This is a genomic window from Acidovorax sp. GW821-FHT10E04, from assembly GCF_059415185.1.
This window is the reverse complement of the sequence record NZ_JBWKMT010000003.1, coordinates 558,798-669,774: the sequence shown is the minus strand read 5'-3', so window position 1 is coordinate 669,774 and position 110,977 is coordinate 558,798. Positions and strand designations below refer to the sequence as shown.

Annotated in this window: 108 protein-coding genes (2 of these 108 only partly in view); 56 read left to right on the top strand and 52 right to left on the bottom strand. The window is 68.6% G+C overall.

Going from position 1 to position 110,977, the window contains the following annotated elements; translation table 11 throughout:
• Positions 1-1,028 carry the 5' portion of an urea ABC transporter substrate-binding protein gene (urtA, locus tag AC07OC_RS12440; protein WP_218296552.1) on the bottom strand. The gene continues 238 nt to the left of window position 1, outside the view, so 1,028 of the gene's 1,266 nt are visible here — the first part of the coding sequence; the start codon lies at positions 1,026-1,028; the stop codon falls past the left edge of the window.
• 234 nt (positions 1,029-1,262) lie between these two features.
• On the opposite strand from urtA, the gene AC07OC_RS12435 reads away from it, so the two are divergent.
• Both AC07OC_RS12435 and AC07OC_RS12430 read left to right on the top strand, forming a co-directional pair.
• Positions 1,263-4,703, top strand: a complete 3,441-nt coding sequence (locus tag AC07OC_RS12435) for a hybrid sensor histidine kinase/response regulator (RefSeq protein ID WP_218339194.1) — start codon at positions 1,263-1,265, stop codon at positions 4,701-4,703.
• Positions 4,700-5,611, top strand: coding sequence for a response regulator transcription factor (locus AC07OC_RS12430; RefSeq protein ID WP_218339195.1), 912 nt, complete (start codon positions 4,700-4,702; stop codon positions 5,609-5,611). Before AC07OC_RS12435 ends, AC07OC_RS12430 begins: the two co-directional genes overlap by 4 nt.
• Positions 5,612-5,827: 216 nt before the next feature.
• Here the strand turns inward: AC07OC_RS12430 and AC07OC_RS12425 are convergent, their stop codons facing one another.
• Positions 5,828-6,289 carry a PACE efflux transporter gene (locus AC07OC_RS12425; protein ID WP_218296549.1) on the bottom strand — a complete coding sequence of 154 codons (462 nt, stop codon included), beginning with the start codon at positions 6,287-6,289 and terminating at the stop codon, positions 5,828-5,830.
• A 76-nt stretch (positions 6,290-6,365) separates the two neighbouring features.
• Here AC07OC_RS12425 and AC07OC_RS12420 point away from each other — a divergent pair, with 76 nt between their 5' ends.
• On the top strand, positions 6,366-7,337 hold the full coding sequence (locus tag AC07OC_RS12420; RefSeq protein ID WP_494601285.1) for a LysR family transcriptional regulator: 972 nt from the start codon (positions 6,366-6,368) through the stop codon (positions 7,335-7,337).
• Between the two features lie 3 nt (positions 7,338-7,340).
• Here the strand turns inward: AC07OC_RS12420 and AC07OC_RS12415 are convergent, their stop codons facing one another.
• On the bottom strand, positions 7,341-8,177 hold the full coding sequence (locus AC07OC_RS12415) for an MBL fold metallo-hydrolase (RefSeq protein WP_494601283.1): 837 nt from the start codon (positions 8,175-8,177) through the stop codon (positions 7,341-7,343).
• 120 nt (positions 8,178-8,297) lie between these two features.
• On the opposite strand from AC07OC_RS12415, the gene AC07OC_RS12410 reads away from it, so the two are divergent.
• From AC07OC_RS12410 to AC07OC_RS12385, 6 genes are all read left to right on the top strand, one after another.
• Complete coding sequence (locus AC07OC_RS12410; RefSeq protein WP_218339198.1) at positions 8,298-9,314, top strand: helix-turn-helix domain-containing protein; 1,017 nt, start codon at positions 8,298-8,300, stop codon at positions 9,312-9,314.
• A 104-nt stretch (positions 9,315-9,418) separates the two neighbouring features.
• A complete protein-coding gene (locus tag AC07OC_RS12405; RefSeq protein WP_492254338.1) occupies positions 9,419-9,820 on the top strand; it encodes a GFA family protein in 402 nt (133 codons plus the stop codon).
• Between the two features lie 40 nt (positions 9,821-9,860).
• The gene (locus AC07OC_RS12400) at positions 9,861-10,754 is read left to right on the top strand and encodes a PPK2 family polyphosphate kinase (RefSeq protein ID WP_494598212.1); all 894 of its coding nucleotides are present in this window, start codon (positions 9,861-9,863) and stop codon (positions 10,752-10,754) included.
• Between the two features lie 182 nt (positions 10,755-10,936).
• A complete protein-coding gene (locus tag AC07OC_RS12395) occupies positions 10,937-12,256 on the top strand; it encodes a Glu/Leu/Phe/Val family dehydrogenase (protein WP_218296543.1) in 1,320 nt (439 codons plus the stop codon).
• 377 nt (positions 12,257-12,633) lie between these two features.
• On the top strand, positions 12,634-14,295 hold the full coding sequence (locus tag AC07OC_RS12390; RefSeq protein ID WP_494601280.1) for a class I adenylate-forming enzyme family protein: 1,662 nt from the start codon (positions 12,634-12,636) through the stop codon (positions 14,293-14,295).
• Positions 14,295-15,677: an MFS transporter gene (locus AC07OC_RS12385; protein ID WP_494601278.1), complete on the top strand. Its 1,383-nt coding sequence runs from the start codon at positions 14,295-14,297 to the stop codon at positions 15,675-15,677. Before AC07OC_RS12390 ends, AC07OC_RS12385 begins: the two co-directional genes overlap by 1 nt.
• 56 nt (positions 15,678-15,733) lie before the next feature.
• Here AC07OC_RS12385 and AC07OC_RS12380 read toward each other — a convergent pair whose 3' ends face one another.
• Entirely contained in the window at positions 15,734-16,852 is a 1,119-nt protein-coding gene (locus AC07OC_RS12380) for a hypothetical protein (RefSeq protein ID WP_494601276.1), read from the bottom strand.
• A 208-nt stretch (positions 16,853-17,060) separates the two neighbouring features.
• Between AC07OC_RS12380 and AC07OC_RS12375 the strand changes: the two genes are divergently transcribed.
• Positions 17,061-17,705: a DUF8692 domain-containing protein gene (locus AC07OC_RS12375; protein ID WP_218339204.1), complete on the top strand. Its 645-nt coding sequence runs from the start codon at positions 17,061-17,063 to the stop codon at positions 17,703-17,705.
• 3 nt (positions 17,706-17,708) lie between these two features.
• On the opposite strand, the gene AC07OC_RS12370 is transcribed toward AC07OC_RS12375, so the two are convergent.
• The 6 genes from AC07OC_RS12370 to AC07OC_RS12345 form a co-directional block, all read right to left on the bottom strand.
• Positions 17,709-18,218, bottom strand: a complete 510-nt coding sequence (locus AC07OC_RS12370; RefSeq protein WP_218339205.1) for a hypothetical protein — start codon at positions 18,216-18,218, stop codon at positions 17,709-17,711.
• 245 nt (positions 18,219-18,463) lie between these two features.
• The gene (locus tag AC07OC_RS12365; protein WP_218339206.1) at positions 18,464-19,849 is read right to left on the bottom strand and encodes an SH3 domain-containing protein; all 1,386 of its coding nucleotides are present in this window, start codon (positions 19,847-19,849) and stop codon (positions 18,464-18,466) included.
• Between the two features lie 15 nt (positions 19,850-19,864).
• Positions 19,865-21,304 carry a prephenate-dependent tRNA uridine(34) hydroxylase TrhP gene (trhP, locus tag AC07OC_RS12360; protein WP_218339207.1) on the bottom strand — a complete coding sequence of 480 codons (1,440 nt, stop codon included), beginning with the start codon at positions 21,302-21,304 and terminating at the stop codon, positions 19,865-19,867.
• Positions 21,305-21,340: 36 nt separating this feature from the next.
• Positions 21,341-22,270, bottom strand: a complete 930-nt coding sequence (gene ttcA / locus AC07OC_RS12355) for a tRNA 2-thiocytidine(32) synthetase TtcA (protein ID WP_494601273.1) — start codon at positions 22,268-22,270, stop codon at positions 21,341-21,343.
• Positions 22,271-22,451: 181 nt separating this feature from the next.
• A complete protein-coding gene (locus AC07OC_RS12350) occupies positions 22,452-23,516 on the bottom strand; it encodes a homocysteine S-methyltransferase family protein (protein WP_218296535.1) in 1,065 nt (354 codons plus the stop codon).
• Positions 23,517-23,562: 46 nt separating this feature from the next.
• Entirely contained in the window at positions 23,563-24,096 is a 534-nt protein-coding gene (locus AC07OC_RS12345) for a hypothetical protein (RefSeq protein ID WP_218339209.1), read from the bottom strand.
• Between the two features lie 250 nt (positions 24,097-24,346).
• Here AC07OC_RS12345 and AC07OC_RS12340 point away from each other — a divergent pair, with 250 nt between their 5' ends.
• The 3 genes from AC07OC_RS12340 to recQ all read left to right on the top strand — a co-directional run bounded on the left by AC07OC_RS12340 (position 24,347) and on the right by recQ (position 27,016).
• Complete coding sequence (locus tag AC07OC_RS12340; protein ID WP_008904540.1) at positions 24,347-24,592, top strand: type II toxin-antitoxin system Phd/YefM family antitoxin; 246 nt, start codon at positions 24,347-24,349, stop codon at positions 24,590-24,592.
• A gap of 6 nt (positions 24,593-24,598) precedes the next feature.
• On the top strand, positions 24,599-25,033 hold the full coding sequence (locus AC07OC_RS12335) for a type II toxin-antitoxin system VapC family toxin (protein ID WP_492244791.1): 435 nt from the start codon (positions 24,599-24,601) through the stop codon (positions 25,031-25,033).
• A 126-nt stretch (positions 25,034-25,159) separates the two neighbouring features.
• On the top strand, positions 25,160-27,016 hold the full coding sequence (gene recQ, locus AC07OC_RS12330; protein WP_492808271.1) for a DNA helicase RecQ: 1,857 nt from the start codon (positions 25,160-25,162) through the stop codon (positions 27,014-27,016).
• Positions 27,017-27,084: 68 nt separating this feature from the next.
• Here recQ and ipdC read toward each other — a convergent pair whose 3' ends face one another.
• The 6 genes from ipdC to AC07OC_RS12300 all read right to left on the bottom strand — a co-directional run bounded on the left by ipdC (position 27,085) and on the right by AC07OC_RS12300 (position 34,975).
• Positions 27,085-28,731 (bottom strand): indolepyruvate/phenylpyruvate decarboxylase, encoded by a 1,647-nt coding sequence (ipdC, locus tag AC07OC_RS12325; protein WP_494601271.1) that lies wholly within the window; start codon positions 28,729-28,731, stop codon positions 27,085-27,087.
• Positions 28,732-28,897: 166 nt separating this feature from the next.
• Positions 28,898-29,545, bottom strand: a complete 648-nt coding sequence (locus AC07OC_RS12320; RefSeq protein WP_494601434.1) for an anaerobic ribonucleoside-triphosphate reductase activating protein — start codon at positions 29,543-29,545, stop codon at positions 28,898-28,900.
• 34 nt (positions 29,546-29,579) lie between these two features.
• Positions 29,580-29,780, bottom strand: coding sequence for an anaerobic ribonucleoside-triphosphate reductase (gene nrdD / locus AC07OC_RS12315; protein WP_369641049.1), 201 nt, complete (start codon positions 29,778-29,780; stop codon positions 29,580-29,582).
• A gap of 95 nt (positions 29,781-29,875) precedes the next feature.
• Entirely contained in the window at positions 29,876-31,894 is a 2,019-nt protein-coding gene (locus tag AC07OC_RS12310; RefSeq protein ID WP_492244793.1) for a ribonucleoside triphosphate reductase, read from the bottom strand.
• 295 nt (positions 31,895-32,189) lie between these two features.
• Positions 32,190-32,618 carry a hemerythrin domain-containing protein gene (locus AC07OC_RS12305; RefSeq protein ID WP_218296530.1) on the bottom strand — a complete coding sequence of 143 codons (429 nt, stop codon included), beginning with the start codon at positions 32,616-32,618 and terminating at the stop codon, positions 32,190-32,192.
• Positions 32,619-32,689: 71 nt separating this feature from the next.
• Positions 32,690-34,975, bottom strand: a complete 2,286-nt coding sequence (locus AC07OC_RS12300; protein ID WP_494601268.1) for a nitric-oxide reductase large subunit — start codon at positions 34,973-34,975, stop codon at positions 32,690-32,692.
• Between the two features lie 238 nt (positions 34,976-35,213).
• On the opposite strand from AC07OC_RS12300, the gene norR reads away from it, so the two are divergent.
• From norR to AC07OC_RS12275, 5 genes are all read left to right on the top strand, one after another.
• On the top strand, positions 35,214-36,779 hold the full coding sequence (gene norR, locus AC07OC_RS12295; protein WP_494601266.1) for a nitric oxide reductase transcriptional regulator NorR: 1,566 nt from the start codon (positions 35,214-35,216) through the stop codon (positions 36,777-36,779).
• Positions 36,780-36,892: 113 nt separating this feature from the next.
• On the top strand, positions 36,893-38,116 hold the full coding sequence (locus AC07OC_RS12290) for a threonine ammonia-lyase (RefSeq protein ID WP_218296527.1): 1,224 nt from the start codon (positions 36,893-36,895) through the stop codon (positions 38,114-38,116).
• An 80-nt stretch (positions 38,117-38,196) separates the two neighbouring features.
• Positions 38,197-38,343 (top strand): hypothetical protein, encoded by a 147-nt coding sequence (locus AC07OC_RS12285; protein ID WP_218296526.1) that lies wholly within the window; start codon positions 38,197-38,199, stop codon positions 38,341-38,343.
• Positions 38,344-38,424: 81 nt separating this feature from the next.
• Positions 38,425-39,144 (top strand): 7-cyano-7-deazaguanine synthase QueC, encoded by a 720-nt coding sequence (gene queC / locus AC07OC_RS12280; RefSeq protein ID WP_218296525.1) that lies wholly within the window; start codon positions 38,425-38,427, stop codon positions 39,142-39,144.
• 306 nt (positions 39,145-39,450) lie between these two features.
• Positions 39,451-41,322 carry a phosphoenolpyruvate carboxykinase (GTP) gene (locus tag AC07OC_RS12275; protein WP_218296524.1) on the top strand — a complete coding sequence of 624 codons (1,872 nt, stop codon included), beginning with the start codon at positions 39,451-39,453 and terminating at the stop codon, positions 41,320-41,322.
• A 172-nt stretch (positions 41,323-41,494) separates the two neighbouring features.
• On the opposite strand, the gene AC07OC_RS12270 is transcribed toward AC07OC_RS12275, so the two are convergent.
• Positions 41,495-41,935 (bottom strand): hypothetical protein, encoded by a 441-nt coding sequence (locus tag AC07OC_RS12270; RefSeq protein ID WP_218296523.1) that lies wholly within the window; start codon positions 41,933-41,935, stop codon positions 41,495-41,497.
• A gap of 125 nt (positions 41,936-42,060) precedes the next feature.
• Between AC07OC_RS12270 and AC07OC_RS12265 the strand changes: the two genes are divergently transcribed.
• From AC07OC_RS12265 to AC07OC_RS12255, 3 genes are all read left to right on the top strand, one after another.
• Positions 42,061-43,020 carry a LysR family transcriptional regulator gene (locus AC07OC_RS12265; protein ID WP_218296522.1) on the top strand — a complete coding sequence of 320 codons (960 nt, stop codon included), beginning with the start codon at positions 42,061-42,063 and terminating at the stop codon, positions 43,018-43,020.
• Positions 43,021-43,163: 143 nt separating this feature from the next.
• Positions 43,164-44,009 carry a metallophosphoesterase gene (locus AC07OC_RS12260; RefSeq protein WP_218339216.1) on the top strand — a complete coding sequence of 282 codons (846 nt, stop codon included), beginning with the start codon at positions 43,164-43,166 and terminating at the stop codon, positions 44,007-44,009.
• Positions 44,010-44,120: 111 nt separating this feature from the next.
• A complete protein-coding gene (locus AC07OC_RS12255) occupies positions 44,121-44,543 on the top strand; it encodes a universal stress protein (RefSeq protein WP_218296520.1) in 423 nt (140 codons plus the stop codon).
• 117 nt (positions 44,544-44,660) lie between these two features.
• On the opposite strand, the gene AC07OC_RS12250 is transcribed toward AC07OC_RS12255, so the two are convergent.
• Complete coding sequence (locus tag AC07OC_RS12250; RefSeq protein WP_218339217.1) at positions 44,661-45,284, bottom strand: TetR/AcrR family transcriptional regulator; 624 nt, start codon at positions 45,282-45,284, stop codon at positions 44,661-44,663.
• A gap of 153 nt (positions 45,285-45,437) precedes the next feature.
• Here AC07OC_RS12250 and AC07OC_RS12245 point away from each other — a divergent pair, with 153 nt between their 5' ends.
• Together AC07OC_RS12245 and AC07OC_RS12240 are read left to right on the top strand one after the other, a co-directional pair.
• The gene (locus AC07OC_RS12245) at positions 45,438-46,493 is read left to right on the top strand and encodes a helix-turn-helix domain-containing protein (RefSeq protein WP_218339218.1); all 1,056 of its coding nucleotides are present in this window, start codon (positions 45,438-45,440) and stop codon (positions 46,491-46,493) included.
• A 292-nt stretch (positions 46,494-46,785) separates the two neighbouring features.
• Positions 46,786-47,364 carry a midcut-by-XrtH protein gene (locus AC07OC_RS12240; RefSeq protein ID WP_218296517.1) on the top strand — a complete coding sequence of 193 codons (579 nt, stop codon included), beginning with the start codon at positions 46,786-46,788 and terminating at the stop codon, positions 47,362-47,364.
• A gap of 18 nt (positions 47,365-47,382) precedes the next feature.
• Here the strand turns inward: AC07OC_RS12240 and AC07OC_RS12235 are convergent, their stop codons facing one another.
• Complete coding sequence (locus AC07OC_RS12235; protein WP_218339219.1) at positions 47,383-48,303, bottom strand: LysR family transcriptional regulator ArgP; 921 nt, start codon at positions 48,301-48,303, stop codon at positions 47,383-47,385.
• Between the two features lie 176 nt (positions 48,304-48,479).
• Here AC07OC_RS12235 and AC07OC_RS12230 point away from each other — a divergent pair, with 176 nt between their 5' ends.
• Complete coding sequence (locus AC07OC_RS12230; protein ID WP_218339220.1) at positions 48,480-49,817, top strand: D-amino acid dehydrogenase; 1,338 nt, start codon at positions 48,480-48,482, stop codon at positions 49,815-49,817.
• Positions 49,818-49,862: 45 nt separating this feature from the next.
• Entirely contained in the window at positions 49,863-50,417 is a 555-nt protein-coding gene (locus AC07OC_RS12225; protein ID WP_218339221.1) for an NAD(P)H-dependent oxidoreductase, read from the top strand.
• Positions 50,418-50,515: 98 nt separating this feature from the next.
• On the opposite strand, the gene AC07OC_RS12220 is transcribed toward AC07OC_RS12225, so the two are convergent.
• From AC07OC_RS12220 to AC07OC_RS12205, 4 genes are all read right to left on the bottom strand, one after another.
• Positions 50,516-50,725 (bottom strand): helix-hairpin-helix domain-containing protein, encoded by a 210-nt coding sequence (locus tag AC07OC_RS12220; protein ID WP_218296513.1) that lies wholly within the window; start codon positions 50,723-50,725, stop codon positions 50,516-50,518.
• Positions 50,726-50,756: 31 nt separating this feature from the next.
• Positions 50,757-50,945, bottom strand: a complete 189-nt coding sequence (locus AC07OC_RS12215; protein WP_218339222.1) for a hypothetical protein — start codon at positions 50,943-50,945, stop codon at positions 50,757-50,759.
• 62 nt (positions 50,946-51,007) lie between these two features.
• Complete coding sequence (locus tag AC07OC_RS12210) at positions 51,008-51,766, bottom strand: YdcF family protein (RefSeq protein ID WP_218339223.1); 759 nt, start codon at positions 51,764-51,766, stop codon at positions 51,008-51,010.
• A 129-nt stretch (positions 51,767-51,895) separates the two neighbouring features.
• On the bottom strand, positions 51,896-52,684 hold the full coding sequence (locus AC07OC_RS12205) for an alpha/beta fold hydrolase (protein WP_218339224.1): 789 nt from the start codon (positions 52,682-52,684) through the stop codon (positions 51,896-51,898).
• Positions 52,685-52,871: 187 nt separating this feature from the next.
• Here AC07OC_RS12205 and AC07OC_RS12200 point away from each other — a divergent pair, with 187 nt between their 5' ends.
• Entirely contained in the window at positions 52,872-53,393 is a 522-nt protein-coding gene (locus AC07OC_RS12200; RefSeq protein WP_029414219.1) for a flavin reductase family protein, read from the top strand.
• Positions 53,390-53,980 (top strand): MOSC domain-containing protein, encoded by a 591-nt coding sequence (locus tag AC07OC_RS12195; RefSeq protein ID WP_218339225.1) that lies wholly within the window; start codon positions 53,390-53,392, stop codon positions 53,978-53,980. Before AC07OC_RS12200 ends, AC07OC_RS12195 begins: the two co-directional genes overlap by 4 nt.
• Positions 53,981-54,067: 87 nt before the next feature.
• Here the strand turns inward: AC07OC_RS12195 and minE are convergent, their stop codons facing one another.
• The 3 genes from minE to minC all read right to left on the bottom strand — a co-directional run bounded on the left by minE (position 54,068) and on the right by minC (position 56,128).
• Entirely contained in the window at positions 54,068-54,334 is a 267-nt protein-coding gene (minE, locus tag AC07OC_RS12190; RefSeq protein ID WP_015011987.1) for a cell division topological specificity factor MinE, read from the bottom strand.
• A 3-nt stretch (positions 54,335-54,337) separates the two neighbouring features.
• On the bottom strand, positions 54,338-55,156 hold the full coding sequence (minD, locus tag AC07OC_RS12185; RefSeq protein ID WP_218296509.1) for a septum site-determining protein MinD: 819 nt from the start codon (positions 55,154-55,156) through the stop codon (positions 54,338-54,340).
• 204 nt (positions 55,157-55,360) lie between these two features.
• Positions 55,361-56,128 (bottom strand): septum site-determining protein MinC, encoded by a 768-nt coding sequence (gene minC / locus AC07OC_RS12180; protein ID WP_218296508.1) that lies wholly within the window; start codon positions 56,126-56,128, stop codon positions 55,361-55,363.
• A gap of 295 nt (positions 56,129-56,423) precedes the next feature.
• Between minC and AC07OC_RS12175 the strand changes: the two genes are divergently transcribed.
• Together AC07OC_RS12175 and AC07OC_RS12170 are read left to right on the top strand one after the other, a co-directional pair.
• Positions 56,424-57,341, top strand: coding sequence for a DMT family transporter (locus AC07OC_RS12175; protein ID WP_218296507.1), 918 nt, complete (start codon positions 56,424-56,426; stop codon positions 57,339-57,341).
• A 490-nt stretch (positions 57,342-57,831) separates the two neighbouring features.
• On the top strand, positions 57,832-58,992 hold the full coding sequence (locus AC07OC_RS12170) for a hypothetical protein (protein ID WP_218339226.1): 1,161 nt from the start codon (positions 57,832-57,834) through the stop codon (positions 58,990-58,992).
• 601 nt (positions 58,993-59,593) lie between these two features.
• On the opposite strand, the gene pssA is transcribed toward AC07OC_RS12170, so the two are convergent.
• Positions 59,594-60,220, bottom strand: a complete 627-nt coding sequence (gene pssA / locus AC07OC_RS12165) for a CDP-diacylglycerol--serine O-phosphatidyltransferase (protein ID WP_218296505.1) — start codon at positions 60,218-60,220, stop codon at positions 59,594-59,596.
• A gap of 42 nt (positions 60,221-60,262) precedes the next feature.
• The gene (locus AC07OC_RS12160; RefSeq protein WP_218296504.1) at positions 60,263-61,186 is read right to left on the bottom strand and encodes a LysR family transcriptional regulator; all 924 of its coding nucleotides are present in this window, start codon (positions 61,184-61,186) and stop codon (positions 60,263-60,265) included.
• A gap of 113 nt (positions 61,187-61,299) precedes the next feature.
• Between AC07OC_RS12160 and AC07OC_RS12155 the strand changes: the two genes are divergently transcribed.
• Together AC07OC_RS12155 and AC07OC_RS12150 are read left to right on the top strand one after the other, a co-directional pair.
• Entirely contained in the window at positions 61,300-63,237 is a 1,938-nt protein-coding gene (locus AC07OC_RS12155) for an acyl-CoA synthetase (protein ID WP_494601259.1), read from the top strand.
• Positions 63,238-63,308: 71 nt separating this feature from the next.
• Positions 63,309-64,313, top strand: coding sequence for a Bug family tripartite tricarboxylate transporter substrate binding protein (locus AC07OC_RS12150; protein ID WP_218296502.1), 1,005 nt, complete (start codon positions 63,309-63,311; stop codon positions 64,311-64,313).
• A gap of 280 nt (positions 64,314-64,593) precedes the next feature.
• Here the strand turns inward: AC07OC_RS12150 and AC07OC_RS12145 are convergent, their stop codons facing one another.
• The 8 genes from AC07OC_RS12145 to AC07OC_RS12110 form a co-directional block, all read right to left on the bottom strand.
• A complete protein-coding gene (locus tag AC07OC_RS12145) occupies positions 64,594-65,613 on the bottom strand; it encodes a Bug family tripartite tricarboxylate transporter substrate binding protein (RefSeq protein ID WP_369641023.1) in 1,020 nt (339 codons plus the stop codon).
• Positions 65,614-65,653: 40 nt separating this feature from the next.
• Positions 65,654-66,169 carry a MaoC family dehydratase gene (locus AC07OC_RS12140; protein ID WP_255590934.1) on the bottom strand — a complete coding sequence of 172 codons (516 nt, stop codon included), beginning with the start codon at positions 66,167-66,169 and terminating at the stop codon, positions 65,654-65,656.
• A 14-nt stretch (positions 66,170-66,183) separates the two neighbouring features.
• Positions 66,184-67,374: a CaiB/BaiF CoA transferase family protein gene (locus AC07OC_RS12135; protein WP_494597692.1), complete on the bottom strand. Its 1,191-nt coding sequence runs from the start codon at positions 67,372-67,374 to the stop codon at positions 66,184-66,186.
• A gap of 39 nt (positions 67,375-67,413) precedes the next feature.
• Positions 67,414-68,202, bottom strand: a complete 789-nt coding sequence (locus tag AC07OC_RS12130; RefSeq protein WP_218339229.1) for a crotonase/enoyl-CoA hydratase family protein — start codon at positions 68,200-68,202, stop codon at positions 67,414-67,416.
• A gap of 30 nt (positions 68,203-68,232) precedes the next feature.
• Positions 68,233-69,264, bottom strand: a complete 1,032-nt coding sequence (locus AC07OC_RS12125; RefSeq protein ID WP_218339488.1) for an acyl-CoA dehydrogenase family protein — start codon at positions 69,262-69,264, stop codon at positions 68,233-68,235.
• Between the two features lie 136 nt (positions 69,265-69,400).
• A complete protein-coding gene (locus AC07OC_RS12120; protein ID WP_218339230.1) occupies positions 69,401-70,558 on the bottom strand; it encodes an acyl-CoA dehydrogenase family protein in 1,158 nt (385 codons plus the stop codon).
• On the bottom strand, positions 70,555-71,802 hold the full coding sequence (locus AC07OC_RS12115; RefSeq protein ID WP_218339231.1) for a CaiB/BaiF CoA transferase family protein: 1,248 nt from the start codon (positions 71,800-71,802) through the stop codon (positions 70,555-70,557). Before AC07OC_RS12115 ends, AC07OC_RS12120 begins: the two co-directional genes overlap by 4 nt.
• On the bottom strand, positions 71,799-72,770 hold the full coding sequence (locus AC07OC_RS12110; protein WP_218296496.1) for a Bug family tripartite tricarboxylate transporter substrate binding protein: 972 nt from the start codon (positions 72,768-72,770) through the stop codon (positions 71,799-71,801). The genes AC07OC_RS12115 and AC07OC_RS12110 overlap by 4 nt, the downstream gene beginning before the upstream one ends.
• 128 nt (positions 72,771-72,898) lie before the next feature.
• On the opposite strand from AC07OC_RS12110, the gene AC07OC_RS12105 reads away from it, so the two are divergent.
• Positions 72,899-73,828, top strand: coding sequence for a LysR family transcriptional regulator (locus AC07OC_RS12105; RefSeq protein WP_218339232.1), 930 nt, complete (start codon positions 72,899-72,901; stop codon positions 73,826-73,828).
• 24 nt (positions 73,829-73,852) lie between these two features.
• Here AC07OC_RS12105 and AC07OC_RS12100 read toward each other — a convergent pair whose 3' ends face one another.
• On the bottom strand, positions 73,853-75,928 hold the full coding sequence (locus tag AC07OC_RS12100; protein WP_218339233.1) for an acetoacetate--CoA ligase: 2,076 nt from the start codon (positions 75,926-75,928) through the stop codon (positions 73,853-73,855).
• 106 nt (positions 75,929-76,034) lie between these two features.
• On the opposite strand from AC07OC_RS12100, the gene AC07OC_RS12095 reads away from it, so the two are divergent.
• The 4 genes from AC07OC_RS12095 to ubiM all read left to right on the top strand — a co-directional run bounded on the left by AC07OC_RS12095 (position 76,035) and on the right by ubiM (position 79,990).
• The gene (locus tag AC07OC_RS12095; RefSeq protein WP_218296493.1) at positions 76,035-76,640 is read left to right on the top strand and encodes a TetR/AcrR family transcriptional regulator; all 606 of its coding nucleotides are present in this window, start codon (positions 76,035-76,037) and stop codon (positions 76,638-76,640) included.
• A gap of 250 nt (positions 76,641-76,890) precedes the next feature.
• Positions 76,891-77,808, top strand: coding sequence for an alpha/beta fold hydrolase (locus AC07OC_RS12090; protein WP_218296492.1), 918 nt, complete (start codon positions 76,891-76,893; stop codon positions 77,806-77,808).
• A 231-nt stretch (positions 77,809-78,039) separates the two neighbouring features.
• The gene (locus tag AC07OC_RS12085; protein ID WP_218296491.1) at positions 78,040-78,471 is read left to right on the top strand and encodes a hypothetical protein; all 432 of its coding nucleotides are present in this window, start codon (positions 78,040-78,042) and stop codon (positions 78,469-78,471) included.
• A 196-nt stretch (positions 78,472-78,667) separates the two neighbouring features.
• A complete protein-coding gene (gene ubiM / locus AC07OC_RS12080; RefSeq protein ID WP_494601256.1) occupies positions 78,668-79,990 on the top strand; it encodes a 5-demethoxyubiquinol-8 5-hydroxylase UbiM in 1,323 nt (440 codons plus the stop codon).
• Between the two features lie 102 nt (positions 79,991-80,092).
• Here ubiM and AC07OC_RS12075 read toward each other — a convergent pair whose 3' ends face one another.
• Positions 80,093-80,905, bottom strand: coding sequence for a class I SAM-dependent methyltransferase (locus AC07OC_RS12075; RefSeq protein ID WP_370627743.1), 813 nt, complete (start codon positions 80,903-80,905; stop codon positions 80,093-80,095).
• Positions 80,906-81,250: 345 nt separating this feature from the next.
• Complete coding sequence (locus AC07OC_RS12070; protein WP_218296488.1) at positions 81,251-82,015, bottom strand: zf-TFIIB domain-containing protein; 765 nt, start codon at positions 82,013-82,015, stop codon at positions 81,251-81,253.
• Between the two features lie 156 nt (positions 82,016-82,171).
• Here AC07OC_RS12070 and AC07OC_RS12065 point away from each other — a divergent pair, with 156 nt between their 5' ends.
• The 4 genes from AC07OC_RS12065 (at position 82,172) to AC07OC_RS12050 (ending at position 87,051) form a co-directional block, all read left to right on the top strand.
• Entirely contained in the window at positions 82,172-83,461 is a 1,290-nt protein-coding gene (locus AC07OC_RS12065) for a solute carrier family 23 protein (protein WP_218296487.1), read from the top strand.
• A gap of 144 nt (positions 83,462-83,605) precedes the next feature.
• Positions 83,606-85,135: a succinyl-CoA:acetate CoA-transferase ScpC gene (gene scpC / locus AC07OC_RS12060; protein WP_218339235.1), complete on the top strand. Its 1,530-nt coding sequence runs from the start codon at positions 83,606-83,608 to the stop codon at positions 85,133-85,135.
• A gap of 181 nt (positions 85,136-85,316) precedes the next feature.
• Positions 85,317-86,468 (top strand): ABC transporter substrate-binding protein, encoded by a 1,152-nt coding sequence (locus tag AC07OC_RS12055; protein WP_218296485.1) that lies wholly within the window; start codon positions 85,317-85,319, stop codon positions 86,466-86,468.
• 160 nt (positions 86,469-86,628) lie between these two features.
• Positions 86,629-87,051, top strand: a complete 423-nt coding sequence (locus AC07OC_RS12050) for a hotdog fold thioesterase (protein ID WP_218296484.1) — start codon at positions 86,629-86,631, stop codon at positions 87,049-87,051.
• Positions 87,052-87,247: 196 nt separating this feature from the next.
• On the opposite strand, the gene AC07OC_RS12045 is transcribed toward AC07OC_RS12050, so the two are convergent.
• Positions 87,248-87,817: a cob(I)yrinic acid a,c-diamide adenosyltransferase gene (locus tag AC07OC_RS12045; RefSeq protein ID WP_218296483.1), complete on the bottom strand. Its 570-nt coding sequence runs from the start codon at positions 87,815-87,817 to the stop codon at positions 87,248-87,250.
• Positions 87,818-88,006: 189 nt separating this feature from the next.
• On the bottom strand, positions 88,007-88,447 hold the full coding sequence (locus AC07OC_RS12040) for a hypothetical protein (RefSeq protein WP_218339236.1): 441 nt from the start codon (positions 88,445-88,447) through the stop codon (positions 88,007-88,009).
• 322 nt (positions 88,448-88,769) lie between these two features.
• Between AC07OC_RS12040 and AC07OC_RS12035 the strand changes: the two genes are divergently transcribed.
• Positions 88,770-89,132 (top strand): PLC family EF-hand domain-containing protein, encoded by a 363-nt coding sequence (locus AC07OC_RS12035; RefSeq protein WP_218339237.1) that lies wholly within the window; start codon positions 88,770-88,772, stop codon positions 89,130-89,132.
• A 151-nt stretch (positions 89,133-89,283) separates the two neighbouring features.
• Here the strand turns inward: AC07OC_RS12035 and AC07OC_RS12030 are convergent, their stop codons facing one another.
• From AC07OC_RS12030 to AC07OC_RS11995, 8 genes are all read right to left on the bottom strand, one after another.
• Positions 89,284-90,078 (bottom strand): amino acid ABC transporter ATP-binding protein, encoded by a 795-nt coding sequence (locus AC07OC_RS12030; protein WP_255590935.1) that lies wholly within the window; start codon positions 90,076-90,078, stop codon positions 89,284-89,286.
• Positions 90,062-90,715, bottom strand: a complete 654-nt coding sequence (locus AC07OC_RS12025) for an amino acid ABC transporter permease (RefSeq protein WP_057227970.1) — start codon at positions 90,713-90,715, stop codon at positions 90,062-90,064. Before AC07OC_RS12025 ends, AC07OC_RS12030 begins: the two co-directional genes overlap by 17 nt.
• 3 nt (positions 90,716-90,718) lie before the next feature.
• Positions 90,719-91,393 carry an amino acid ABC transporter permease gene (locus tag AC07OC_RS12020; protein ID WP_218296480.1) on the bottom strand — a complete coding sequence of 225 codons (675 nt, stop codon included), beginning with the start codon at positions 91,391-91,393 and terminating at the stop codon, positions 90,719-90,721.
• A gap of 63 nt (positions 91,394-91,456) precedes the next feature.
• The gene (locus AC07OC_RS12015) at positions 91,457-92,278 is read right to left on the bottom strand and encodes a transporter substrate-binding domain-containing protein (protein WP_218339238.1); all 822 of its coding nucleotides are present in this window, start codon (positions 92,276-92,278) and stop codon (positions 91,457-91,459) included.
• On the bottom strand, positions 92,275-93,084 hold the full coding sequence (locus AC07OC_RS12010) for a GntR family transcriptional regulator (RefSeq protein WP_218339239.1): 810 nt from the start codon (positions 93,082-93,084) through the stop codon (positions 92,275-92,277). The genes AC07OC_RS12015 and AC07OC_RS12010 overlap by 4 nt, the downstream gene beginning before the upstream one ends.
• Before the next feature lie 113 nt (positions 93,085-93,197).
• Complete coding sequence (locus tag AC07OC_RS12005) at positions 93,198-94,706, bottom strand: carboxylesterase/lipase family protein (RefSeq protein WP_218339240.1); 1,509 nt, start codon at positions 94,704-94,706, stop codon at positions 93,198-93,200.
• Positions 94,703-95,695: a Bug family tripartite tricarboxylate transporter substrate binding protein gene (locus AC07OC_RS12000; protein WP_218339241.1), complete on the bottom strand. Its 993-nt coding sequence runs from the start codon at positions 95,693-95,695 to the stop codon at positions 94,703-94,705. The genes AC07OC_RS12005 and AC07OC_RS12000 overlap by 4 nt, the downstream gene beginning before the upstream one ends.
• 116 nt (positions 95,696-95,811) lie before the next feature.
• Positions 95,812-96,495 carry a TetR/AcrR family transcriptional regulator gene (locus AC07OC_RS11995; protein WP_218296475.1) on the bottom strand — a complete coding sequence of 228 codons (684 nt, stop codon included), beginning with the start codon at positions 96,493-96,495 and terminating at the stop codon, positions 95,812-95,814.
• 203 nt (positions 96,496-96,698) lie between these two features.
• Between AC07OC_RS11995 and AC07OC_RS11990 the strand changes: the two genes are divergently transcribed.
• The 6 genes from AC07OC_RS11990 to AC07OC_RS11965 all read left to right on the top strand — a co-directional run bounded on the left by AC07OC_RS11990 (position 96,699) and on the right by AC07OC_RS11965 (position 101,750).
• Positions 96,699-98,123: an FAD-binding oxidoreductase gene (locus AC07OC_RS11990; RefSeq protein ID WP_218339242.1), complete on the top strand. Its 1,425-nt coding sequence runs from the start codon at positions 96,699-96,701 to the stop codon at positions 98,121-98,123.
• Between the two features lie 167 nt (positions 98,124-98,290).
• A complete protein-coding gene (locus AC07OC_RS11985; protein ID WP_255590937.1) occupies positions 98,291-99,175 on the top strand; it encodes a class I SAM-dependent methyltransferase in 885 nt (294 codons plus the stop codon).
• 231 nt (positions 99,176-99,406) lie between these two features.
• On the top strand, positions 99,407-99,964 hold the full coding sequence (locus AC07OC_RS11980) for a GNAT family N-acetyltransferase (protein ID WP_218339243.1): 558 nt from the start codon (positions 99,407-99,409) through the stop codon (positions 99,962-99,964).
• Positions 99,965-99,982: 18 nt separating this feature from the next.
• On the top strand, positions 99,983-100,732 hold the full coding sequence (locus tag AC07OC_RS11975) for a hypothetical protein (protein ID WP_218339244.1): 750 nt from the start codon (positions 99,983-99,985) through the stop codon (positions 100,730-100,732).
• Positions 100,733-100,745: 13 nt separating this feature from the next.
• Positions 100,746-100,937: a metallophosphoesterase family protein gene (locus tag AC07OC_RS11970; RefSeq protein WP_370627744.1), complete on the top strand. Its 192-nt coding sequence runs from the start codon at positions 100,746-100,748 to the stop codon at positions 100,935-100,937.
• Positions 100,938-101,168: 231 nt separating this feature from the next.
• Positions 101,169-101,750: a metallophosphoesterase family protein gene (locus AC07OC_RS11965; protein WP_255590939.1), complete on the top strand. Its 582-nt coding sequence runs from the start codon at positions 101,169-101,171 to the stop codon at positions 101,748-101,750.
• Between the two features lie 12 nt (positions 101,751-101,762).
• Here AC07OC_RS11965 and AC07OC_RS11960 read toward each other — a convergent pair whose 3' ends face one another.
• Positions 101,763-102,107 (bottom strand): antibiotic biosynthesis monooxygenase family protein, encoded by a 345-nt coding sequence (locus tag AC07OC_RS11960; RefSeq protein ID WP_218339245.1) that lies wholly within the window; start codon positions 102,105-102,107, stop codon positions 101,763-101,765.
• Positions 102,104-102,448, bottom strand: coding sequence for an NIPSNAP family protein (locus AC07OC_RS11955; RefSeq protein WP_218339246.1), 345 nt, complete (start codon positions 102,446-102,448; stop codon positions 102,104-102,106). Before AC07OC_RS11955 ends, AC07OC_RS11960 begins: the two co-directional genes overlap by 4 nt.
• A gap of 77 nt (positions 102,449-102,525) precedes the next feature.
• Between AC07OC_RS11955 and AC07OC_RS11950 the strand changes: the two genes are divergently transcribed.
• A complete protein-coding gene (locus AC07OC_RS11950) occupies positions 102,526-103,251 on the top strand; it encodes an ArsR/SmtB family transcription factor (protein WP_218296469.1) in 726 nt (241 codons plus the stop codon).
• Positions 103,251-103,574 carry a YnfA family protein gene (locus AC07OC_RS11945; RefSeq protein WP_218296719.1) on the top strand — a complete coding sequence of 108 codons (324 nt, stop codon included), beginning with the start codon at positions 103,251-103,253 and terminating at the stop codon, positions 103,572-103,574. Before AC07OC_RS11950 ends, AC07OC_RS11945 begins: the two co-directional genes overlap by 1 nt.
• Positions 103,575-103,577: 3 nt before the next feature.
• On the opposite strand, the gene AC07OC_RS11940 is transcribed toward AC07OC_RS11945, so the two are convergent.
• Positions 103,578-104,423, bottom strand: coding sequence for a FadR/GntR family transcriptional regulator (locus AC07OC_RS11940; RefSeq protein WP_218296468.1), 846 nt, complete (start codon positions 104,421-104,423; stop codon positions 103,578-103,580).
• 262 nt (positions 104,424-104,685) lie between these two features.
• On the opposite strand from AC07OC_RS11940, the gene AC07OC_RS11935 reads away from it, so the two are divergent.
• The 7 genes from AC07OC_RS11935 to AC07OC_RS11905 form a co-directional block, all read left to right on the top strand.
• Positions 104,686-105,891 (top strand): ABC transporter substrate-binding protein, encoded by a 1,206-nt coding sequence (locus AC07OC_RS11935; RefSeq protein WP_218296467.1) that lies wholly within the window; start codon positions 104,686-104,688, stop codon positions 105,889-105,891.
• Between the two features lie 187 nt (positions 105,892-106,078).
• Positions 106,079-106,939 carry a branched-chain amino acid ABC transporter permease gene (locus AC07OC_RS11930; RefSeq protein WP_218296466.1) on the top strand — a complete coding sequence of 287 codons (861 nt, stop codon included), beginning with the start codon at positions 106,079-106,081 and terminating at the stop codon, positions 106,937-106,939.
• An 8-nt stretch (positions 106,940-106,947) separates the two neighbouring features.
• Entirely contained in the window at positions 106,948-107,946 is a 999-nt protein-coding gene (locus AC07OC_RS11925) for a branched-chain amino acid ABC transporter permease (RefSeq protein ID WP_218339247.1), read from the top strand.
• A complete protein-coding gene (locus tag AC07OC_RS11920; RefSeq protein WP_218296464.1) occupies positions 107,943-108,728 on the top strand; it encodes an ABC transporter ATP-binding protein in 786 nt (261 codons plus the stop codon). The genes AC07OC_RS11925 and AC07OC_RS11920 overlap by 4 nt, the downstream gene beginning before the upstream one ends.
• A complete protein-coding gene (locus tag AC07OC_RS11915; protein ID WP_218296463.1) occupies positions 108,725-109,429 on the top strand; it encodes an ABC transporter ATP-binding protein in 705 nt (234 codons plus the stop codon). Before AC07OC_RS11920 ends, AC07OC_RS11915 begins: the two co-directional genes overlap by 4 nt.
• 25 nt (positions 109,430-109,454) lie before the next feature.
• Positions 109,455-110,714: a Zn-dependent hydrolase gene (locus AC07OC_RS11910; protein ID WP_218339248.1), complete on the top strand. Its 1,260-nt coding sequence runs from the start codon at positions 109,455-109,457 to the stop codon at positions 110,712-110,714.
• Positions 110,711-110,977: the start of a M81 family metallopeptidase gene (locus tag AC07OC_RS11905; RefSeq protein WP_218339249.1), read on the top strand. 1,203 nt of this gene lie beyond the right edge of the window; 267 of the gene's 1,470 nt are visible here — the first part of the coding sequence; it begins with the start codon at positions 110,711-110,713; the stop codon falls past the right edge of the window. Before AC07OC_RS11910 ends, AC07OC_RS11905 begins: the two co-directional genes overlap by 4 nt.

Genomic DNA, 110,977 nt, shown 5'->3' with positions numbered 1-110,977 from the left:
GGGCCCAGGTAACCCGCCTGGGTCACGTCGCCAATCACGGCCTCCTTGCCGTACTTGGCCTTGAAGGCGGTCACAAACTTCTTGTTGTTCTCGTTGTCGAGCGACTGGAAGTACTTCATCGACGAATAGAAGCCCGCGAAGTTCTCGCCGCCCACCCCGGTCATTTCGTCCTCGGTGACCGACAGCGTGACGAGCAGCTGCTTGTCACCCGTGATGCCCGCGGCCTTGAGCGCCTTGTAGAACGCCACGTTGGAGCCACCCACCACCGCCACAAACAGGCAGTCGGGCTTTTGCACCTTGATCTTGTTCATGAGCGAGCCGAAGTTGGTGCTGCCCAGCGGGTAGTACTCCTCGCCCACGACCTTGCCCTTCTGGAAGTTCTCGATGTGCTTGCGCGCAATCTTCATGGAGGTGCGGGGCCAGATGTAGTCGGAGCCAATCAGGAAGAAGCTCTTGGCCTTCTTCTCGGTCTTGGCCCATTCCAGGCTGTACAGGATCTGCTGCGTGGCTTCCTGGCCGGTGTAGATCACATTCTTGGACTGCTCCAGGCCTTCATAGAACGTGGGGTAGTAGAGCAGGCCGTTTTCCTTTTCGAACACCGGCAGCACGGCCTTGCGCGAGGCACTGGTCCAGCAGCCAAACACGGCGGCGCAGCGGTCGTTGATGAGCAGCTTCTTGGACTTCTCGGCAAACGTGGGCCAGTCGGAGGCGCCGTCTTCCTTGATCACCTTGATCTTGCGGCCCAGCACACCGCCCATGGCGTTGATCTGGTCAATGGCCAGCTGCTCGGCCTGGATGGAGCCCGTTTCGGAAATCGCCATGGTGCCGGTGGCCGAGTGCAGCTGGCCCACGGTGACTTCGGTGTCGGTGATGGCCAGCTTGGTGGTGTTGACCTGCGCCGTGGGCTGGCCAAAAGACCAGGCGGGCAGGCCCGCTACCGACGCGGCGCCCAGCGCCTGCAGGATGCGACGGCGGCCGGGTTCGGCCTGGACGGAGTCACTGAAGCGGGGGTCGGAGGGGTGGCTCATGAAGGCGCTCCTTGCGGGATCGGTGTGAATGAATGAAGGAAGGAAGGGACGGGACCAAAGCGGTTTGTTTGCGCTGTGGAATGAAGGTTAGGGACAACCCTTGCATGCGCCCATACGTCAATTAACGTAGGGCTGCCTACGCACCCCGGTGCGCACCCTGCGCATGGCCCCGCGCACCCGTGCAGCGCCCCAACGCGGTGCACGCCTAGAACGCTTCTTGCTTGAAGCCTGCGCATGGCCCCACCGCTCCCACCCAACGCCCAGAGCGCGCCGCAGACCATCTTCCGGTTCCGGCGCGAATACAACGCGTGGGTGGCCGACGAGACCATGGAGGACTACGCGCTGCGCTACACGCCCAAGAGCTTTCGGCGCTGGAGCGAATTCCGCGTGGCGAACACCGCATTTGGGTCGCTGTCGTTCCTGGCGCTGGAGGCCATTGGTGGTGCGATTGCGCTGAACTACGGCTTCAGCAACGCCATGTGGGCGATCCTCACCGTGGGCCTCCTGATCTTTCTGACGGGCCTGCCCATTGCCTACTACGCCGCGCGCTACGGCCTGGACATGGACCTGCTCACGCGCGGCGCGGGCTTTGGCTACCTGGGCTCCACCATCACGTCGCTGATCTACGCGGTGTTCACCTTCATCTTCTTTGCGCTGGAGGCGGCCATCATGGCGCTGGCGCTGCAGATGGTGGTGGACTGGCCGCTGGAGTGGTGCTACATCGCGTCGTCGCTGGTGGTCCTGCCGCTGGCCATGCGCGGCATCACCCTCATATCGCGCCTGCAGGCGTGGACGCAGCCGCTGTGGCTGTTCCTGCTGCTGCTGCCCTTTGTGTGGATTGGCCTGGCCCAGCCGCAGCTGTACCGCGACTTTGCGGGGCTTTCGGGCCTCAAGAGCGGCAGCAGCCAGTTCGACCCGCTCATGTTTGGTGCAGCGGCCGCGGTGATCTTTTCGCTGGTGGTGCAGATTGGCGAGCAGGTGGACTTTCTGCGCTTTCTGCCCGAGCGCACGCCCGCCAACCGCCTGCGCTGGTGGGGCGCCGTGCTGGTGGCCGGCCCCGGATGGATCGTCATGGGCATGCTCAAGATGGCGGGCGGGGCCTTTCTGGCGTTTGCCGCGCTGCAGTTCGAGGTGGGCGCCCAGCGCGCCGCCGAGCCCACGCAGATGTTCCTCGCAGGCTTTCACCAGGTCATGCAGGCGCTGGGCCTGCCAGGGCTGGCCGTGGCGGTGACGGTGGTGTTCGTGGTGGTGTCGCAGATCAAGATCAACCTCACCAACGCGTACGCGGGCTCGCTGGCATGGTCCAACTTTTTCGCGCGCGTCACCCGCAGCCACCCGGGGCGTGTGGTGTGGCTGGTGTTCAACGTGTTGATTGCCACGCTGCTGATGACGCTCGGGGTGTTTGGAGCGCTGGAGAAGGTGCTGGCCGTGTACAGCAACGTGGCCATCGCCTGGGTGGGCGCGCTGGTGGCCGACCTCGTCATCAACAAGCCGCTCGGGCTCTCCCCCAAGGGCATCGAGTTTCGGCGCGCGCACCTGTACGACTTCAACCCCGTGGGGCTGGGCGCCATGGTGCTGGCGGCCACGGTGGCCTGCGGCGCCTATGCGGGGCTGCTGGGCGAAGAGGCGGCCGCGTTTTCGCCCTTCATCGCGCTGGTGCTGTCGATGGCGCTGGCGCCGCTGCTGGCCTGGCTGACGCAGGGCCGCTACTACCTGGCGCGCGCGCCGGGCAACGAGTGGCGCCCCGGCGAGATCGTGCGCTGCGCCGTGTGCGAGAACCAGTTCGAGTCCGAAGACATGGCGCGCTGCCCGGCCTATGCCGCGCCCATTTGTTCGCTGTGCTGCTCTCTGGAGTCCCGCTGCCACGACCGTTGCAAGACCGGCTCGCGCGCGGCCGACCAGTTGCGCGGCGTGGTGATGGCCCTGCTGCCGCTGCGCTGGGCCATCAAGGTGAACTTTCGCCTCGGACAGTACCTGATGGTCGTGGTGTCGCTGTGCGCGGTGATGGCGTTTCTGGTGGGCGTGGTGTATGTGCAAGAGAGCCTGCAAACCCCTGCGCCCGAGCAGGTGCTGCGGATGCCATTCCTCAAGGTGTTTGCGTTGCTGGCGCTGCTGGCGGCCGTGTGCGCGTGGTGGGTGGTGCTGAGCACTGACAGCCGGCGCATGGCGCAAGATGAATCAGAGCGGCAGACGCAGCTGCTGCTGCAGGAGATCGAGGCCCACAAGCGCACCGACGCCGAACTGCAGGCCGCCAAGGACCAGGCCGAGTCGGCCAACCAGGCCAAGACACGCTACGTGGCGGGCATGACGCACGAGCTGCGTTCCCCCCTCAACAGCATCCTGGGCTACACGCAGATCCTGCTCAAGAACCCGCACACCGAAGGCTGGATGCGCGAGACGCTGTCCACCATGCAGCACAGCGGCCAGCACATGCATGCGCTCATTGACGGGTCGCTGGAGCTGGCGCGCATCGAGGCCGGGCGCCTGCGGCTGGACATGGCCCCGCTGCCGCTGCCCGACCTGATCGAGAACATCGAAGCCATGCTGCGCCCGCAGGCCGAGGCCAAGGGCCTGCACTTTGTGGTGGAGACACTGGGCACCATGCCCGGCTGGATTCGGGCCGACGCCAAGCGCCTGCGGCAGATCCTCATCAACCTGCTGTCCAACGCCGTGCGGTTTACCGAGCGTGGCGAGGTGCGGCTGCGCATGGACTTTCGCCAGCATGTCTCGCGCATTGAAGTGATCGACACCGGCATCGGCATCGAGCCGCAAGACCTGGAGCGCATCTTTGTGCCGTTTGAACGCGGCAGCGCGGGGCGCCGGGCCAGCGAGGCGGGCACGGGCCTGGGGCTGACCATCACGCACCTGCTTGCCGAGCTGATGGGTGGCCAGCTCACGCTGACCAGCACCCCGGGCCAGGGCAGCACCTTCACCGTGCGGCTGTACCTGCCCGGCATTGCGGTGGACCCGGCCTGGACCCCGCCCAGCCGCGCCACGCTGCGCCCGGTGATCGGCTACCTGGCACCCCGGCGCACGCTGCTGGTGGTGGACGACCAGCCCCTGCAGCGCCAGCTGCTGGCCGGCCTGCTGGTGCCCCTGGGCTTTGATGTGCGCGAGGCCGCCAGCGGCCGCGAATGCCTGGAGATCGTGCGCCAGACACCGCCCGACCTGGTGCTGCTCGATATCACCATGGACGACCTGGACGGCTGGCAGACCGCTGCCCTGCTGCGCGCGCTGCGCCCCGCGGCCGAGCTGCCCGTCGTGTTCGTATCGGCCAACCTGTTTGAACATGAAGCGACGCGCCTGGCCGCCCAGCAGTGCCAAGGCTTCGTGGGCAAGCCCGTGATCGAATCCGAACTGCTGCAGGCGCTGGAGCACGCGCTGCAGCTGGAATGGGTGCGCGACAACGCCCCGCTGGCGCCCGGCCCGGATCCCGCCGCAGGCCCCGCCAACCCGGACGACACCCTGGCCACCCTGCCCGAAGAGCTGCGCGAAGACCTCACCCGCCTGGCACGCTCCGGCCAGGCTGCCGCGCTGCGCGAGCGGCTGCGGCGCGCACGCGGCGACCTGCCGGGCCACGCCGCCACGCTGGCGCTGCTGCAGGCCAGCGCCGACCGCTTTGACTTCGAAACCCTGGCACACCACCTGCGCGAGCCCGAAGAGGGAACCCCATGAACGACCAACCCGACGCCGCCCCGCAGATCAGCCAGCGCGTGATCCTGGTGGTGGACGACGCGCTCGACACCCTGCGCATGCTGTGCGATGCACTGGCCGCCGAAGGCTACGCCGTGCTGGCCGCGCGCGATGCCGAAGAAGCCCTGCAGCGCTTTGACCTCACCGTGCCCGACGGCGTGCTGCTGGACGCGGTGATGCCCGGCATGGACGGCTTTGCGCTGTGCCGCCAGCTCAAGGCCACCCCGCCCTGGTCGCATGTGCCCGTGGTGTTCATGACGGGCTTGTCGGACACCGAACAGATCCTGCAGGGCTTTGCCAGCGGCGGCGTGGACTACGTGGTCAAGCCCCTGCGGATCCCCGAGGTGCTGGCCCGGCTGGCCACGCATGTGCGCAACGCCCAGGCCACGCGGCTGGCGCGCGAGGCGGTGGACGTGGCCGGGCTCGGCGTGGTGGTGCTCGACGGCCAGGGCCGCGTGGCCTGGCGCTCACCGCAGGCCACGCGCTGGCTGGAGACGGCTTTCGCCCGTGAGGAGGCACCGGCCGAACGCGCGGCCGCCTGGCTGGTGCAGGCGCGCCGGGAGGGCGCGCAAACCCTGCCCCTGGCCGATGGCCGGCAGCTGCTGGCCCGGCACATGGGCGCCAGCGGCCTGGCCGAATCCATGCTGCTGCTCAGCCACGCGCAGCCCGAGGCCGCCGCGCCGCGCCACCTGCAGCAGGTGGCGCTGACCCCGCGCGAGACCGAGGTGCTGTCCTGGCTGAGCAAGGGCAAGACCAACCGCGACATCGCCGACATCCTGGGCATGAGCCCGCGCACGGTGAACAAGCACCTGGAGCACATTTTTGAAAAGCTGGGGGTGGAAACGCGCACCGCCGCCGCGGCCATTGCGGGGCAGTTGCTGCAGGTCTGAGTCCGGATTTTCCGGACGGGCCACGCCTGCCCCCATTCGTCCGGGCGGAGCCTGTCGACGCCAGGGCGCTCCTTGCGAGCGGCCCTTCGACGGGCCCAGGGCGACCGGCTGATCCGAGGCAGGCACCCATCAGGTCAATTGAGGTCAAATTGACCTTTGGCGCTTATCCATCAAGCGCCAATAGCTATTAATTTAATAGCGAAATTCCTTGCAACCTCAGGCAGCCACGGGCTCCATGGCCGAGGCCGGCAGGCCGAACAGATGGTCGAACACCCAGTTGAAGACAAAGGTGTAGCACAGGAAGAACACGATCAGCCCCAGGTCCATCACGAACGCGTGCCACAGGCTGATGCCGAACCACCACGCGAACAGCGGCACCAGCGTGAAGACCAGTCCGCCCTCGAAACCGATGGCATGCGCCACGCGCCGCGCCACGCTGCGGCCGCGCACGGGCTGGCGTGCTTCCCAGCGCTCGAAGGCCCAGTTGAAGATGATGTTCCAGAGGATGGCAATCACCGAGGCCGCCACGGCCACCACGCTCGAATGGCCCGCGCCCTGCCCCGTCAGCAGGGCCAGCCCCGCCGTCGCCGCCACGATGGCGATCAGTTCGTACAAGGTCACATAGATCAGGCGGCGCTTGAGGCCCTGCAGACCAAAAAGAGTAGGTTTCTTGTCCATGGGCCGGACTTTATATTCAACAATCTGACATATAAAGTCAGCTTGTTTCAGTTTTATTGATAGATCAGGAACCACCATGGCCTTCAGTTCCGACAGCGTGCAGGTCTTTCTGGCCGCGCTGGACCACGGCTCGTTCTCGGCGGCGGCACGCGCGCTCTCGCGGGTGCCCTCGGCGGTGAGCATGACGATGGCCCATCTGGAGGCCGAGCTGGACGTGCAGCTTTTCGACCGCAGCGGGCGCGAGCCCCGGCCCACCGCGGCAGCGCGTGCGCTGGAGCCCCAGGCCCGGCTGCTGGCGGGCCAGCTGCAGCAGCTCAACGCCCAGGCGCTCGCGCTGACCCAGGGGCTGGAGGAGCGGCTGACGCTGGCCATCGCCCCCGAGCTGCTCGCTGCGCGCTGGACCGGGCCCCTGGCCGCGCTGGCGCAGGAGTACCCGCTGCTCCAGGTCGAGGTGCTGGCCGCGCCGCAGGTGGATGCGCTGGAGCTGCTGCACGGCGGCCGCGCCCAGCTGGCGCTGGTGTTCGAGCGCCCCAGCATCGACGGGCGCGAGGGTTTCCAGGAGGTGGGCACCGAGACGCTGGTCGCCGTGATCGCCCCCGAGCATCCGGTGCTGGAGGGCGCACGGGCGTCGGCGAAGGCGCGGGGCGAAGAACCCGGGCGCGCCATGCTGCGCGAGGAGCACCTGACCACCACGCGCCAGATCGTCGTGGCCAGCCGCGACCTGGCGCAGACCGATCCCCGCTTTGTGTTTGCCCGGCACCACTGGCGCACCGACAACCACCTGGCCGCGCTGGGGCTGATCGAAGCGGGCCTGGGCTGGGGCTGGCAGCCCCGCGCGCTGGTGCAGCCACGCATCGAGGCCGCCCGCCTGGTGGAAATGCCCTTCGAGAACCTGAGCAACGGCACCGCGCTGTGGGTGGACGTGGTGTGGTCCAAGGAGCGCCCGCTGGGCCTGGGCGCGGCGCGCTTCGTGGCACTGATGCGGGAGAGCACGGGGGTGCGCACGGCCCCCGGCGACTGCACCCTCAAGAAGGGCTCCAGCGCCTGACCATCATGCGCAATTAGCTATTTTTTCAATAGCATCCGTGCCGCCAGCCGTGCGCCGGAACCGCCGCGCCTCGCCGTCCTCGGGCACCCACAGGCGGTGCGCCCAGCCGCCCTGCTCGGCCAGCGCACGCACTGCCGCGCGGGTGGTGGGGCAGTGGTCCAGGGCCTGCAGGTGGTTGACCACCAGGGTGCCGGGCGTCAGCGCGGCGGCCTCGGCCATGTCGGCGGCGTCCATGAGGATTTCCGCGCCGATGTCGAAGCGCGCGCCCCCAGCGGGCAGCACCGCCACATCCGGCTTCAGTCGCGCCAGGCAGTCGCGCACGGCGGGGGTCAGCAGCGTGTCGCCCGCCAGGTACACGCGGGGCTCGCCCGGCAGCTCCAGCAGGTAGCCATGGCCGTGCTCCATGAACCGGCCGATCCAGCCCCGGCCGTGCACGCAGGCGATCGGCGTGACATGGCCGCCCAGCGCGAACGGCTGGCGCTGCGGGCCGGACAGCGGCCACGCCGCCAGGCCCCGTTGCGCCAGGTAGCCCGCATCGCGCGGCATGCAGACCACCGGAATCTGCCGCTCTCGCAGAAAACGCTTGCCCGCGCGGTCCAGGTGGTCGAAGTGGCCGCGCTGGCAGTGCGTGATGAGGGCGTGCGTCACGCGCTCCAGCGCCGCGTCCGTGCCCGGCGGCAGGTCGACGATGGGGTTGCGCTCGCGCCCCTGGCCCAGGTAGCGCAGCGCAGGCAGGGCGCCGCGCGGGGCGAGCATCGGGTCCACCAGCAGGCCCACGGGGCGGCCTTCCGATGAGAACTCCAGCAGGACGGTGGCATTGCGCAGATGGGTGATGTGCATGGGGGTCTCCAACAGGGCCGGGGGGGTGGTTCGATGGCCGATTGTGGGATGCCGCGGCCTGCGCGAGAATGGCCCGATCAGACAACTTCTTGCCATTTCCGGGCAACCACTTCTTCCCCCATGGCAACACCCGTCGAGCCATCCCTCCCGCGTCGCTCCGTGCCACCGCCCGCCGCCCCGCTGCGCCTGGGCCTGCTGCTGTACCCCGGCTGCATGCCGGCGGGCCTGTTCGCTGCCGCCGACATGGCCCGCGCGGCCGGCCTGCGGGTGCAGCGGCCCGTGGTGCAGACGCTGTGGGTGGGCGCCGACCTGCAGCCCGTGCCCACGTGGCAGGGGCCGGCGCTGGCGCCCACCGCCGCCCTGGCCGGGGCCGATGTGGATGCGGTGCTGGTCCCCGGCCTGTGGCTTTCGTCCACGAACGGCCTAGCCGCGCAGCTGCAGCAGCTGGCCCCGGTGGTGCGGGCCCTGGCCGCCCTGCCCCGCCGCACGCAGGTGTGGAGCTACTGCGCCGGTGTGCTGCTGGCCGCCGCCAGCGGCCGCCTGCGCGGGCGTGGCGCCACGGCCACCTGGTGGCTGCGCGCCGCGCTGGAGCAGCAGTTCGGCGCCGTGCGCTGGCGCTTCGACGAACCCCTGGTGCAGGACGGCGCCGCCACCACGGCGGCCGGTGCCAACGGCCACCTGCCGCTGATGCTGCACGCCCTGGGCGCGCGGATCGCGCCCGAGGCCCTGGCGGACCTGCAGGCGCTGCTGATGCTGCCGCGCCCGCGCGCCACCCACCCGGCGTTCGCGGGGCACGACCTCATGGCCACGGCCGACGCCGACCTGCGCCGCGCCATGCTCTGGGTGCAGCGCAGCCCCGCCGCAAAGCTGCGGCTGCCCGCGCTGGCGGACGCGCTGGGCGTGTCGCCCCGCACGCTGGCGCGCCGGGTGCAGGCCCACACGGGGCTGCCGGCGGCGCACTGGATGCGCCGCATCAAGCTGCGCCAGGTGAGCGAGGCGCTGTGCGACACGCCACGGCCCTTGAAGCGCATCGCCGAAGACCTGGGTTTTGCCAGCGAAGCCGGCCTGCACCGGGCCTTTCGGCAGGCCACGGGGCAGACGCCGCTGGCCTACCGCATGGCGCACGGGCGCGGTTGAAGAAAGAACCCCGGCAGAAGGCTGGCGGGGTAGCCCCGCAGCCGCGCTTTTGCGATCATCCGCCCTCGCCCTGCAAGATCGCCACACGTTCCGAGGACCCGCCCATGCCCCAGACCTACACCGCCACCTGCCACTGCGGCGCCGTCCATGTGCAGGCGGGCCTGGACCTGAGCCAGCCCACCTTCCGCTGCAACTGCTCCATCTGCCGGCGCACGCGCTTCTGGGCAGCCGTGGCGCTGCCGGGCCAGTTCCACATCGTGCGCGGGCAGGACGAGCTCACGCGCTACCAGTTCAACACGCGCAAGAACCTGCACTACTTCTGCAGGCACTGCGGCGTGCGCGTGTTCGGCCACGGCACCGAGACGCCGATGGGCGAGATGTACGGCGTCAACGTGGGCTGCATCGACGGGCTGACGGACGAAGACCTCTCGCGGCTGGTCATCGTGCGCATCGACGGCCGGCACGACCAGTGGCAGCAGCCGCCGGCCCACGCAGGCCACTTGTGAGCTAACCTCTTTCACACCAACGCACCGCCCCTGGAACCCCATGCCGTCACCCCTGATTCCCAAGTCCCGCAACAAGGCCGCCGAGCTCTGGTCGCAATGGCAACCCGGCAAGCCCGCCGATGGCGAGGGCAAGGGCAGCAGCCGGGGCAAGCCGCCACGCGGCGTGTCGCTGCAGGACTACGACCCGGGCGCCAAGCCGTTTTCGCAGGGCGAGAAAGCCCGGGACAAGGCCGCCGTCGAGGCGCTGGCCGAGGAACTCGATGCGCTGCAGAACCTGTTCTATGCCGACAAACGCTACAAGCTGCTGGTGGTGCTCCAGGGCACCGACACCTCGGGCAAGGACGGGACGATCCGGGGCGTGTTCGGCCGCATGAGCGCCCTGGGCGTGCATGCCGTGGGCTGGAAGGCGCCGACCGAGGCCGAGCGCGCCCGCGACTACCTCTGGCGCATCCACCAGCAGGTGCCACAGGCCGGCGACATCACGGTGTTCAACCGCAGCCACTACGAGGACGTGCTGGTGCCCGTGGTCAACGGCTGGATCACGCCCGAACAGCACCAGCAGCGCCTGGCCCACATCAACGACTTCGAGCGCATGCTCGGCGAAACGGGCACCATCGTGCTCAAGTTCCTGCTGCACATCAGCCCCGAGGAGCAGCGACAGCGCCTGCAGGAGCGCCTGGACGATCCGGCCAAGCACTGGAAATTCAGCATGGGCGACATCGAGGTGCGCAAGCAATGGGCGGAGTACCAGCGCGCCTACGACGCGCTGCTGGCCGCCACCCACACGCCCTGGGCACCGTGGACCATCGTGCCCGCCAATTCCAAGACCCATCGCAACCTGATGATCGCCACCGTGCTGCGCGAGGTGCTGCAGAACCTGGACCTGCGCTACCCGACGGGCGACCCGGCGCTGACCCATTTCACGGTGGAATGACCGGCGTGGCGGGCGGCCGCCCGGTGCCCGCGCCCGGCGCGGCCCATGGAGCAGTGCCGCATGGGGCGGTCGTTTGCGTGGTTATGCAACAAATGCATAACACACAAACACTACGGCCTTAGACAGCGTGCGGCGGCAGGCATAAGCTTCGCGGCTTGAACTGATCCCACAAGGAATTCACCATGTCTTCATCCACGGGCGCCCCAGCCTCCAACCCCGCAGGCGCAGTCCACACCCTGCCCTCGTACCTGCAGGCCGACCACCTCGGCCCCTGGGGCAACTACCTGCAGCAGGTAGACCGCGTCACCCCCTACCTGGGCAGCCTGGCGCGTTGGGTGGAAACGCTCAAGCGCCCCAAGCGCATCCTGATCGTGGACGTGCCGATCGAGCTGGACAACGGCACCATCGCCCACTACGAGGGCTACCGCGTGCAGCACAACCTGAGCCGGGGCCCCGGCAAGGGCGGCGTGCGTTTCCACCAGGACGTGACACTGTCCGAAGTGATGGCCCTGTCGGCCTGGATGTCGGTCAAGAACGCCGCCGTGAACGTGCCCTACGGCGGTGCCAAGGGCGGTATCCGCGTGGACCCCAAGAAGCTGTCGATGGGTGAGCTGGAGCGCCTGACGCGCCGCTACACCAGCGAGATCGGCCTGCTGATCGGCCCCTCCAAGGACATCCCCGCCCCCGACGTGAACACCAACGGCCAGATCATGGCCTGGATGATGGACACGTATTCCATGAACGTGGGCGCCACCGCCACCGGCGTGGTGACCGGCAAGCCCGTGGACCTGGGCGGCTCGCTCGGCCGTGTGGAGGCCACCGGCCGCGGCGTGTTCACCGTGGGCGTGGAAGCCGCCAAGCTCACCGGCCTGGCGCTCGACGGCGCCCGCGTGGCCGTGCAGGGCTTTGGCAATGTGGGCGGCATCGCGGCCAAGCTGTTTGCCGAAGCGGGCGCCAAGGTGGTGGCCGTGCAGGACCACACCGGCACCATCTTCAACGGCAAGGGCCTGGACGTGCCCGCGCTGCTGGCGCACGTGAAGACCCGGGGTGGCGTGGGCGGCTTCGCCGGCGCCGATGTGATGCAGCCAGAGGAGTTCTGGGGCGTGGATTGCGAGATCCTGATCCCCGCCGCGCTCGAAGGCCAGATCACCAAGGACAACGCGGGCCAGATCAAGGCCAGGCTCGTGATCGAAGGCGCCAACGGCCCCACGACCACCGAGGCCGACGACATCCTGCACGACAAGGGCGTGCTGGTGCTGCCCGACGTGATCGCCAATGCCGGCGGCGTGACGGTGAGCTACTTCGAATGGGTGCAGGATTTTTCCAGCTTCTTCTGGAGCGAGGACGAGATCAACGCCCGCCTGGTGCGCATCATGCAAGAGGCCTTCGCGGGCATCTGGCAAGTGGCGCAGGAGCACAAGGTGAGCCTGCGCACCGCCACCTTCATCGTGGCCTGCCAGCGCATCCTGCACGCCCGCGAAATGCGCGGCCTGTATCCGTAAGCGCCCGCAGCGGCTGCGCCGCTTCCCCCGAGGGGACACGCCGGTGGCCTGGCGTGAAGGCGCCGCCTGATTGCGCAGGGGCACTTTCTAGTCCGCCATCCTGGCCACGCCCTTACCGGGGCGGGCCTTGCCAAACAACCGCCACGCCGTGATCCGGCCTGGCGGTTTTTTCTTTGTCTGCGCACGGTGCGCCGGCCTGCTTGTTGCGCCACGGCGACGGGCACGTGGCGCGCACCGCCGTTCACGGAGCCAAAGCGACCGCACAGCCGAAGCAGAAACAAGAAGATACGCGCAGGTACAAATGGTCATCTTTTGCCACGGGTGCGCGTGAAAAACTTCCTTGACCTTGCTTTCACGCCCCTCCTGGGAGACTTCCGGTGGCCTTACCTTCCCTGCGCAGCCTGGTGGCGCGCTTTCTCCTGAACCGCTTGCGCACCGCCCGCGCCGTCGCCCGCCTGGCGTACCGCCTGCACCCCCACAAGCCCGCGCTCATCGACCGGCGCGGCACGCTCACCTACGCACAGCTGCACGAGCGCGTGTTGCGCCTGCAGGCCTGGATGCAGGCGCAGGGCGTGAAGAAGGGCGACGTCGTGTTCACCTGGCTGCCCGAGACCGGCGAGCAGTACGAAACCCGCCTGGCCACGTTCGAGAACGGCACCATCTTCGCGAGCTTCCACAAGCACCTGCCGGCCGATGCGGCACTCACCACCATGGGCCGCGTCAAGCCCACGGTGTTCATCCACGACCCGCTGCTGAGCGCCCCCATCCTGCAGGCCGTGCGCGAGCAGCTGCCCGGCCTGCGCCTGCTGGCGCTGGGGGATGAGTACGAACAGGCGCTGGCGCAGGCCACCCCCACCGCAGGCACCGCCGAGGTGCACGAGGACGACGTGTTCGCGCTGCACATGACCTCGGGCACCACGGGCCTGCCCAAGTCCATCGGCTACAGCAACCGCAAGTACCTGGACAGCGTGCGCCTGATCTCGCGCGCCATCGACTTCAGGCCACCCGCCCACGGCCCCGACGTGAACATGCTGGGCCTGCCGCTCACCGGGCCGGGCTCGGGCCTGGTGCTGCCCACGCTGCTCTCGGGCGCGGCGCTGGTGATGCCCGAGGACTTCCGCGCCAGCACGCTCGCGGGGCTGATCCAGAAGCACCGCGTGTCGCGCGCCTTCCTCTCGCCTTCGGCCATCATCGACCTGCTGGACGAGCCCACGCTGGACCAGTACGACCTGTCGTCGCTGACCCACGTGCCCTATGGTTCGGAGATGATGCCCGCGCCCAAGATCGCCGAGGCCATCCGCCGCTTCGGGCCGATCTTCCAGCAGGGCTACGGCTGCCTGGAGGCCCTGCCGCCCATCACCTGGCTGCTGCCGCACGAACACGTGGATGCCCAGGGCAACCCGCTCGGCCTGGAGGTGCTCTCCACCGTGGGCCGGGTCATGCCCGGCGTGCAGGTGGTCATCCGCGGCGACGACTTCACGCCGCTGCCGCAGGGCGAGATGGGCCTGATCACCGTGCTGACGCCCGTGCGCTTCGACGGCTACTGGCTCGACCCCGAAAAGACCGGCGAGACCCTGCGCGACGGCTGGGTGGTGATGGGCGACCTGGGCTATTTCGACACGGCGGGCTACCTGCACGTGCTGGGGCGCAGCGCCGACCGCGTCTCGCGCGATGGGCAGCTGCTGAACCCGCGCGAAGTGGAGGAGGTGGCCCACACCCACCCCTCGGTCAAGGAGGCCTGCCTGGTGCAGCATGGCGCGCAGGCCTTGCTGGTGCTGAGCCTGCGCCGGAGCTGGCGCAAGGGGCAGGACTGGGGCACGCTGGAGGGCGAGATCGCGCAGTACCTGGCGCAGCAGCTGCCCGCCACCCTGTGCCCCGACGATGTCCGCATCGTCGAGGAGATTCCGCGCAGCTTCCTGAACAAGATGCTGCGCCGCGAAGTGCGGCTGATGCTCGAAGCCGCGCCGCCGCGCGCCGCAGCCTCCAGTGCGCCCACGCCCGCCGCGGTGCCTTCGTACGTCCCGGCGGTGGCACCGTGATGCACCACAGCCACGCGCCGGGCAGCACCACGCCATCGCCCCTGACCCTCGGCACCAAGCTCAGCTACGCGGTCGGCAACGTCGGCCTGCAGATGCTGATCGCGGCGATGAATTTCATGCTCATGATCTTCTACACCGACGTGGCCCTGGTCGCGCCGGCCGTGGCAGGCGCGGCGCTGCTGGTGGGCAAGGTGTGGGATACCGTCAACGACCCGCTGTTCGGCTGGGTGACCGACCGCACGCGCTCGCGCTGGGGCCGTCACCGCGTCTACCTCGTCTACGGAGCCCTCCCGCTGGGCATTGCGGCAGCCGCGGTGTGGATGGTGCCGCCGGGCCTGTCGCCGGTGGCCGCGTTCCTGTGGATCGCCATCACGTACACCGTGTTCGACACGCTCATGACGCTGGTGCAGCTGCCCTACCAGGCGATGGCCGCGAACATGACCACCGACTACGACGAGCGCACCAGCCTCACGGCCCATGCCTCCATGGGTGCGCTGCTGGGCTTCTTCGCGGGCAGCGTGTTCATGCCGGTGCTGGTGCGGGCCGCGCCCGACGCCCGCACCGGCTATGCACTCGCGGGCTCGTGCTTCGGCCTGATCGCCGGCGCGGCCGTGGCCGTGGTGGCCTGGCGCGTGCGCGAGCCCCAGGGCGGCGCCGAGCCCGCCGCCGACGCCAGCGACCGCCAACCCATGTGGGACAGCGTGCGCGAAACCCTGCGCACCACGCTGCGCAACCGCCCTTTCCTGCTGCTGATGAGCGCTGCGACCCTGGTGCGCCTGGGCCTCACGCTGGTGCAGGCCTCGCTCGCGTACTTCGTGATCTACCAGCTGCAGGGCGACAAGGGCGACCTGCCGCGCTACATGGGCACGCTGCTCGGCGTGGTGGGCCTGTCGCTGTTCGTGTGGAAGGTCGTGGTCGACCGCTGGGAAAAGAACTGGGCGTACGTCCTGGGCCTGGTGCTGTGCGCGGGCGGCCTGGTGGCGCTGTACTGGGTGGGGCCGGGCGACCAGCGCCTGGTCATGGGCATCCTGGTCGTCATCGGCATCGGCATGGGCGCGCACTGGATCGTGCCCTTCGCCATGGTTCCCGACACCATCGACCACGGCCACATGCAGGCCGGCGAGCGCAAGACGGGCATGTACTACGGCCTGTACGGCCTGATGGACAAGCTGGCACGCACGCTGGCCACGGTGATGGTGGCCGGCATGCTGGACGTGACGGGCTACGTGCCCAACGTGGCGCAGTCGGCCAGCGCGCTGCAGGGCATCACCCTGATGACCGGCGTGCTGCCGGCGCTGTGCCTGGTGCTGGCCGTTCCGCTGCTGGTGGCCTACCCCATCACGCGGTCGCGCCACGCGGACATCCTGCACAAGACCCGCTGACCCGCGAGGCCGCGCCCCGCCAGCGCGATCCCCGAAAAGTCCGGGACGAACAGGGTCTAGGCGCCGGGCGCGGGGCCCACCGGCTCCGGTGGCCGCACCCCGCGCTGCGCCAGGCAGAAAGGCTGGGCGCACTCCGCGCGGGCCGCATAAGGGCAGCCCACGGTCTCGCACAAACCGGAGGCGCCGTTGCGGGCGCGGTCCTCCTCGCGCGGCACCTGGCCGCTGGCCTGCAGCACGGCCATCTGCGTCCACGGGTCCATGCGCAGCTGCGCCAGCAGGTCGCGGCCATACACGGCAGCGGGCATCTGCGGCTGGAAATCCATCACCAGCAAGGCGCTGGTGCGGGGCGCCGAGGCCTCCAGCCCTTGCAGCACCAGCGCGAACACCCCGGACTGCAGCGACTGCGCACTGCCCGTGAACGGCACCTGCAGCGGCGCCGCCGTGGAGGGCGTGGCGGCCGCCGCCGCTGCGGATGCGGCAGCCGAAGGCGCCTGCGACGCCAGCCACGGCACCGGCACGCGCAGGGTCAGCGCAAAGCCGCGCGGGCCTTCGGGCGTCTGCACGCTGCCCTGGCGCACCAGCCAGGTCTGCAGCGGCGGCGCCTCTGCGTCCACCGCGCCGCTTTCCAGCGCCTGCGCCAGCCCGATGGGCCAGGGCTGGGCGGCCGTGACCCGCTGTGGCGCCACACTGCCCGCCGTGAGCTGCGCCACCAGCGCACCCACCATGCGCAGCAGCGGCGCACCCAGCCCCGTGGCGGGCCAGTCGGCGCCCGACACGGATGCCGTGGAGGAGGCTGGTACAGGCGCGCCCACGGGCAGCGGCGGCGGTGCCGGCGCCCCCCGCGGCGCGGCGCCGGCCCTGGCGCCGGGGGCCGCAGCGGCGGCCACGTTGCCCACCACCCCACGCCGTGGTTCAAACCCTGCGCCGAGCTGCTCGCGCGCCTGCGCCGAGATGCTGGCCTTGTCGGCCGCCGGGGCGGGCAGAGGTCCGGCGGGCGGGCTGGGAGAGGTCGGTGTGGGCGGAGGCGCGCTCGGGTCGGCCGTGGGCAGCGTCGCGGTCGCGGGGCCGGGCTTGTCCAGCCCCAGCAGCGCGGCCTGCCGCTGCAGGGCCGCTTCGGCCAGGAACTGGGCCACGGGCGGCAGCGCGCTGCGGGAGGGGTCGATGGGGAGGGCCATACCGGACAAGCGTGGGAGTTTCCGATTCTGAAGCGATTCCACGGGCGTGAACAGGGCACGCCGCCCGCAGCGTGCAAAACCATCAACAAGCTACCAAATGCATAGCTGAAAATGCACTACATTCCGGCGCCAGCGGCCTATCTGATTCAAAATTGCGTCGGTCCACTGGCACCACCCGGTGCCGGTGCCCCGTGGTTCCAAGCTCGCCATGCGCCAACACCCTGCCCCACCATCCCACCACACGCCCGGCCCCACGCGGGCGCCCCACCCGGGGGTCGCACCCGCCCTGCTGGGCGCGGCGGCGGGGTTTCTGCTGTTCAGCGCGTGGATCTTTGCGCCGGGCTGGGAGCGCGCGTTCCGCTCCGACAACTCGCCCGCATCGTGGCTGTCGAGCGCGCTGCTGCTCACGCTGTGCATCACCGCGCTGCGCCTGACGGCCGAGCGCTGCCTGCCCGGGCGGCTGGGCGTGTGGCTGGTGCTGGCCTTCGGCGCGCTGGCGCTGGACGAGCAGTTCATGCTGCACGAGCTTTGGAAGTTCCGCTGCCACGAATGGACCGATGCCTGCCGCTGGGGCGCCGTGCGCGAGGCGCCCATGCTCGCGGTGGCTGGGGTGGGCTTGGTCACGCTGGCCTGGTTGCACCGGGGACTGAGCCACAGCAGCACTCGTGCCCTGCTGTGGGCGGGATTCGCGGTGGGGCTGGTGGCAATTGGCGTGGACCAGTGGCCGGAGGTGCAGCCGCATGCGCCCTCGCTACCGGAGTTGCCTGTGCTGCTGGCCACGCTGGAGGAAGCGCTGGAAGTGGTGGCGGAGGCGCTGGTGTTGGCGGCGTTGTTGCGGCAACCGAAAGCCTAGGCCCTACCCTCGGGTTATTCGCGCCCGAACCATATCTTCCACACGCTCTCTCACGACAAACCGAACAATCCGTGACTGGATACTTCCCTGAAGTGCCATACCCGCAAAGACCGGCACAGCTGGTTTCCCAAGACTTCGCGAAATCGCGAAAACAGGCCCACCGCTAAAACCTGAAAACGTTGATAGGGGAGGAGGAGTTGGCACAGTCAGCTGGTGAATCCAAGGGCTCTCAGTAGGTCCGACGTAGTTGGCTTCTAGTGTGACAAGCCCTTCCACAACCTCTCCTCGGTCGTAGTCCACATAGGTATGGTCATTAGGAAAGCCTAGCACTCTAAATGGCGAGATCTCTCGGTAGCTCATCCCATCTCGCTCACTGGGGTCAAGAGGAAGAATGGGCGTTTCTCCCAAATCTCCCCCCAGCTTCTGCAGGTTGAGTTCAATTACTGCAATGTCGAAATGGTCCTCGCCGTAGGCATCGAGGGGCATGTAGAAAACATCAATCAGCTCGAACAAGCAGCCTTTTGGGCTGACGACACACAACGGGGAAAGATCCTCGTATGGGCGAAGTCCATGCCGTGTAGTGACCAAGAAGCATCTTCGGTTCAAACCGACAAGAAACGAACTTGCCCAAACACGGTGGGGGGCTTCTTCGATTCCTGTCTCGGCGACGAGAGGACGGACACAAGACTCCAGGCTTTTACTCAGGATCATTGCGGTGCGGTTTGATTCGTTCTAATACTCACCTTTTGCGGAGCGCCTCACGTGCACTCCTGATCCACCCAGTACCCCGCCCGGAACCACTGGCCGTTGATGTTCAGGTACCAGCGCCAGTCAAAAACCGGCTCAAAGCTCATGCCACCGGGCGCAGGGGTGTCGATGCGCAGGATGTCGGCCATGCCGTCACGGTCCACGTCGATCTCATGCACCAGCACCGCCGTGTGCTTGCGCTGGGGCTTGTCCCGGATGGGCGGGTCGGCGGGCTGCATCCAGCTCGTGGCGTAGCGGCGGGTCTTCACCTTCACGGCATCGGGCGGCAGCCTGCCGGGCACGGCCAGGCGGACCAGCACCTCGGCGGTGTCGGACAGTCTGGCGTAGCCGCGCACGGGAACCGTTTCGTCCTCGCGCGGGTCGCCGAAGCCCTTGCCGGGGTAGTGGCCGCCGCAGTAGTGGTCGGCGTTGCTGATGTCCCAGTAGCGCTGGCGCAGGGCCCGTGCGCCGACCAGCCCCTGGTGGGTGATGGCATACAGGGTGAGCGCGGGGGCAAAGGCCAGGTCGGCAGACCCCACGTCCCAGAAGCCGGTCACGAACTCGATCTCGGGCCCCATGTGGCGGTTGAAGCTGCCATGCGGCGCGCCGGTGGGGACCACGCTGATGCGGGTTCCCGCCACCGCCGCCAGGCCATCGGCATCCGTTTCGTGCAGCAGGGCCACGCTGGCGTGGGTGCGGAAGTACGACGGGGCAATCGCGGGCAGAACGGGCCGCGTGGCGAGGGGAGCCACGGCGGGGATGTGGTCCACCGCGCGGGTGGCCAGCTTCAGGTCGGCGAGCGGGTCGACGGGCTCGCCCCGGTCAATCTCCTGCTCGGGCCGCAGCGGCACGCCTGCGCGCAACAGCTTCTTGGCCGCTTCAAACTCCGGGCGCACCGGGTACTGCACGGGGGCCTCAGGCGCGTGGGTCTTGACCAGGGCATTGAGCTGCAGCGCGGCGGGCCGGGGCAAGGCGTTGCCATAGGCACGCAGCCGGTTGGGCGATGGTGCCACCCAGAAGGCGCGGGCTGCGTCCTTGCCCACCTGGGCCAGGGTCAGGGGCTGGTCAGACAGCAGATTGCAGGACACATGGGCTTGCAACGGTGCCGCCAATGCGGGGCCGAGGCGCACATCGCCCCGATAGAGCACGGCGCACCAGCCGTCGCGCTCAGTGAGCTGCTCCAGCGCAGTGTTGGCCGGCACCTGGGCCAGCACGCTGGCTTGGGCCTGGGCCGACTCGCGCAGGTTGACCCAGGAGCCCTGTACATAGCGCACCTTGGCGGGCGCCAACTGCGGCGCGCCTGCAGTGGAGCCCTGCGCCAGGGCGCTGGCGCTGGCAAGCGCGGCCACAACCGACAGTGCCAAAACCGGCGCGCCGCTGCGATGGTGCGTCCACATGGCGGTGCGTCCCGCTCAAGCCACGACGGCGGGTTCGGCCGCCGCGGCCGCAGGCGGTGCCTCCACCACGCGGGCCAGCAGCGCGCCGGTATAGCGCGCAGGCAGCGGAATCCACACGCGCACCGGGTTGCCTTGCGCCACCGCCACCGGTTGGCCTTCCGCATTGCGCATCTGGTCCAGCCGCACGGTGATGTTGCCGCTGGGGTGCACCACTTCGATCAGGTCGTCCACCGCAAAGTGGTTCTTGGTTTCGACCAACACCCAGTCGCCTTGCAGCCCCACTTCGGCCTGCCCCTCGGCGCCCAGCACCTCGCCCACGAACTGGCTGCGCTGCGTGGTGGAGTGGCCGTTGATGTAGTTCTGGTAGTCGTTGCTGGGGCGCCGCTCCAGCAGGCCGCCGGTGTAGCCCCGGTTGGACAGGCCTTCGAGCTCGATGAGCAGCTCGGGGTTGAACGGGCGGCCGGCCACGGCGTCGTCGATGGCGCGGCGGTAGACCTGGGCGGTGCGGGCCACGTAGTACAGGCTCTTGGTGCGGCCTTCGATCTTGAGCGAATCGACGCCGATCTGCGCCAGGCGCGCCACGTGCTCCACCGCGCGCAGGTCCTTGCTGTTCATGATGTACGTGCCGTGCTCGTCTTCCATGATGGGCATCATCTGCCCGGGCCGGCCGGCTTCTTCGATCAGGTAGACCTTGTCGGCCTTGGGGTGGCGCTCGCCGCTGCCGGTGGTGGACGCAAAAGCCTGCTCTGCCTTCTGCTGCGCGGCCTCGAAGTTGAAGTCACCCTCCATCTTCCGGGCAATGGCTTCGCCGGTGGTCGGGTCGATGTCGGCGTCATGGGTGGCGTAGTTCCAGCGGCAGGCGTTGGTGCAGGTGCCCTGGTTGGGGTCGCGGTGGTTGAAGTAGCCGCTGAGCAGGCAGCGGCCCGAGTACGCGATGCACAGCGCGCCGTGCACGAAGACTTCGAGCTCCATGTCGGGACACTCCTGGCGGATTTTTTCGATCTCGTCCAGGCTGAGTTCGCGCGAGAGGATGACGCGCTCCACGCCCATCTTCTGCCAGAACTTCACCGCCGCCCAGTTGGTGGTGTTGGCCTGCACGGAGAGGTGCACCACCTGCTCGGGCCACTTCTCCTTGACCATCATGATCAGGCCCGCGTCGGCCATGATCAACGCGTCGGGCTTCAGGTCGATGACGGGCTCAATGTCGCGCAGGTAGGTGCGGATCTTGTCGTTGTGCGCAATGAGGTTGCTGGTCACAAAGAACTTCTTGCCGCGTGTGTGGGCCTCGCTGATGCCTTGGCGGATCTGCTCGAGCTTGAATTCGTTGTTGCGCGCGCGCAGGGAGTAGCGCGGCTGGCCGGCGTACACGGCGTCGGCGCCGAAGTCGTAGGCGGCGCGCATCTTGTCGAGCGAGCCGGCGGGCAGGAGCAGTTCGGGGGCTTTGAGCGTGGTCATGGGGTGGCCCAATCTAAAAATCGTCGGGGGTCGGGTTCAGCGGGGCATCAGGGGCAGGCCCGCGAGCATGCCCACGGCCTGCGCAGGCAGTTCTTCGGCGTCAAAGGCCTTGTCACCATCGGCGTCGGCCACGCCGTTGGGTACCAACCCCTTGAAGTCGAACTGGCGCGGGTCCATGAAGTGCGAAGGCACCAGGTTGCGCAGCGCCACGGCCATGTTTTCGATGCGGCCGGGGTACAGCTGCTGCCAGTCGCGCAGCATCTGGCCGATCTGCTTGCGCTGCAGATTCTCCTGGCTGCCGCACAGCGTGCAGGGGATGATGGGGAAGTTGCGGATCTCGGCCCAACGCGTGAGGTCATCCTCGGCCACATAGGCCAGCGGGCGGATGATGAGGTGGTCGCCCCGGTCGCTCTGCACCTTGGGCGGCATGCCCTTGAGCTTGCCGCCGAAGAACATGTTGAGGAAGAAGGTCTGCAGCATGTCGTCGCGGTGGTGGCCGAGTGCAATTTTGGTGCAGCCCAGCTCGTCGGCCACGCGGTACAGGATGCCCCGGCGCAGGCGGCTGCACAGGCTGCACATGGTCTTGCCCTCGGGGATGTGCTCCTTGACGACGCTGTAGGTGTCCTGCGTCTCGATGTGGAAGGGCACGCCCACCTTCGCCAGATACTCGGGCAGCACATGGGCCGGAAAGCCGGGCTGCTTCTGGTCGAGGTTGACGGCGATCAGCTCGAAGCGGTTGCCGTTGCGCTGCTGCAGCAAACGCAGCACGTCCAGCATGGCGTAGCTGTCCTTGCCGCCGGACACGCAGACCATGACCTTGTCACCGCCTTCGATCAGGCCAAAGTCGCCAATGGCCTGGGCGACTTGCCGCACCAGGCGCTTTTCGAGCTTGAGCGCGGCGTGGGCGGCGGCTTTCTCGGCGGCCTCAGCAACAGGGGTTTCGGGCAGGGTGGCGGTAACGGACATGGGGAGCGGGCCGGGGTTCTGGCAAAGGGTGCGGGCGAAAGTTCAACCGAAGGCGCAAGGGTGCCGCAGAGTCATGCGCCCGGCAATGCGCCACCGCAGCGCAGTGACGATTTGAGTGCTGCGTTTTTTATAGCTACCAGCGCTTTCTGGATCAGCGCCAGAGGCCAGTTTGCCTCCAAATTCAGGCTTCAGCGGGGTAGAACATCTTGCGCGTGGGCACGTTTTCCACCGCCTTGGCGATGGCGCCGATGTGGTCCGGCGTGGTGCCGCAGCAGCCGCCCAGGATGTTGACCAGCCCCTCGGCCGCGAACTCGTGCACCAGGCGGCTGGTGATCTCGGGGGTTTCGTCAAACCCCGTGTCGCTCATGGGGTTGGGCAGGCCGGCGTTGGGGTAGCAGCTGATGAACGTGTCCTCTGCCACCCGGTTCAGCTCCTGGATGTAGGGGCGCATCAGCGTGGCGCCCAGGGCGCAATTGAGGCCGATGGCCAGCGGGCGCGAGTGGCGCACGCTGTGCCAGAAGGCGGTCACGGTCTGTCCGCTCAAGATGCGGCCCGAGGCGTCGGTGACGGTGCCGCTGATGATGAGGGGCAGGCGCTCGCCGCTTTTTTCAAAGAACTCATCGATGGCGAACAGCGCGGCCTTGGCGTTGAGGGTGTCGAAGATGGTCTCGACCAGCAGCACGTCGGAGCCGCCCTCGACCAGCGCCTCGGTCTGCTCGTAGTAGGCGGCGCGCAGCTGCTCGAAGTCCACATTGCGCGCGCCGGGGTCGTTCACGTCGGGGCTGATGCTGGCCGTCTTGGGCGTGGGGCCCAGGGCGCCGGCGACGAAGCGCGGCTTGTCGGGCGTGGAGTATTTGTCGCAGGCGGCGCGGGCCAGCCGGGCGGACTTGAGATTCATCTCGCGCGCCAGGTCGGCCATCTTGTAGTCCTCCTGCGCGATGGTCGTCGCGCCGAAGGTGTTGGTCTCGATGAGGTCGGCGCCCGCGGCCAGGTAGCGCTCGTGGATGTCGCGGATCACGTCGGGGCGGGTGAGGCTGAGCAACTCGTTGTTGCCCTTCACGTCGCGCGGGAAGTCCTTGAACCGGTCGCCCACACCGTCGGGGCCCGTGTAGCCCTCGCCCCGGTACTGCGCCTCGCCCAGCTTGAAGCGCTGGATCATGGTGCCCATGGCGCCGTCGAGGATGACGATGCGTTGGGCGAGGATGTCGGGCAGCTGCGCGGCGCGGGTGTAGTGAAGGGCTTGCATAGGCCGCTATTGTAGAAAGCCGGGCTAAACGGCTTTCTACCCTGGACTAATCTGCCTTCATGCGTGCGAACAAGGATTGCGCCGCCCGCAGAGCTTCTTGGCGCACGGATTCATCCGCCGTGGGGAGTTCGATGCCATCTACCCCGTCCACGAACATGGGCCCACCCACATCGTCGTCGTAGCTGGAGCCATCCTCGTGAATAGCCCGGTAGTCGCCTTGGGTGAGATCCTTACCCAGCAACCAGGCGTAGTGAAACCAGGTCCATACCTTGAGCGGATCGTCCGCGTGCCATGATTCCATCAGCTTCGCCAATGGCCCGCAGCGCTCACGGGGCATGCCCAGCGCCTCGGCCCGCGCCGCGCATGGCCCAGGATGCAAGTTACCGTAGTGCGCCAGGAGCGGCTGCGATGGCAGGGGGCATAGCAGGCCATGGGCCTTCAGTGCGGCGTGGGAGCCGAGCCCCAGCGCAGCGGCCAGCAGTTCATAGACGTGAGACCGCTTGACGTTGGCACGGTCGGCGCCTGCAATCGTTTGAAGGTGGGTTTGCGCCTGACGCGCAAACGAAGCGATGTTGTTCATGTGAAACCTTTCTTCAGCGAGCGCGCAACGCCGGGAAAGTGCACACGTTTAAGCCACGGCAGCGCACTCTATGAATAGAGGCCGCATGAAATCAATGAAGAGGAAGAAGAGAGCCTTTTTTGCTCGTGTGCAAGCAGGGTGGGCACCGTACGAAATTGTAAGCCGGTGATTGGCAAGGCCTCTTGATTTGACAGCATCACGCCACCCAACCATACTAGTCAGTCTAGTCAAATCAGCAAAAGGAGCCTTTATGCATGCTTGGCAACTACAAGACGCCAAAAGCCGCTTTAGCGAACTGGTGGAATGCGCACTGAACGAAGGCCCCCAACTGGTTACCCGGCGTGGCAACGACGCCGTGGTGCTGATGGCCGCGCCCGAGTACCGGCGGCTGGCGGGCGAGGATGCGCTGGTGTCTCTGCTGTTGCAGGCGCCACGCGGGGAGCCGCTGGATACGGCACGGTCAGCCGAACCCATTCGCACGTTGGCGCTGGAGTGATCTGAAGTGAAGTACCTGCTGGACACTTGCCTGCTGTCTGAATTGGTGCGGCCCGCGCCCAATCCCGCAGTGCTGGAGTGGATGGGCGCGCGCACGTCTGCCGACCTGTTTGTCTCCGCTCTGACACTGGCCGAGCTGGAGCGAGGCATTGTGCGACTGCCTCCTTCGCGCCGCCAGAGCGAACTGGCCACTTGGCTCGCCAGTGTGCAGGCGGGGTTTGGGCAGCGGACTCTGGCCTTCACACGGGATACGGCCGGGTATTGGGCGCGCCTGTGCGCGCAGGCCGAGGCAGCGGGCAAGCCGATGGCGGCTTTCGACTCGCTGATTGCCGCGACGGCGCTGGAGCATGGCCTGGCCGTGGTCACGCGCAACGTGAGCGACTTTGCCAGCGCACCCGTGGTGCTGATCAATCCTTGGGACATAGCACCCGGCGCACAATAAGCCCCTTCGCGAGCGGGCACACTCGCCGCGAAAGTATTGGTCAAATTGGCCTCTAGCGCTTGACATACAAGCGCTACCAGCTATTAATTTTAGAGTATCCGCTTGTCCTCCCGCCTGTCTCCCGCCTTGTCCCCCGCCCATACCGTCCTGCAGGACGTCTTCGGCTACGAGCAATTCCGCGGCCCCCAGCAGGCCATCGTTGAACACGTGATCGCGGGCAGCGATGCCCTGGTGTTGATGCCCACGGGCGGCGGCAAGTCGCTGTGCTACCAGGTGCCGGCCATCGTGCGCCAGCAGCAGGGGCGCGGCGTGACCATCGTGATCTCGCCCCTGATCGCGCTGATGCACGACCAGGTGGGCGCGCTGCACGAGGCGGGGGTGGATGCGGCCTTTTTGAACTCCACGCTGAGCTTTGACGAGGCGCAGGACGTGGAGCTGCGCCTGCAGACCGGCGACATCACGCTGCTGTATGCGGCGCCCGAGCGGCTGAACACGCCGCGCTTCCTGGGCCTGCTCGACAGCCTGTACCACGAGGGCCACCTGTCGCTCTTCGCCATCGACGAGGCGCATTGCGTGAGCCAGTGGGGCCACGACTTTCGCCCCGAGTACCGCGCGCTCACGGTGCTGCACGAGCGTTATGCGGGGGTGCCGCGCATCGCGCTCACGGCCACGGCCGACGACCTCACGCGCGCCGACATCATCGAGCGGCTGCAGCTGGAAGACGCGCGGCTGTTCATCAGCAGCTTCGACCGGCCCAACATTCGCTACACCATCGTCGAGAAGAAGGACGCCACCACGCAGCTGCTGCGCTTCATCGAGCGCGAGCACGCGGGCGAGGCGGGCGTGGTGTACTGCCAGTCCAGGAAACGCGTGGAGGAGCTGGCGGCCACGCTGAGCGACGCCGGCCTCACGGCCCTGCCCTACCACGCGGGGCTCGACACCAAGGTGCGCCAGCGCAACCAGGACCGCTTCCTGCGCGAGGAAGGCATCGTGATGGTGGCCACCATCGCCTTCGGCATGGGCATCGACAAGCCCGACGTGCGCTTCGTCGCGCACGTGGACATGCCCAAGAACATCGAGGGCTACTACCAGGAGACCGGCCGCGCGGGCCGCGACGGCCTCAACGCCGATGCCTGGATGGCCTATGGCCTGAACGACGTGGTCAACCAGCGCCGCATGATCGACGAGAGTCCGGCGGGCGAGGAGTTCAAGCAGGCACTGCGCGGCAAGCTCGACGCGCTGCTGGCCCTGGCCGAGGCCACCGACTGCCGCCGCGTGCGGCTGCTGGCCTACTTTGGCGAAGCCTCCACGCCCTGCGGCAACTGCGACAACTGCATCAGCCCGCCCGCCGTGTGGGATGCGACCGATGCGGCGCGCAAGCTGCTGTCCACCATCTACCGCGTGAACCAGGCCAGCGGCATCAGCTTTGGCACGGGGCACATCATGGACATCCTGCGCGGCAAGAAGACCGAGAAGGTCGCGCAGTTCGGGCACGAAAAAATCTCCACCTTCGGCATTGGCGCGGACCTCTCGGAACCGCAACTGCGCGGCGTGCTGCGCCAGCTGATCGCCACGGGCGCTTTAGGCCTTCAGAAGGTGATGCTGGACAGCGGCCACAGCTTCGACACGCTGTGCCTCACCGAGGGCTCGCGCGCCGTGCTCAAGGGCGAGGTGCCGGTGCAGCTGCGCGAATCGGTGTCGTCCGCACCGGCCAAGCGCACGCGCAAGGGCAGCGCCCCGCCCGCCGCCGCCGCCAACCTGGGCCCGGACGCGCAGGTGCGCTTCATCAACCTCAAGGCCTGGCGCGCCGAGGTGGCGCGCGAGCACAACCTGCCCGCGTATGTGATCTTCCACGACGCCACGCTCGCGGCGATTGCCGAACGCAACCCGGGCACGCTGGACGACCTGCAGGGCATCAGCGGCATGGGGGCGAAGAAGCTCGAAGCCTACGGCGCCGACGTGCTGCGGGTGGTGGGCGGCTGAGCCGCCCGGCCACCGGCATCGCCCCACCCCCTGCCAGGCTGGCGCGCGCGTGCGTGTGGCGGGGAGGGCTACCTTCCCGCGCGCAGCGCGCGAATGCCCTCTGAAAAACGCCGCAGCGTGGGCGTGCTGTCGCCCGGCGGCACCATCAGCTCGATGAGCTGGAAGCGCCCGCGTTCGGCAAACGCGGCATCGAGCGCCGCCTTGAACTGGGCGCGCGTGTGCACCCGGTGGCCGCGCCCGCCCAGGGCGTCGGCGGCATCGGCCAGGTGCCAGTCGCCGAGCGCGGCGCAGCGCGACGTGGTCTGGAACGCGCGGATCATTTCCCAGGTCTGGTTGTTGAGCACGATGGCGATGGGGTCCAGCCCCAGGCGCGGGCAGTTGCCCAGCTCCCAGCCCGTCATCTGGAAGGCGCCGTCGCCCACCAGGATGAGGCTGCGCTGGCCCGTGGCCACCTGGGCGCCGATGCCGGCCGGCACCCCGAACCCCATCGACGCGTAGTAGCCCGGTGCCACCAGCGGCGTGGGCAGCAGCTCCATGGCGGCGAACAGGCAGTCGCCGATGTCCGAGGCGATGTTCATGGGGCCGTGCGCGCGGATGCGGTCGTTGAGCGCGCGGGAGAGGTCGGCCGCGCACACGGGCGCATCGTCGGCCACCAGGCCTTCGGGGCAGATGGGCGGGGGTGGCAGCGCGCGTGCCATCGCAACGCCTGCTGCCGGGGCACGGTCCAGCAGCGCCTCCACCAGCGCGGCCAGGGGGATGTCCGGGTACAGGTGGTGGCCCACGCGCGCCTCGCGGTGCGCGGCGATGAGCGCGCGGCGGAAGTCCATGCGCTGGGCGCTCACGCCGAAGTTGCTGTCCGACAGGATGGCGCCCAGCATCACGGGCAGGTCGGAGTCGTCAAGCAGCGCGCTGGTCTCCGGTGCGCCCGCCACGCCCAGGTAGGTGCCGTGGAAGGGCACGCCGGCATGTCCCGCGTCCTCGGCGAGCAGGCCCCGGCCCATGAAGGTGGTGAGCACCGGCAGCTGCAGGCGGCGCGCGAGTTCGGCCACGCGGGCTTCCAGGCCAAAGCGGCGCACCTCCACGTCCACCACCAGCACGGGGCGCCGGGCCGCCTGGATGCGGGCCATCCATTCGTCGGCGCATTCGGCCACGGCGGCTGCGTTGAACGGGCTGGGGGGCAGCACCGGCACCTCGGCCATGGGGTGCAGCGTCATGTCGCGCGGCACCTCGATGAGCACGGGCTGCGAGTATTCGCGGCAGCTGCGCAGCACGCGGGCAAGGTCGGCTGGCGCGGTGGCGGGGTCGGACAGGCGCACCTGGTCGCAGGTGATCTCGCGGAAGATGCGCCACTGCGAATCGACATGGCGCACCTGGTGGTGCAGCACCAGGCCGGAGTGCGCCTCGACCTCGCCGGGGCAGCCGGCCAGCACCACCAGCGGCGAGCGCTCGGCATAGGCCCCCGCCACCGCATTGACCACGTTGAGCGCACCCGCGCCGTAAGTGACGGCCACCACGCCCAGCCCGCAGTGCATGCGCGCGGCGGCATCGGCGGCAAAACCCAGCGAGGGTTCGTGGCTGAGCGTGACCAGCGGCAGGATGCCGCTTTCCTCGATCTGCGCGAACAAGGGCAGGATGAAATCACCGGGGATGCCGAAGATCTCGCGCGCGCCGTGGTGCTTGAGCGCGTGCAGCAGCTGGAGGCCGAGGGGGTTCATGGAGGATTTCCTGACAAGGTGGTGCCGTTGTGCGGCGGTGGCGCGAATGATCCGCGCGGGCCGCGCAAAGCACTTCTGACGCGCATCAAGGCGTGTGCAACAGCGGCCGTATTTGCATGCTTATTTCATGCAGGCCCTTGCAACGCAGGAAATCTGCGCCCGGCACTCACACCCGGCGCAAGGTGAATCCGGAAAACAGCGCGGCCAGTTGCTGCTGGTGCGCGGGCGCCAGCGCCCAGGCCGGGGCGCCGAGCACGCGGCATTCCTGCAGCGCCCAATGCCGCACCCCGCGCGCGGCCAGGGCCTGGGCCAGTTCCAGCAATTCGCCCACACCAAACAGGCCCGCGTGCCAGGTGGTGCGGCATTCGTGGTCGATGCCATGGGCCAGCATGGCATCGAGCGCGGCCCAGGCGCGCGCGCCGCTGCCGGGGGTGGCGGTGATGGCGTCGTAGCGCTGCGGCAGGGCCTTGATGTCCAGCCCCACCCAATTGAGGCGCGGCAGCAGCGCCGCCAGCCGTCCGGGGTACATGCCGCCGGTGTGCAAGGCGGTCTGCAGGCGCAGTGCGCGCACGGCATCCACCGCAGCGGGCAGCGCGGCTTGCAGCGTCGGCTCACCGCCCGAAAACACCACGCCGTCGAGCAGGCCCCGGCGGCTGTGCAGGAACTGCAGCGCCTGGTCCCACGGCAACGCCGGGGGCGCGGCGGCGTCGAGCAGCCCGGGGTTGTGGCAGTAGCCGCAGCGCCAGGGGCAACCCTGGCAATAGAAAACGGCCGCGAGGCGACCGGGGAAGTCGATGGTGGTGAGCGGCGTCATGCCGCCCAGCCGCAGCGCGGACGCTGGCGGCGCCTCAGCAGGCGTTGCTTCCACCACGCGCCTGCTCTGAAAAGAAACGGCGCTCGGCGTGCTCGCCCTGCTTGCCCGTGTTGAAGCTGGCCACGGGGCGGTGGTAGCCCATGACGCGGGTCCAGACCTCGCAGGGCTGGCGCTCGCCGTCGGTGAGCTGCACGGCGGCCAGGGCGGCCTGTTCGGGGGTAGAGAAATGGCTCATGTGATCTCCTTCATGGTTAAAAAATGCTTCTTTATTGATAGCTGCCAGCGCTTTATTGATAAGCGCTACAGGCCAATTTGGTTTGAAATTCGAGGTCAGGCCGCCAGCCGCCGCCGCTTGGCGTCCAGCCGCTCTTCGTCGCAGCGCGGGCAGAACGGGTGCTCGCCCGCCAGGTAGCCGTGCGTGGGGCAGATCGAGAACGTGGGCGTGACGGTGATGTAGGGCAGGCGAAAGCGCGTGAGCGCGCGCCGCACCAGATCGCGGCAGGCCGCGCCGCTGGACAAGCGCTCGCCCATGTACAGGTGCAGCACGGTGCCGCCGGTGTATTTGGATTGCAGCGCCTCCTGCCGCATCAAGGCCTCGAACGGGTCGTCGGTGAAGCCCACGGGCAGCTGCGAGGAGTTGGTGTAGTAAGGCTGCTCGGACGTGCCCGCCTGCAGGATGGCGGGCCAGCGCTTTTTGTCTTCCTTGGCGAAGCGGTAGGTGGTGCCTTCGGCGGGCGTGGCCTCCAGGTTGTAGAGGTGGCCGGTTTCTTCCTGGAAGGCGGTCATGCGCTCGCGCACGTGGTCGAGCAGGCGCACGGCAAACGCGTGGCCCCATTCGCTGGTGATGTCGTGCCGGTCCGCCGTGAAGTTGCGCACCATCTCGTTGATGCCGTTCACGCCCAGCGTGGAAAAGTGGTTGCGCAAGGTGCCCAGGTAGCGCTTGGTGTAGGGGAACAGGCCCTGGTCCATCAGGCGCTGGATGAGCTTGCGTTTGGTCTCCAGGCTTTGTTTGCCCAGTTCCAGCAGGCGGTCGAGCGCGGCGAACAGGCCCGCCTCATCGCCCGCATGCTGGTAGCCCAGGCGCGCGCAGTTGATGGTGACCACGCCCAGGCTGCCCGTCTGCTCGGCGCTGCCGAACAGGCCGTTGCCGCGCTTGAGCAGTTCACGCAAATCGAGTTGCAGGCGGCAGCACATGGAGCGCACCATGTTGGGCTCCAGCTCGGAGTTGATGAAGTTCTGGAAGTACGGCAGACCGTACTTGGCCGTCATCTCGAACAGCAGCTGCGCGTTCTCGCTCTCCCACGGAAAATCCTTGGTGATGTTGTACGTGGGGATGGGGAAGGTGAACACCCGGCCCTTGGCATCGCCCGTGGTCATCACGTCGATGTAGGCGCGGTTGATGAGGTCCATCTCGGCTTGCAGCTCGCCGTAGCTGAACGGCATTTCCACGCCAGCGATCACGGGCACCTGCTCGCGCAGGTCCTCGGGGCAGGTCCAGTCGAAGGTGAGGTTGGTGAACGGCGTTTGCGTGCCCCAGCGCGAGGGCACGTTGAGGTTGTAGACCAGCTCCTGGATGCACTGGCGCACGGCGGCGTAGTCCATGGCATCAATGCGCACAAAGGGCGCCATGTAGGTGTCGAACGACGAGAACGCCTGCGCGCCCGCCCACTCGTTTTGCAGCGTGCCCAGGAAGTTCACGATCTGCCCCACGGCCGAACTCATGTGCTTGGGCGGCCCCGCCTCCACCTTGCCCGGCACGCCGTTGAGCCCCTCGTGCAGCAGCGTGCGCAGCGACCAGCCCGCGCAGTAGCCGCTGAGCATGTCGAGGTCGTGGATGTGCAGGTCGCCGCTCCTGTGCGCCTCGCCGATCTCAGGCGTGTAGACGTGCGACAGCCAGTAGTTGGCCGTGACCTTGCCCGCCACGTTCAGGATCAGCCCGCCCAGCGAGTAACCCTGGTTGGCGTTGGCGTTCACGCGCCAGTCGGCGCGCGTGAGGTATTCGTTGATGGAGCTTTCCACATCGACCAGCGTCTGCCGGTCGGCGCGGAGCTGGGCGTGCTGCTCGCGGTAGACGATGTAGGCGCGCGCGGTCGCCAGGTGGTTGGCGGCGATCAGCGTCTGCTCGGCCACGTCCTGGATCTGCTCGATGGTGGGTGCCTCGCCATGGAAGCGGTGGATCAGCACCTTGGTGACCTGGGCGGTGAGCAACGCCGCTTCGTCGGCGCCGTATTCACCCGAGGCCTGGCCCGCGCTGGCCAGCGCGGCGCGGATGCGTTCGGCGTCAAAAGGAACGCGCTGGCCGCTGCGCAAAACGACTTCGCGGGGCAAGGTGGAAAGGGTGGACGCCATGGGTTCGACCAATCTGTGGAACGGGTTAAAAACACTACCTATGGTGTCCACGATACCCACCAGCCACTATAGGTAGTTTGACCCAACACAATCGAGGCGGTAAGCAGGGGTAAAAAAAATGCCGGCACAAAGGCCGGCGAAAGGAAGGTGCCGTCAGGCCCTACCGATGGATGGGGGTGCGTGTGATGGCACGCTGGAGCACAAGAGGTGTGCGTGGAAAAGGTGGGTGTTTTTGTTGGGGGCTAGGGGCTGCTGGGGCTCCACCGCTGCGGCCGGGCTGCGCTCGCGTGGGCGCTCAATGGCAGGCGGCGGTTTCTTCCTCCTCGATGCGGGGATAGAAGTCATGGTCTTCGCGCTGCATGCGCTCGAACACCCGGCGCAGCACCACGTTGGCCTCGTCCCGAAAGCCCTGCGCATCGCGGCGCACGGCCTCGGCCGTGTTCCAGCGGCGCGCAAAGGCGTCGTAGGCACTGGCAATCGAGGCCATCTCGCTCTGGTACTGGCGGCCCAGGCGCGCCAGTTCGGCGTTGCCACCGCGCTGCAGTGCGGGGTACAGCACCTGGTCTTCCACGGCCAGATGCAGCTTGATGGTGCCGCTCATCGCCACGATGCCCTGCGCGATGGCCGTGGCGTTGGCCTGCACGCCCGCGTGGGCCAGGGCGCGCAAGGTGGCGATGCTGCGCAGGATGTCGGTGTGCTGGTGCTTGAATTTGTCGAGGTTCATGGTCAGTCCTTGTGGGCAAACGGTGTGTGAGCGCGGTGGCCGCTTGTGGCAGCCGCCGCGCACGGTGCATTTCAGCGACGGGCCTGCGCCAGGTAGGCCCCCGTGGAAGCGGCCGGGGCCCGCGAACCGAACACACCGCTCACCACCTGCCAGGCCATGGCCAGCGCGCCGACGATGAAGACCACGTCGCCGAAGGTGCGCACCCAGCGCAGCGTCTGGATGAAGGGCTGCTGCATGAAGGCCTCGCCCCGGGCGTACCACAGGCCTTCGCTCACGCTCGCGTGGAACTGGAACAGGGCGATGGGGAACAGGCTGGTGGCGATCATCAGCACCAGGCCGGCGTTGAGCCACCAGAAGCCCGTCTTCATGAGCCGCTCGCTGAACACCAGCTGCGGCCGGATGTAGCGCAGCACCAGCAGCGTGAAGCCCAGCGCCAGGAAGCCATACACCCCGAACAGCGCGGCGTGGGCATGCACCGGCGTGGTGTTCAGGCCCTGCACGTAGTACAGCGAGATGGGCGGGTTGATCATGAAGCCGAAGACACCGGCGCCCAGCATGTTCCAGAAGGCCACGGCCACGAAGCACATCAGCGGCCAGCGCAGGCGGGCCATCCAGGGCGTGCGGTGCTGCAGGCGCCAGTGTTCCCAGGCCTCGTGGCCCAGCACGACCAGCGGCACCACTTCGAGCGCGCTGAAGGCCGCGCCCACCGCCATCACCGGGGTGGTGGTGCCTGCAAAGTAGAGGTGGTGGAAGGTGCCGGGCACGCCGCCCAGCATGAACAGCGAGGCCGAGGCCAGGCTGGCCGTGGTGGCCATGCGCACCGACACCAGCCCCAGCGTCGAGAAGATGAAGGCGAGCGCCGTGGTGGCGAAGACTTCGAAGAAGCCCTCAACCCACAGGTGCACCACCCACCAGCGCCAGTACTCCATCACCGACAGGTGGGTGCGTTCGCCGTAGAAGAAGCCCGCGCCGTAGAACAGGCCGATGGCCACCACCGACGCCGTCAGCAGCGCCAGCAGGTTCTTGTCGCCGCCGGGTGTGCGCAGCGCCGGCACGATGCCGCGCAGCATGAGCACCAGCCAGAAGGCGATGCCGGTGAACTTGCCGATCTGCCACAGGCGGCCCAGGTCCACGTATTCATAGCCCTGGTGGCCCAGCCAGAAGTTCCACTCGGGCGGCATGATCTGCGCGATAGCCAGGTAGTTGCCCGTGAACGAGCCGACCACCACCACGACCAGCGCCCAGAACAGGATGTCCACGCCCAGCTTCTGGTAAGCCGGGTCCTTGCCCCCATTGATGAGCGGCGCGAGGAACAGGCCCGCGGCCAGGAAGCCCGTGGCGATCCAGAACAGCGCGCTCTGGATGTGCCAGGTGCGCACCAGCGAATACGGGAACCACTGCGACACGTTGATGCCGTAGAACTGCTGGCCTTCCACCGTGTAGTGGGCCGTAAAGCCGCCCAGCAGCACCTGGAAGCTGAACAGCGCGACGATGAGGAACAAATACTTGCCCAGGGCGCGCTGCGAGGGCGTGAGCGGCACGCGCGAGAGCGGGTCATGCTGGGGTGGCGTGGGCTCCACCTCGTCGTGCTTGCGCAGGAAGGACCAGCCCCACACGAGGAAGCCCACGCCCGCCATCATCACGACCACGCTCATCACCGACCAGACCATGTTCTCGGCCGTGGGCTTGTTGCCGATCAGCGGCTCGTGGGGCCAGTTGTTGGTGTACGTCGCCGTGGTGCCGGGGCGCTCGGTGGCGGCGGCCCAGGCCGTCCAGAAGAAGAAACCCGTCATCTGCGCGCGCCGCTCGGCGCTGGGCAGGGTGTTCTCCTTCATGGCGAAGTGCTCGCGGGTCTTGTGCAGCGCAGGCACGTCGCTGAAAAGCTGGTCGTAGTACAGCGCGGTCATCGCGATCGCGTCGGCCCGCGTGGACGACACCGTGGCCACGCCCGTCTCGGGGCTGTAGGTGTTGGTGCGGTACTCGGTCTTCATGCGGTCGCGCAGCACGGCCTGGGCGGCGGCGTCGATGTCTGCAAACGGCTTGCCATGGGCGCGCTCGGACGCCACTTCCAGCCAGTTGAGCAGCTCGCGGTGCAGCCAGTCGGCCGTCCAGTCGGGTGCCTGGTAGGCGCCGTGGCCCCAGATGGAACCCAGCTGCATGCCGCCCACCGACTGCCAGGCGGTCTGGCCGTCGAGGATGCTGTCGTGGGTGAAAAGCACTTCACCCCCGGCCGTGGCGATCCTGGCGGGAATGGGCGGCGCGGTGCGGTAGACCTCGGCGCCGTAGTAGCCCAGCAGGCTGAAGGTGACGATGAGCACGCCGATCAGCGTGAACCAGAGCTTGCGGTAGTTACCCATGGCGGGCCTCCTGCTTCAACAGAACAACAACGAAGGGGCGGCGCCAGCGTGCGCTGGCGGCGTGGGGTCGGGGTCTTGTGGTCATGGCTTTTCGGAACGAGTGAATCGGTGTCACTGTCCACATCGCAAGCGCCGGGCCAGGGCTGCAGGCCCATCAAATCAACCACTTGCAGCGGTCATGGTCTTTTTGACCATCCATGGATAGGGTTTAATTCACCCATCAAAGGTAAATATCACCATGGACCATAGCCCCCTGCTCGCCGACCTGGCCACCGATCTGCCCCAGGCCGTGCGCCTGCAGCGGCTGGCGGACCACCTGCGCACGCGCTTTCACTGCGGGGCCGTGGCCCTGCTGCAGCTGGAGGAAGACCACCTGCGCCCCGTGGCCGTGGAGGGCCTGGTGCGCGAGGCGCTGGGCCGGCGCTTCGTGGTCAGCCAGCACCCCCGGCTCGCCGCCATCCTGGCGCGGCGCGAGGTGACCTGTTTCGACCACGACAGCACCCTGCCCGACCCCTACGACGGCCTGCTCGACACCCTGGTGGGCGAGCCCCTGCCCGTGCACGACTGCATGGGCGTGAGCCTGTGGGTGGACGGCCAGCCCTGGGGCGTGCTGACGCTGGACGCACTGCAGACCGGCACCTTCGGCGAGGCCGCACGCGCCGCGCTGGCCGACTGCAAGGTGCTGGTGGAGGCGGCCGTGCGCATCTCGCGGCTGGAGCGCGAGGTGCAGGCGCTGCGCAGCGCCCCCCACACCCGCAGCGCCGACGACGAGCGCACCACCCGCGCAAGCGATGGCGACATGGAGATCGTTGGCCAGAGCGAGCCCCTGCTGCGCCTGCTGCACGAGCTCACGGTGGTGGCGGGCTCGGACCTGCCGGTGCTGCTGCTGGGCGAAACCGGCGTGGGCAAGGAGCTGTTCGCGCGCCTGCTGCACCGCCAGTCCACGCGCCGCACCAAGCCCCTGGTGCACGTGAACTGCGCGGCGCTGCCCGAGTCTCTGGCCGAGAGCGAACTCTTCGGCCACGTGCGCGGCGCGTTCTCCGGCGCAGTGGCCGATCGGCCCGGGCGCTTCGAGGCCGCCGAGGGCGGCACGCTGTTCCTGGATGAGGTGGGCGAGCTGCCGCTGGCCGTGCAGGCCAAGCTGCTGCGCACGCTGCAGAACGGCGAGATCCAGCGCCTGGGCGCCGACCGCCCGCGCCGCGTGGACGTGCGCGTGATCGCCGCCACCAACCGCAACCTGCGCGAGCAGGTGCGCGACGGCGCGTTCCGCGCCGACCTGTACCACCGGCTGTCGGTGTACCCCGTGCCCATCCCGCCGCTGCGCGAACGGGGCAACGATGTGCTGCTGCTGGCAGGTCGTTTTCTGGAACTGAACCGCGCGCGCCTGGGCCTGCGCAGCCTGCGCTTGTCGGCCAGCGCACAGGACGCACTGCGCCGCTACCCCTGGCCCGGCAACATCCGCGAGCTGGAGCATGTGGTCAGCCGCGCCGCCCTCAAGGCCCTGAGCCGGGGCGTGAACCGCGCCGACATCGTGACGCTGGAGCCTGCACTGCTCGACCTGGACGCCGACGCTGCCAGCGTGGCCCATGCCCCGCCGGACGCCAGCGCCCCCGCCGTGGCCACCACGCCGCCCACCCCCACCACCGCCGAAGGCCCGCTGCGCGACGCCGTGGATGCCTGCCAGCGGCACGCCATCACGCAGGCCCTGGCGCGCCACCAGGGCAACTGGGCCCAGGCGGCGCGTGCGCTGGAGGTGGACGCGAGCAACCTGCACAAGCTGGCGCGCAGGCTGGGCATCAAGTAGATGCTTCCATTTTGATAGCATTCAGCGCTTACCCCTCAAGCGCTGGCGGCCATTTTCTTCCCATGTCCATGCCGGGGGGCCTGCGGCACGCGGGCCTGCGCCACAATGGCGCCATGCTGACCCTCCAAGACATCCGAGACGCCGCCACCCGCCTGCAGGGCCAGGTGCTGGACACCCCCTGTGTGGAATCCAAGACGCTCTCGCAGATCGTGGGCGCGCAGGTATTCCTCAAGTTCGAGAACCTGCAGTTCACGGCCTCGTTCAAGGAGCGGGGCGCCTGCAACCGGCTCACCTTGCTGGTCGACGCGGAACGTGCCCGCGGCGCGGCGCCCGGAACGACGCCGGGTGTGGTGGCCATGAGCGCGGGCAACCATGCCCAGGGCGTGGCCTACCACGCGCAGCGCCTGGGCCTGCGCGCGGTGATCGTGATGCCGCGCTTCACGCCCGGCGTGAAGGTGGAGCGCACCCGCGGCTTCGGCGCCGAGGTGGTGCTGCACGGCGACACGCTCGAAGAAGCCCGGGCCCACGCCTACGGGCTGGCCGATGCGCAGGGGCTGACGTTCGTGCACCCCTACGACGACGAAGCCATTGCCGCGGGCCAGGGCACGGTCGCGCTGGAGATGCTCGCCGCCCAGCCCGATCTGGACATGCTGGTCGTCGCCATCGGCGGGGGCGGGCTGATCGCCGGCATGGCCACGGCGGCCAAGGCGCTCAAGCCCGGCATCGAGATCGTGGGCGTGCAGGCGGCGCGCTTTCCGTCGATGGTCAACGCCGTGCGGCACACGCAGCACCCCATGGGCACCTCGACCATCGCCGAGGGCATTGCCGTGGGCACCCCGGGCAAGATCACCCAGGAGGTGGTGCAGCGCCTGGTGGACGACCTGGTGCTGGTGGACGAAGGCGATATCGAGCAGGCCGTGCTGATGCTGCTCGAAATCGAGAAGACGCTGGTCGAGGGCGCGGGCGCCGCGGCCCTGGCGGCGCTGGTGCGCCACCCCGCCCGCTTCAGGGGCAAGCGCGTGGGGCTGGTGCTCTCGGGCGGCAACATCGATCCGCTGCTGCTGGCCGCCATCATCGAGCGCGGCATGGTGCGCTCGGGCCGGCTGGCGCGCATCAAGGTCAGCGCGCGCGACGTGCCGGGCGTGCTCGCGCGCATCACCGCCACCGTGGCCGACGCGGGCGCGAACATCGAGGAAGTGCACCACCAGCGCGCGTTCACCATGCTGGCCGCGCAGAACGTGGAGATCGAGCTGGTCCTGCAGACAAGGAGCAAGGCGCACGTGGACGAGGTGCTGGGCAAGCTGCGTTCGGCGGGCATGGAGGCCGACCTGATCTGACCCCCGGCGCGGGGTTTTCAGCCCCGTGCACGCCGGCGCGGCTAGAATTGCGCAAGTTTTAAGCATCTGGAGCCCACACCATGTCCGACCACCACACTACGCACGCCCCCGAATCGCTCCCGCACGATCCTGTGGAAAACGTGGTTCACGTGATTCCCGTGGTGCTGCCCGTGGTCGGCGGCATCATGATGTTCCTGCTGGCCTTCATCGCCGTGTACATGGCCTGATCGATTGCCCTGGCACCGCCACAAGCCCCGCTGCGCGGGGCTTTTTTTCGCCTTGCACCACCCCCGTCACCAGGAGACCCCATGAGACCCGGACACGCCCTCGTCCTTTTTTCCGGTGGCCAGGACTCCACCACCTGCCTGGCCTGGGCGCTCACGCAGTTCGAGCGCGTGGAAACCATCGGCTTCGACTACGGCCAGCGCCACCATGTGGAGCTGCAGGCCCGGCAGGCAGTGCTGGCGGCCCTGCGGTCCCGCTTCGGGCCATGGCGGGACCGGCTCGGCGACGACCACATGATCGACCTGGCCGTGCTGGGCCGCATCAGCGACACGGCGCTGACCAGCGACGCCGAGATCCAGATGACCGCCGCCGGCCTGCCCAACACCTTCGTGCCGGGGCGCAACCTGCTGTTCTTCAACCTGGCCGCCGCCGTGGGCTACCGGCGCGGGCTGCACACGCTGGTGGGCGGCATGTGCGAAACCGACTTCTCGGGCTACCCCGACTGCCGCGACGACACGCTCAAGGCGCTGCAGGTCGCCGTGTCGCTGGGCATGGGGCAGCGCTTCACGTTCGAGACGCCGCTCATGTGGCTGGACAAGGCCGCCACCTGGGAGCTGGCCCGCACCCTGGGCGGCGACGCGCTGGTGGATCTCATCATCACCGAGTCGCACACCTGCTACCACGGGGTGCGCGACACGCTGCATGCCTGGGGCTACGGCTGCGGCACCTGCCCGGCGTGCGAGTTGCGCAAGGCGGGCCATGCGCGGTGGCAGGTCGGCCAGACAGGCCAGCCCTGCACCTGAAGGGCGGGACAGAGCGGGACTGGGCGGATTGTGATGCATAACCTCATGCATCTTTTGCATGGTTTTAGCCCCAGTCTGACAGACAAGCGGTCGGCAGATTCATAAAATTGACACCCCAGCCGACCCGCGGAATCCGTGGAAATAGCCTCCACCCCGTGGGGCTGATCCACGCTCCCGCCCGCCGACTGAGCACGAAAGCCGTTTTTTCAAAGGCAGCGCTCAGCATCGCAACTGCGCCAGGCCTTGCCGCGATCCACCGGGTCCGCTTCCTTTGAAAAAACTGTTTTTCAACTTAGGAAGCTCCCGATGAACGCACCCACCATGCAGGGCCTGAATCTCAACGCCCCCGCTTACGTCAAGAACGCCCGGCTGCTCGCCTGGGTGGCCGACATGGCCGCCCTGTGCAAGCCCGACACCATCTATTGGTGCGACGGCAGCAAGGAAGAGTACGACCGCCTGTGCCAGCAGCTGGTCGACGCCGGCACCTTCAAGAAGCTCAACCCCGCCAAGCGCCCCGGCAGCTTCCTGGCCTGGTCCGACCCATCGGACGTGGCCCGCGTGGAAGACCGCACCTACATCTGCTCGGCCGCCAAGGAAGACGCAGGCCCCACCAACAACTGGATGGCACCCGCAGAGATGCGGGCCACGCTGCAGCCCCTGTTCGACGGCTGCATGAAGGGCCGCACCATGTACGTGGTGCCTTTCAGCATGGGCCCCCTGGGCAGCCACATCGCCCACATCGGCGTGGAGCTGACCGACAGCGCCTACGTGGCCGTGAACCAGCGCCTCATGACCCGCATGGGCAAGGCCGTGTACGACGTGCTGGGCGTGGAAGGAGAGTTCGTGCCCTGCATGCACACCGTGGGCGCCCCCCTGGCCGAAGGTGAAAAGGACACGACCAGCTGGCCCTGCAATCCCAAGGTCAAGTACATCGTGCACTACCCCGAGACGCGCGAGATCTGGTCGTACGGCTCGGGCTACGGCGGCAACGCGCTGCTGGGCAAGAAGTGCCTGGCCCTGCGCATCGCGTCGACCATGGGCCGCGACCAGGGCTGGCTGGCCGAGCACATGCTCATCCTGGGCGTGACCAACCCCGCCGGCAAGAAGTACCACGTGGCCGCCGCCTTCCCCAGCGCCTGCGGCAAGACCAACTTCTCGATGCTGGTGCCGCCCGAAGCAGGCTTTGCCGGCTGGAAGGTCACCACCATCGGTGACGACATCGCCTGGATCAAGCCCCATGCCGACGGCAAGATGTATGCCATCAACCCTGAAGCCGGCTACTTTGGCGTGGCCCCCGGCACGAACATGCACACCAACCCCAACTGCATGAAGAGCCTGGACAAGGACGTGATCTTCACCAACGTGGCCCTGACCGACGACGGCGACGTGTGGTGGGAAGGCATGGAAAAGGACACCGGCAAGCTCCCGGACCACCTGATCGACTGGCAAGGCAAGGACTGGACGCCCCAGATCGCCAAGGAAACCGGCGCCAAGGCGGCCCACCCCAACTCGCGCTTCACGGTGGCCGCCACCAACAACCCGGCGCTCGATGCGCAGTGGGACGACGCCAACGGCGTGGCGATCGACGCCTTCATCTTCGGCGGCCGCCGCTCCACCACCGTGCCGCTGGTGACGGAAGCCCGCACCTGGACGGAGGGCGTGTACATGGCCGCCACCATGGGCTCCGAGACCACCGCCGCCGCCTTCGGGGCCCAGGGCGTGGTGCGCCGCGACCCCTTCGCCATGCTGCCGTTCTGCGGCTACAACATGAGCGACTACTTCCAGCACTGGCTGAACATGGAAGGCAAGATCGCCGCCACCGGCAAGGCCGTGCCCAAGGTCTTCTGCGTGAACTGGTTCCGCAAGGACGAGGCCGGCAAGTTCGTCTGGCCCGGCTACGGCGACAACATGCGCGTGCTCAAGTGGATGATCGACCGCATCGAAGGCCAGGCCCAAGGCCAGGAAACCATGTTCGGCGTGGCGCCCCAGTACGCCGAGATCAACTGGACGGGCCTGGATTTCAGCGCCCAGAAGTTCGACGCCGTGACCAGCATCGACAAGGCGGCCTGGGCCGATGAGTTCAAGCTGCACGATGCCCACTTCGAGCAACTGGCCTACCACCTGCCCACGGCCCTGCTGGACACCAAGGCCCTGCTGGAAAAACGCCTGGCTGCATAAAACCCTGTTCTTCCCAGTCCGAGAAACCGCCCCTTCTGCCGAACGGGCGGTTTTTTCATGGGCCGGCGCCAGGGGGAAACAGGCCAGGCGCAGGACAGCCGGCCCATGAAAAAAGCCGTGGCGAGCATTCGCCACGGCTTCAAGGGGATCGGGACGGCCGCGCAGCGCGGTCTCAGTAGTACGTGCGGATATCGTTCACCGTGGGGATGCCCATTGCATGGTTCAGTTCAGCCATGATGCGGGGATCCTTCATGGCGACTTGCCAGGTGCGCTCGTCGTCCGCGGCGCGGCGGCGGTTTTCCGCCCAGGCGCGGCCTGCCACGCGCAGAGCGGCGCCAGCACGGCGTGCCGGGGCGGTCAGCAGGGCCAGGGCGGCGAACGCCACCAGCCACAGCACCATCCACGCGGCCAGCAGGTGGCCTTCGCTCCAGGTGTCGATCACCTGGTTGGCCACGACCAGCAGTGCCGACACGACGGCCGCGAGCAGCAGGGTGGCGGCGCCACGGGCGCCGTCAAAGTTGGCGGCCACGCTCTTCAGAGCGGCGGCGGCGTTTTCGGCGCGGACCACGCCGGGGTGTTCAGTGGGGTAGTCAACGTGTGCAAAGCTGGTCATTTCGGTTTCCCTTTTCTAACGCTTGTGGCGAGATTGCCGGGCGATGGGGTGATATTAGGGTTTACCCTTTGCATGTTCAAGTTTATATTTTGAATCATTGATATTCATAATGGTGATGAATTCCCATGACACCCTTGAACTTCCGCTCGCTGGACCTGAATCTGTTGCGCGTCTTCGACGAGGTGATGGCCGAGCGCAGCCTCACGCGCGCGGCACACAAGCTGTCCATCACCCAGCCCGCCGTGAGCAATGCCATGCGCCGGCTGCGCGACGTGCTGGGGGATGAACTGGTGGTGCGCAGCGGCCAGGGGGTCGAGCCCACGCCCCGCGCCTTGGCGCTGTGGCCCCCCGTGCGCGAGGCCCTGGCCCATCTGCAGGACTCCCTGGCGCCGGGGCGCTTCGAGCCCGCCACGGCCGAGTCCACCTTTGTGCTGGCCATGGCCGATGCCACGGCGGCCACGCTGGTTCCCGCCCTCGTGGAGATCATCGAGCGCGAGGCCCCCGGCATCTCGATCCGGGTGCTGCCCCTGACCACCCGCGACCCCCGGCGCCTGCTCGACGAGGAAGCCGCCGACATGGCGGTAGGCTACTTTCCGGCCGTGCTGGCCGACCTCACGGCACGCGCGCAGTCGGGCGGGGCGGTCGCGTTCGAGAGCCGCCGCCTCTACGACGGGGAATACGTGTGCGTGATGCGCCAGGGCCACCCGCTGGCGGACGCGCCGCTCACCCTGGACGCCTATTGCGCTGCCCGGCACATGCTGGTGAGCTTTTCCGGCCGCCCCTTCGGTTTCATCGACGAGGCGCTGGCCTCCCTGGGCCGCGAGCGCAAGGTAGTGATCACGGTCAACCAGTTCTTCACCGCCGGGCGCGTGGTGTCGGGTTCGGACCTGCTGACGGTGCTGCCGCGCCACTTCGTGCCCGTCACGGGCATCTCCGACGCGCTGGTGCAACGGGCCCTGCCGCTGGACGTCCCGCCCGTGCACGTCGATGCCCTGTGGCGCCGCCGCGGCCCGCAGCAGGCGGCGATGACCTGGCTGCTGCACGCCCTGGCGCGCTCGGCGCGCCGCACCTTTCCCGAACCGTGAGGCCCGGGCGCGGGCATCCCGCCCACCCACCCCAGCGCGGCCTGCCGCGGCAGTGCCTTGCGGCGGGATCTGGCGCATTTCGGGGTGCCGCCAGGGCATTCGCTTCGCCCCTTCCCACCCCGAGCCCGTAGACTGCGCGCTCCATGAACATCCAGCTGCTGTCCGATCTGCACCTTGAGGCGCACCCCCATTTCATCCCCGAACCGGCCCCCGGCGCCGATGTGCTGGTGCTTGCGGGGGACGTGGGCTCCTACCAGCAGGGCTCGCTGCTGCAGGACGATGACTTCGGCCTCGCCCGGTTCTCGCCCCTGGCCCCGTACGCGGGCTGGCCCACGCCGGTGCTCTTCGTGCCCGGCAACCACGAATACGACGCGCAGGATTTCGATGCGGCCCACCAGCGGCTGCGCAGGACCTGCGAACGGCTGGGGATCACCTGGCTGGAGCGGGAGGTGGTCACTCTTCAAGGTGTCCGCTTCGTGGGCACCACGCTCTGGAGCGATTTCGACGCTTTGGCGGACCACGAAGGCACCACCGACCTGGCCAGGCGCCTGAAGCTGCGCGACAAGGCTTTCCGGGCGGCGAATTTCTATCTGCGCAAGACGGGCGGCACCCGCCATGCGCAGCCGTTCCTCGCCGAGGCCGTGCGCGACCAGGCCCTGGTCTGCCAGCAGTGGCTGGCCGACGCGCTCGCGGTCCCGTTCGACGGGCCCACGGTCGTGGCCACGCACTTCGCGCCCAGCCTGCGCAGTGCCGACCCGCGCTACGGCATGGTGCCGGGCACGGCGGGCTTCTGCAACGCGCTGGACGCCCTGCTGCCCCGCGCGCAGCTGTGGCTGCACGGGCACCTGCATGCCCCGAGCGACTACACGGCACGGGGCCTGCGCGAGGACGGCACGCCGTGGCAGTGCCGTGTCGTGGCCAATCCGCTGGGTTATGCGCGCAAGGGCGAGCAGGCGGCGTTCCAGGCGCAGTGCTGCATCACCTTATGATCGGCGCACGGGGCCCTGCCGCCCCGCAGTGCAGAGGAAAAAACATGACCCAGGTCAAGACAACAGAAGTCCGCGCACGTTAGTCTGACCCATTCCTTTTCGGAGAACACCATGAACATCCTGCTTGCTGTCGACGGCAGCGCCTACACCAAGAAAATGCTGGCTTACCTGGCCACCCACGAAGAACTGCTGGGGGGCAACCACCAGTACACGGTGCTCACCGTGCAGGCCCCGCTGCCCGCGCGTGCCCGCGCGGCCCTGGGCAAGGAAGTCGTGGAGAACTACCACGCCGAAGAAGCCGAGAAAATCCTGGCGCCCGTGTGCAAGTTTCTCGCGCGCCACGGTGTGGAGGCCAAGCGCAGCGTCAAGGTCGGCACGGTGGGCGAGAACATCGCCAAGGTGGCCGACAGCGGCAAGTTCGACCTGCTGGTGATGGGCTCCCACGGCCACGGGGCCCTGGCCACCCTGGTCATGGGTTCGGTCACCACGCAGGTGCTGGCCCACAGCAAGGTGCCCGTGCTGCTCGTGCGCTGAGCCCCGCCGCCCGGCGCAGGCCGCGCCCTGCCTCGGCAGGGTTTTTCGCCCACAAGACAAGAAAGCCCGGCATGCCGGGCTTTCTTGCGAGGTACGAAACGCCGGAACGGGCTGCCGCTACCGCGCAGCCAGCCCGTCGAAACAGGTGCGCACCACCAGATCCACGATCTGCGCATCCGAATACTGGCCGCCTTCCTTGAGGAAGCTCACCACCGGGTCACAGGCCCGCGCATACAAGGTGTACAGCACCACCAGCGGTGGCAGCGTGGGGTTGATCACGCCCTCGGCCTGGGCCTGGGTGATCCATTCGCCGATCTGGTCGCTCACCGCCACCAGGCCGTTGAGATAGTCCTTGTTGGCCATGAGCACCGCGCGCAGCGTGGAGTTGCGGCTGGGCAGCAGCGGCATTTCATTGCTCAGCAGGCGCTCCAGCGACCAGCGCACCAGCGCATGGAGCTTTTCGAGGGGTGGCATTTCGGCGGGCAGGTCCGCCAGATAGGCCCGCACCCGCGCCAGGATCTGCACCATGGCGGCGCTGCACAGCTCTTCCTTGCTGCAAAAGTGCTTGTACAGGCTGGCCTTGGCAATGCCCACGGCGTTGGCTACATCGTCCATGGTCATGGCGTCGAAGGCCTTTTCGCCCAGGAGCTGGCAGGTGGACTGGAGGATGGCATCCTCGCGCGCCTGGTGCATCTGCTCCTTGAACGAGGCTTTGGGGGGCTGCGTTTGCATGGCGTCCATTTTATACATCACAGTAAAAAAATAAATGACCAAGTTGCAATGCAACTACGTCGTTCACGTTTTCTCCAGCAGGAATCGTGCCGCGGGCCTGGGCGCGAGGGCGGGCAATCTGCGCTGGTGCACTGCAGCACCCGCCCCCATAATCGCGCCGCCATGTCCACGCCGCACGCCCTGCCATCGACAGTTTTCACCACCGACCAGGGTTCCGGCGAAGAGCGCTTCGAGGCCTGGCGCAGCAGCATTTCGGTGGTCTTCGATGTCGCGCCGCTGGACCGCGATCCGCTGGAGAGCTTCAGTGCATCGGTCACCGCCAGTCACCTGGGCGCCCTGCTGGTGGGCGACCTGCGCTTTGGCCGGCAGCAGTTCTCGCGCGGTACGCCGCGCGTGGCGCGCGACGGGGTCAACCACTACCTGGTGCAGTGGTACCGCAGCGGCGGGTTCGTGGGCCAGCACGACGACGGCGTGGACATGCAGGTGCGCGCGGGCGACATCACCGTGTTCGACCTCGGCCGCACGCAGCGCACCTACGCCAGCCCCTCGCACGTCCTGTCCATCGTCGTGCCCCGCGAGATCGCCGACGAGGCCTTTTGCAGCCCCTCGGCCGACCTGCACGGCACGGTGCTGCGCGGCCACACGGCGCTGGGCGGGCTGCTCAGCGACTACCTGCAGTCGCTGCATCGGCGGCTGCCCACCGTCACCCTCCCCGAGGCGCCCGCCGTGGTGCAGGCCACCACGCAGATGCTGGCGGCCTGCCTGCGCCCGGGCCGCGACACCCTCGCCCAGGCGGAGCCACAGATCCAGGGTGTCACCCTCAGACGCATCCAGCAATACATCGCGCAGCACCTGGGAGCCCCGCTCAGCCCCGAGCTGCTGAGCCGCACGTTCGGCGTCTCGCGCAGCATGCTGTACCGGCTGTTCGAGCCGCTGGGCGGCGTGGCGCACTACGTGCAGCAGCAGCGCCTGGCCCGGGCGTTCCACGCGCTGGCCAACCCGGCCAACCGCCGGCTGCGGGTGGGCGAGATCGCCACGCGCGCCGGGTTCACCAGCGAGGCGCATTTCAGCCGCGCCTTTCGCACGACCTTTGGCCTCACGCCCAGCGACGTGCGTGCCATGGGCCGCGGCTGGCAAGCGCCCCGCAAGGGCCCGGACGGCGCCAGCGGGCAGACCACCGCCGAATACGCGGACTGGCTGCGCGGCTTGAGGGTGTAGCACCCGCTTTTGCCGATCCTCGGCGGCACGGGCAGTCAAGCGCCCTGAAACGCACAGTCAAGCCGCGCCGTGAATGCTGCCTAGCATGCGCGGCAGCCCTCCTTCGCTTCTTCTCCGTGCGCGCCACCATGTTCCTTGTCCGCGGCATCGCCGCCGCCCTTTTCGCGGCCAACCGGCGCAGCGTGGGCTTGGCCTTGACCGACGGCGGCCCGGGTCCCGTCGCAGGGCTCGCGCGTCACTCCCAAAACAATAGCTACTCACCCTTTTAAAACAAGCGCTACAAGGCAATTTCATGCAAAAAAACCATCCCTCCCGTCACCCCGCAACCGCCCCACGCATCGCCCTGCTGTGGGCCGCCGCCGCTGCAGCCCCCGCCGCCTGGGCCCAGGGCGCGCCCGTGGGCGCGGTGGCCTATGCCCCGCTGGCGGCCCCGGCCGCCGTGCCCACGCTGTCGCAATGGGGGCTGCTGGTGCTGGTGCTGCTCCTGGCCGCCGCGGCCCGCCACCTGCTGCGCCACGCGGGGCACGGCGTGGTCCGCGCCATCGTGCCGGGGCTGCTGGCCTGCGCGGCGCTGCTGTGCATGCCGTGGGGCGGACAGGCGATCGCGGTGCCCTCCAGCGATGTCCCGCTGGACAACCCGGCGGGGGGCGTGGCCGACATTCCCGACCACCCCGACCTGGAACGTGCATTCGCCGACTACCTGCACGCCTACGAGGTGCGCAACACCACGGACCGCCCCCAGCGGATCACCGCCGTGAGCGTGACCGCCGCGCACCGCATCCAGGGCCCGGGTGATGAGACCCGATGCACGGTGGGGCAGACGCTGGCGCCCATGGCCTCGTGCCATCTCGTGGTGGGCCGGCCGCACTGAACGCAGCCGCCGCCCCGGCTAGGCCGCCGGCGCCTCGAGCGTGCGGGCGGCCGTGGCCGTGAGCGCGGCCGTGAGCGCGTCCAGCACCGCCGACTCCAGGTTCCAGCAGTGCCAGTACAGCTGGATCGGCAGCCTGCGGCCGGGCGCCAGGTCCACCATGCTGCCGTCGGCGATGGGCCCGCGCGCCAGCAGCTCGGGCACCACGCCCACCGCCCAGCCTGCGGCCACGGCGCGCATCTGTGCCTCGGAACCCGGCACGAACAGGTGATTGAGTGCCACGCGCTTGAGCCCGAAGGCACGCGCCACAAACTCGGCAGCCATGTCGTCCTTGCGGTTGAACGACAGGAACGACACCTCGCGAAAGTTGTGCGGCGTGAGCCCCTGGGGCAGGTACTGCTCCGCATAGCTGGCCGACGCCACGGCCACGTAGTGCATGGCGCCCAGCGGCACCATCTTGCACCCACGCAGTGCCTGCTTGAGCGTGGTCACGCAGCCCAGCACCTGACCGGAGCGCAGCCATTCCTGCGTGAAATCCTGGTCGTCCACGATGATTTCCAGCGGCAGGCGCTGGCGCACCAGCTCGTGCAGCGCGCCCATCGCCCAGGTGGCGATGCTGTCGGCATTGATGGCGATCGAGATGCGTTCGTCCTCGCGCGTGCCGCCGGGGGCGCTGGGCGCGAGTTCGTGCAGGTCGCGCTCCAGGTCGGCGCGCAGCAGTCGTAGCTGCTTGGTGTGCTTGAGCAGCAACTGCCCCGCCGAGGTGGGCCGCAGCGGACGGCTGCGCACGATGAGCACCGAGCCCACCTGCGCCTCCAGCGCGCGCAGGCGCTGTGAGACGGCCGACTGTGTGACGTTCAGGCGCTGCGCAGCGCGCTCGAAGCCGCCCTCTTCAACGATGGCGGCAAGGCATTCCAGGGCGGCGGGATCGTAGGTGCTCATGGTCTCGGGCTCGAACAAAAGAGGGTTGTCTCTACCGCACCGTTTATTAGGTGCGCTGATGTTTTTGGAGTAAGTTTAATTTTGCTTTTAGTTGAATGCAATGTCGCGCACACTGCGCCCCATCGTGTCCCGCACTGGGGCGGGTGGCACGCAAAGGCTCACAAGGCATTCCGCATATGAAAACCATTGTTCTCGGCGCAGGCATCATCGGCACCAGCACGGCGTGGCACCTGCTGGAACGCGGTCACGAAGTCATCGTGATCGACCGCCAGCCCGATGCGGCGCTCGAAACCAGTTTTGCCAATGCAGCACAGATCTCGGTGAGCTACTGCGAGCCCTGGGCCAACCGCGAGGCGCCGCTCAAGGCGCTCAAGTGGATGTTCGACAAGGAAGCGCCGCTGCTGTTTCGCCCGCAGATGGACTGGCAGCAGTGGCGCTGGGGCCTGCAGTTCCTGGCGCAGTGCAACGACGCCGCGTTCGAGCGCAACGTGCAGCAGATCGTGGCGCTGGGCGCCTACAGCCATGCCGCGCTCAAGGACCTGGTGACCACCACGGGCATTGAGTACAACCGGCTCGAACGCGGCATCGCCCACTTCTACACCGACCAGAAGTCCTTCGACGCCGCGGGCCATGCGGTGGAGCTCATGCGCAAGCACGGCGTGCAACGGCGCCTGGTGAGCCGCGACGAACTGCTGCAGATCGAGCCCGCGTTCAAGGCCTACGGCGACAAGATCACCGGCGGCACCTACACCAGCACCGACGAGAGCGGCGACGCGCGCGTGTTCACGCAGGAACTCGCCCGCCGCTGCATGGCGCGCGGCGCGCAGTTCCTCTATGGCCACGACGTGCTGCGCCTGAACAAGATCGGCAACGCTATTGATTCGGTAGCTGTCATGGCACGCCAGTCCAGCGGTGGGGGCAAAAAAGACTTCATCCTGAAGGCCGACGCCGTGGTCGTGGCCTGCGGCTCCTACAGCGCGCCGCTGTTGCGCAGCGTGGGCGTGGACCTGCCGATCTACCCTGGCAAGGGCTACAGCGCCACGTTCCCGCTGCTCAAGCCGGAGGGTGCGCCCATGGTCTCCACCATCGACGACGGCAAGAAGATCGCCATGAGCCGCCTGGGCAACCACCTGCGCGTGGCGGGCACCATCGAACTCAACGGCTGGGACCTGACGCTGGACAGCACACTGGCCCGCGCACGCTGCCACATGCTGTCGCGCCGCATCGAGGCCATCCTGCCCGGCGTGTGCGACACCCGCACGCCCGAAGAAGGCGGCGACCCGCAGTACTGGACCGGCCTGCGCCCGGCCACGCCCACCAACATCCCGTTCATCGGGCAGACCCGCGTGGGCAAGCTGTGGGTGAATGCGGGCCACGGCACGCTGGGCTGGACGCACGGCGCGGGCTCGGGCAAGGCGCTGGCCGAGCTCATCAGCGGCGAACAGCCCGCGATGAACTTCGGCTTCCTGGGCGACGAACGCGTGCGCGCGCCCCGGGCCGTCGCCACGGCCTGACGCCACTGCCAGCAGACACGGGCCGGGGCCGTTACGATCCCGTCCATGCCTGCACCGCACTACCTCTTTCTCACCACGTCCACCCGCGAGCCGGGCCACACCGGCAACACCGAGTGGCTCGCGCGCCAGGCGGCCGCCGCGCTGCCCGCGGGCACCGCGCAAACCTGGCACCACCTGGCCCGCATGGACCTGCCGCCCTTCGTGGACCAGCGCCACACCTCGGGCACCTATGCGCCGCCCGAAGGCGACATGAAGACGCTGCTGGACGCCACGCTGGCGGCCACGCACATCGTGTTCGTGGCGCCGGTCTACTGGTACAGCATTCCCTCGCCGCTCAAGACCTACCTGGACCACTGGAGCGCCTGGATGCGCGTGCCTGGCCTGGCCTTCAAGGAGCCCATGGGCGCGAAGACCCTGGCGCTCATCACCACCAGCGGCGACCGCGCCAAGGCCCAGCCCATGATCGACTCCGTGGAGCTGTGCGCCCGGTTCCTGTCGATGGCCTGGGGCGGCGCGCTCTGGGGCAAGGGCGGGCCGCCGGGGGCGGTGCAGGCCGACGCGCAGGCGCGGGCTGCGGCGCCGGACTTCTTGCTGGCGTAGCTAACCACAACGCCGTGCCGGCACGGCCCAGGGTGAGGCTGCTGCGGTCGCGGTGGGTGTGGCTTTCGCCACAGGGGCCGGGCCGCCGGCGAGAACAGCTAGGGCTGCCGGCTCCGGGCCAGCGCCACGATGGCGCCAATGGCGCCGCGCGCCTGGGGGCTGTTGTGCCAGCAGGTGGACCTCATCATCTCCGAGATGGTTCTGGTCACCGCGGCCACATCCGCGTCGACCAGTTCGGCCAGCGCCGAAAACCCGACCTGCTCCAGGCGCGCAATCACGGTGGCCCCCACGCCGTGCAGGGCCAGCATTTGCTCTTTTTCAGCGGCAGAAAAACCCATGTCACCCCACTGTGGGCATTGCAACGAGGGAGACTGTATCCGCCTGCCCGAGCGCCATCAGGTTCGCCAGGCTCTGGCGGCCCGCAGATCCATCCGGCACCGGGGCGTGCGCGGCGTCTCCCATGGCTGGGGCGTCGGCGCCCGGCGCGCCTTTCCACTTCGCTGTGCCGGCGGCATTGGCCTGCATCATGGGTAGCTCCCTCTCAAGAATGATGCACACGAGGCTATTGCCGGGCTGCTGACAACGTCGTGTCAGGAGCCCAGCCCCATCCGCTGCACCAGAATCCCCAGCCATTCGTGCAGCGCCAGGCTGCTGTCGGCCAGCGCGGAGGCGCGCGGCAGCACCCGGTACAGCTTGCGGGCCTGCCCGCCCTTGAAGCCCATGGGCGCGGGCAGCACCTGCAGCCCCGCGCGCTCGAAGGCCCCGGCCGCGCGCACCATGTGCCAGCCGTGGGTGACCAGGGCAATGCGCTCGATGCCGGCGGCCTTGAGCAGGATGGCGGATTTTTCGGCATTGCTGCGGGTGTCGAGCGACTCCACCTCCGTCCAGCGCACCCGCCCTTTGAACTCGCGCTCCACCACGTCCTTCATGACCAGTGCCTCGGCCCGCATGCCGCCGGTGGAGCCGCCCGTCGCCAGGATGGGCAAGCCCGCCTGCTGCTGCAGGTGCACGGCGTAGCGCACCCGCTCGCGGGCGCCCCGGCTGAGCACATCCACACCGTACTCGGGGGCCACGGTGTCGGCCCCGCCCCCCAGCACCACGATGGCCTGGGTGCGCGCTTGGGACAGCTGCCGGGCGGTCACCACGGGATGGTGCTCCAGGCTGCGCACCAGCACATCCGACACCGGCGGCCAGGACAGCACCAGCACCGACAGCAGCGACAGCACCACCACCGTGATGCCCGTGCGGCGGTGGTAGCGCGCGATCCACAGCCCCACCAGCGCCAGCAGGATGCTGGACACCGGGGGCAACAGCAGCGCAGACAGTATTTTCTTCAGGGCAAACCACATGGCAACAGAAGGAGAAAGGGAAGGAGCAATCAGGCCTGCACGAGCCCGCCCGGCGACGCCAGGGCATGGCGGGGGAAAAAATGGACCGCTTGGACGGCCGAACCATCGGCCCTGCGGGATGGGGCAAGCTCAGTGCAGCACCCGCCGCTGCGCCAGAAAGTCCAGCAGCGCGGCATCGAAACCCTCGGGGTCCTCCAGCTGGGGCCAGTGCCCGACATGGGGCAGCACCACGGTCTGCGCATCGGGCAGCACCTGGGCCAGCGCCTCCAGGGCCACGGGGGGTGTGCAGCGGTCCAGCGCGCCCCCCACCAGCAGCGTGGGCATGGCCAGGTGGGCCAGCGCGGCAGCCCCGCGATCAAACGTGGGCAAGGCCTCCAGCGCGCGCCGGTAGGCCCCCGGGTACACCTGGGCCAGCGCATGGCTGGCCAGCCGCACCCCTTCGGGCAGGGCGCCGGTGCCGATGAACTGGGGTACCAGCGTCTGCGCCAGCGCCTCCATGCCGCCACCGCCATCCAGCGCTTTCAGGGCGCGCAGCCGGGGCGCCACCCAGTCTTCCACCGCCTGCGCGTCGAGCGCCGGCCCGCCCGCGCACAGCACGAGGCGCCGCACCTGCGATGGGCCGCGCACTGCGGCCTCCAGCGCCACCATGGCGCCCATACCGTGCCCCACCAGCGTGACCGGGCCACCCCGCAGGGCGTCGATCAGGGCCAGGCAGCTCTGCGCCAGCGCCTTGAAGGTGTAGGGCTCCACGGGCGCGCTGCGGCCATAGCCCGGCATGTTCCAGGCCACGGCGCGGTAGCCAACCGTGGCCAGCGTTTCCACCTGGGGGGCAAAGGTGAGGTGGTCGCCATCGGCGTCGTGCAGCATGAGCACGGTGGGGCCGGAGCCCAGGGCGGTGAAGGTAGGAAGAACGGCCATGCGGTGGAAAACGGAACAGAAATGACTTACGCAAAACAGGGGTCAGGCAGGTAGCTCCCCCCACGCCAGGTGGTGGTTGCATCCCGATTTGCGCAAGTCCTACGGAAGTAAACCCCGCAACAGCGCGGTGGTGGGTGGCGCCTGATAATAGTTGCTCCCCCCTGCTGCCACCGCTGGCACCGCTTTTGTGAACCCTTCGCCCCCCCGCCCCGCCCTCGCCCTGCCACCGAGCTTCTCCACACGCGAGTTTCGCGATGCACTGGGCATGTTTGCCACGGGCGTGACGATCGTCACGGCCCGCACGGCTGCGGGTGACCTGGTGGGGCTCACGGCCAGTTCCTTCAATTCGGTGTCGCTGGCGCCCCCGCTGGTGCTGTGGAGCCTGTCGCACGGCGCCAGCACCCTGCCCACCTTTGCCGATGGCTCGCACTACGCCATCCACGTGCTGGCCGCGGACCAGAAGGCGCTGGCCGAGCGTTTTGCCACGCGCGGCATCGACCGCTGGGCAGGCCTGGAACACCGGCCCGGCATCAGCGGTGCCCCGTTGCTGGCCGGGGCAGCCGCCACGTTCGAGTGCTTCAACCGCAGCCAGTACAAGGAGGGCGACCACACCATCTTTGTGGGCGAGGTCGAGCGCTGCGAGCACCGCGAAGGCATCTCGCCCCTGCTGTACCACGGGGGCAAGTTCTACACCGAGCACCCGCTGTGACGACCCCCACCGTGGCCGTGCGCCACGTGAACATCGGCCTGGCCCGGCGCCTGAAGGTGGGCGAACGCTCGGTGCTCACCGCCATCGGCAAGGCGCCCGTCACCGGCCCGGTGGCCGTGGGCCCGCTGGGCCTGGCGGGGGACGAGCAGGCCGACCCGAGCGTGCACGGCGGCCTGGGCAAGGCCGTATACGCCTACCCCGCCGCCCACTACGCGTTCTGGCAGGCCCAGCGCCGCGAACGGGGCGTGAGCCTGTTCGATGAAACCTTGCCGCCGGGTTTCATGGGGGAGAACCTCACCATCGACGGGCCGCTGGAAGCGGAGGTCTTTGTGGGCGACGAATGGCATTTCCCCCACTGCGTGCTGCGGGTGAGCGCCCCGCGCGAGCCATGCTTCAAGTTCAACGCGGTCATGGGTTTTGCGCAGGCGGGCCGCACCATGGCCCTGGCCGGATGCTGCGGCTACTACCTGGCGGTGGACCAGCCCGGCACCATCGCCGCCGGAGAGACCGCCACGCTGGTGCCCGGGCAGCGCGGGCTGAGCATCGCGCAGGCGCTGGCCGGCAAGTGGGCGAAACACGCGCGCTAGCCAAGCCCCACCGGGTTCATCAATTTTGATAGCTGCCAGCGCTTACCAGATAAGCGCCAAGGGCCAATTTGGCTTGGATGCAGGACCTCAGCGCACGGTGTCGGGCAGCTCGATCTTGACTTCCAGAACTTCCAGGTTGTCCTGGCGCTCCAGGTGCACCTTGAGGTCGTCGGGGTTGATCTTCACGTACTTGGAGATCACCGCCACCAGTTCGCGCTGCAGCGCGGGCAGGTAGTCGGGCTCCGAGGCGTTGCGGCCGTTGCGCTCGTGCGCCAGGATGATCTGCAGCCGCTCCTTGGCGACGCTGGCGGTTTTCTTCTTCTCGCCGAGCAGGAAGGACAGGAAAGAAGCCATGGCTTATTTGCTCCCGAACAGGCGTTTGAAGAAGCCTGGCTTTTCCGCGTCGATGAAACGCAGCGGCTTGTCGGTGGCGCCCAGGAAACGGTCGATCACATCCTTGTAGGCCTCGGACACATCCGAGTCCTTGGCGTGGATCGCGGGCGTGCCCTGGTTGGACGACTGCAGCACCACTTCCGACTCGGGGATCACGCCGATCAGCTTGATGCGCAGGATGTCCTGGATGTCTTCCAGGCTCAGCATCTGGCCGTCCTGCACGCGGCTGGGGTTGTAGCGCGTGATGAGCAGGTGCTCCTTGATCGGCTCGCCGCCTTCGATCGCGCGCTTGGTCTTGCTGCCCAGCATGCCCAGGATGCGGTCCGAGTCGCGCACCGACGACACCTCGGGGTTCGTCACCAGCAGCGCCTCGTCGGCGAAGTGCATGGCCATCAGCGCGCCGCTTTCAATGCCGGCGGGCGAGTCGCAGACGATGTACTCGAAGTCCATCGCGGCCAGGTCCTTGAGCACTTTCTCGACGCCGTCCTGCGTGAGCGCGTCCTTGTCGCGCGTCTGGCTGGCGGCCAGCACGAACAGGTTGTCGCACTGCTTGTCCTTGATGAGGGCCTGGTTCAGGTTGGCCTCGCCCTGGATCACGTTGATGAGGTCGTACACCACGCGGCGTTCGCAGCCCATGATGAGGTCCAGGTTGCGCAGGCCGACGTCAAAGTCGATCACGGCGGTCTTGTGGCCGCGCAGGGCGAGGCCGGTGGCAAAGCTGGCACTGGTGGTGGTCTTGCCCACGCCACCCTTGCCGGAGGTCACGACGACGATTTTGGCCATGTGTTGGGGTCTCTTGAGGGGTTTGATGATGAATGAAGTATCAATTTTCGTGGCGCATGCACCGGGGCGACGCTTGACACGGGCGTGGCCCACACCAGGGCTCCCGCGCAAGGGCCGCCCCGCCGCGCTGGGAGCGTCCCGCTGCGCGCAGCGCGCAGCGCTGCGAGAGTGGGGGGAAGGAGCGAAGCGACATAGGGGGGTGTTTCACTTGAGAGCTTCGATGATGAGCTTCTCGCCATCGAGCCGGACCTGGGCCGGCTTGCCGCGCACATCGGCGGGCAACTCGGTCTCGGTGGTGCGGTAGATGCCCGCGATGGACACCAGCTGGGGCTCCAGGCAGGTCGAAAAGATGCGCGCTTCGGTGTTGCCGCGCGCACCGGCAATCGCGCGGCCGCGCAGCGGGGCATAGACGTGGATGTTGCCGTCGGCGATCACCTCGGCGCCAAAGCTCACCACGGCCATCACCACCAGGTCGGCGCCACGGGCATACACCTGCTGGCCCGAGCGCAGGGGCTTGTCCACCACCACGGTGCCGGGGCCCGGCATGGGCACTTCGCGCACCACTTCGACCTCGACCTCGCGGATCACCTCGCGCACCACTTCCTGCACCGGGGTGGCAGGGGCCTCGGCGCGAACGGGCGGTGCATCGGGCGCCGCGGCCAGCCCGGCCGCGCGCGCGGCATCCATCTGGGCAGGGCTGCCGCCGCGGACCGCCACGGGCAGGGTGCTGTGGCTGCGCAGCAAGGCCGTGATGGCCGCGAAATCGATGGGTTCCTGGGCTTCGCGCACAGGGGCCAGATCGATCAGCACCGGATCATTGTCGAAGAAGCCCGGGGCGTCGGCCACGCGCTCGGCCAGGTCGGCGGCAAACAGCGCGGCGTCGGTGGTCTTGAGCACCACGGCCACCACGGGCAAAGAGGCGCTCTTGAGGTCAAAGCTGGTGCGGGACTGCGCCGCCGTCGTAAGGGCCATGAATGAGGGGTGGAAAAGACGCTCGGGAACGGGTTTCAGAAGGCGCAAAGTGTACCGTGGGCCCGTGTAAGAACCTGTTCGCGCTCCCCGGGCGCCCTGCGCGGGAACACAAGGGGAAACGCGCGGCGCCTCGCGCGTGGCGCCGTGCCCCTCCCTGGGGAGCCCGTGCCTTCATCGGAAACCGGGCCAATGGCCGCCAGGGTCGCGAGGGGCCGTGAAGCCTTCCGCCCGCGCTCCGGGGCGCCTGGATGCATGGGCGACGGGGCGCCGGACAAGGGTCTTTGATAATCGACCGATGTCTTCTCCCCGCAAAACCCACATCGATTCCCTGGCCATCGCCCTGCTGCTGGCCTGCTGCATGTTCTGGGGCTTCCAGCAGGTGCTGGTGAAAGCCACCGTGGGCGAGGTGGCTCCCGTGTACCAGGCCTTTCTGCGCTTCGTGCTGGCCACCGTGGCGGTCGCCGCCTGGTGCGCGTGGCGCGGCGTGCCGCTGTCGGGCGCGGCCGAGCCGGCCGGGGCACCGCGCGCGGGCCTGCTCGCCGGGGCGCTGTTCGCAGGAGAGTTTGCCTGCATCTACCTGGGGCTGCAGTACACCACGGCGTCGCGCCTCACGGTGTTCCTCTATGCCGCCCCGTTCTGGGTGGCCCTGCTGCTGCCGCGCTTCATCCCCGGTGAGCGCCTGCAGGGCTGGCAGTGGCTGGGACTGGCCGCTGCCTTTGTGGGCGTGGGGCTGGCGCTGGGCGACGGTCTGCTGGGCCCCGCCAACGCCGCCCTGCCCCGTGCCTGGCTGGGCGACCTGCTGGGCCTGGCCGCGGGCCTGATGTGGGCGCTGACCACGGTGGTGATCCGCACCACGCCGCTCGCGCGCGTGGCGCCCGCCAAGCAACTGCTCTACCAGGTGGGCGTGAGCGCCGCCGCACTGCCCTGGCTGTCGCTGGCCCTGGGCGAAAGCTGGACCTTGCAGTTCAGCACCTTCGCCTGGGGTTCGCTGCTGGTGCAGGCGCTCGTGGGTGCATTCGTGAGCTATCTGGCCTGGATGTGGATGCTGGCGCACTACCCGGCCACGAAGATCTCGGTGTTCGTGTTCCTCACGCCCGTGTTCGCGCTGCTGTTTGGCACCTGGTGGCTGGGCGAGCCCGTGACGCCCGGACTGGTGGCGGCGCTGGTGCTGGTAGCGGCGGGGATCGTGCTGGTGAACCGGCGCGCGAGCTGATCATTTGTATCAAATGGTGCTACTGCGCCTACTCACTTGGCACTGGCAGCTATCATTTTCATGGCACTTGTTGTCGAAGGTGCCCAGTCCAACCAGGCATGTGGGAAGAACACATGGGGACGATTTGAATCACCGCTGCAAAGTACCACCACAGGTACGCGAGCACCGTTTACCGCTTCCTGAAAAAGCACCCATGCATCACAACACAATGACTTTTGCACCCGAAGCTGCCCACCAATGGGCCCCACGTGCCTTGCCGACCTTGCGAGCCGCACTGGCCTTGAGCTGTGCCGCACTGGCCTTGGCAGGCTGCGGTGGCGGCTCAGGCTCCGCAGAGCCAGGCCAGCCTCCCGTCACCGGCGCGCTGGCCGCCCCCGAGAACTTTGAGAACGGTGGGGCCCTGAGTTTTTCGTGGAGCGCCACGCCGGGCGCCACCCGCTATGAGCTCTTTGCCGACACGGATGGCCCAGGGCCTCAAACGGAAGTGCAGATGGGCGAGGCGCAAGGCCTCAGTTTCTACTCCACGACTCAACGACAGTTCGGCTACCTGAATCTCGCCCGGCTGCCTGACTTCATCAACGCCACCTTCCGTCTGCGGGCTTGCAACACCGATGGCTGTGGAGCCTTCACCGCAGCGAAGGCGCTGGACATTCCCAAAAGCATCAGCCATGAATTCCCATCGGGGCGTGCGCCCCTCAAATCATCAGCGAGCAATTTCGATCCCATATCCCAGGACGGCCTGACTTTGGTCCTGCGCGGTGCCAGCGGTTCGACAAGCACCTTGTTGGTGTTCGCGCGCACGGCCATCGACCAGCCATGGCAGCAGCAAGCCGAGTTCCCCACGCGCGCGTCCCGGATCGCGCTGTCTTCGGACGGCACCACCCTGGCGGGGGCTGAAGACGACAAGATACAGATCTACCACCGCGGCGGCGCAACCTGGGGCCTGCAAGCCACGATTACATCGACCCAGACGCCTGCCGCATGCCCCCAGCCCTGCCAGTTGGCCTCCGTCCCCGGCAAGCTGGCACTGTCGGCCAACGGCAACCTGCTGGCCGTCACGGGGATCTATGGCGCTGCCACTAACACCCCCAACGCTGTTTTCACCTACGTGCGCACCGGCACGACCTGGGCACCCCAAAGCCATCTGGCGCCGGGAGGCAGCGTCGTGGGAACGGCCCTGGCCCTGTCCGGCGATGGCAGCACGCTGGCGTTGAACAGCGGCGCCATCACCCGCAGCGAGAGCTTCGCACCACCATACCTGCATGTTTACGCGCAAAGCGGAGGCGGGACGTGGAGCGAGCAAGCGCGGCTGCCCGTGGGCATCGTGAATTTCCTGGACATTGCGGCATCGCGGTACAGCGCCTTGGCGCTCTCCAACGATGGCGCCACGCTGGCCGTCGAAGCCCTGAACGCACCCAACTCGTTGCCGGCAGAGTTCCACATCACTGGTGCAGACCTCACATGCGCAGGCACGGGGAGTGCGGCGCCCGGGTGGCACATCGCCTTGTTCGCCCGCGAGGGTGCTACATGGCGCAGGCAGGCCGTCATAGCGCGCGACGCAGCATCCTGGGCCCTGGCAAACGACGGCAACGCCCTCTTCTTCGGTGGCGAGCTGTTCAACCGCCGCAGCGGCGCCTGGACGTGCCCTTAGGGTTACGCGCCGCCGGGGGCCTGAAGCCCCGCGAGGATGGCCACCTCCAGCCCCCCTACGGACCGTGCCCTGCGGCAATGAAGCCGGGAAAAACAAGGCCTACCGCCATATAGCAAGCGTATGTAGCTTCTATTTTTATAGCAAAATGCAGGTCAACCGGGGGCATGGCCTCATGGCGCCAGGGATGCGCGCACCCAGCGCAGCACCTTCATCGTCGTCCAGGCGCGTGAACTGCCGGGACCAGGTTTCGGACTGCGCAAGTTTCGAATACTGGGGCGGTTCGCCCACAACCAGTCCGGGTGGGTGGCCCGGGGCTTCGCCCGAAAGCATGCAGGTGTACCCTGTAGTACAGGGCAGTGCGGGGGTTTTGGTCCCCGGGGATGGGCCAGCGGGTTTAGCGCGTCGTTGCCCGCATCTCAGTCTTGAGGCAGTCACCGCCGAGCTGTCGAGCAGGGCCCGGCCCGTGGTGGTCGCCAGGCACGACCAACGCGCCAGCTCTTCGGGCGTCAGCTCGCTGCGTTCCCAGACGGGCACATGACCGCCGTCGCTGCGGTGGTTCATGGGCCGCACGAGCAGGTCGACCGTGCCACCAGCCAGTGGCTCAGAGCTTGGGAATGCGGATCCGGCTGATCATCAGCGAACCCGACAGCGCGAACAGCAGCACCAGCGGGTGCAGCGTGAAGCCGCCGATGAGCACCTTGCCGAACCACAGGCTCTCGCGCACCGCGCCCAGGTAGGCCGCCAGGGCCAGCAGGCCCACGAGCACGATGGAGGTGGGGATGGGCGTGCCCTCGAAGTACTTCACCTTGCCGTCGTCGCCCGAGAGGGTTTCGGCCGTGACGTTGTAGCGCGCCAGGCGCGAGACGCCGCAGGCCACGAAGTAGGCCAGCACGATGCGGTCGTACAGGCCCTGCATGCCACAGCCATAGGCGATGATGGCCGGAGCCACGCCGAACGAGATCACGTCGGCCAGCGAATCGAGCTCCCGGCCCATGGCCGAACTCTTCTGGCGCCAGCGCGCGATGCGGCCGTCCAGCACGTCGAAGATGAGCGCGGCCAGCACGAGGGCGGCGGCGAAATAGACGTGCACCACGGCGCCGGTTTCCAGGTAGGTCATCGACGAGAACAATGCGCCCACGCCGCAGACCGCGTTGCCCAGCGTGAACCAGTCGGCCAGGTGGAATTCGCGGATCATCGAGAAACGCTTGGGATGTCGGGGAGTGTTCATGTCAGGAGCTCCGGTCGCGCCATGGTGGATGAGAACGCCCCATTATGGGCGGCCAGGTGCCGGGCTTCTTGTAGGCACACCGCCCGCCCGCTCGAGGATGAAATCGATGAGCGTGCGCACCGAACTGGTCTGGTAGCGGTTGGGCATGTACAGGAGGAACATCTGCGTGCCAAAGACGCTCAGGCGGTAGTCGTCGAGCGCGGTGACGATGCGCCCCTCGCGCACCGGGTCCGCCACCACGTAGTCGGGCAGCAGGCCCACGCCCAGGCCCGCCAGGACCGCGTCGCGCAGGAAGGGAAAATGCTCGGACAGCAGGGTGGGCCGGGGCAGCACTTCCTCGCGCTGGCCGTCGGGCCGGTAGGCGGCCACGCGCAGCTCGCGCCCGATGAAGCCCGAGGTGAAGAGCGGCACCGTGGCCAGGTGCTCCAGGCGCGTGGGCAGGCCGTGCTCCTGCGCGTACGCGCGGGCGGCGCACACCACGTAGCGCACGGGCCCCAGGGCCCGCGACACCAGGGCCGGCGGCGGCTCGGTCATGATGCGGATGGCGATGTCCACGTCCTCGCGCACGAGGTCGCTCACGCGGTTCTCGAACATCACTTCGAGCACGATCCCCGGGTACAGACGCTTGAATTCGATGAGCCAGCCGGCCATGACCATCTGGCCGTAGCCCAGGGGCATGCTCAGCCCCACGCGCCCCTGCAGGCTCTGGCCCAGCGTGGCGATGGTTTCGCGCGCCGCCAGCATCTCGTTCATGATGCTGCGGCCGTGCTCGTACAGGCGCAGCCCGACCTCGGTGGGCTCCACGCGCCGCGTGGTGCGGCGCACCAGCTGCACGCCCACCGACTTCTCCAGCTGGTGCAGGTGGTAGCTCACGTTGGCGCGGCTCATCTTGAGCTTGCGCGCGGCCAGGCTGAGGTTGCCGGCGTCCAGGATCTCCACCAGCAGGGTCAGTGCCGAGAGGTCCACGTGGCGCGCTCCGCTTGTTTGTCAAAAATATTCATACAGAGTGTCAATCCTTCATGTGATTGTCAAGAAATCCTGTCGGCACAACAATCCCGGGTCTGCCCGCACTTCCGTCCATGACCGCTCCCGCACTCCATCCGCCCTTTGCCCGCACCGCCACCACCCTCCGCGGCCTGCGGGATGTCGAACAGCTGGAAGCCACGCCCCTGGCCGAGGCGCTGCCGGTGCGAAGCACCTATGAAATCCTGCGCAATGCCGCCCATGCGTTCGGCGGCAAGACCGCGCTGACCTTCCTGCCCACGGCCGATCCGGCGGACGCGCCCATCCGCTGGTCGTACGCGCAGCTGCTGGCCGGCATCCACCAGACGGCCAACCTGCTGCACACACTGGGCGTGGGCCCCCGGGACGCCGTGGCCGTGCTGCTGCCCGGCTGCCTGGAATACCACCTGGCCCTGTGGGGCGGCGAGGCGGCGGGCATCGTGCAGCCCCTGAACCCCATGCTCACCGACGAGAAGCTCGCGGCCATGATGGCGCTGGCGGGCGCCAAGGTGCTGATCGCCTACGGCGCGGAAGGCGACGCGGGCTACTGGAGCAAGGCCCTGCGCCTGCGCAGCCAGGTGCCCACGCTCGCCACCGTGCTGCGCGTGGCCCCGCACGATGAGGCGCCCGGCGCCGCCGGCGCGCTGCCCGAGGGCGTGGTGGACTTCGCGGCGCGCCTGCGCCAGCCCGCCGGCCAGCTGGTGAGCGGCCGGCGCATCGCGCCCGGCGACATCGCAGCGTACTTTCACACCGGCGGCACCACGGGCGCGCCCAAGATCGCGCGCCACAGCCATGGCGCGCAGGTGTTCACCGCCTGGGCCAGCGTGCAGATGCAGGGCATCACGCCGCAGGACGTGGGCATCAACGGCTACCCGCTGTTCCATGTGGCGGGCGTGCTGCCCGGTTCGCTCGCGGCGCTCTCGGCGGGGGTGGAGACCATCATCCCGACGGCGGGCCTGTTCCGCAACCGCGAGGTCATCGCCAGCTACTGGCGGCTGGTCGAGCGCCACCGCTGCACCTACCTGTCGGCCGTGCCCACGGTGCTGGCCGCGCTGGCCAACGTGCCGCTCGATGGCGCGGACATCTCGTCGCTGCGCTACTGCCGCACGGGCGCGGCCATCCTCGCGCCGGAGCTGGCGGCGCGCTTTGAGCGCCTGTTCGGCCTGCATGTGCACGAAAGCCTGGGCATGACGGAGATGGCGGGCATCTCCACCATCACGCCACCGGGCGTGCACGCGCCCGCCGGCTGCGTGGGCTGGCGCCTGCCGTACGCGCGGCTGCGCATCGTGGCGCTGGACGCGCACGGCAACGCGTCCGGCCAGGACATGCCGCCTGGGCAGCCGGGCATGGTGCTGTTCCAGTCGCCCAACCTGTTCTCGGGGTTTCTGGATGCGGCGGACACGGCCAAGGCCTTCACGGCCGACGGCTGGCTGGCCACCGGAGACCTGGGTTTCGTGGACGCCGAAGGGCGCCTGCACCTGAGCGGCCGCTCCAAGGACCTCATCATCCGCAGCGGCCACAACATCGACCCCAAGGTGATCGAGGACGCGCTGGGCGCCCACCCCGCCGTGCAGCTCGCCGCCGCCGTGGGCGCGCCCGACGCCTATGCGGGCGAGCTGCCCGTGGCCTTTGCCACGCTGGTGCCCGGCGCGCAGGCGACCGAGGCCGAGCTGCTCGCCTTCACCGCAGAGCACGTGGACGAGGCGGTGGCCCGCCCGCGCTGGGTGCGGGTCCTGGGCACCATGCCCGTGACCAACGTGGGCAAGATCTACAAGCCCGCGCTGCGCCTGCAGGCCGCCTGCCACACGGTGCAGGCGCTGGCCGACGGCGTGTGGGCCGAGACCCCCGGCCTCCCCCGCCCCCAGGTGCAGCCCGAAGGCGAGAGCGCCGTGCGCGTGACCCTGGAGCCCGGCCCGGGCGCGGCCGCGCTGCAGGCCCGGCTGCGCGAGGTGCTCGCGCCCCTGCCGCTTGCCGTCACCATCGCCCCGGCGCCAGGAAGCCCCCAGCCCGCCTGAACGAGCCCCGGCCCGCCACCGCGCAGGGCCGGGCCAGCCTGATTTGCAATACCCATGACAGGAGACGATACATGCCCCACCACCCCCCGTCGATGACCCGCCGCCACTGGCTGGGCGCCGCCGCGCTGGCCGCCGCCGCCGCGTGCACCGGCCCCGCCGCCCTGGCGCAGGCCTACCCCAGCAAGCCCATCAAGGTGGTCGTGCCCTTTGCCGCAGGCGGCGCCACCGACGTGCTCGCGCGCGTGCTGGCCGAGAAGATGGCCGCGGGCCTGGGCCAGCCCATGGTCATCGACAACAAGCCCGGCGCGGCCGGCATCATCGGCACCGACGCGGTGGCCAAGGCCGCGCCCGACGGCTACACGCTGCTGCTGGCCTTGAGCAACTCCATGCTCACCAACCAGTTCCTGTACACCAAGCTGCCCTACAGCCCCGAGCGCGACATCGCGCCCATCTACCAGATCGCCATCGCGCCGCTGGTGCTGGTGGCCCACCCCGGCGTACCCGTGGCCACGGGCCCCGAGCTGCTCAAGTACGTGGTGGCGAACAAGGGCAAGGTGGCCTACGGCTCCTACGGCACGGGCGCCTACCCGCATCTGGCCGGCGCCTACATGAGCCTCACGCAGAACGCCGACATGAGCCACGTGGCCTACCGCGGCGAGGCGCCCATGGTGCAGGACCTGCTGGGCGGCCAGATCCAGATCGCGTTCGCCAGCGCGCTGCAGGCCAAGCCGCACATCGACGCGGGCAAGCTCAAGGCCATCGGCGTGAGCGGCGAGCGCCGCATGGGCGCGCTGCCGGGCGTGCCCACGCTGGCCGAACAGGGCCTGAACGACGAGGCCTACCGCGTGGCGGGCTGGCTGGCCTTTGGCGCACCGGCCGGCACGCCAGCACCCATCCTGGAGCGCATTGCCGCCGAGGTGCGCAAGGCCACGCAGTTGCCCGACGTGGCGCAGCGCATCGCGGCCATGGGGTTCGATGTGCAGAACAGCTCGCCCGCGCTGTTCACGGCCGCGATCGCCAAGGAGCGGCCGGTGTGGGAGCGATTGATCAAGGCCTCGGGCGCGAAGCTTGACTGACCCCCTGAGCGGCTGCCAGAAACAGCTGCTCTTCGTCATGTCCAGGCCTGCGCAAGCAGGCTTGGAGCCGCAGCCCGCAGCCCCTGAAGGGGGCCGTCGCCAGCGCGGCGGGGCGGCCCTGGCATGGCGCCGCGCCGGTCACAACAGGTGGCAGGAAGCAAAAAAAGGCCCGCGAGGGCCTTTGAGGCCAAAATGAGCCCCAGCGCCTGTCCATCAAGCGCAAGCAGCTATCATTTTTGAAGCAATTTCGCGCCGCCCAGGTGCAGGGGCTCCACCGCGTTCAATCGAGGGTCACGCCGGTCGATTTCACCACCCCGGCCCAGCGCTGGAGTTCCTTGCCGACATAGGCGCGGTACTCTTCGGGCGTGGAGCCCAGCGGCTCGGCGCCCTGCACCGCCAGCCTGGCACGCACCTCATCGCTTTGCAGCGCCTTGTTGATCTCGGCGTTGAGGCGCTGCACCAGCGCCGCCGGCGTCCTGGCGGGCACCATCACGCCCTGCCAGGCGCCCGCCTCAAAACCGGGCATCACGGTTTCCCCCAGCGTGGGCACGTCGGGGTACAGGGACATGCGCCTGGCGGTGGTGACCGCCAGCAGCTTCAGGCGCCTGTCCTTCACGAAAGGCATCACGGAATTGATGGTGTCCGTCATGAACTGGATCTGCCCCGCCACGAGGTCGACATCCGCGGGGGCGCTGCCCCGGTAGGACACGTGCGTGGCCTCGATGCCCAGGCTCCTGGTGAACTGGAAAGCCGCCAGGTGGGTCACATTGCCATTGCCTGCCGAGCCATAGGAGAGCTTGCCCGGGTTGGCCTTGGCGTAGTCGACGAACTCGCGCACATTGTTGACGGGAAGGCTCGGGTGCACGACCAGGGCCAGCGGCACCACGGCGGTGAGGGCCACGGGCGCCAGGTCTTTCTGCACGTCATAGCTCAGGTTCTTGTAGAGCGCCGGGCTCAGGGTGATGGACGAGGTGTTGTAGAGCAGCGTGTACCCGTCACCCGCCGCCTTGCTGACCTGGGTGCCGCCGATGTTGCCGTTGGCGCCGGGCTTGTTGTCCACGATCACGGACTGCCCCATCTGCTCCGTCAGCTTCTGCGCCAGCACGCGCGCCACCTGGTCGGTGGGCCCGCCTGGCGGAAAGGGCACCACCAGGGTGATCGGTTTGGAAGGGTAGGCCTGCGCATGCGCCAAGCCCATGGGGGCGATGGCCGCCACGCCGGCCGCGCAGCCGAGCATGGCCAGGCATACACGCCGGACGCCGCTGGGTCGCGAAGACGTGCGGGAAGTGCTTTTTTTCATGGTGCTTGTCTCCTGGGTGGTTGTAGTTGGGGAAATCGGTTCACGAACGCCCGGCGAGCAAGCGGGTGGCCGTGTAGGTCATGACCGGTACCCCCTGCTGGTTGAAGACGTCGATGCGCGAGGTCACGACCGCGCGGCCACTCCTGGAGGTGGGCCGGATCTCCGTCACCTCCACCACCGCCTCGATGGTGTCGCCCACCCGCACGGGCGCGAGGATCTTCTGGTGCAGCTCCAGCATCGCAAGGCCCGTGCCCTGGATCATGGTCTGCAGGATGAAGCCCTCGATGAGCGCATAGGTCAGCGCCCCCGGCACGGGCCGCCCCGCCATGGCGCCGCCCTCGTAGCCGTCTTCGATGAAGATCGCCTCCAGCATGCCGGTCACGCCGATGAAGCTGACCAGGTCCGTCTCGGTGACCGTGCGCCGGAAGGTGCGAAAGCGTTGTCCCACGCTCAGGTCCTGCCACACGAACCCCTGTCCGAGGCGCGGCAAATGGCGGTCCACGCCAGCGGGGGCGGCAGGGCGGAGGGTGTCCGCAGAAGGCGTCTGGGGGATCATGGAAGGCGTCCTTGTCAAGAAGAGGGGCCCACGGCTGCGCGGGTGCCCAGCAGTGCCTGGATCTGTGCGCCGCCGAGCCCGGCCTGGGCCAGCAGCGTCTCGGTGTGTTCGCCCAGCCGGGGGGGCATGGCGATGGCGGGGCGCTGCCCGTCAAAGCGCACCGGCACGCCCGGAAAGCGCACCTCGCCCAGGGCGGGGTCGGAGAGGGTTTCGAAGAAATCCGTGGCCACGAGGTGTGGATCCAGGGGCAGGTCCTGCAGCCTGGCCACGGGCGCGGCGGGGATTTCCAGCCGCTCGCACACCGCGATCCAGTGGGCCGTGGTGTGGCGCCCGGTGAAGCCCGACGCAAGCTCCAGCAGTTCGGCGATGTGCCGCGTGCGGCTGGCGATGTCGGCGAAGCGCGCATCGCGCGCCAGGTCCGGGGCACCCACTTCGGTGAAGAAGCGCTGCCAGTGCAGGTTGGTGTACGGCATCATGGCCACCGCCCCGTCGGCCGTGCGGTAGGGCCGGCGCCAGGGGGCCAGCACACGCGGGTAGCCCGGTGGGGACAGCGGCGGCTCGAAGTGCTGGCCGTAGTAGTGCTCGACCAGGTTGAAACCCACCATGGACTCGAACATGGGGATTTCCACGAAGGCCCCCCGGCCCGTGCGCTCGCGCTGCCACAGCGCGGCCAGGATGGCATGCGCGGCCACATGGGCACAGGTCTTGTCGGCGGCGATGGTGGGCAGGTAGCGCATTTCCCCGCCCTGCCGTTCCATCAGGTCGGCGAGCCCCGACATGCCCTGGATCACGTCGTCATACGCGGGTTTGCCGGCATAGGGGCCAGGCAAGAAGCCCACCAGGCTGGCGTACACCAGGCGCGGAAAACGCTCGCGCAGCGCCTCGGGCGCGAGGCCCAGGGCCGCCAGCTTCTGCGGCCGCATGCTGTGCATCAGCACATCGGCCGTGGCGATCAGTGCGCCCAGCGCTTCCTGCGCACTGGCCTGCTTGAGGTCCAGCGCCACGCTCTTCTTGCTGCGGTTGGCGCCCAGGAACATCGCCGCCATGCCCGCCTCCCGGGCGGGGCCGGTATGGCGCGTCGAGTCGCCCTCGGGCGGTTCGATCTTGATCACCTCGGCACCGTAGTCGGCCAGGACCTGGCTGGCCAGGGGGCCGAAGATCACGCTGGACAGATCCAGCACGCGAAGGCCTTGCAAAGGCGTCATCTCACATCCTTCCGGAGGCGGTTGGGGGGACGCGGTGCCTCACTGGAACTTCGGCGCGCGTTTTTCAATGAAGGCGGTCACCGCTTCCCGGTGGTCTGCCGTCTTGTGCGCGATGGCCTGGTAGCCCGCCGAAGTCTCCAGCAGCGAGGCCAGCGAGGCGTGTTCGCCCTCGCGCAGCAGGCGTTTTGTCATCCGCATCACGGCGCCGGGGTTGGCCGCGATCCTGGCGGCCAGCGCCCGCGCGGCGGGCAGCAACTGGTCCGCCGCCACCACGCGACTCACCAGGCCGCAGGCCAACGCCTCCTGCGCGCCGATGGCCTCGCCGGTGAACGCCATCTCGGACGCCTTGGCCCTGCCGACCGCGCGCGGCAGCAGCCAGGCACCACCGTCGCCGGGCACGATGCCCACGCGCACAAAACTCTCGGCGAAGGTGGCCGCCTCGCTGGCGATGCGGATGTCGCACATGCAGGCCAGGTCCAGCCCCGCGCCGATGGCCGGGCCGTTGACGGCGCAGATCACGGGAACATCGAGCTGGTACAGCGCCTGGGGGATGCGCTGGATGCCCTGGCGGTACTCCTCGCGGATCAGGTCGGGCGTGAACGCGTCATCAAAGAAACGCTTCATGTCCTTGACGTTGCCGCCCGAGCTGAAGATGGGGCCCGCGCCCGTGAGAATCAGCACCTTGACGCCGGCATCCCGGCGCACGTCCTCGCACAGCTGCACGAACTCGTCCACCGCGGTGTTGCCGGTGAGCGCGTTGCGCGTTTCGGGCTGGTTCATGGTGGCGGTGAGGATGCCGCCGTCGCGTTCAATGGTCAGAAAGGCCATGGCAAATGTCTCCAGTCAGCGAAGTGGCACTCAGGCCGGGAATTCGACGTCGGTGATGCGGCGCACCAGATCGAGCGTGATGCCGCTGTGCTGCAGCAGCGCCTCGCCGGCCACGGTGTGCCAGTACCCCTCGCTGCCGGCCGTCTGGCGCCAGGCATGCAGGCGCCGGGTGAAGAGCTGCAGGTCATGCTCCTCGGTGAAGCCGATGGCGCCGTGGATGGCGTGGGCGGCTTCCGACACGGCCAGCGCGGCCTCGCTGCAGCGCGCCTTGGCGGTCGCCACGCGCAGGCGGTGGGGCTGGATGCCCACGCCGCCGCTGCAGCCGAGCTGCGCGGCCATGCGCGCGGCAAACACGTGTTCGCTCATCACGGCCAGCTGGTGCTGGACGGCCTGGAACTTGCCGATGGGGCGGCCGAATTGCTGGCGTTCGTTGGCGTACCGCAGGGTGCGCTGGAACACGCTGCTGAGGGCGCCGGCCATCTGCGCGGCCACCACCGCGGCCTGCAGGGTGCGCACATCCAGCGCGGCATCCACGCCCACCGTGGGGGCGGCATCGCACTGCGCGGCCGACCAGGTCAGCGCCGCGTCCAGCGCCAGTGCATGCGCACGGGCGTGGGCGCCGTCGACGGGAAGCAGGTGCCAGGCGCCGCCGGCCTGCACCAGCACCGCATCGGCCACCTGGCCGCCGCGCACCAGCGCGCAGTGCAGACCGCCGCCGGCGCCACGCTGGCCGCGTGCCAGGGCGATGCTGCCCTGCGGGCGCACCAGCCCTGCCTGGGCCAGCAAGGCCCGCGCCACCATGGTCTCGGCCAGGGGCAGCGGCAGTGCGTGGGCACCGCATTGCTCCAGCACGCCAAAGGCCTGGTCCAGTTCCAGGCCCGCCCCCCCCTCTTCTTCGCCCAGCAGGGCGTCGGCCAGGCCGGTGGATTCCAGCTGCTCCCACAGGCCCCGCGCGGCATCCGCCGCGCGCCCGCCGCACTCGATGGCGCGCACCACGGCGGGGGTGCACCGGTCCGCCAGCACGTCGTGCGCGGCATCGGCGAACAGGTCGTTGTCATTCATGCTCATGTCGGTCATCCATTGCGTTGCACACACTGCCCCCCGGCCCCTGGCCGAAGCGCGGCCCGGTCGGAGGCGCCAGGCACGGTCCCCACGCAGCGCGCGCGAGAGAGATGCCGCGCAGCAGCCCAGGGGTGTCTCATCTCAAGCCCAGGCCGCGGGCGATCATTCCGCGCAGGATGTCGCGCGTGCCGCCGCGCAGCGAGAAGGAGGGCGAGGCCTCGGTCACGTACTTGAGCGTCATCAGGAGCTCCACGGGCACGTCCTCGGCCTCGCGCGCGAACAGGTCCTCGGCAATGGCCGCTGGAATCATCTGCTCGAGGGTGGTTCCAAGCTCCTTCACCAGCGCCGCCTCGACGATGGGGCTCGCGCCCTGCGTGAGTTTTTCCTGCACCGACACGGACATGGCGCGCAGCGGCGCCAGCTGCGTGAGCACCTTGCCCGCCAGCCGCACGGCCGAGTCGGTGCGTCCCTGGGGCGTGCGCACGTAGCCGAGCCACTGGTCGAACAGCACGATGGAGGAGAACAGGCGCTCGGGCCCGCTGCGCTCGAACGCCAGCTCCGCCGTGACCTGCTCCCAGCCCTGGCCCTCGGCGCCAATGAGCGCATCCGGCCCCAGCTGCACGTTGTCGAAGAACACCTCGCAAAAATGGCTGTCGCCCGAGAGGTCTTCGATGGGGCGCACCGTGACCCCCGGCAGCGACAGGTCCACGATGACCTGCGACAGGCCCTGGTGGCGGTCCTCGGAGGTGCCCGAGGTGCGTACCAGCGCGATCATGTACTGGCAGTGGTGGGCGTTGGTGGTCCAGATCTTCTGGCCGTTGAGCACAAAGCCTTGCGCATTGGGCACGGCGCGCGTCTTCACGCTGGCCAGGTCCGAACCCGCGTTGGGTTCGCTCATGCCGATGCAGAAGAACGCCTCGCCCTTGCACACGCGCGGAATGTAGAACTGCTTTTGCGCCTCGGTGCCGTACTTCAGGATCAGGGGCGCGCTCTGGCGATCGGCGATCCAGTGCGAACCCACGGGAGCGCCGCAGGCCAGGTATTCCTCCACCAGCACGTAGCGCGTGAACGCGCTGCGCCCGCCCCCGCCGTACGCCCTGGGCAGCGTGATGCCGATCCAGCCCTTGTCCCCCAGCCGGCGGCTCAGAGCGGTGCTGTAGCCGCCCCAGGAGCGCGCGCGGATGTGCGCGGGCAGGTCGGCAATGGCCTCCTGCAGGAAGGCGCGCACCTCGGCGCGCAGTGCCTCGTCTTCAGCGGGAATGCGCGTGAGCGCCAGTGAATCCAGGGTGCTCATCCCAAAACTCCGTCGTCCTTGTAGGCCTGCAATTGCGCGGGCGAAAAACCCAGGTAGCGGGCCAGCACCTCGTCGGTGTGCTGGCCCAGCTGCGGGGGCGTGTGGCGGTAAGTGACGGGCGTGTCCGACAGGCGGATGGGGCTGGCCACCAGCGGCACCTCGCCCGCCTGCGGGTGCGGCATCGCGATCCGCAGGCCCCGGGCCTGGACCTGTGGGTCCTCGAACACGTCGCGCACGGTGTTGATGGGGCCGCAGGGCACGGCGTGCCGCTCCAGCAGAGCGATCCAGTCGCGCGTGGTGCGCGCCACCGTGGCGGCGCGGATGCGGCCGACCAGTTCCTCCCGGTGGGCCAGGCGGCCGGCGTTGCACACGAAGCGTTCGTCCTGCGCCCAATCCGGTTCGCCGATGGCATGGCAAAAGCGTGCAAACTGTCCGTCGTTGCCAATGGCCAGGATCATGTGGCCGTCCTGCGTGGGGAAGTCCTGGTAGGGCACGGTGTTCGGGTGCGCATTGCCCATGCGCTGCGGCACCTTGTCGCCGTACAGGTAATTCATGCCCTGGTTGGCCAGGCAGGCCACGCCCACGTCGAGCAGCGCCAGGTCGATGTGCTGGCCCCGGCCCGTGTGCTCGCGCGCCTGCAGCGCAGCGAGGATGGCCGTGCTCGCATACAGCCCGGTGAGGATGTCGGTGAGCGCCACGCCCACCTTCATGGGACCGCCGCCGGGTGCCCCGTCGGGGTGGCCGCTGATGCTCATGAGCCCACCCATGCCCTGGATCAGGAAGTCGTAGCCCGCGCGGTGCGCGTAGGGGCCGTCCTGGCCAAAGCCGGTCACGGAGCAGTACACCAGGCGCGGGTTCAGCGCGCTCAGGCTCGCATGGTCGAGCCCGTACTGCGCCAGGCCGCCGGTCTTGAAATTCTCGATGAGCACGTCGCACCGCGCCGCGAGCTCGCGCACGATCCGCTGACCCTCGGGCCGGGTGAAGTCCACCGTCACCGACTGCTTGTTGCGGTTGGTGCACATGTAATAGGCCGACTCGCCGGTGGGCCGGCCCGCCGCGTCCGTCACATGGGGAGGGCCCCAGGCGCGGGTGTCGTCGCCGGTGCCCGGGCGCTCGACCTTGATCACTTCGGCCCCCAGGTCGCCCAGGGTCTGCGCGGCCCAGGGTCCGGCCAGCACGCGGGACAGATCGAGCACCTTCACATGCTGCAGCGCACCCGGCTGCGCGGCGGGAGCAGCGCTCATTGCAGCGGCACCTTGGCCTGGGTGACGATGCGCTTCCACAGCACGATCTCGTTTTTCTGGAACTCGTGCATCTGCGCGGGCCCACCGGTCATGGCGGTGGCTCCGATGCGCTCGTAGAAGGCACGGGTCTCGTCCATCCTGGAGATGGCGGTGAACAGCTCGGCCAGCCGGGCGGTTTCGGCGGCGGGGGTCTGGGCGCTGACCATGGCGCCCACCCACGTGTAGGCCTCGAAGCCCGGCAGGCCCGCTTCCGTGGCGGTGGGCACGTCCGGCGCCGCGGCCACGCGCTTGTCGGACGCCACGGCCAGCACCTTCACGCGGCCGCCCTTGGCTAGCTCCTGCACGGCGGTCACCTCGGCGAAGGTGTAGTCGACGGTGCCCGAGGCCACGGCCGTCATGGTCTCGCCGGCGCCCTTGAAGGGCACGTGCACGGTGTGGATGCCCGCCGTGTCGTTGAGCAACTCGCCCATGAGCTGGTAGCCGGCCGAGCCCGCGCCGAAGTTCACCTTGCCCGGGCTGGCCTTGGCATAGGCGATCAGGCCCTTGAGGTCGCTGTACGCCGCCTTGGGCATGGCCGCGATCATGGCGGGCGAACGCATCATCATGGTCAGCGGCGAGAAGTCCTTCACCGGGTCGTACGGCAGCTCCTTGAACAGCGCGGCGTTCACCGCCAGCGTGGAGTTGCTGCCGATGAAGACGGTGTAGCCGTCGGCCGGCGCCGACAGCACTTGCTTGACGGCGATGAAGCCGTTGGCGCCGGGCTTGTTTTCCACCACCACGGCCTGGCCCGTGAGGTCCTGCAGCTTGCGCGCGAAGTAGCGCGCCGAGGTGTCGGTGCCGCTGCCGGGGCCGAAGGGCACGACGAACTTGATGGTTTTGGCAGGGAATGCCTGGGCTTGCACGGCGGGGGCCAGGGCCGTGGCGGCAAGCGCCAGCAGCGCGCCGGCCACGGTTCTACGGGATTGCATCACGGTGTCTCCTTCATGGAATTTTTTTGATCGTCAGGCCCTGCCCAGGCCTGCAGGCGAATGTAGGCAGCGGGCACCCATGCTGTCTAATATTAAAAATTCACAAACCGATATTTGTTTGGTATCCCATGAACCTGCGCCAGCTGCGCCAATTCGTCACCCTGGCGGAAACCGGCAACTTCCACCGCACCGCCGAGCTGCTGCACATGGCCCAGCCGCCGCTGTCGGTGTCCGTGCGCAAACTGGAGGAGGAACTGGGCAGCCGCCTGTTCGAGCGCCACAGCACTGGCGTGCGCCTGACGGCCGAGGGCCAGGCCATGCTGCCCGAGGCGCACCTGGCGCTGTTTCATGCGGAGCGCTGCCGCCAGGCCGTGGCGGACGCGCGCGAGGGGCTGGGCGGCCTGCTGCGCCTGGGCATCATCGGATCGGCCACCTATGCCCTGCTGCCGGAGCTGATCCCGTCCGTGCGGGCGCGCTACCCGCAGATCGAGCTGGAGCTGTCGGAGGCCACATCGACCGAAATCCTCGACGGGCTGCTGGCGCGCCGCTTCGACGTGGGATTCGTTCGCTACCCGGTTCTGCACCCCGAGCCGTTCGAGCTCCTGCCCATGGACCGCGACGATTTCGTGCTCGCCGTGTCCGCGCACGGCCCGCTGGCGAAGCGCGACGCGATCGCGCTCTCGGAAGCGGCGGGCGAGCCCTTCATCATGTACCCGCAGGACAAAGTGCCCGGGCTGTCCGCCCTGGCGCTTCTGCGCTGCCAGCTGTCGGGCTTTTCACCCCGCGTGGCACAGGAGGCCATGCAGGTGCAGACCATCATGAGCCTGGTGGCCGCGGGCCTGGGCGTGGGACTGGTGGCCGGCGTCGCGCGGCTGGTGGTGCCGCCCGGCGTGAAGTGCCTGGCGCTCACCGACAACCCGCCGGGCTTCAAGGTGGGCATCGCGCTCGCGCGGCGCGCGGGAGAGGCCAGCCGGCTCGTGGAGCGCTTCATCGAGCATGCGATGGGCTTTTCCAGCGTGCCCCGACCCGGCCCGGATATGGATCAAACCGGGCTGTAGCGTACAGCCCGCAAGCGCGGGCAGCTATGTATTTTGCACTTCTGCCGCGCGCTCGGCGGCAAACGCCACATACCAGTCCAGGCAGCCCGGGTTGGCCATGGCGTCCTTGTTCACCACCTTTTCGATGGGCTGGCCCAGCAGCAGTTTCTTGATGGGCAGCTCCTGTTTCTTGCCGCTCAAGGTGCGCGGCACCTCGGCCACCGCGAAGACGTCGTCGGGCACGAAACGCGGGCTCAGCGCCGTGCGCACCGCGCCGTTGATGCGGGCGCGCAGGGCCTCGTCCAGCGCGTGGCCGGGGCGCAGCACCACGAACAGCGGCATGTAGCTTTCGCGGCCCAGGTATTCCAGGTCCACCACCAGGCTGTCGAGCACCTCGGGCAGGGCTTCGACGGCGCTGTAGATCTCGCTCGTGCCCATGCGCAGGCCATGGCGGTTGATCGTGGCGTCGCTGCGGCCGTAGATGACACAGCCGCCGTTGGCGCCGATCTTGAGCCAATCGCCGTGGCGCCACACCGCGCCCATGCGCGCGGGGCCATCGCCGCCGCCGGGCTGGCGGCCGTGGCCAGGCGGGTACATGTCGAAGTAGCTCGACAGGTAGCGTGAACCGTCCTTGTCCCCCCACAGGTACAGCGGCATCGACGGGATGGGCTGCGCGCACACCAGCTCGCCCACCTCGTCCATCACCGGCACGCCCTCGGCATTCCAGGACTCCACGGCCGCGCCCAGCATGCGGCATTGCATCTCGCCGGGCACCTGGGGCATCTCGCGGTTGCCGCCGATGAAGGCGCCGCAAAAGTCGGTGCCGCCCGAGATGTTGTTCCACCAGATGTCGTGCGTGCCCAGGGCCTCGAACTGCGCCGTGCCCCATTCCTGCACCTCGGGCGACAGCGGCGAGCCGGTGGTACCCAAGGCGCGGATGCGCGTGAGGTCGCCGTATTCGGCCAGCGTGATGCCCGCCTTCATGCAGTTGGCAAAAAACGCCGCGCCCGCGCCGAAGAAGGTCACGCCCGTCTCGGCCGCGAAGCGCCACAGCACGCCCCAGTCGGGGTGGTCCTTGCTGCCGCCGGGGTTGCCGTCGTAGATCACGCAGGTGGTGCCCGACAGCAGGCCCGAGAGCTGTGCGTTCCACATCACCCAGCCCGTGGAGCTGTACCAGTGGTAGCGCTCGCCGAAGCTGTTGGGCTCGTAGCTGCAGCCGATGTCGTTGTGCAGCACCTTGAGCTGCAGCGCCACCAGCACCGTGCCGCCGTGGCCGTGCACGATGGGCTTGGGCAGGCCCGTGGTACCGCTGGAATACACGATCCACAGCGGGTGGTCGAACGGCAGCCACATCGGCTCGAAAGCTTCAGTTGCAGCATCATTTCGGGCTGTAGCGCTCGTCCAGCTTGCGTAACAAGCTATCGAAACAGAAGCATCCAGATTGCCCAGCAACACCGCGTGCCGCACGCTGGGCAGCGCCGCGCGCAGCTCGGCCAGCACGCCGGTGCGGTCGTGGTCGCGCCCGCCGTAGGTCACGCCGTCCACGCCGATCAGCACCTTGGGTTCGATCTGGCGGAACCGGTCGAGCACCGCATGGGTGCCCATGTCGGGCGCGCAGATGCTCCACACGCCGCCGACGCTCACCGTGGCGAGGAAGGCCACCATCGCCTCGGGCACGTTGGGCAGGTAGGCGGCCACGCGGTCGCCCGGCTCCACGCCCTGGGCCTTCAGGTGCAACGCCAGCGACGCGACCTGGCGGCGCAGCTCGGGCCAGCTCATTTCGCGGTGGTGGCCCTTTTCGTTGCGGCTGATGATGGCCGGCAGGCCAGCGGCATGCGCCGCATCCACATGCCGCAGCGCCTGCCGCGCGTAGTTGACCTGGGCGCCCGGGAACCACAACGCGCCGGGCATGGTGTTCTGGCCCAGCACGGCGGTGTGCGGCGTGGGCGACTCCAGCTTGAAGTAGTCCCACACGCTTTGCCAGAAGGCATCGAGCTCGGTGGTGGACCAGCGCCACAGGGCGTCGTAGCTGTCGAACTGCAGTCCGCGCTGGTCGCGCAGCCAGTCCTGGTACAGGCGGATCTGGGGAATGAAAGGCGGGGTGTTGTGTGTTGTCTCCATGGCGACGCAGCGTACCAGCGGCACGGGGCGCAGGCCAGCCATCCCCGTCACCCGCTTGACAGCAGGGGGAATTCCGCATTTCGCACAATCGTGCTAAATTAGCGCCATGGATGCAAAGACCCAGAAATCGGAACTCACCCGCGCGGCCATCGTGGGCGCGGCGCTGGACCTGGCCGCGGCCGAGGGGCTGGAGTCGATCACCCTGCAGGCGGTGGCCGACCGCGTGGGCCTGTCCAAGAGTGGCGTCTTCTCGCGCGCCGGCTCGCGCGAGGCGCTGCAGAAGGCGGTGATCGAGGAGTTTGGCCGCCGCTTCCTGGCCGATGTGTTCGTGCCCGCCATGCAGCACCCCAAGGGCCTGCCGCGCCTCAACGAGATCGTGCGCCGCTGGATTGCCCGCACGCGCGACGTGGAGGCCTTCACCGGCTGCATCTATACGGCGGGCGCCTTCGAGCTGGACGACCGCGACGGCGAGCTGCGCGACCTGCTGCACGCCGAGATCACCCGCTGGCGCGCGGCCCTGCGCCGCACGGTGATCCAGTCCATCGAGGCCGGGCACCTGCCCCCCGACACCCCGCCCGACCAGCTGGTGGGCGAGATCTATGCGATGGCCATGGGCCTGTTGCACGACGTTCGCTTCCTGCGCGATCCGCAGGCAGTGCAGCGCACCGAGGCGTCCTGGGCGCGCCTCGTCAAGAGTTATCAGACCGCCTGATCCTCCCCCTCCGCTTGTTCTTGCGCGATGGATGCCTCTTGTTTTTCTTTGCCCCAATTTCGCACAACCGTGCGAAGAAAGGAACCACCATGCTGATCATCTTGGGTATCGCCGCCATCGTGGCCGCGGCGGGCGCCGTCCGGGCGCTGCGCCAGACACTCGCCCGCCTTCCGCGCAGCAACCGGGACTGGATCTTCTACTGACCGTCCACCGCGTCCGCCCCCCATTCCCTCCCTTTCCGGAGCCCCCCATGAACGCCTCCCCTTCCTCCTCCACCGCCCTGCAGGCCACGTCCAGCTTCTACGGCGAACACCCCGGCATGCGCCTGCTGCGCGTGGCGCTGGGCACCACCGAGCGCCTGTGGCCCGCGCTGGCCGTGCGCGCGGCCTACCGCCTTTTCGGCACGCCCCTGCCCCTGCGCAAACCGGGCCGCAGCGCCGTGCCGCCCGGCCACTGGCGCACGGAACGCTGGCCGTTCGAAGACGCCGAGATCACGCTTTACCTGCCCCAGGCCCAGCCGCACGGCCCCACGGTGCTGCTGCTGCACGGCTGGGGCGGCCACGCGCGCCAGATGCTGCCGCTGGCCGGCGCCCTGGCCGCGCGGGGCCTGCGCCCGGTGCTGGTGGACCTGCCCGCGCACGGCGGCAGTCGGGGCCGCGTGAGCAACCTGCCGCAGTTCGCGCGCGCCATCGAATACGCCACCGCCCGCCTGCATGCGCAGGATTCGGCGCCCAGCGCCGTGGTAGCCCATTCGCTCGCGGCCAACGCGGCGGCCCATGCGGCCAGCCGGGGCCTGGCCACCGGGCGGCTGGTGCTGCTGGCGCCGCCCGCGTCGCCCCACGAATACACGCGCCTGTTCGCGCAGGTGTTCGGCCTGTCGGAGCGCACGCGCGCTTCCATGCAGCGGCGCATCGAGGCGCGCGAGGGCATCCTGATGCGCCAGTTCGAGCCCCCGGCCGTGGGTCCGCGCATCGCGCTGCCCACCCTGGTGGTGCACGACCGGGGCGACCGCATCAACCGCTTTGCCGATGGCGAGGCCTACCGCGACCACATTCCTGGCGCCACGCTGCTGGCCACCGAAGGGCTGGGCCACCGCAAGATCCTGCAGCAGGATGGCGTGCTGGCGGCCGTGGCCGATTTCGTGGCGGGCCCGGGCCATCCACGCTGACGGGCCCGGGAGCCAGGGGGCCCGGCGGGGGGCCGCGCGGCGCAGCGGGCGGTGCGGGGTGGCTCGGCGCTCCGCCGCGCGGTGTCGCCAACAGTTACAGCCGCAAGGCGAACAGGACGCGGCCAGCGCCTATCATCCGCAGTCGTGCGTGCCCCCAGGGCCGCTCTTGCCGATGATTCACCGGTGTGCTGCCTGCCACCGGTGGCCCCACGCCGCTACCTGTTGTCTCCGATGCACGCTCTCCTGTCCGCCTGGCCCGCCCTGGCCCTGCTGTTGCCCGCGCTGGTGCTGGTGTCGGCCTTCTATTTCCTGGCCAAGGGCGACCGCCGCGCGTTCTCGCACCTGCTGGCCCTGCTGGCGTGTTTCCTGATCGGCGCGCTGCTGATGGAGTTCTTCATCTTCATGGCGGCGCGCATGGCCCGTTCGGGCAGCCGCGAGGCCGTGCTGGGCGCCGGCACCCGCCAGCTGCTGGAAACCATGGCCAATCCGCGCTCCATCACCGCCCCGCCCCTGTCGCTGGCGGCCGTGGCGGCCTACAGCGTGCTGGCGTCGTACCTGTGGCTGCTGGTCACCTGGGGCCTGCACCTGCGCGGCAAGCCTGCCGGCGGCGCCGGAAAGAAGAAAGCGGCCAAGCGCCCGCCGCGCAAGCCGGCCCGGGCCTGATCCACGGGCCTTGGGGTCTTTGGGGCCCCTAGCGCTGGATACATCAGCGCCGACAGCTATATATTTAATAGCATATCCTGCGCGCACACTTGACGCAGGGCAACCCCCGGCGCGCGGAGCGCATCCACAATGGCAGGCGATCCCCTCCGGTCGCGGGGGTGCGTACCAGGCTGTCCACCTCCTGCCTTTTCCTGCCATGACTTCCTCCTTCTCCTCCTCCCACAGCGATGTCCTCATCGTCGGCGCGGGGCCCGCGGGCCTGTCGCTGGCCATTTCCCTGGCCCACGCCGGTTTCACGGCCACGGTGGTCGAGCAGCAGCCCCAGGCCGCGCTGGCCGCCCCCGCGCCCGACGGCCGCGAGATCGCGCTGACCCACCCCAGCCGCGCCACGCTCCAGCGGCTGGGCACCTGGGCGCAACTGGCGCCGCACGAGACCGGCGCCATCCGCGAGGCCCAGGTGCATGACGGGCCGCTCGGCCAGCGCAGCGCGCTGCAGCTCGACGCCCAGCGCTCGGGCCACGGGGCGCTGGGCTTCATCGTCCCCAACCACGCGCTGCGCCGCACCGCCTATGCGGTGGCCGCGCAAACGCCCGGCGTGCGCATCGTCACCGGCGCCCAGGTGACGCGCGTGGCCACCCTGGCCACGCATGCCGAGCTGGAGTACCGCCTGCTTGCCCCCACAGACACGGCCCCGGACGCGGAGGCCCCTTCACCCCAGCGCCTGCAGGCGCCCTTGCTGGTCGCGGCGGACAGCCGCTTCTCGGCCACGCGGCGCCAGCTGGGCATTGGCGCGCGCATGGCGGACTTCGGCCGCACCGTGATCGTCTGCCGCATGCGCCATGCCCGGCCCCATGGCTGCGTGGCGCACGAGTGTTTCGGCTACGAACGCACGCTGGCCATCCTGCCCCTGCCGGATGCGGTGGATGCCGCAGACGCGGCCGACACGGCCGGCAGCCCGCACCTGTGCTCGGTCGTGGTCACCGCAGGCGCTGCGGATGCCGCCACGCTGATGGCGTTGCCCGCCGACGCCTTTGCCGCCCAGGTGCGGGCGCAGTTCGACAACCGCCTGGGGCCCATGCAGCTCGACGGAGAACGCCACGCCTACCCGCTGGTGGCCGTGTACGCGGATCGCTTTGCCTCCCACCGCTGCGCGCTGCTGGGCGACGCGGCCGTGGGCATGCACCCGGTGACGGCCCACGGCTACAACCTGGGCCTGGCCGGCGTGGAGCGCCTGACCGCCGCCCTGCTGGCCGCGCGCGGCCAGGGCCGCGATATCGGAGACAGCGCAATCCTGTCCGGCTATGGACGCGCACACCACCACCACGCATGGCCGATCTACGAAGGCACGAACGCCATCGTGCGGCTGTACACCGATGCCCGCCCCCTGCCCCGCCTGCTGCGCCAGCTGGTGCTGCAGGGCGCCCGGCGCCTGCCACCGCTGCAGGCGGCCATCGTGGGGCAGCTCACCGGCAAGCCGCCCGCGTGGACCGAGCTGCTGGGGCGCCTGGCACGGCAGTGACACGTCCGCCCCCGGCCAGCCCGCCGGCCGCCACCGGGTGCCGCCCCCTTTCCACGCGCGAAAGGGAAGAAGTGGCAGCGCCCGCGCCCACGCCACGGGCGCTCAGGGGGTGGTGACTTCCAGCTCCACCATGCCGTACAGCGGCGCGCCCAGCCAGGGCCACCACAGGGTCTCCAGCGCCAGGCCCGCCCAGCCATAGCATTCCGCCACGCTGTGCGCGTGCCGCAGCGCCAGGCGCGGGTGCGCGGCGGACAGGTCGGCCAGGCGTGCCAGGCCCCAGCGGAACTCGGCCCCCGTGGGTCCCACGCTCGCGTGCCGGCCGGCCGTGCCCACGGCCCGGTGGGTGAGCACGTCCAGCACCAGGCGCGAGCCCGGGGGCGCGCACTGCGCGAACTCGTGCAGCACCGCCTGCACCTGGCCTGGCTCCAGGTACATGAGCACGCCCTCGCACACCACCAGCACGGGCGCCGCTGCCGCCCCGCTCCCCGCCGCGCGCGGCGGCAGGCCCAGCCGGTGCCACCAGCCGGGCTGGGTGATGTCCGCCTCGGCCAGCCGTGTGCGCGGGCACCGCGCGGGCAGCAGTTGCCGTCGCAGCGCCATCACCTCGGGCAGGTCGGCGTCGAGCCAGTGGTTGGCGCCGGTGTCCAGCCACTGGAAATGGTGCGACAGGCCGCAGCCCAGGTTCACGCCCTGGCCCCCGGGGTGCCTGAGGAAGAAGCCCTGCGCGGTGTCCCGGATGATCCGGGTGCGCCACAGCACGTTCAGCACGGTGGGCAGGTCGTTGAGGTAGGGCTCCACATCGGTGCCCAGCCGCTCCAGCAGCCCGGCGGCCACCGCATCGCCGCAGGCCAGCCAGGGAAAGTAATGGTTGCCCCGCGCCCGCGCCGCCAGCGGGATGAGCAGGGTGCTGGGCACGGCGGGCAAGGGCGCGTGCCGCAGCGGGGCCGGTGCCGCGGCGCTGCGTGGCGCGGGCGCCCGCCCGGCGGATGCCCGGGGACGGCGTCGGCTTCGGTGCGGCTGCAGCGGCAAGATCGTCTCCTCCTGTGGTCGCAGGGGCGCCCCGTTTGGCGGAATGGATGGACGGGGTCAGGCAGTACGGCGGCCACGCGCACAGGCTGCTGGCCGCCACGGGAGACTGCGGCGACGGACTGGGGCCGCCGGGAAGTCTGCGAACGCCATTGTGGTCCGAACCCGGTCCGGTGTGCCCATTTCGCAGGGCCGCGCAAGGGTATATGCAAACGCGGGAAATGGCCGGCGCGGCTACACCCGCTTGGTCAACACCTCCCAGACCAGCGAGACGCCCGCGGCCAGCAGGTCGCCGGTGAAGGAGTCGCCATCGCCATCCCGCGCGCCGCTGAAGGCACTCTTTTGCCGCTCGCGCTCGGCCCGGCTGCGGTCGCGCTCCAGCGCCACCAGGGCATCGCCAATGTCCACGGTCGCCGCCGGCGTGCCGTGCGCGGCCTGGGCCGGGCGGGCGCCAGCCCGGGCGTAGCCCTCCATCGCGCGCACCACCGCGTCGGGGTCGATGAGCGAGAACGCCGCGCGGCAGTAGGGGCAGGCGTGGTCCTTGCGGATGTCCACGGGCGCGCCGCAGCTGGTGCAGTAGATGGCGCCCACGCGCCGGGCCAGGTCGTCGATCTCGGGGCGCGTCATGTGGCGCACGAAGCCCTTTTCCACCATGAAGGAGGAAAAGGTGCTGAACCGCCCGTGCTGGCGCGCGCAGCGGTAGGTCATGTAGCGGCCGCTGCGCACAACGTCGAAGCCCTGGTCCAGCGCGCAGCTGCAGCGCGGGCAGGCCATGCGCGCCTGCAGCGGGCGGTGTTCATGGGTGCGGTGTTCGTGCAGCAGGCGGAACAGGTCCACCACCGCCTGGGGCGAGAGCTTGAGGTTCTCGTGCCGGTCCAGCCAGAGGCCCTGGCAGGCGTAGCAGATGTCCAGCTCCAGCGTGTGCCCGGTGTTGCTGGTGAACGAATGGGCCTCCATGGGCTGGCGGCACGACGGGCAGGATGGGGCGGATGGCGGCATGGTGGACGTCGGGTGAGGGCCGGCCCTCTTGCCCGCCGCTGTGAGGCAGCCATCCTACCGTTCCCGCCGCCTCGCACCTTCGCCTGGCGAAGTTCATCGTCCGCGTGCGCATTCATCCACTAGCATTCGCGCCTCGAACTACAAGGAACAACACACATGGGATTCATGAACTGGCAAGAAAAAAGCGCGGCCGTGCTGCAGCAGGGCGGAGTGATCGCGCCCGACGAACGGCTGCCCTGGCCGCAGACGGCGGCGATGGGCGTGCAGCACGTGATCGCGATGTTCGGCGCCACGGTGCTGGCGCCCATCCTCATGGGGTTCGACCCCAACGTGGCCATCCTGATGAGCGGCGTGGGCACGCTGATCTTCTTCCTGGTGACGGGCGGCAGGGTGCCCAGCTACCTGGGTTCGAGCTTTGCCTTCATCGGGGTGGTGATCGCGGCCACGGGCTATGCGGGCAAGGGGGCCAACGGCAACATCGCCGTCGCCCTGGGCGGCATCATCGCCTGCGGCCTGCTCTACACGCTGATCGGCGCGCTGGTGCAGGCCATCGGCACGGGCTGGATCGAGCGCTTCATGCCGCCCGTGGTCACGGGCTCGGTCGTCGCGGTGATCGGGCTGAACCTGGCGGGCATTCCGATCAAGAACATGGCGGCGAGCAATTTCGACAGCTGGATGCAGGTGGTGACCTTCGTGAGCGTGGGCCTGGTGGCCGTGCTCACGCGCGGCATGGTGCAGCGCCTCTTGATCCTGGTGGGGCTGATCGTGGCGAGCATCATCTACGCGGTGCTCACCAACGGCCTGGGCCTGGGCAAGCCCATCGACCTGTCGATCCTGGCGAACGCGGCATGGGTGGGCATGCCCAACTTCGCCGCGCCGGTGTTCGACGGCAACGCGATGCTGCTGATCGCCCCGGTGGCCATCATCCTGGTGGCCGAGAACCTGGGCCACATCAAGGCCGTGACGGCCATGACCGGCCGCGACCTGGACCGCTACATGGGCCGTGCGTTCATCGGCGACGGCGTGGCCACCATGGTGAGCGGCGGCGTGGGCGGCACGGGCGTGACGACCTATGCCGAGAACATCGGCGTGATGGCCGCGACCAAGATCTATTCCACCGCCGTGTTCCTGCTGGCGGGCGTGTTCGCGCTGGTGCTGGGCTTTTCCCCCAAGTTCGGCGCGCTGATCCAGACCATTCCGCTGCCGGTGATGGGGGGCGTCTCCATCGTGGTGTTCGGCCTGATCGCCGTGGCCGGGGCCAAGATCTGGGTGGACAACAAGGTGGACTTCTCGCAGAACAAGAACCTGATCGTCGCGGCCATCACGCTCATCCTGGGCACGGGCGACTTCACGCTCAAGTTCGGCCAGTTCGCGCTGGGCGGCATCGGCACGGCCACGTTCGGCGCCATCCTGCTGTATGCCTTGCTCAACCGCAAAGCGGCGTAATCTGCGGACGTGAGCGGACGTACCACATTTGTAAGGGTTAACCCTTAATTTGTAAGGAACGACGGCTAGCATCCTGGGTTTTGTCCACGGGGCCATCCGCTCACCGGGCGGGTGGCCTCTTTTCTTTTTTTGCGGAGTTTGTTCATGTCCCTGGCCGATCGGGTGCTGTACCCCGACTTTCTCTCCCGCACCATGTCCGCCGACGAGGCGGCCGCCCTGATCCCTGCCGGTGCCCATGTGGGCATGAGCGGCTTCACCGGCGCGGGCTACCCCAAGGCCGTGCCAGGCGCGCTGGCGCGGCGCATCGAAAGCCTGAACGCGCAAGGCCATGGTTTCAAGATCGGGCTGTGGACGGGAGCCAGCACCGCGCCTGAGCTGGACGGCGCGCTGGCCCAGGTGGACGGCATCGAGATGCGACTGCCCTACCAGTCCGACCCCACGGTGCGCCGCCAGATCAATGCGGGCCACATGCAGTACGTGGACATCCACCTGTCGCACGTGGCGCAGTTCGTGTGGTTCGGCTTCCTGGGCAAGCTCGACGTGGCCGTGGTCGAGGTGGCGGGCGTGCTGCCCGACGGCCGGCTGATTCCCTCGTCCTCGGTGGGCAACAACAAGACCTGGCTGGACCAGGCCGACAAGGTCATCCTGGAAGTGAATGCCTGGCACAACCCGGGCCTGGAAGGGATGCACGACATCTACTACGGCACCGACGTGCCGCCACACCGCAGGCCCATCCCGATGACGCGGCCCGACGAGCGCATCGGCGAGCCCTACCTGCGCTGCGACCCGTCCAAGGTGATCGCGGTGGTGGTGACGGACCAGCCCGACCGCAACAGCGTCTACGCCGCGCCCGACGACACCTCGAACCGCATCGCGGGCCACATCATCGAGTTCCTGCAGCACGAGGTGAAGAAGGGCCGGCTGCCCCGGGACCTGCTGCCGCTGCAGTCGGGCGTGGGCAACATCGCCAACGCGGTGCTGGCGGGGCTGAACAACGGCCCGTTCGAAAACCTCACGGCCTACACCGAGGTGCTGCAGGACGGCATGCTGGACATGCTGCGCTCGGGCAAGCTCGCCAGCGCCTCGGCCACCGCCCTGTCGCTCAGCCCGGCGGCGATGCAGGACTTCAACGAGCGCATCGAGTACTACAAGCAGCGCATCGTGCTGCGCCCGCAGGAGATCAGCAACCACCCGGAGCTGATCCGCCGCATGGGCCTGATCGCGATGAACGGCATGATCGAGGCCGACATCTACGGCAACGTCAACTCCACCCACATCATGGGCTCGGCCATCATGAACGGCATCGGCGGCTCGGGCGACTTCGCGCGCAATGCGTACCTGTCGATCTTCATGACGCCCTCGCTGGCCAAGAACGGCTCGATCTCGTGCATCGTGCCCATGGCCTCGCACGTGGACCATACCGAGCACGACGTGCAGATCCTCGTCACCGAACAGGGCCTGGCCGACCTGCGCGGCCACTCGCCCACGCAGCGGGCCGAGCTCATCATCGACCGCTGCGCGCACCCCGACTTCCGCCCGGCCCTGCACGACTATGTGGCCCGCGCCAAGCGCGGCGCCGTGGGCCAGCACACGCCGCACCTGCTGGGCGAGGCACTGTCCTGGCACCAGCGCTACGTGGAGACGGGCAGCATGCGGCAGAGCGCGCCCGCCTGACCAGGCCCCGGCCGAATCCCCCGGCCGGCAGGGAGAACATGGTCTTGTCACAGGCCCTGGGTAGAATCAGGGTTAACCCTTGGTCGTCGGACCACCAGGCCTCCCCCCGTTTTCCTTTTTCTTCACCGGCCACCAGCCCTTCGCAGGGCTGGTGGCCTTCTTGTCCGTGAGTTTTCCTGCCATGCAACGTCGCCAGTTCACCCAGTCCCTTGCCGCTGCCAGCGCCGGCCTGCTTTTTGCCAACCCGTCGCGCGCCGTGGGCGTGCAGGACCCGATGGACGCCAGGAGCGTGGCCATTGGCTGCTCCGTCGGCCTGACCGGTGCCCTGGCCAGCCTGGGCAAGGAACTCAAGCAGGGCCTGGACGCGGGCATCGCCCAGGCGAACGTGCGAGGCATCCATGGCCGGGAGCTGAAGCTGCTGGCGCTGGACGACGGCTATGACGCCGCCCGCTCGGAGGAGAACGCGCGCAAGCTGATCGCCGACGGCGGCGTGGTGGCGCTGCTGTCGTGCATGGGCACGGCCAACAACCAGCGCATCCTGCCGCTGGTGGACGAGGCGCAGATCCCCTACGTGGCCCCGCAAAGCGGCGCCACGTCGCTGCGCAAGGCCGAGTACCGCTCGGTGTTCCACGTGCGCGCCAGCTACTCCGACGAGGCCCAGCGCCTCACGCAGAAGCTGGTGGCCATGGGCATCACCGACCTGGCCATCGTCTACCAGGACACCGCCTTCGGCCGCGAATTCCTGGCCGATGTGAACAACGCCATGAAGGCGGCCCAGCAGCCCGCGCCCAAGGCGTTCAAGCTCGACGCACAGGGCGCGCAGGTGGCCGACGTGGTCAGGCAGGCCGTGGCGGCCAAGCCCACGACGGTGCTGCTGGGGACGGCGGGCGACGTGTCGGCCGCGCTGGTCAGCGAATTCAAGAAGGTGTCGCCCAGCACCCCGCTGGCAGCGACCAGCGTGGCCCTGTCCGGCGACAACCTGCGCCAGCTCGGTGGCAAGGCGGCGGGCATCGCGCTGTCGATGGTGCTGCCCGACGCCGGCCGCACCAGCGTTGCCCTGGTGCGCGACTACCAGCGCGCCATGAAGGCGGTGGGCTTTCAGGAATTCTCGAGCCGCAGCTTCGAGGGCTATGTGAACGCCCGCGTGCTCGCCGAAGGCCTGGAGCGCGCCGGCCGCGAGCTGACCCGCGCCAGGCTGCGCAACGCGCTGGCCGGCATCCGCAGCAACGACCTGGGCGGCCTCACGATCGACTACGCCGGCAGCGCCCCCTATGTGGGCTCGCGTTTCCTGGACCTGGGCGTGATGGGCGCCAACGGCAAATTCATCGGGTAACCCCCTGGGGCGCTGCGCGCCATTCCACAAGGGGGACGCCTTCGGTGGACCGGCAGGGCCGGATCCACGGTGGCGCCAGGCCGGGTCTGCGCCCATGAGAGCAAGATGGGCACAATGGCCGGTCCGAAAAGATTCATCCCTCTGTCCGACCGAAGCCACCATGCCCATCTGGAAAAAGCCCGTCGACCTGGCTCGACTCAACGCCGACCACCACAACACCGCTGCCTCGCACCTGGGCATCGAGATCATCGAACTGGGTGACGACTTCCTGCGCGGCCGCGTGCCGGTGGACCAGCGCACCAAACAGCCCTTCGGGCTGCTGCACGGCGGCGTGAGCGTGGTGCTGGCCGAATCGCTGGGCTCGGTGGGCGCCTACTACGCCAGCCCCGAGGGCCACAACGCCGTGGGCCTGGACATCAACGCCAACCACCTGCGCTCCGCCACCAGCGGCTGGGTGACGGCCACCGCCCGGCCCATCCACCTGGGCCGCACCACGCACGTGTGGCACATCGACATGGTCAACGACGCGGGCGAACTCACCTGCGTGTCGCGGCTGACCATGGCGATCCTGGCGCCGAGATAAGGTGCATCCCCCTGAGGCACTTCGTGCCTTCCCCCTTCTCTCGAATCGCTAACGCGACTCGGGAAGGGGGACGCAGCCCTCGCTGCGGGGCGGCCCTTGCTTGGCTGCCGTGGTGGGCAGCGCCACCCGCAGCGGGCAGGGTTGAATTTATAGAAAATTACTCTCCAGCGCTTACTGGGTAAGCGCCAAAAGCTATCTATTCAGTAGCATTCTGCTGCGCCAGGCGCTCGCTTTTCCAGTACACGTCATCCCCGCCATCCATGCGGTTGAGCACGCGGGCCAGGACGAACATCAGGTCGGAGAGGCGGTTGAGGTACTGGCGCGGCGCGTCGTTCAGCGCCTCTTCGTTGCCCAGGGCGACCACGGCGCGTTCGGCGCGGCGCGCCACGGTGCGGCAGACATGGGCTTGCGCGGCGGCGCGGGTGCCGGCGGGCAGGATGAATTCCTGCAGGCGCGGCAGCGCCGCGTTGTGGTGGGCCAGGGCGTCATCCAGTGCCAGCACCGCTTGCGGCTTGAGCAGTTCGAAGCCCGGGATCGACAGCTCGCCCCCCAGGTTGAACAGCTGGTGCTGCACCTCGACGAGCAGGCCGCGCACGTCCTCCGGCACGCGCTCGCACAGCAGCAGGCCGATGTGGGAGTTGAGCTCATCCACGTCACCGAGCGCATGGATGCGCAGGCTGTCCTTGGAGACGCGTTCGTTGTTGCCCAGGCCGGTGGTGCCGGCGTCGCCGGTGCGCGTGGCGATCTGTGTGAGTCGGTTGCCCATGGGTGCCTTGCTTGGTCGGTGGGGGATGCGGCGCAGGGCCGCGCGGGGAATCTGCACCCGCGATTTTCCGCCACCGCGCCCGCCGGGCCGGTATTCAAAAAAAAGCCCCTTGCACACGCACCCGGTGCAAGGGGCGGGCGGGCAGCCCCTATCGCGCTGCCGCCCACCGGCTGCCGCCGGCCACCAGGGTCACTGGGTCGCCGTCGAGCGGTTGAGCTTGTCGATGTCCGCCGTGGAGACACCCGTGTTCGAGGGCTTGAGGTTGTTCCACGCATTGGCGTGGTACGTGTCCCACTCCTGGCGCGACACCATGCCGTCGCCGTTGGAGTCCATGAGGCGGGCGTTCACCCGCGTTTCCGCCTTGGCGGCGGCCTTGCCCCCGGAGGCGCTGGGGTTGATTTCTGCCACCGGGGCGCCACGGCCATCGCCCTTGGCAGGGTTGGCGGGCGCCGCCGTGCTCTGGCTGGCACGGTTGTCGGCCTTGTTCTGCGCATTAGCGGCGGCGGGGCCGCCCGAAGCGGCGGGATTCACCTCGGAAGGGGGGCGGGCGGTGTTGGTGGCGGGCGCCTGCGCGAGGGCGGCGGTGCAGGCCAGGGCGGCGAGGGCGGCCACAACGGTTTGCTTTTGCATGAGAGGCTCCTTGGGATAAAACAACAAAAAAACATCCATCCAGCGGGATGCTGAAGTGCATTGTTTTGGGCCGGCGGGAACGCCGATGTAGGACATGCCCCGGCCTGCCAGTCATCCGGCAACCGGCCCGCGGCGTCGGGCGGGCGTCCGTGGCGCCCTACGTTTGGGTACATCCCCTCCGCATTGCCCTACAAGGCAGCCGCTGCCGGTTACACCGCGCTGGGAAATGTTGGCCCGGGCAACAGCAGGCAAGAGTGCTGGCCTTGGCCGGCCTGCTGCTGTGCAATGAAACCCTGTTCAACTTCGAAGGAGCCTAGCTTCCATGAAAGCACTGCAACGACGCACCTATTCGTTCGATACGCGCAGCGTGATGCTCTTCGCCGCCCTCTCCCTGGGTGGCGTGGGCGCATTGCAGGCACAGTCCACCTCCACTTCGCCCCAGCCTGCGCCGGCCAGCAAGGCCGCAGCCCCGGGAGACCCCAAATACTCCTACGGCCCTGGCACCGGAAACCCCTCCATGGCCGCCACCAACGCTTTCAATCGCGCCGACACCGACAAGGACGGCAAGCTGAGCGAGAAGGAAGCCACCAAGCTGCCGGCCATCAGCCAGCGCTTCAAGGAGCTGGATGCCGACCAGAGCGGCTCCCTGTCTCCAACCGAATTCGAGAAGGGCCTTCTTTCCTGATCCTCCATCCCGGATGCCCTGGCTCTTGGCCACGGAGCCAAACCCGGGGTGACCACCGCGTGTAGCGGACCATTGGCGTCCGCGAGCCCGCCCGCCCTGGAGCGTTCCAGACCGTGGGCGGGCTTTTGCGCCTGCGCGCCGAGGGCCGCCGTCAGTCGTGCAGCGAGGACAGGAATTGCTGCAGTTCAGGCGTGCGCGGATGGCCGAACAGCTCGGCGGGCGTGCCCGTCTCGTGCACACGGCCCTGGTGCATGAAGATCACGCGGTCGCTGACCTTGCGCGCGAATGCCATCTCGTGCGTGACCATCATCAGTGTCATGCCTTCCAGCGCGAGCGACTCCACCACGCGCAGCACCTCGCCCACCAATTCAGGGTCGAGCGCCGAGGTGATCTCGTCGCACAGCAGCACCTGTGGCTCCATGGCCAGGGCGCGTGCAATGGCCACGCGCTGCTGCTGCCCGCCCGAGAGCTGGTCGGGCATGGCGTCGAATTTTTCTGCCAGGCCCACGCGCTCGAGGAGCTTGCGCGCCTGCGCGGCCGCCGTGGCGGCGTCGCGCGACTTCACCAGCGTGGGGGCCAGCATGATGTTGCGGCCCACCGAAAGGTGCGGGAACAGGTTGAAGTTCTGAAAAATCATGCCCACCTGCTGGCGCAGCTCACGCATGGCCGTGGGGCTGTCGTGCATGAGCTTCTTGCCGTTGACGCTGAGGGCACCCTCCTGAAAGACCTCCAGCCCGTTCACGCAGCGCAGCAGCGTGCTCTTGCCCGAGCCGCTCTTGCCGATGATGGCGATCACCTCGCCCTTTTGCACCTTGAGGTCGATGCCCTTGAGCACCTCGTTCGTGCCGTAGGACTTGCGCAGGGCCGTGATGTCCACGATGGGCGGCGCGCCCACCACGATGCCGTCGTGGGCGGGAGCCGGGGTTGTGTCAACTGCGGTTGCCATGGAGTTTCCTTTCAAGGGACTGCGCCACCAGGCTCACCGGGAAGCACAAAACAAAGTACAGCAGGGCCACGCAGGCGTAGACCAGGAAGGGCTGGTAGGTGGCGTTGGAAATCATGCTGCCGGCCTTGGTCAGCTCGACAAAGCCGATCACCGATGCCAGCGCCGTGCCCTTGATCACCTGCACCAGAAAACCCACGGTGGGCGGCACCGCAATGCGCAGTGCCTGCGGCAGCACCACATGGCGCAGCTGCTCGCCAAAGTTCAGTGCCAGGCTCTGCGCCGCCTCCCACTGGCCCTTGGGGATGGAGGCCACGCAGCCGCGCCAGATCTCCGTGAGATAGGCGCTGGTGTAGAGCGTGAGTGCCACGGCGGCGGCCGTCCACGGCGAGGTCTTGATGCCAAAGAGCGCAATGCCGAAGTACGCCAGGAACAGCTGCATGAGCAGCGGCGTGCCCTGGAACACCTGCACGTAGGCACCGATCAGGCGCTCGGTACCCCGCACCTTGGACAGGCGCAGCACCAGCAGCAACAGGCCCACCAGCCCGCCGCCGATGAAGGCAATGAGCGAGAGACTGACGGTCCAGCGCGCGGCCATCAGCAGGTTGCGCAGGATGTCCCACAGAGAAAATTCCACCATGGCTTATCTCCCCACCAAGAATCGGGCACCCACCCAGATGAGCAGGCGGCGGGTCAGCATCGACAGCGCCAGGTACACGGCCGTCGCCAGGATGAACGCCTCGAACGCGCGGAAGGTGTTGCTGGAGATCAGGTTGGCCGCGTAGCTCAGTTCCGGCGTGGAGATCTGCCCGCACACGGCCGAGCCCAGCATCACGATGATGATCTGGCTCACCATGGCCGGCCACACCTTGAGCAGCGCCGGCGGCAGCACCACACGGCGGAAGGTCTGGCCGGGCGTCAGGGCCAGGCTCTGCGCGGCTTCGATCTGCCCGCGCGGCGTGGCCTCGATGCCGGCGCGGATGATCTCGGCCGAATACGCGCCCAGGTTGATCACCATGGCCAGCACGGAGGCCACCTCGGGCGAGAGCTTGAGCCCGAGCGCCGGCAGGCCGAAGAACAGGAAGAACAGCTGCACGATGAAGGGCGTGTTGCGCACCAGCTCCACATAGGCCGCCACGGCCCAGCGCAGCGGCAGCGCACGCGGCCCCAGGTTGCGGGCGCGCGCCCAGGCACAGGCCGTGCCCAGCAACAGGCCCAGCACGGTGCCCACCACCGTGAGCCCGATGGTCCAGACCACACCGCGCACCAGCAGCGGCCAGGAGGACAGCACGGCAGAGAAATCCAGCGCGATCAGCATGCGGTTGCCCTGCGGCGCTTGTCACGCCCCAGGCCTGTTCAGCAAATGGTCAGTGGTGAGCGTTCACAGGGGCAGTTCGCCGGCGGGACGGCCCAGCCACTTGCTGGAGAGCTTGTCGATGTCGCCCGACTTCTTCGCCTCGGCGATGATCTCGTTCACGCGCAGGCGCAGCTTGTCCTCGCCCTTGGCCACGCCGATGAAGTTGGGGCTGTCCTTGAGCAGCAGCTTGTACTCGGTCTGCAGGCTGGGGTTCTTCATCATGATGGTGCCGGCCGTGGACGCGCTGGTGGCGATGGCCTGCGTCTGGCCCGACACGAAGGCCGAGATGCTGGCCGCGTGGTCTTCAAAACGCTTCACGTCCACGCCGGCGGGTGCGACCTTGGCCAGTTCCTGGTCCTCCATGGCGCCGCGCGTCACGGCCACCGACTTGCCGGCCAGGTCCGCAAAACTCTTGATCGACAGGCTCTTGCCCGCGAACACGGCCTGGAAGAACGGCGCATAGGCGGCGGTGAAGTCGATCACCTTCTCGCGCTCGGGGTTCTTGCCCAGCGTGGAGATGACGAGGTCGGCCTTCTGCGTCTGCAGGTAGGGGATGCGGTTGGCGCTGGTCACGGGGATCAGTTCGACCTTCACGCCCAGCTTGGTGGCGATGTAGTTGGCCATTTCCACATCCAGGCCCTGGGGCTTGAGATCCGTGCCGACAAAGCCGTAGGGCGGATAGTCGGTGGGGATGGCGATCTTGATTTCCTTGGCCTTGAGGATGTTGTCCAGCGCGTTCTGCGCGTGGGCGGCAGGGGCCATCAGCGCGGCCGACAGGCCCGTGGCGGCAAGCACGCCCAGTGTCAGGCGGCGGGTCGAGGAAACAAAGGCACGGGAGGCGGTCATAGCAGGGCTCCTAGGTAGGTGGATGCGTCGGCGGGTGCTGCGTCCGTGTCGGACGCTTTCGGGGTGGAACTCTTGGGCGCAGCGCGGGGCTTGCGTTGCCGGGGCTGCGCGGTGGTGTCCGCTGCGGCGGCAGTGGTCTTGCGCACCGGGGCCAGCGCATCGCGCAGCCCGGCCAGCGGGTCGGTGCTGGCCTGCAGGCGCAGCGCGGATTGCACCGAGCCGATGTGCTCGGACATGAGCGCCTCGGCCTGGGCGATGTCGCCCGCCTCCAGCGCCTCGACGATGCGCACGTGGTCGGCGCACGACTGCGCGGCATCGTGCGACGACTGGTAGAGCATGGCGATCAGCGTGGTGCGCGCCGTGAAGTCGCGCAGCGTGTCGGCCAGCAGTGAATTGCCCAGGCATTCGGCCAGGCACACATGGAAGTCGCCCAGCAGGAAGCTGCGCGCGCCCACGTCGCTGCCCGCCAGCGCCGCCTTCTCGCGCTGCAGGTGGCTCCTGAGCTGGCGCACGGCCGCCTTGTCCACCGCCTTGAGCTGGTGCAGCAGGCCCAGTTCGATCACGCGGCGCGCTTCGAAGGCCTCGCGCGCCTCGTCTTCCGAGGGTTCGATCACATACCAGCCACGCCGCGCGCTCACGGTGACGATGCCGCGCGTGGACAGCCGCGTGAGCGCCTCGCGCACGATGGTGCGGCTGCAGTCGAACAGCATGGCCAGCTGCTGCTCGCCCAGGCGCGAGCCGGGGGCGAGCTTTTGCGCCATCACGGCTTCGATGATGCGGTTGCTGATCTCGGTGGCGGTGGTCATTGCCGCCTGCTGATTGCAGGTTCCGTGCCAACTGGTATACAAGATGGATGCACCAGTGTGGCGCGCCAGTCTATGGCGCCCTACGGGGGCTCAGCGGACTTCGCCCTCCTTGCTCAAAGAATGCCTCGCCACGGATTGAATCTGGTGGGTTCGCTATGGATTTCGCAGCGCGATGCGCTGTTGAAATGCTGCAGCCAGGGCATGGTGCCCTCATGGCGCGCCCAGCCGGGGTCGCCCCGGCGCGCAAAACTCGCCCAGCTTTGGTGCATGGCCTGCGCCAGAGCGGCAGGCGGCGCAGCCCCCGTGAACTCTTGCCCCTGGGCAGTGTGAAGGTTGCCAAAGACAAACGGCAGCTCCACCGCGTGCGCCGCGCCCAGCCGCCCCCGCCACTGGGGGGATGCCCAGGCAAACTCATAGCGGTGGGCGCTTTGGGCCCATTCGCTGGCCAGCGCCGCGATGCGCTGTGCGGGCACGCGGTAGTAGAAATCGGACTGCAAGGCTGACAGCAGCTCGCCCGGTGTCTGCTGGGCAGCCGGCAACAGCGCCCGGCAGGCGCGAACCGCCTCCGTGGGCAAACCCACATCCTGCGCAAACGCCAGCACCTGCGCCTCGCTCACGCGGTCGATGGCGCCGCCCGGCACGTGGTAAAGGCGCATCTCGTCCACATTGCTGCCCACCAGTACCTGCAGGTCCGGTGGTCGGGCCCTCCATTGCTGGCGCATCGCCTGCAGCGGCGGCGCAGCCAGCACCCGCCCATCCACCACGGGCCGCAGCGGAAAGAAGTTGCGGCCCCCGATGCCATGCCGAACCCGAAGCGACGGATCTGCTGCCAGCCTGTGGACGGCATGAAGCACCGAACCGATGGGGGCCAGGGCCAGCGTGGTGCGGCTCGGCGCCACGCCCACCAACGCAGCCACTGCGCGGCGCACGGCGGCGGCTTCGTCCAACGTTTGGCAGGCCACGCTCGGGCTTTGCAGGATGACCCTCTGGAACAAGCCGCGCGACGCTGGCATGCCCAGCAGGCACGCCAGCGCACCCGCGCCCGCCGACTGGCCAAACACCGTGACCTGCGTCGGGTCGCCACCCCAGGCCTGGACATGGTCCTGCACCCACTGCAGCGCAGCGATCTGGTCCAGCAAACCCCGGTTGGCGGGTGCACCGTCGTCCTCACCCTCGAAGTGCATGAACCCGTCCATGCCCAGCCGGTACTGCAGCGACACAAAAACCAGCCCCTGCCGGGCGAACGAAGCGCCGTCGTACAGCGGTTCGCTCGCCGAGCCGCGAAAGAAGCCGCCACCATGCACCCACACCAACACCGGCAGGCCCGCACCCGGCGCTGCGGGCGGTGCCCACACATTCACGGCCAGGCAGTCCTGGCCACCCAGCATGGGTGCATCGGCTTTTGCCGTGCGGGCCAGTTGCGGCGCCATGGGCGCGAAGGTGGTGGCGTCGCGCAGGCCGGACCACGGCAACGCAGGCGCCGGTGCCGCAAAGCGCAGCGCGCCACGTGGTGCCTGGGCGTACGGCACGCCACGGAACACACGCACGCCGTGGTCCCACAGACCCCGCAGCTGGCCGCCGTGGGGCAGCGTGACCTGGGGTGCCGCTGTGCCCACTGTCATTCCGTGGCCAGGCCCAGCTTGTCGATCAAGGGCCGCCACACGGCCGCATCGCGCGAGGCCCAGGCGCGCACGTCGCCCGGCACCGAGGAAGTGAGCGTGACGTTCATGGCCTCCAGCCGCGATTTGTACTGCGCATCGCCCCGGCACTTTTCGGTGACGGCGTTGAGCTTGCTCAGCAGTTCGGGCGGCGTGCCCGCCTTGGCCACCACCGCAATCCACGCGGGCCGCGCCAGGTCGGCGGCGGTGGGCAACGCTTCGGCAATGGTGGGCACCTCCGGCAGCAGGGGCGAGCGCTGCGCGCCAAACAGCGCCAGCGGCACCAGCTTGCCCGCCTTGACCTGGGCTGCGGCCGTGCCGATGACCAGGGTCATCGCATGGATCTGCTGCCCCATCAGCGCGGTGAGGCCCGCGCCTTCGCCCACAAAGGGCACATGGGTGCCAGCCACGCCAAGGCGCTCGATGAGCGCCGAAGTCAGCAGGTGCGCCGGGCTGCCCTTGCCCGGCGACCCAAAGTTGACGCCACCCGGCGTGGCGCGCGCGAGTTTTTGCAGATCGGCCAGGCTCGCGATGCCCTGCCCCGCAGGCACGGCCAGCACCAGCGGCGACGTGCCCAGCACGGCCACGCCATCGAAATCGCGCAGCGGGTCGTACGGCGGCTGCTTGTACACATACGGCGTGATCGTCATCTGCGACATGCCGATGCTCAGCAGGCTGTAGCCGTCGGCGGGCTGGCCCTTGAGGTAGTTGATTGCCAGCACGCCGTTGGCCCCCGGCTTGTTCTGCACCACCACCGCCTGGCCCAGTTCACGCGCGGCGCAATCGGCCCACACGCGGGTCATCGCGTCCGAGCCGCTGCCGGGCGGCTGCTGCGCAATGAGCTGGATGGGCTTGGCCGGGTACGCGCCTGGCTGTGCCACTGCGGTGCCTGCCAGCAGCACGAGGGCGCCCAGCAGCGGAATGCGGGGCGCGCGGGGGAAGGAAAGGGCCATGGTGTGTTGTCTCCTGGGTTTTTTGGGGGGGTGGCAGTGGAATGGCGTTGCACGGGCGCCTGGCGGGGCACCCGCAAACGTGCGCAGGTGCGCGCCGGTGCGGCGGCACCCGGGGCCTAGCGGCGAGGCGCTCGCGCCTTGGCGGGCGCGGCACTGGCGGCTGCGGCTTCACAGCGGGTGGCGATCAGGTCGGCCAGGCAGGCCAGCTGGGCTTGTTGCGCAGCATCCGGCGTGTCCTGCCGCGCAGGTGCAAAAAGCTGCAGCATCCCCAGCCCGCGCAGCGAGGACAGCACCAGGCCCAGCAGGCCATCGCGGTCGGCCTCGTGGGCCAGTTCGGGAAATGCCTTGAAGAACCCGTCGCGCATGCGCGCCTGCACGCTCTGGCGCAGCTCGGCAATGTGGCCCAGCACTTCCGGCTGGTTGCGGCAGCCCAGATAGATGTTCCAGGCCACGATGAAGCGCGGCTGCGCATAGACCAGGCCCCAGACGGCCTGCACGAAAAGGGTCGCCCTCTCGCGGGGCGCCAGCGTGCTGTCGGGCCAGAGTGCGCCCGACAGCACGCTGGACTCGATCAGCTCGCTGAGCACGTTCATCATCAGCACCGCCTTGGAGGTGAAGTGGTGCTGCACCGCCCCCGACGTCATGCCCGCCGACTTGGCCAGCTCATGGATGGACATCTCCTCCAGGCTGCGGTTCTGGATCACATCGATGGCCGTGGCGATCAGGTGCTGGCGGGTGGCGGCGCTGCGCTCGGCATGCGTGCGGCGCACCCCCGCCTTGGGGGAAACACGGTGGTTCATGGCGCTTTCACAATATACATTTCAAACGTAATGTATTTAAGCGAACACCCGCGAACAAGCCCGTGAATACCCGCACCACGCCGCGCAGTGCCCGCGCGCCTTGTGCACCCGCGGGGTCCGGGCCAGCTTGCACCTGCCTGACCACTGCCATGGCGCCCCGCAAAGGCCGGTGGTATTCTTTTCGACCACCCTGGAGACAACCCATGAACGCCCCCACCGCCGCCGCCCACCTTCTCCCCGAAATCAACCTGCGCGAAGTGCCCCAGGCCCTCATCGAAGCGCTGCAGACCCGCTTTGGTGCGCGGTGCTCGCTGGCCCAGGCCGTGCGCGAGCAGCATGGCCGGGACGAAGGTTCCTTCCAGGCGCCGCCACCTTCCGCTGTCGTGTTCGCCGAGAGCACGCAGGACGTGGCCGACGCCGTGAAGCTGGCCAGCCAGTACGAGGTGCCGGTGATTCCCTACGGCGCCGGCTCCTCGCTCGAAGGCCACCTGCTGGCCGTGCAGGGCGGCATCAGCATTGACGTGAGCCGCATGAACCAGGTGTTGAGCATCAATGCCGAAGACCTCACCGTGACCGTGCAGCCCGGCATCACGCGCAAGCAGCTCAACGATGCGATCAAGGACACGGGCCTGTTCTTCCCCATCGACCCCGGCGCCGATGCCAGCATTGGCGGCATGAGCGCCACGCGCGCCAGCGGCACCAACGCCGTGCGCTACGGCACCATGCGCGAGAACGTGCTGGCGCTGCAGGTGGTCACGGCCAGCGGCGAAGTCATCCACACCGGCACGCGCGCCAAGAAGAGCAGCGCGGGCTACGACCTCACGCGCCTGATGGTGGGCAGCGAGGGCACGCTGGGCATCATGACCGAGATCACCGTGCGCCTGTACCCGCTGCCCGAGGCCGTGAGCGCCGCGATCTGCTCGTTCCCGAGCATCGAGGCCGCCGTGCACACCGTGATCCAGACCATCCAGCTCGGCGTGCCGATCGCGCGCGTGGAACTCATCGACCACCACACGGTGCGCATGGTCAACGCGCACAGCAAGCTCACCCTGCGCGAAGAACCCATGCTGCTGATGGAGTTCCACGGTTCGCCATCGAGCGTGAAGGAGCAGGCCGAGACGGTGCAGGACATCGCCAGCGAGTTTGGCGGCAATGCCTTTGAATGGGCCAGCACGCCCGAGGAACGCACGCGCCTGTGGACCGCGCGGCACAACGCCTACTTCGCCGCCGTGCAAAGCCGCCCCGGCTGCCGCGCCATCAGCACCGACACCTGCGTGCCCATCAGCCGCCTGGCCGACTGCCTGCTCGACTCGGTACAGGAAGCCGAGGACAGCGGCATCCCTTACTTCCTGGTGGGCCATGTGGGCGACGGCAACTTCCACTTTGGCTACCTGCTCGACCCCAACATCCCCGAAGAGCGCGTGACCGCGGAAGACCTGAACCACAAGCTGGTGGCCCGCGCGCTGAGCATGGGCGGCACCTGCACGGGCGAGCACGGCGTGGGCCTGCACAAGATGGGCTTCCTGCTCGATGAAACCGGGGCTGGCGCGGTGGACATGATGCGCGCCATCAAGCGGGCGCTGGACCCGAAGAACATCCTGAATCCGGGAAAAATCTTCGCGCTGTAGCCGCCGCGTGGCGCAGCCGCCCGTCCCGGGCGGCCCATGCTGCCCTTCGAAAGCTGTGCGCATCCGCAAGACGGGCCGCGGGCGAGTCCCATGGCCCTCGCTAGCGCCGCGGCGGCGGCGGTCTTGATGCCCCCGGGAAGACGGCGGGCGCCTTCTAGAATGAAGGCATGATCAAATACTCCTTCCCAGCCGCGCCGGTGACCTACCGGCCCGCCGCCAGCACCCCCGCCACCATGGCCGGCGAGTTGATCGACTACCAGGCGTGCCCGTTGTGCGAGAGCAAGGCCTTTCGGCCGCTGCGCAGCGCGGACTGTTCCCACCACCCTCGCTACAGCCAAGAACTCTCCCGCACCATGCATTGGAGCCAATGCACGGCGTGCCAGCATGTTTTTCGCAGCGGCTACTACTCCGAAGCGGCGCTGAATGTCGTTTTCCGTGGCACCAACGAATCCCAGGTGGTGGGCTATGACCTGGAACGGCAGCGCTATGTGTCTGCGCAGATGATCGAGAAGGTGCTGTCCTACCAGACGGGAGGCACGTGGCTGGACGTGGGGTTTGGGAATGCATCGCTTCTGTTCACCGCGCAGGAGTACGGCTTCGATCCCGTGGGCCTGGACCTGCGTCCGCAATCGGTGGAAGAGCTGCGCAGATGGGGGGTGGCGGCCCATTGCCAGGACGTCACAGGGTTCGAGCTGCCGCGGCCGGCCAGTGTGGTCAGCATGGCGGATGTGCTGGAGCACATGCCGTTTCCCAAGGTGGGTCTGCATGCCGCCCACCGGCTGCTGCAACCCGGGGGGGTGCTGCTGATCTCCCTGCCCAACCTGGGCTCCTTGGTCTGGAAGGCGCTGGATGCGAACAACGCGAACCCCTACTGGGGTGAAATCGAGCACTATCACAACTTTGACCGCGACCGGCTGTACGCGCTGCTGGCCGAATGTGGCTTCCGGCCCGTGCGCTATGGCATCAGCCAACGCTACCGCGTGTGCATGGAAGTGATTGCCGTGAAGGTCGGGGCGGACAGCGCACACCACACACCGCCACAACTGCGATGACCCACGGAAATCCCGATGAGGGGCCTTGGCTTGCGGCCCGCTGGAGGGAGGGCGCCGGCTCTGGTCCAGTGGCCGCTTGACACGCCGCGGATGGGATGGCCGGTGGCGGCCCTCCGTGCGGGGCTCGCGCTCCGCCCCCCATCTTTGCGGCAGTGTCATGGCAAAAGGCCGCACGGCGCCGTGTCAGAAAGCGCACGTTGTCCCGCCGAAATCTCCAAGACGAAAGAGCCCATGCAGAACGCCAGCCCCGCAGAACGCGCACTTCAGGTCGCCCTGGTCGCCGAATACCAGCATGCCTCGCTGGCCAACCTGCTGTGTGAGCTGCACGCCTTCTACAACGAGGGCGCCACGCCCTCTCGGCAGGTGGTGATGGAGCACCTCCGCCAGAACCTCCTGGCGCCCGGCTCCGCCCAGCGTTTGCTGGTGGCTTCGCGCAGCGACGGCGTTGTGGTGGGCCTGGCGGCGTTCTCGCTGGTGTATTCGCTGGTCGAATTTGCAGAGGAGCAGCGCAGGCATTGCCAGCTCAAAGAGCTGTACGTGAGTTCGGCCGAGAGAAGCCAGGGGACTGGCCGGGCGCTCATGTCCGGGCTCGCCCGATATGCCTTGGACCACGGCTGCCGCCGCATCGACTGGCCTGTGAAGGCGTCGAACGTCGGGGGAATCCTGTTCTACGAAAGCCTCGGTGCCCAGCGTGTGGCCGAACGGCTCAGCTACCGGCTGACTGCGCCCGCACTGGGCCGGCTGGCCCAGGACCGTGGATGTGCCGGCGCAGGGCCCGCACTGAACTGAAAACCGGAGACCTGCGCCTTGTTTCGATCTTTCGTCCTTCTGCTCGCCCTGCTGGGCGGCGCGGCCTTCGGCGGGTTGCTTCTGGTGTCGCTGCTGCAACCCACCTGGATTGAACGCGGTGCACGCGAGCTCATCCGCCAGCACATCGAGCACAAGACGGGCGAGAAGCTCCAGGCCCTGGACGAACGCTTCCTGAACGCGCAAGCACGGGTCTTCTTGCGCGGCAAGGAACAGGAGATCGACGCCGCGCGCAAGGCGCTGTCGGCCGGCCTGCCCGCCCGGGTCGCCGCCATTGCGGCCGAGATGGGGATCCCGGCCTGCGAATGCCGCAAACGGCGGCAGCAGCGGCTGGAGTTGCAGATCGGCACCGCGCAGCAGATGCAGGCCCAGCTCGATGCGCTGATCCGCAGCGCCTACATGGATACGGCCGAGAAGCTGCTGCGCGAATTGCGCATCTTCAGCGGTGCCAACGCCCTGGCGTTCGCCCTGCTGGGCCTGGCCGCATGGCGGCGGCCCCACGGCGCAGTTGGGGCATCGCTGGTGCCGGCCACCGCCACGCTCCTCGTGGCAACGCTGGCGAGCAGCGCTGTCTACCTCTGGGGCCAGAACTGGCTGCAGACCATCGTGTTCGGCAGCTATGTGGGCTGGGCCCAGCTGGCTTACATCGCGCTGGTGTATGCGTGGCTGTGCGATCTCTTGTTCAACCGGGCACGCATCAGCCTGCACCTGTGCCAGGGCAGCCTGAGCGGCGCTGTGTCCCCCTGCTGAAAGCCACCACCCCATGCGCATGGCCCTCGTCTCCGACATCCATGGCAACCTCGCCGCACTGGAAGCGGTGGCCGCCGACATCCGCCGCCGGGGCGCTGACCAGGTGGTGAACCTGGGCGACAACCTCCAAGAACCTGTTCAAGGTGTTTTCGGGGTCGCACAAGTACCTTGCCGGGATGGGATGCTAGGCGCAGTGCGCAGTTGATAGCTTGGCTATCAACAAGCGCCGCAACGCCGCAGACCGCCCGGCAAGGCACTTGCCCGAAGGGTTGGAGTGAAATCGGGCGATTGAATGCCCCGGCTGCTTGCATGGGCACGAGCCCATGCAGCGCATCCGAGGCATCCACTCATCCCGATTGCACTTCAATGCGATTCCCGAAAACACCTTGAACAGGTTCTCGGCCCGCTGCTGCCGCGCGAGACGGCGCAGTGGCTGATGGCGTCGGGCTGGCTATCACTGGCGGGCAACCACGAGCGCCAGGTTCTGGAACTGCGCCCCGGGCGCGGCGGCCCTTCGGACCAGTACGCGCACGCACAGCTCACCGAGGCGGAGTTCACCTGGCTGCGCACGCTCAAGGCCTGGCATCGCTTCAGCGACGACATTTACCTGTGCCACGGCTCGCCGCGCAGCGACCACGAATATCTGCTGGAAACATTGGACGGCAGCACACTGCGCCTGGCCACCCCAGCAGAGATATCCGACCGGCTGGGCGGCGAGCATTCACCGGTCATCACATGCGGCCACACCCACGTGCCCCGCGCAGTGCGGCAGGGTGCAAGCCTGCTGGTCAACCCCGGCAGCGTGGGACTGCAGGCCTACAGCGATGACCACCCCGTGCCCCACGCGGTGCAGACCGGGACACCCGACGCACGCTATGCCTTCATCGAACAGCGCGCAGGCGGCTGGCATTGCGAACACATCTGCGTGCCCTACGACCACGCGGCCATGGCGGCGCTGGCCCGGCAACACGGGCGCCCGGACTGGGAGCACGCACTGCTCACTGGCTACGCCGCCTAGTCCGCGCGCCCATCAGCCGTGCACTGACCGCGAATCTGCGGGAGCCTGGTCACGGTCATGCATGCCGTAGTCGCGCACCACGGCGGCAACGCGCAGGCGGTAGTTGTCGAAGATCCGCTCGCGGCCGGCTTTCTGCGTGGCGCGGTGGGCTTCCATCTGGCGCCATTGCGCAACTGCCTCCTCGTCACGCCAGAACGAAAGCGACAGCAGCTTGCCGGGAGCACTGAGGCTCTCGAACCGTTCGATGGAGACAAACCCGTCGATCTGCTCCAGCAAAGGCCGCAACGCAGCGGCAGCGCCCAGATAAGCGTCCTGCTGGCCCGGAGCGGGCTGCACCTCGAAGATGACGGCCATCATGCGCGGGTCTCCAGCGGGCGTGCGGGCAGGCCCAGCGTGCCTTCCACGCCCTGCGTGAACGTGCGCTCCTCGCGCAGGATGAAGCGCTTTTCCTGCGCCATGGCGAAGTTGGCGCGGCCCTCCGGGTCGGTGCGCAAGCGGGCGCGGTAGGCCTCGTAGGCGGCCAGCGACTCGAAACCTATGAGCCCCCAGGCCTCGTAGTTGCTGCCCTCGTGCGGCAGGAAGTAGCCGATCAGGTGGCCGCCGCAGCGCGGGATGATCTGGCCCCAGCGGCGTGCGTATTCGGCGAACAGCTCGCGCTGGAAGGGGTCGATGTCGTAACGGATGAAGCAGGTGATCATGGTGCGTGGCCCTGTGCGTTGTGAGGGCCTCACGATAAGCGCTTGACGGCCCGTGATGGTTCGCTCAACATCGAACCATGAAAGATGGCCCCCACATTGCGCGCATTGCCGCGCTCATCGGCGACGCCGGTCGCGCCGAAGTCCTCACCGCGCTGATGTCCGACCGCGCGCTCACGGCCACCGAGCTGGCCGAAGTTGCCGGCGTCACCAAGCAGACCATCAGTGCCCACCTGGCCAAGCTGCTCGATGCAGGCCTGCTGACCGTCGAGCACCAGGGCCGCCACCGCTACTTCCGGCTGGCCGACCGCGATGTGGCACACCTGCTGGAATCGCTGATGAACGTGGCCTTCCGCGCGGGCGCGGTGCGCCTGCGCTCCAGCCCGCGCGAGCCTGCCTTGCGCCGCGCACGCATGTGCTACGACCACCTGGCCGGCGAAGTGGGCGTGCAGTTTTATGAAGCCCTGGTGCGCCAGGGGCTGCTGCAGACCACGCCCCAGGGTGCGGCGGTAACGCCCGCCGGCGCGCAATGGTTTGCCCAGGTCGGGATCGACACCCCCGCCCTGGCCCAGCAGCGGCGCATGCTGTGCCGCCCTTGCCTGGACTGGAGCGAACGCCGCCACCACCTGGGCGGCGCGCTGGGGGCTGCGCTGCTGCAGCGGCTCTTCGAGGGCGGCTGGGCACACCGCGCACAGGGCTCGCGCGTGGTGCATTTCACGCCCAAGGGCGAGCTGGCGTTGCGCCAGTGGCTGGCCACCACCTCCAACGCACCCCCATCCATCCCCCTCCTCGGCCCCGGGACATGATGAAGACCCTGCTGCTTTTCATCGCCACCGCCCTGGCTGAAATCGTGGGCTGCTACCTGCCCTGGCTGTGGCTCAAGCAGGGCAAGCCCATGTGGCTGCTGCTGCCCGCGGCACTGAGCCTTGGTCTGTTCGCATGGTTGCTCACCTTGCACGACACGGCAGGCGCGGGGCGCGTTTACGCGGCCTATGGCGGGGTCTACATCGGCGTGGCCCTGGCGTGGCTGTGGGTGGTGGACGGCATCCGGCCCACGCCGTGGGACGTGGCGGGCGTGCTGGTCGCGCTGGCGGGCATGGCGCTTATCGTGCTGCAACCCGCGCGCTGACACCTATTCCCCGGCCTTCGGCAACTTCACGCCCTTGGTGGCCTTGGGCCGCACATGGGCCGAGCGCGGACTGCGCAGGGTGTCGGCATCGAGGATCAGCCGGCCCTGGATGCGCCCCTTCATGCGCTTGACGCTGCTGGCCGCGTCCTGCATGTGGCGCGCCATCAGCGTGCGCACCGTCTCCACGTCGCGCACGCGTGCGGCCCGCACGATCTCGCGGTGGAAATTGGCATTCACTTCGCCAAAGCGCCGGTGCTCGGCCTTGGGCGTGCGGTTGCCGTAGACGATGAGCTGGCGCAGCATCTCGTTGATCAGCTCGCAATTGAAGCGCAGGAACGGATTCGGGTTGGCCGCGGCCAGGATGTCGTGGAAGTTCACGTCCTCGCGCCGCTGGCTGAGCATGTCCTCGCTGCTCGACGCCGGGTCGCAGCAGGCGATGGAGTGCTCCAGCGCCTCGAAATCGGCCTCGGTCAGGTGCGGCACGGCGCCGGCGGCCAGCTCGGGCTCCAGGAACTGGCGCACGGCGTAGATGTTGTCGATGGTCACTTCCTGGAAGAACAGGTAGTTCTGCATGAACTGCAGGGTGCGGTCCAGCGGCACCTCGGCGATGGTGCCCCCGCCCGAGGGGCCGGTGGAGATGGTCACCAGCCCCTGCACCTCCAGCGACTTGAGCGCCTCGCGGATGGTGCCCTTGCTCACCTCGAACTGCGCCTGCAGCTCGCTCTCGCGCGGCAGGCGGTCGCCCGGGCTCAGGTTCTTCTCGGTGATGAGGCGCTTGATCTCCTGCGCCACCAGGTCGGGGCGCTTGAGGGCTTTGAGCGGCTTCTGTGTGGACGTTTTGGTTGCCATGTTCAGGGAATTGTCGTTGGTCGGCCGGCAGCCACGGCGGTGCCTCCGCGCGGCGAAGTACCGCTCATGGTGCAGTGTATGCACCGCAAGGGGGCAGCGGAAGGGATGCAGGGTTTCCACGCACGGTGTTTATTCTATTTATCACTATAAATAGCAGAAATGAGCGCCAACGACGCTCTGCGGCGGTGGCACGCAGTGTGCTTTGCACAAGCCGTGCCCCGCTATCGGCCAACCGGCCTCAACCCCTCCACAGGAGCCCCCCATGCACCGTCGCCACCTCTTGCAACTCTCTGCCCTGGGCGCACTGCCCGCATCGCTGGGCCTGGCCCAGAGCGCCTGGGCGCAGTCCAGCGGTGCCATCCAGTTCGGCTGCCCGGTGCCCATGTCGGGCGCGTTCGCGGCCAACGGCAAGTTCGCCGACCTGGGCATGAAGCTGGCCATCGAGCAGTACGGCACGGTCCTCAAGCGCCCCCTGGCCTACACGGTGCTGGACACGGAAGGCAAGCCAGCCACGGCCGTGCGCAAGGTGCAGGAGTCGTCTCAGCAGCAGGGCACGCGCTTTTTCGCGGGCGGCATCCTGTCGTCCGAATCGCTGGCCATGGGCAAGGAGGCCGAGAAGGCCGGCGGCATCTTCATCACCACCGCCGGCGCCGACGAGATCACGGGCAAGGACTGCAACGCCGCCACCTTCCGCTGGTCGGTGCCCACCTTCGGCGCCATCGAGCAGACGGTGCGCCCCCTGGCCGAGGCCCTGCCCAAGGCCAAGCGCTGGTACACCATCACGCCGCAGTACGTGTTCGGCGACGGCCTGCTGTCGGCCGCCAAGAACATCTTCAAGGAAAAGGGCCTGGAGCACGTGGGCAACAGCTACCACTCGCTGACCGAAAAGGAGTTCAGCGGCTACCTGACCAACGCCATGGCCGCCAAGCCCGACGTGCTGCTGCTGCTCAACTTCGGCTCGCAGTCGTCCGACGCGCTGCGCCAGGCCGTGAGCTTCGGCATGCACAAGAACATGACCATCCTGGTGGCCTGGGCCTCGGGGCTGGAGCAGTTCGAGTCGCTGGGCGCCGACCTGTGCGAAGGCATCTACTTCGGCGCGCAGTACTGGCACACGGCCAATGCGCCGCTCAACCTCGACCTGGTCAAGCGCAGCAACGACAAGTTCAAGTCCAACCCCAACTACAGCCTGGCGGGCTCGTACATCTGCACCAAGCTCATGATCGACGGCATCATCAAGGCCGGCACGGTGGAGCCCAAGGCCGTGATCGCCGCCATGGAAGGCATGAAGTACCAGGGCCTGACGGGCGACGAAGAGATCCGCAAGGGCGACCACCAGGTGCTCAAGAACTACTACCTGCTCAAGGGCAAGGCCAAGGCGAAGATGGCCAACAAGGACGACTACGTGGACGTGGTCAGCTCGGGCAAGTCCTTCCTGCCCCTGGACCAGACCGGCTGCAAGCTCACCTGACACGTATTGGCCTTCAACCGGCTGGCGTCGCTGGGAAGCCTTGCCGTGCTAACGCACTGTCTGCGGCTTCCCGCCTGGCCATCCGGCTGAATGCAAACCCGCGGTGACGCTCGCAAGCTCTGCCGCATCGCCCTCCTCCACGGCCCGCAGCCGCGCGCCTTGGGATTTTTCCTTCCATCTCTCGCCCATGAACATCTACCTGCTACAGGCCATCAACGGGATCGGCATCGGCATGCTGTACTTCCTGCTGGCGGTCGGCCTGTCCATCGTGTTCGGCCTGCTGCGCTTCGTGAACTTCGCGCACGGGGCGTTCTACCTGCTGGGCGCCTACTTCTGCTTCCAGATGACGCGCTGGGGCCTGAGCTTCTGGCTGGCGCTGGCCGTGGTGCCACTGGTCGTGGGCGCCCTGGGCTGGCTCACCGAAAAGCTGGTGCTGCGCCACGTGTATTCCAAGCCGCACGAGTTCCACATCCTCGTCACCGTGGGCCTGGCATTGGCCATCCAGGAGCTGGTGATCCTGCAGTGGGGCCCGCTCGGCGACAGCGTGCCGGTGCCCGACCTGCTGCAGGGCGTGGTCATGTGGGGCGGCATCGTCTACCCCAAGTACCGGCTGTTCGTGATCGGCTTCACCGCCGTGCTGGCCGTGGGCCTGTGGTACGTGCTCGAAGGCACGCGCCTGGGCAGCGCGGTGCGCGCGGGCAGCGAATCCACCGAGATGGTCTCGCTGCTCGGCATCAACGTGTTCCGCATCTTCAGCCTGGTGTTCGCACTGGGCGCGGCCACCGCCGCGATTGCCGGCGTGCTGGCCGCCCCCATGCGCGGGGCCGAGCCCTTCATGGGCATCGAGGCGCTGGGCGTGGCCTTCATCGTGGTGGTGGTCGGGGGCATGGGCAGCTTTGCCGGGGCGCTGATCGGCGGCCTGCTGATCGGCATCGTGCAGAGCGTGATGAGCACCGTGTGGCCCGAGGGGGCGCGGCTCATGATCTACATCGCCATGGCCGCCGTGCTGCTGCTGCGCCCGCATGGCCTGCTGGGCCGCAAAGGATGAACACCGCCATGACGATTTTTCGCAAGAATTCCCACCTGCTGCTGGCCCTGGCCGTGGTGCTGGTGATGCCGCTGACCATGCAATCGGGCTCGCTGGCCAGCGAGGTGCTGATCTATGGCCTGGCCGCCATGGGCTGCAACCTGCTGCTGGGCCACACCGGGCTGCTGTCCTTCGGGCAGGGCATCTTCTTCGGCCTGGGCAGCTACACCATCGCCCTCACGCTCACGCGCTGGCCCCTGCCCATGCCGCTGGCCCTGGCGCTCGCCGTGGTGATGGGCGCGCTGGGCGCGGCCATCGTGGGCTGGGTGGCCATCCGCCAGCGCGGCACCTACTTCGTGATGCTGACCCTGGCCTTCGCGCAGATGTTCTACTTTCTCGCCTACTCCATGCCTGGCATCACGGGCGGCGACAACGGGCTGATGGACATCCCGCGCCCCTCGCTGGCCGTGGGCGGCTTCACGCTGTGGCCGCTGGCCTCGCCCTGGCAGTACTACGGCTTCGTGGCCACGGTGTTCCTGGTGGCCTTCTGGCTGCTGCAGAAGGTGTCGGCCTCGGTCTTCGGGCGCACGCTGCTGGCGGTGCGCGACAACGAGGAGCGCGCGGGCGCCATCGGCTACAACCTCAAGCTGCTCAAGCTGCAGGCCTTCGTGATCTCGGGCGCGGTGACGGGCCTGGCCGGCGCGCTGCACGCCATGATGACGGGCATCGCCCCGCTGGCGAGCGCCGAGTACCACACCAGCGAGATGATCCTCGTCATGACGGTGATCGGCGGCACGGGCAACCTGCTGGCCTCGCTGCTCGGCTCGGCCTTCTACCTGCTGGTGGGCGACTGGCTGTCCACGCTGTGGCCGCGCTGGCTGCTGATCCTGGGCGTGGTGCTGATGGTGGTGAGCCTCGGCATGCAGCGCGGCCTGTGGGGCCTGGGCGAGTCGGCCTGGAACCTGCTGCGCGGCAAGGGCCGTGGCGGCAAGGCCGACGCATCTGCCACGCAAGGAGGCCACGCATGAGCACCGCAACCCCCTCCCCCATCCTGCTCGAAGCCGTGGGCGTGGAAAAACGCTACGACAAGTTCGCCGCACTGGCGGGCGTGGACCTCAAGGTGCGCGCCAACACGGTCCATTCGGTCATCGGCCCCAACGGCGCCGGCAAGACCACGCTGTTCCACATGCTCACCGGCACCAAGAACGTGAGCGGCGGGCGCATCGTGTTCGACGGGCACGACGTGACGCACGAGCCCGACCACCGCCGCGTGCAGCGCGGCATGGCGCGCTCCTTCCAGGTGACCAGCCTGTTCCTCACTCTGCCCGTGCGCGAGAACCTGCGCCTGGCCGCCCAGGGCACCGCGCCGCGCCATGCACTCAACTGCTGGCATGCGCCGCAGGGCGCGCGCTCGCAGGCCGAGGTGGTGGCCAGCGTGCTGGCGCGCCTGGGGCTGGAGCGCCATGCCGACACGCCGGTGGGCAACCTCTCGCACGGCCAGCAGCGCCGGCTGGAGGTGGGCATGGCGCTGGCGGCACGGCCCAAGGCCATCTTCCTGGACGAGCCCACCTCGGGCATGGGCATCGACGACCTGGACGACATGAAGCGGCTGATCCAGGGCCTCAAGGACGAGCACACCGTGGTACTCATCGAGCACAACATGAACATCGTGATGGACATCTCCGACACCGTGACGGTGATGCAACAGGGCCGCGTGCTGGCCGAAGGGCATCCGCACGCGATCCGCAGCGACGACCGGGTGCGCAGCGCCTACCTGGGCAACATGATCACGGGGGGCAAGGCGGCATGACGATCCTCGACATCCAGGGGCTGCACGCCCATTACGGCAAGAGCCATGTGCTGCAGGGCGTGGACCTGCGCGTGGGCGACGGCGAGCTGGTCACCCTGCTCGGGCGCAACGGCGCGGGCAAGACCACCACGCTCAAGAGCATCTGCGGCGTGGTTCCGCCCACCCAGGGCCGTGTGCGCTTTGCGGGCGACGAGGTGCAGGGCCTGGCCACGCATGCCATCGCCCAGCGCGGCGTGTGCCTGGTGCCAGAGCACCGGGGCATCTTCAAGCTGCTCACGGTGGAGGAGAACCTGCTGCTGGGCCAGCGCAAGCGCTCGCCCTGGCAGTTGCCGGACATCTACCGCATCTTTCCGCGCCTCAAGGAGCGGCGCGGCAATGGCGGCGGCCAGCTCTCGGGCGGCGAGCAGCAGATGCTGGCCATCGGCCGCGCGCTGATGAATGCGCCGCGCCTGTTGATGCTGGACGAGCCCGTGGAAGGGCTTGCCCCGGTGATCGTGGAAGAGATCGTGGCGCAGCTCAAGACCATCAAGGCCGCGGGCGTGGCCATCCTGCTGGTGGAGCAGAACCTGGAGGTCTGCACCCAGCTGGCCGACCGGCATTACGTGATCGAGCAGGGCGCCATCGTGCACGAGGCGGACAACACCGCCTTTCTCGCCGACGACGCCATCAAGGACCGCTATCTGGGCGTGGGCCTGGCATAGATTTTTCAGGAATTCGACTGTGGACATGACGACGACCCCCTCCCCTGCCCTGCAACCGCGCGTGAACGGCGCGCGCCTGTGGCAATCGCTGATGGACCTGGCGCAGATAGGCGCCACGCCCAAGGGCGGCGTGTGCCGCCTGGCCCTCACCGCGCTGGACGGCGAAGGCCGCGACCTGTTCGTGCGCTGGGCGCGCGAGGCCGGCTGCAGCGTGCGCACCGACGCCATCGGCAACATCTTCGCGCGCCGCGCGGGGCGCAACGACGCCCTGCCCCCGGTGATGACCGGCAGCCACATCGATACCCAGCCCACGGGCGGCAAGTTCGACGGCAACTACGGTGTGCTTGCCGGCATCGAGGTGGTGCGCACGCTGAACGACCTGGGCATCGTGACCGAAGCCCCGATCGAGGTGGCGGTGTGGACCAATGAAGAGGGCTCGCGCTTCGTGCCGGTGATGATGGGCTCGGGCGTGTTCGCCGGCGCCTTCACGCTGGAGCATGCGCTGGCCCAGCGCGACGCGCAGGGCACCAGCGTGGCCGAGGCGCTGGCCGTCATCGGCTATGACGGCGAGCACGGGCCCACGCCGCCCGTGGGCGCGTATTTCGAGGCGCACATCGAGCAGGGCCCGGTGCTGGAGGCCAACGGCTGCGTGATCGGCGTGGTGCAGGGTGCCCTGGGTCAGCGCTGGTACGACGTGAGCGTGCAGGGCATGGAGGCCCATGCCGGCCCCACGCCCATGGCGCTGCGCCGCGATGCCCTGCTGGCCGCCAGCACGCTGGTGGCCGAGGTGAACCGCATCGCCCTGGCCCATGCACCGCATGCGCGCGGCACGGTGGGCGTGCTGGAGGTGTTCCCGAGTTCGCGCAACGTGATCCCCGGCAGCGTGCGCATGACCGTGGACCTGCGCGCCGCCGACGATGCCATGCTGCTGCAGATGGATGCGGAGTTGCGCACCGCCTGCGAGCGCATCGGCACGGCCCACCGCACACCCATCGCGGTGGAGCAGGTGGTGTACTTCCCGCCGCAGCCGTTTGCGCCCGCGCTGGTCGAAGGCGTGCGCGCCGATGCCCAGGCACTGGGCTACAGCGCCATGGACGTGGTCAGCGGTGCCGGGCACGACGCCGTGTACCTGGCGCGCCTGGCGCCCACGGCCATGGTCTTCGTGCCCTGCGCCGACGGCATCAGCCACAACGAGATCGAGGACGCGGAGCCCGAGCACCTGGAGGCCGGGTGCAACGTCTTGCTGCAGGCCATGCTGCGCAGCGCCCGGGTGGTCGCCGCATGAAGATCCTCATCGCCCGCCTGAACCACGAGACCAACACCTTCTCGCCCGTGCCCACGCCCCTGGAGGCGTTTGCGCCCACCTACGGCGAGGATGCCCTGCGCGACAACCTGGGCATGCGCACGGCCATGGCGGCTTTCATCGACCTGGCCCGGGGCCTGGGCGCCACGCTGGTGACGCCGGTGTCGGCCACCTCCAACCCCAGCGGCCCGGTGCATGCCGCGGCCTACGACGAGCTGACCCGCCGCATCGTGGAGGCCGCCCCC

Bases quoted from the DNA above. Each gene is read 5' to 3' on its own strand.
- AC07OC_RS12435 (WP_218339194.1), top strand. From the start codon at position 1,263: ATGGCCCCACCGCTCCCACCCAACGCCCAGAGCGCGCCGCAGACCATC.
- AC07OC_RS12430 (WP_218339195.1), top strand. From the start codon at position 4,700: ATGAACGACCAACCCGACGCCGCCCCGCAGATCAGCCAGCGCGTGATC.
- AC07OC_RS12425 (WP_218296549.1), bottom strand. From the start codon at position 6,289: ATGGACAAGAAACCTACTCTTTTTGGTCTGCAGGGCCTCAAGCGCCGC.
- AC07OC_RS12420 (WP_494601285.1), top strand. From the start codon at position 6,366: ATGGCCTTCAGTTCCGACAGCGTGCAGGTCTTTCTGGCCGCGCTGGAC.
- AC07OC_RS12415 (WP_494601283.1), bottom strand. From the start codon at position 8,177: ATGCACATCACCCATCTGCGCAATGCCACCGTCCTGCTGGAGTTCTCA.
- AC07OC_RS12410 (WP_218339198.1), top strand. From the start codon at position 8,298: ATGGCAACACCCGTCGAGCCATCCCTCCCGCGTCGCTCCGTGCCACCG.
- AC07OC_RS12405 (WP_492254338.1), top strand. From the start codon at position 9,419: ATGCCCCAGACCTACACCGCCACCTGCCACTGCGGCGCCGTCCATGTG.
- AC07OC_RS12400 (WP_494598212.1), top strand. From the start codon at position 9,861: ATGCCGTCACCCCTGATTCCCAAGTCCCGCAACAAGGCCGCCGAGCTC.
- AC07OC_RS12395 (WP_218296543.1), top strand. From the start codon at position 10,937: ATGTCTTCATCCACGGGCGCCCCAGCCTCCAACCCCGCAGGCGCAGTC.
- AC07OC_RS12385 (WP_494601278.1), top strand. From the start codon at position 14,295: ATGCACCACAGCCACGCGCCGGGCAGCACCACGCCATCGCCCCTGACC.
- AC07OC_RS12380 (WP_494601276.1), bottom strand. From the start codon at position 16,852: ATGGCCCTCCCCATCGACCCCTCCCGCAGCGCGCTGCCGCCCGTGGCC.
- AC07OC_RS12375 (WP_218339204.1), top strand. From the start codon at position 17,061: ATGCGCCAACACCCTGCCCCACCATCCCACCACACGCCCGGCCCCACG.
- AC07OC_RS12365 (WP_218339206.1), bottom strand. From the start codon at position 19,849: ATGTGGACGCACCATCGCAGCGGCGCGCCGGTTTTGGCACTGTCGGTT.
- trhP (WP_218339207.1), bottom strand. From the start codon at position 21,304: ATGACCACGCTCAAAGCCCCCGAACTGCTCCTGCCCGCCGGCTCGCTC.
- ttcA (WP_494601273.1), bottom strand. From the start codon at position 22,270: ATGTCCGTTACCGCCACCCTGCCCGAAACCCCTGTTGCTGAGGCCGCC.
- AC07OC_RS12350 (WP_218296535.1), bottom strand. From the start codon at position 23,516: ATGCAAGCCCTTCACTACACCCGCGCCGCGCAGCTGCCCGACATCCTC.
- AC07OC_RS12345 (WP_218339209.1), bottom strand. From the start codon at position 24,096: ATGAACAACATCGCTTCGTTTGCGCGTCAGGCGCAAACCCACCTTCAA.
- AC07OC_RS12340 (WP_008904540.1), top strand. From the start codon at position 24,347: ATGCATGCTTGGCAACTACAAGACGCCAAAAGCCGCTTTAGCGAACTG.
- ipdC (WP_494601271.1), bottom strand. From the start codon at position 28,731: ATGAACCCCCTCGGCCTCCAGCTGCTGCACGCGCTCAAGCACCACGGC.
- AC07OC_RS12320 (WP_494601434.1), bottom strand. From the start codon at position 29,545: ATGACGCCGCTCACCACCATCGACTTCCCCGGTCGCCTCGCGGCCGTT.
- nrdD (WP_369641049.1), bottom strand. From the start codon at position 29,780: ATGAGCCATTTCTCTACCCCCGAACAGGCCGCCCTGGCCGCCGTGCAG.
- AC07OC_RS12310 (WP_492244793.1), bottom strand. From the start codon at position 31,894: ATGGCGTCCACCCTTTCCACCTTGCCCCGCGAAGTCGTTTTGCGCAGC.
- AC07OC_RS12305 (WP_218296530.1), bottom strand. From the start codon at position 32,618: ATGAACCTCGACAAATTCAAGCACCAGCACACCGACATCCTGCGCAGC.
- AC07OC_RS12300 (WP_494601268.1), bottom strand. From the start codon at position 34,975: ATGGGTAACTACCGCAAGCTCTGGTTCACGCTGATCGGCGTGCTCATC.
- norR (WP_494601266.1), top strand. From the start codon at position 35,214: ATGGACCATAGCCCCCTGCTCGCCGACCTGGCCACCGATCTGCCCCAG.
- AC07OC_RS12290 (WP_218296527.1), top strand. From the start codon at position 36,893: ATGCTGACCCTCCAAGACATCCGAGACGCCGCCACCCGCCTGCAGGGC.
- AC07OC_RS12285 (WP_218296526.1), top strand. From the start codon at position 38,197: ATGTCCGACCACCACACTACGCACGCCCCCGAATCGCTCCCGCACGAT.
- queC (WP_218296525.1), top strand. From the start codon at position 38,425: ATGAGACCCGGACACGCCCTCGTCCTTTTTTCCGGTGGCCAGGACTCC.
- AC07OC_RS12275 (WP_218296524.1), top strand. From the start codon at position 39,451: ATGAACGCACCCACCATGCAGGGCCTGAATCTCAACGCCCCCGCTTAC.
- AC07OC_RS12270 (WP_218296523.1), bottom strand. From the start codon at position 41,935: ATGACCAGCTTTGCACACGTTGACTACCCCACTGAACACCCCGGCGTG.
- AC07OC_RS12265 (WP_218296522.1), top strand. From the start codon at position 42,061: ATGACACCCTTGAACTTCCGCTCGCTGGACCTGAATCTGTTGCGCGTC.
- AC07OC_RS12260 (WP_218339216.1), top strand. From the start codon at position 43,164: ATGAACATCCAGCTGCTGTCCGATCTGCACCTTGAGGCGCACCCCCAT.
- AC07OC_RS12255 (WP_218296520.1), top strand. From the start codon at position 44,121: ATGAACATCCTGCTTGCTGTCGACGGCAGCGCCTACACCAAGAAAATG.
- AC07OC_RS12250 (WP_218339217.1), bottom strand. From the start codon at position 45,284: ATGGACGCCATGCAAACGCAGCCCCCCAAAGCCTCGTTCAAGGAGCAG.
- AC07OC_RS12245 (WP_218339218.1), top strand. From the start codon at position 45,438: ATGTCCACGCCGCACGCCCTGCCATCGACAGTTTTCACCACCGACCAG.
- AC07OC_RS12240 (WP_218296517.1), top strand. From the start codon at position 46,786: ATGCAAAAAAACCATCCCTCCCGTCACCCCGCAACCGCCCCACGCATC.
- AC07OC_RS12235 (WP_218339219.1), bottom strand. From the start codon at position 48,303: ATGAGCACCTACGATCCCGCCGCCCTGGAATGCCTTGCCGCCATCGTT.
- AC07OC_RS12230 (WP_218339220.1), top strand. From the start codon at position 48,480: ATGAAAACCATTGTTCTCGGCGCAGGCATCATCGGCACCAGCACGGCG.
- AC07OC_RS12225 (WP_218339221.1), top strand. From the start codon at position 49,863: ATGCCTGCACCGCACTACCTCTTTCTCACCACGTCCACCCGCGAGCCG.
- AC07OC_RS12220 (WP_218296513.1), bottom strand. From the start codon at position 50,725: ATGCTGGCCCTGCACGGCGTGGGGGCCACCGTGATTGCGCGCCTGGAG.
- AC07OC_RS12215 (WP_218339222.1), bottom strand. From the start codon at position 50,945: ATGATGCAGGCCAATGCCGCCGGCACAGCGAAGTGGAAAGGCGCGCCG.
- AC07OC_RS12210 (WP_218339223.1), bottom strand. From the start codon at position 51,766: ATGTGGTTTGCCCTGAAGAAAATACTGTCTGCGCTGCTGTTGCCCCCG.
- AC07OC_RS12205 (WP_218339224.1), bottom strand. From the start codon at position 52,684: ATGGCCGTTCTTCCTACCTTCACCGCCCTGGGCTCCGGCCCCACCGTG.
- minE (WP_015011987.1), bottom strand. From the start codon at position 54,334: ATGGCTTCTTTCCTGTCCTTCCTGCTCGGCGAGAAGAAGAAAACCGCC.
- minD (WP_218296509.1), bottom strand. From the start codon at position 55,156: ATGGCCAAAATCGTCGTCGTGACCTCCGGCAAGGGTGGCGTGGGCAAG.
- minC (WP_218296508.1), bottom strand. From the start codon at position 56,128: ATGGCCCTTACGACGGCGGCGCAGTCCCGCACCAGCTTTGACCTCAAG.
- AC07OC_RS12175 (WP_218296507.1), top strand. From the start codon at position 56,424: ATGTCTTCTCCCCGCAAAACCCACATCGATTCCCTGGCCATCGCCCTG.
- AC07OC_RS12170 (WP_218339226.1), top strand. From the start codon at position 57,832: ATGGGCGAGGCGCAAGGCCTCAGTTTCTACTCCACGACTCAACGACAG.
- pssA (WP_218296505.1), bottom strand. From the start codon at position 60,220: ATGAACACTCCCCGACATCCCAAGCGTTTCTCGATGATCCGCGAATTC.
- AC07OC_RS12155 (WP_494601259.1), top strand. From the start codon at position 61,300: ATGACCGCTCCCGCACTCCATCCGCCCTTTGCCCGCACCGCCACCACC.
- AC07OC_RS12150 (WP_218296502.1), top strand. From the start codon at position 63,309: ATGCCCCACCACCCCCCGTCGATGACCCGCCGCCACTGGCTGGGCGCC.
- AC07OC_RS12145 (WP_369641023.1), bottom strand. From the start codon at position 65,613: ATGAAAAAAAGCACTTCCCGCACGTCTTCGCGACCCAGCGGCGTCCGG.
- AC07OC_RS12140 (WP_255590934.1), bottom strand. From the start codon at position 66,169: ATGATCCCCCAGACGCCTTCTGCGGACACCCTCCGCCCTGCCGCCCCC.
- AC07OC_RS12135 (WP_494597692.1), bottom strand. From the start codon at position 67,374: ATGACGCCTTTGCAAGGCCTTCGCGTGCTGGATCTGTCCAGCGTGATC.
- AC07OC_RS12130 (WP_218339229.1), bottom strand. From the start codon at position 68,202: ATGGCCTTTCTGACCATTGAACGCGACGGCGGCATCCTCACCGCCACC.
- AC07OC_RS12125 (WP_218339488.1), bottom strand. From the start codon at position 69,264: ATGAATGACAACGACCTGTTCGCCGATGCCGCGCACGACGTGCTGGCG.
- AC07OC_RS12120 (WP_218339230.1), bottom strand. From the start codon at position 70,558: ATGAGCACCCTGGATTCACTGGCGCTCACGCGCATTCCCGCTGAAGAC.
- AC07OC_RS12115 (WP_218339231.1), bottom strand. From the start codon at position 71,802: ATGAGCGCTGCTCCCGCCGCGCAGCCGGGTGCGCTGCAGCATGTGAAG.
- AC07OC_RS12110 (WP_218296496.1), bottom strand. From the start codon at position 72,770: ATGCAATCCCGTAGAACCGTGGCCGGCGCGCTGCTGGCGCTTGCCGCC.
- AC07OC_RS12105 (WP_218339232.1), top strand. From the start codon at position 72,899: ATGAACCTGCGCCAGCTGCGCCAATTCGTCACCCTGGCGGAAACCGGC.
- AC07OC_RS12100 (WP_218339233.1), bottom strand. From the start codon at position 75,928: ATGGAGACAACACACAACACCCCGCCTTTCATTCCCCAGATCCGCCTG.
- AC07OC_RS12095 (WP_218296493.1), top strand. From the start codon at position 76,035: ATGGATGCAAAGACCCAGAAATCGGAACTCACCCGCGCGGCCATCGTG.
- AC07OC_RS12090 (WP_218296492.1), top strand. From the start codon at position 76,891: ATGAACGCCTCCCCTTCCTCCTCCACCGCCCTGCAGGCCACGTCCAGC.
- AC07OC_RS12085 (WP_218296491.1), top strand. From the start codon at position 78,040: ATGCACGCTCTCCTGTCCGCCTGGCCCGCCCTGGCCCTGCTGTTGCCC.
- ubiM (WP_494601256.1), top strand. From the start codon at position 78,668: ATGACTTCCTCCTTCTCCTCCTCCCACAGCGATGTCCTCATCGTCGGC.
- AC07OC_RS12070 (WP_218296488.1), bottom strand. From the start codon at position 82,015: ATGCCGCCATCCGCCCCATCCTGCCCGTCGTGCCGCCAGCCCATGGAG.
- AC07OC_RS12065 (WP_218296487.1), top strand. From the start codon at position 82,172: ATGGGATTCATGAACTGGCAAGAAAAAAGCGCGGCCGTGCTGCAGCAG.
- scpC (WP_218339235.1), top strand. From the start codon at position 83,606: ATGTCCCTGGCCGATCGGGTGCTGTACCCCGACTTTCTCTCCCGCACC.
- AC07OC_RS12055 (WP_218296485.1), top strand. From the start codon at position 85,317: ATGCAACGTCGCCAGTTCACCCAGTCCCTTGCCGCTGCCAGCGCCGGC.
- AC07OC_RS12050 (WP_218296484.1), top strand. From the start codon at position 86,629: ATGCCCATCTGGAAAAAGCCCGTCGACCTGGCTCGACTCAACGCCGAC.
- AC07OC_RS12045 (WP_218296483.1), bottom strand. From the start codon at position 87,817: ATGGGCAACCGACTCACACAGATCGCCACGCGCACCGGCGACGCCGGC.
- AC07OC_RS12040 (WP_218339236.1), bottom strand. From the start codon at position 88,447: ATGCAAAAGCAAACCGTTGTGGCCGCCCTCGCCGCCCTGGCCTGCACC.
- AC07OC_RS12035 (WP_218339237.1), top strand. From the start codon at position 88,770: ATGAAAGCACTGCAACGACGCACCTATTCGTTCGATACGCGCAGCGTG.
- AC07OC_RS12030 (WP_255590935.1), bottom strand. From the start codon at position 90,078: ATGGCAACCGCAGTTGACACAACCCCGGCTCCCGCCCACGACGGCATC.
- AC07OC_RS12025 (WP_057227970.1), bottom strand. From the start codon at position 90,715: ATGGTGGAATTTTCTCTGTGGGACATCCTGCGCAACCTGCTGATGGCC.
- AC07OC_RS12020 (WP_218296480.1), bottom strand. From the start codon at position 91,393: ATGCTGATCGCGCTGGATTTCTCTGCCGTGCTGTCCTCCTGGCCGCTG.
- AC07OC_RS12015 (WP_218339238.1), bottom strand. From the start codon at position 92,278: ATGACCGCCTCCCGTGCCTTTGTTTCCTCGACCCGCCGCCTGACACTG.
- AC07OC_RS12010 (WP_218339239.1), bottom strand. From the start codon at position 93,084: ATGACCACCGCCACCGAGATCAGCAACCGCATCATCGAAGCCGTGATG.
- AC07OC_RS12005 (WP_218339240.1), bottom strand. From the start codon at position 94,706: ATGACAGTGGGCACAGCGGCACCCCAGGTCACGCTGCCCCACGGCGGC.
- AC07OC_RS12000 (WP_218339241.1), bottom strand. From the start codon at position 95,695: ATGGCCCTTTCCTTCCCCCGCGCGCCCCGCATTCCGCTGCTGGGCGCC.
- AC07OC_RS11995 (WP_218296475.1), bottom strand. From the start codon at position 96,495: ATGAACCACCGTGTTTCCCCCAAGGCGGGGGTGCGCCGCACGCATGCC.
- AC07OC_RS11990 (WP_218339242.1), top strand. From the start codon at position 96,699: ATGAACGCCCCCACCGCCGCCGCCCACCTTCTCCCCGAAATCAACCTG.
- AC07OC_RS11985 (WP_255590937.1), top strand. From the start codon at position 98,291: ATGATCAAATACTCCTTCCCAGCCGCGCCGGTGACCTACCGGCCCGCC.
- AC07OC_RS11980 (WP_218339243.1), top strand. From the start codon at position 99,407: ATGCAGAACGCCAGCCCCGCAGAACGCGCACTTCAGGTCGCCCTGGTC.
- AC07OC_RS11970 (WP_370627744.1), top strand. From the start codon at position 100,746: ATGCGCATGGCCCTCGTCTCCGACATCCATGGCAACCTCGCCGCACTG.
- AC07OC_RS11965 (WP_255590939.1), top strand. From the start codon at position 101,169: ATGGCGTCGGGCTGGCTATCACTGGCGGGCAACCACGAGCGCCAGGTT.
- AC07OC_RS11960 (WP_218339245.1), bottom strand. From the start codon at position 102,107: ATGATGGCCGTCATCTTCGAGGTGCAGCCCGCTCCGGGCCAGCAGGAC.
- AC07OC_RS11955 (WP_218339246.1), bottom strand. From the start codon at position 102,448: ATGATCACCTGCTTCATCCGTTACGACATCGACCCCTTCCAGCGCGAG.
- AC07OC_RS11950 (WP_218296469.1), top strand. From the start codon at position 102,526: ATGAAAGATGGCCCCCACATTGCGCGCATTGCCGCGCTCATCGGCGAC.
- AC07OC_RS11945 (WP_218296719.1), top strand. From the start codon at position 103,251: ATGAAGACCCTGCTGCTTTTCATCGCCACCGCCCTGGCTGAAATCGTG.
- AC07OC_RS11940 (WP_218296468.1), bottom strand. From the start codon at position 104,423: ATGGCAACCAAAACGTCCACACAGAAGCCGCTCAAAGCCCTCAAGCGC.
- AC07OC_RS11935 (WP_218296467.1), top strand. From the start codon at position 104,686: ATGCACCGTCGCCACCTCTTGCAACTCTCTGCCCTGGGCGCACTGCCC.
- AC07OC_RS11930 (WP_218296466.1), top strand. From the start codon at position 106,079: ATGAACATCTACCTGCTACAGGCCATCAACGGGATCGGCATCGGCATG.
- AC07OC_RS11925 (WP_218339247.1), top strand. From the start codon at position 106,948: ATGACGATTTTTCGCAAGAATTCCCACCTGCTGCTGGCCCTGGCCGTG.
- AC07OC_RS11920 (WP_218296464.1), top strand. From the start codon at position 107,943: ATGAGCACCGCAACCCCCTCCCCCATCCTGCTCGAAGCCGTGGGCGTG.
- AC07OC_RS11915 (WP_218296463.1), top strand. From the start codon at position 108,725: ATGACGATCCTCGACATCCAGGGGCTGCACGCCCATTACGGCAAGAGC.
- AC07OC_RS11910 (WP_218339248.1), top strand. From the start codon at position 109,455: ATGACGACGACCCCCTCCCCTGCCCTGCAACCGCGCGTGAACGGCGCG.